This is a genomic window from Streptomyces sp. WMMC940, assembly GCF_027460265.1.
Lineage (GTDB): Bacteria > Actinomycetota > Actinomycetes > Streptomycetales > Streptomycetaceae > Streptomyces.
Genome location: NZ_JAPZBC010000001.1, coordinates 1,887,501 through 2,002,843 on the forward strand (window position 1 = coordinate 1,887,501; position 115,343 = coordinate 2,002,843).

Here is a 115,343-nt window from a genome sequence, read left to right on the forward strand (position 1 = left end):
GTTACTCACCCGTTCGCCACTAATCCCCTCCCGAAGGAGGTTCATCGTTCGACTTGCATGTGTTAAGCACGCCGCCAGCGTTCGTCCTGAGCCAGGATCAAACTCTCCGTGAATGCTTCCCCGTGATCGGGGCGAACACATCACGAGAGCGGAACCAGGAAGAGGAATAGTCTCCCCGGTTCACAGCGTCCTCGCTGTGTTTTTTCAAAGGAACCTCGACCATCCGTGCGGATGGACGGGGTATCAACATATCTGGCGTTGACTTTTGGCACGCTGTTGAGTTCTCAAGGAACGGACGCTTCCTTCGTACTCACCCGCAGAACACTGTCTGAGGCTTTCCTCCGGGCGCTTCCCTTCGGTGTTTCCAACCCTACCAGATCCGATTTCCGTTCCGTTCCCGGTTCGGAATTCATTTCCGGTGGCCGTTGGAGGGCCTTTTGCCTTTCGGCTGCCTTTCGGCGCGTCCGACTTTATCAGAGATTCGGAGTCGGATTTCCCGCCCTGTTGTGGAGACCTTTCGAGCGCACAGCGGCGCACCGGTTTCCCTCGGGCGGAGACGCCAACGTACTGGAGCGGGGCGGCCCGATGCAAATCGAGGGCCCGCCCCGCTCCGGACGCAGTCGACGAACCGTCAGACCTCCACGACGACCGGCAGGATCATCGGCCGGCGGCGGTAGGTGTCGGAGACCCACTTGCCGATCGTGCGGCGGATGAGCTGCTGCAACTGGTGGGGTTCGGCGACCCCGTCGGCGGCTGACTTCTGGATGGCTTCCTCGATCTTGGGGATCACCGCGTCGAAGACGCCGTCCTCGATGCCGGAGCCGCGGGAGTGGATGTTCGGTCCGCCCACGACCTTCCCGGTCGTGGAGTCGACGACGACGAAGACCGAGATGATGCCCTCCTCGCCGAGGATGCGGCGGTCCTTCAGTGAGGCCTCGGTGACATCGCCGACGGAGAGGCCGTCGACGTACACGTATCCCGCCTGGACCTTGCCGCTGATCCTGGCCTTGCCGTCGACCAGGTCGACGACGACGCCGTCCTCGGCGATCACGACGTGGTCCTTGGGAATGCCGGTGAGGGCGCCGAGTTCGGCGTTGGCGCGGAGGTGGCGCCACTCGCCGTGGACCGGCATGAGGTTCTTCGGCCTGCAGATGTTGTAGAAGTACAGCAGCTCGCCTGCCGAGGCGTGGCCGGAGACGTGGACCTTGGCGTTCCCCTTGTGGACGACGTTGGCGCCCCAGCGGCTGAGCCCGTTGATTACGCGGTAGACCGCGTTCTCGTTGCCCGGGATGAGCGAGGACGCCAGGATCACCGTGTCGCCCTGCACGATCCGGATCTGGTGGTCCCGGTTGGCCATGCGGGACAGCGCCGCCATCGGCTCGCCCTGCGAACCCGTACAGATCAGCACGACCTTGTCGTCCGGCAGGTCGTCGAGCGTCTTGACGTCCACCACGAGCCCGGACGGCACCCTGAGGTACCCGAGATCGCGGGCGATCCCCATGTTGCGGACCATGGACCGGCCGACGAAGGCGACCTTGCGGCCGTACTCGTGGGCCGCGTCCAGGATCTGCTGTACACGGTGGATGTGGCTGGCGAAGCTCGCGACGATGATGCGCTTCCTGGCGTTCGCGAAGACGCCGCGCAGCACGTTCGAGATGTCCCGCTCGGCGGGGACGAAGCCGGGGACCTCGGCGTTGGTGGAGTCGGACAGCAGGAGGTCGATGCCCTCCTCGCTCAGGCGTGCGAAAGCATGCAGGTCCGTCAGCCGTCCGTCCATCGGGAGCTGGTCCATCTTGAAGTCGCCCGTGTGCACGACCATGCCCGCGGGAGTGCGGATGGCGACCGCGAGCGCGTCCGGGATGGAGTGGTTGACCGCGATGAACTCGCAGCCGAAGGGACCGACCTGCTCATGCTGCCCCTCGGCGACCTCGAGGGTGTACGGGCGGATGCGGTGCTCCTGGAGCTTGGCCTCGATCAGGGCGAGGGTCAGCTTGGAGCCGATCAGCGGGATGTCCGGCTTCAGGCGGAGCAGATAGGGCACACCGCCGATGTGGTCCTCGTGACCGTGCGTGAGCACGATTCCCTCGACGTCGTCGAGTCGGTCCACGAGAGTGGTGAAGTCCGGCAGGATCAGGTCCACGCCGGGCTGCTCCTCCTCGGGGAAGAGGACACCGCAGTCGACGATCAGGATCCGGCCGTCGTACTCGAAGACGGTCATGTTGCGGCCGATCTCGCCGAGACCGCCGAGCGGTGTGACGCGCAGGCCACCCTTGGGGAGCTTCGGCGGAGCGCCGAGTTCGGGATGCGGATGACTCAAAAGACTCTCCTCACGACGCACGCCACGTACCGCTTGGGCACGTGGCGCGCATGACATTCGTGCACTTGCTGTTGTCGTCCGGTCGTTCGTGTTCAGTTGGACGTATTCAGTTGTGAAGTCTGTTGTTAAAGCTGTACCCCGCCGGCGGCGAGATCGACCTTCAGCTGGGCCGTCTCGGCCTCGCTGAGCTCGACGAGCGGGAGCCGCAGCGGGCCCGCGGGCAGGCCCTGGAGGGCGAGCGCGGCCTTGGTGGTGATGACGCCCTGGGTGCGGAACATGCCGGTGAAGACGGGGAGCAGCTTCTGGTGGATCTCGGTCGCCTTCTGCACGTCGCCCGCGGTGTAGGCATCGACCAGAGCGCGGAGTTCCGGAGTGACGACGTGGCCGACCACGGAGACGAAGCCGATGGCGCCGACGGACAGCAGCGGCAGATTGAGCATGTCGTCGCCCGAGTACCAGGCGAGTCCGCTGCGGGCGATGGCCCAGCTGGCACGGCCGAGATCTCCCTTGGCGTCCTTGTTCGCGACGATCCGCGGGTGGTCGGCCAGGCGCACGATCGTCTCGGTGTCGATCGGGACGCCGCTGCGGCCGGGGATGTCGTACAGCATCACCGGGAGTCCGGTGCTGTCGGCGATGGCCGTGAAGTTCCGGTACAGGCCCTCCTGCGGGGGCTTGTTGTAGTAGGGAGTGACGGCCAGCAGGCCGTGCGCGCCTGCGCGCTCGGCGGCACGCGCCAGTTCGATGCTGTGTCGGGTGTCGTTGGTGCCGATCCCGGCGACCACGTGCGCCCGGTCGCCCACCGCCTCGAGGACGGCCCGGACGAGCTGGTCTTTCTCCGCGTTGCTGGTGGTCGGGGACTCGCCGGTCGTGCCGTTGATGATCAGGCCGTCGTTGCCTGCGTCCACCAGGTGGGTGGCGAGCCGCTGCGCGCCGTCGAGGTCGAGCGCGCCGTCCGCCGTGAACGGCGTGACCATGGCGGTGAGGACCCGCCCGAAGGGGGTCTGCGGAGTCGAGATCGGTGCCATGGGTAACACGCTACTCGCTGCCCAGAGTGGAGGGTCCCCTTGGGGGACGTGACGTATCCCTGCTCAGTGGAGCCCGGCACTGCCTGCTCGGGGGTTCAAGCAGTGCCGGGTCCGTTTGATCAGCCTAGATGAACTTCTCGAAACACCGCAATACGGACACCGAGTAGGGCTGGCCGTACATCTGTGCACTACGGGGCCACCCGGCCATTGGCATTGAAGGCCGCGTAGGTCAGGGGCATGAGCTTGGCCCAGTGCTCCTCCATCCTCTCGCCGACCATCTCGATCTCCCGCTGCGGGAAGGACGGGACCCTGGCCATCTCGTGCTGAGTGCGCAGTCCCAGGAAGTGCATCAGCGAGCGGGCGTTGCACGTCGCGTACATCGACGAGTAGAGGCCGACGGGCAGGACCGAACGGGCGACCTCGCGGGCCACACCGGCGTCGAGCATCTCCTGGTAGGCCTCGTACGCCTGGCGGTACGAGTCCTCCATCACCCGTCCGGTCAGCTCCTGCTGGGCCTGGGTGCCCTCCACGAACACGTACTTGCCGGGACGGCCCTCCTGCACCAGTTTGCGCGACTCGTCCGGTACGTAGAAGACGGGCTGGAGCTCCCGGTACCTGCCGGACTCCTCGTTGTACGACCAGCCGACCCGGTGGCGCATGAACTCGCGGAAGACGAAGATCGGGGCGCTGATGAAGAAGGTCATCGAGTTGTGCTCGAAGGGGCTGCCGTGACGGTCCCGCATCAGGTAGTTGATCAGCCCCTTCGACCGTTCCGGGTCCTTGGAGAGCTCGTCCAGCGACTGCTCGCCCGCGGTGGAGACCCGGGCCGCCCACAGCACGTCGGAGTCGCCGGCGGTGTGCTTCACCAGTTCGACGGTGACATCACTGCGGAAGCTGGGCTTGATGTCGTCGGGGTTCCGGGTCACCGGCGGGGGTCCTTCCAGTCGCGTCGCACGGGCGGCGACCATTCTCTACGGTCGCTCGTTACAACGACGAGCGGGGGCGGACCGTCCCGGTTCTCGCCCTGGCCGATTCGCTGGATTCGGGCACCAAACTCCGGTTATACGCGTCTGTACCGGTAGCCGCGTTTCGTCACACATCCCGAGGGGGCTGCTCCATGTTCCGCCGGCGAGAAGCCGTTCCGTTCGCGTTCGTCGCCGAGGCCGACCGATTCCGCAGCAATGTGGCCCCGCCGCCCCGGCGGCGGCCCAGCGCATCCCAGCTCGTCGGCCGTACGCTGATCGGCCTGACCGTGGTGGCCGGGCTGGTCGGGTCCCTGCTCTTCGGGCTGCCGGCGTTGGAGGCCCCGGTCTCCCCCAAGGCCCCGAGCCAGGCCCAGGACGAGGGGCGCTGACACCCCCCGGCGTGGCCGCCGGGAAGCACCCCCTTGGCCCCCTGGAGTGGCCGGTCCTCGGTCGCCTCGGTAGCCTCACCGGTCACAGCCCCGAAGTGGTGACGAGTGAGGACCAGTCGTGCCCCTGCCCTTTCTGACGGCGGATCGCGCCTTTGACGCCGCAGACGACGATGTCGCACTGCCGTTCGATGATCACGATCTGTGGCGACGTCCGTACCGTCCCGGCCCCTGGCGGGTCGGCGGGGCGGCGCTGCTCCTGCTGCTGGCCTCGTTCGTACTGCTCGCGGCCATGGTCATCGCCTTCGCCGGTGCCCTGCCCGGAGCGGCGGTCTGCATCGGCATCGCCGCGCTGCTCATCTGCGGCGCGCTGCGCATCCTGCGCATGGGCACATGGGTGAGTCGGCACGGACTGCGGCACGTGGCCGTGGTCTCGACCACCACGCTCCCGTGGGCCAAGGTGAAGACCCTGCGGACCGTGCAGCAGCCGGTGCGGTGGCTCGGGCTGCCGCGCACGGTCCAGGGGCAGGCGCTGGTGCTCGTGCGGGACGGGGACGAGCCGCTCACACTGCTCACCGATCACAACGGGGACTTCCTGTCGCGCGTCGAGGCGTTCGACCGCGCGGCCGACACCATCGAGGCGTGGGGCGCGGAGTACGGCCCGCACCGCTGAGCCGGTCCCGCCGCCCCGCTCACGAGCCCTCTTCTCGCGCCCTCTTCTCGCGGGCAGCGGCCCGGGACGCACCCGGGCCGCTGTCGTGTTCGCGCCCGGACCGACCCGCCGATCGGAAACGGGCCGGCGCGCACACAAGGTCGATCCGACGCCCACCGGCTCAAGGCCGGTCACGCGCCGAACGGACCCGTGTCAGGCCCGGACGACGCCGGAGGAGCCGTGTCAGCCCGCGAACGGCCTTCCCTCGTGGAGCGCGATCGCGTGCTGCATCGCCTTGCGGGCCCGCGGGGTGTCCCTCGCGTCGTGGTAGGCGACCGCGAGCCGAAACCAGCAGCGCCAGTCGTCCGGCGAGTCCTCGGTCTCGGCACGGCGCTCGGCGAAGACGGCGTCGGCGGAATCCCGGTCGATACGCCCGCCGGGCGTACGGACCAGCTCGTCGACGGGCAGTCCGCCCTCGGCGTCGAGCTTCGCCGCCAGCGCGTTGGCCTTCCTGACGAACTGGGTGTTCTTCCAGAGGAACCACAGGCCGATCACCGGCAGGATCAGCACCGCCACACCGAAGGTCACGGTGAGAAGGGTGCCCTGCTCGATGAGCAGCACGCCCCGGCTGCCGACCAGGACGAAGTAGACGACCAGGACGGCGGCCGTGACGAAGTACGTGATCTTGGCGCGCATCGGGGGTCCTCAGCCGAGGTCGAGGTAGTTCTCGAGGCCGAAGGTCAGCCCGGGCGTGTCCACCACACGGCGCACCCCGAGCAGGATGCCCGGCATGAAGCTGCTGTGGTGCAGGGAGTCGTGTCGGACGGTGAGGGTCTCGCCCTCGCCGCCGAGCAGCACCTCCTGGTGGGCGAGCAGGCCCCGCAGCCGTACGGCGTGCACCGGGACCCCGTCGACGTCCGCGCCGCGCGCGCCGTCGAGGGCGGTCACCGTGGCGTCCGGCTGCGGAGCACATCCGGCCTCGGCGCGAGCCGCGGCGATCAGCTGCGCCGTGCGGGTGGCGGTGCCGGAGGGAGCATCCGCCTTGTTCGGGTGGTGCAGTTCCACCACCTCGACCGACTCGAACCAGCGGGCGGCCTGGGCGGCGAACTTCATGGTGAGGACGGCGCCGATGGAGAAGTTGGGCGCGATCAGCACCCCGGTCTCCGGCGAGGCCGCCAGCGACGTGCGTAGATGCGCGAGGCGCTCGTCGGTCCAGCCGGTGGTGCCGACGACGGCGTGGATGCCGTGGCGCACACAGAAGTCCAGGTTGCCCATGACCGAGGCGGGGGTGGTCAGTTCGACGGCCACCTGGGCGCCGGTCTCGACGAGGGTCTCCAGCTTGTCGCCCCGGCCCAGCGCCGCGACGAGTTCCATGTCCTCGGCGGCTTCGACGGCTCGTACGGCCTCGGAACCGATGCGGCCCTTGGCACCGAGGACGGCCACGCGCAGCTTGCTCATTGCTCTGCTCTCTCTACGGGACGACGGGACAACGGGGACGGCAGGACTACGAGACTGATGTGTGCAGGCGGTCGGCCTGCTTGTCCTTCAGCGGGCCGATGACCGACAGCGAGGGCCGCTGCCCCAGGACCTCCCTGGCGACCGCGCGGACGTCGTCGGGGGTGACCGCGGCTATGTTGGCCAGCATGTCGTCGACGGACATCTGGGCACCCCAGCACAGCTCGCTCTTGCCGATGCGGTTCATGAGCGCGCCGGTGTCCTCCAGACCGAGGACGGTCGAGCCGGAGAGCTGGCCGATGGCACGGTCGATCTCGTCGTCGGCCAGTCCCTCGTCGGCGACGCGGTCGAGCTCGTTGCGGCAGATCTTCAGCACGTCGTGGACCTGGTTGGGCCGGCAGCCGGCGTAGACGCCGAAGAGTCCGCAGTCGGCGAAGCCGGAGGTGTACGAGTACACGCTGTATGCGAGGCCGCGCTTCTCCCGGACCTCCTGGAACAGCCGTGAGGACATACCACCGCCGAGCGCGGTGTTCAGCACTCCGAGCGCCCAGCGCCGGTCGTCGGTACGGGCGAGGCCGGGCATGCCGAGGACCACGTGCGCCTGCTCGGTGCGGCGGTCGAGGACCTCCACGCGGCCCGCGGTCCGCAGGGTCCGGCGGCCGTCGCGGGGGGCGACCGGCCGGGCGTCCGTGCGGGTCAGGGCGCCGGCCTGCTCGAAGGCCTTGCGGACCTGGCGCACCACCGTCGCGTGGTCGATGTTGCCCGCCGCGGCGACGACCAGATGGGTCGGGTCGTAGTGCTTGCGGTAGAAGCGAGCGATCTGCGAACGGTTCAGCGCGTTGATCGTGTCGACGGTGCCGAGCACGGGGCGGCCGAGGGGGGTGTCGCCGAACATGGTGCGCGCGAACAGGTCGTGCACGACGTCGCCGGGGTCGTCCTCGGTCATCGCGATCTCCTCGAGGATGACGCCGCGCTCGGCGTCCACGTCCTCGTCGAGGATCAGCGAGCCGGTGAGCATGTCGCAGACGACGTCGATCGCCAACGGCAGGTCCGTGTCGAGCACCCGCGCGTAATAGCAGGTGTACTCCTTCGCCGTGAAGGCGTTCATCTCGCCGCCGACCGCGTCGACGGCGGCGGAGATGTCGAGGGCGGAGCGCCTGTGCGTGCCCTTGAACAGGAGGTGCTCGAGATAGTGGGTGGCGCCGTTCAGCGAGGGGGTCTCGTCGCGCGAGCCGACATGGGCCCAGATGCCGAAGGTGGCGGAGCGCACGGACGGCAGGGTCTCGGTGACGATGCGCAGTCCTCCCGGGAGGGTGGTCTTGCGGACCGTGCCGATGCCGTGCTCGCCCTGGAGAAGCGTTTGGGTACGGGCGACGGCCCGCGCCTCCGAGGAGGTGCGGGCCGTCGTCCTGGCACTACGGGACGTCACTTGTCGGCGTCGTCCTTCTTCTCGCCGTCGTCGGCGCCGTCCTCGCCCTCGATCACGGGGATGAGGGAGAGCTTGCCGCGCTGGTCGATCTCGGCGATCTCGACCTGGACCTTCTGGCCCACGCCCACGACGTCCTCGACGTTCTCCACGCGCTTGCCGCCGGCGAGCTTGCGGATCTGCGAGATGTGCAGCAGGCCGTCCTTGCCCGGGAGCAGGGAGACGAACGCACCGAAGGTGGTGGTCTTGACGACCGTGCCCAGGTAGCGCTCGCCGACCTCCGGCATGGTCGGGTTGGCGATGCCGTTGATCGTGGCGCGGGCGGCCTCGGCGGCCGGGCCGTCGGCGGCACCGATGTAGATGGTGCCGTCGTCCTCGATCGTGATCTCGGCGCCGGTGTCCTCCTGGATCTGGTTGATCATCTTGCCCTTGGGGCCGATGACCTCGCCGATCTTGTCCACGGGGATCTTCACGGTGATGATCCGCGGGGCGTTCGGGGACATCTCGTCCGGGGTGTCGATCGCTTCCATCATCACGTCGAGGATGTGGAGGCGGGCGTCGCGGGCCTGCTTGAGGGCCGCGGCCAGGACGGAGGCCGGGATGCCGTCCAGCTTGGTGTCGAGCTGGAGGGCGGTGACGAACTCCTTCGTGCCGGCGACCTTGAAGTCCATGTCGCCGAAGGCGTCCTCCGCACCGAGGATGTCGGTGAGGGTGACGTAGTGCGTCTGGCCGTCGATCTCCTGGGAGATCAGGCCCATGGCGATACCGGCGACGGGGGCCTTCAGCGGCACACCGGCGTTCAGCAGCGACATGGTGGAGGCGCAGACGGAGCCCATGGACGTCGAACCGTTGGAGCCGAGCGCCTCGGACACCTGGCGGATCGCGTACGGGAACTCCTCGCGGGTCGGCAGCACCGGCACGAGCGCACGCTCGGCCAGTGCGCCGTGGCCGATCTCGCGGCGCTTCGGGGAACCGACGCGGCCGGTCTCACCGGTGGAGTACGGCGGGAAGTTGTAGTTGTGCATGTAGCGCTTGCGGGTCACCGGGGAAAGGGTGTCCAGCTGCTGCTCCATACGGAGCATGTTCAGGGTGGTGACGCCCAGGATCTGGGTCTCGCCACGCTCGAACAGGGCGGAGCCGTGAACCCGCGGGATGGCCTCGACCTCGGCGGCGAGCGTACGGATGTCCGTGACGCCGCGGCCGTCGATGCGCTTCTTCTCCTTGATGACGCGCTCGCGGACCAGCGACTTGGTCAGCGAACGGTACGCGGCGGAGATCTCCTTCTCGCGGCCCTCGAACTCCGGCAGCAGCTTCTCCGCGGCCAGCGCCTTCACACGGTCGAGCTCGGCCTCGCGCTCCTGCTTGCCGGCGATGGTGAGCGCCTGGGCGAGCTCGTTCTTCACCGCGGCGGTCAGGGCCTCCAGGACGTCGTCCTGGTGGTCGAGGAAGACCGGGAACTCGCCGGTCGGCTTGGCGGCCTTGGCGGCGAGGTCGGCCTGGGCCTTGCACAGGACCTTGATGAAGGGCTTCGCGGCCTCGAGGCCGGCGGCGACGATCTCCTCGGTCGGCGCCTCGGCGCCGCCCTTGACGAGCTCGACGGTCTTCTCGGTGGCCTCGGCCTCGACCATCATGATCGCGACGTCGCCGTCCTCCAGGACGCGACCCGCGACCACCATGTCGAACACGGCGTTCTCGAGCTCCGAGTGGGTCGGGAAGGCGACCCACTGGCCGTCGATCAGTGCGACGCGGGTGCCGCCGATCGGGCCGGAGAAGGGCAGGCCGGCCAGCTGCGTCGAGCAGGAGGCGGCGTTGATCGCGACCACGTCGTACAGGTGGTCGGGGTTGAGCGCCATGATCGTCTCGACGATCTGGATCTCGTTGCGCAGGCCCTTCTTGAAGGACGGACGCAGCGGCCGGTCGATCAGGCGGCAGGTCAGGATCGCGTCCTCGGACGGCCGGCCCTCACGGCGGAAGAAGGAGCCGGGGATCTTGCCCGCGGCGTACATCCGCTCCTCGACGTCGACCGTCAGGGGGAAGAAGTCCAGCTGGTCCTTGGGGTTCTTGGACGCTGTGGTGGCCGACAGCACCATGGTGTCGTCGTCCAGGTACGCCACGGCGGAGCCGGCGGCCTGCTTGGCCAGGCGGCCCGTCTCGAAGCGGATCGTGCGGGTGCCGAAGGAGCCGTTGTCGATGACGGCCTCGGCGTAGTGGGTCTCGTTCTCCACCAGCGATATCTCCTCGTCTGCGTCCTCCGGCCTGCATGGCGGGAGGACGGTGGCGGAGAAGCGCGCCTTGCGTGCGGGCCGGTCTTCGATCGAAGCACCCGGTCGACATGGCTTCCGGGGGCCACTACCGAGGACCGGCGGCGGAGGGGCGCTCCTCCTCGTTCGGTATTCCGTTTTCGGTATTGCGTTGTGCGACCAGACTACAAAGCGTCTGTGACACTCCGCACGTACAGCAAAGGGAGCGGCCCCCTGGAAGTGGGAACCGCTCCCTTCACATCGTCCTACTTGGCGCCCGCGGCACCGCGGCGGATGCCGAGGCGGTCGACCAGCGTACGGAAGCGCTGGATGTCCTTCTTGGCCAGGTACTGCAGCAGCCGGCGGCGCTGGCCGACCAGGATCAGCAGACCACGGCGGGAGTGGTGGTCGTGCTTGTGGGTCTTGAGGTGCTCGGTCAGGTCCGAGATGCGGCGGGAGAGCAGCGCGACCTGGACCTCGGGGGAGCCGGTGTCGCCCTCCTTGGTGCCGAACTCGGACATGATCTGCTTCTTCGTGGCGGCGTCGAGAGACACTCGGTACTCCTCTTGGTGTTCGATGCGCCTGCGAGTGCCCCTGGTCTTGGTCTCAGGGGAGCTTCCGTGACTCGGAGGCGAAGGCGCGATGGGCGCTGCACCCAGAGCCTGCGAGGCTCCGGGGATCGCGTACACAAACGGCCGTCACACAGAGTACCAGCTCCCCGGGCCCCGGCAGGGCGGCCGCCCTGCCGGGGCCCGTCGCGGGCCTCCGGCGGGCCGCCCGGCGACTAGGAGGTCAGCGCCCGGATGGAGTGGTAGACGCCGAAGACCGCCAGGCACAGCGGTACCAGCGTGAGCAGCACGAACGTCTCCGCGATCTCCAGGAAGCGGCCCCAGAAGGGGGTGACGCCCTTGCGCGGGACGATCAGCCCGATGGCGATGATCACGGCGCCGACGGCGGCGACCGCGGCGGACAGCCACACCGTACGGATGTCGAGGCCCGCGCCGTCGCCCTTCAGGGCGGCGGCGAGAAGCTCGGCGGGCGGGTTCAGTGACAGTCCGAGTCCCAGCAGGACCAGCGAGCCGAGGCCGGCCGCGAGGGCGCAGCCGACCTGCGCCGTGTAGCGGAAGAGGTGGGCGCGCATCAGCATGGCGATGCCGGTGGCCAGGGCGAGCAGCCGGCCCCAGACGTCGTCGGAGAACCCGAGCACGGCGGCGGAGCCGACGGCCAGCAGGGCGCAGCCGCCGACGAGGCCGACGAGCAGTTCGTGGCCGCGTCGGGCCTGGGCCGCGATCCGCTCGGCGTCGACCGGGCCCTGGGGCGCCGGGTCGGCGCCGTAGCCGCCGACGGCGGTGCGCGGGGGCTCGAACCCGACGGGGAGTCGGGCGAAGCGGGTGGAGAGGCCCGGCAGGAAGGCGAGGGCCCCGACGGCGAGGGGGGAGCAGACCGCGGCGGTCTCGGGCGGTTCCATCCCGGTCATGATCGCGACGAAGGTGACGAGCGTGCCGACGGCGGCGGCGAAGGCGAACGCCACGAAGGGCCCGTCGCCGCCGGGCGCGACCATCATCAGGATCACCGACGCCACCAGCACGGCGGCGCAGGCGAGCAGGAACTGCAGCCGCCCGACGCCCTGGCCGGACGCCACCGGCAGCAGCCCGGCCCCGGCGACCGCCGCGTTCGCCATCGATCCGATTCCGAGGGCGACGGCGGCCCCGCGGTCCGCGTACACCCGGGCCCGTACGCAGGCGAGCGCGAGCAGCAGCACACCGGCGACTGCGGCCAGGACGCCCGGCAGGCCGTGCGTGTCGTGGCGCGGGTCGGCCGACCACAGCACGAAGGCGAGCAGCACGAGCAGCACCGAGCCGCCGAAGAGCCCGGCTCCGCGCATCAGGCCGTCCGTCCACAGCGTGCGGTCGCGGGCGACGGCGGACGCCACGGCGTCGGAGACGTCGTCGAAGACCGCCGGGGGCAGCGAATCGGCGAAGGGCCGCAGCGAGAGCAGCTCTCCGTCGAGGATGCGCTGGGAGATGAGGGACCGCGCGCTGTCGAGCACGGTGCCGTCGCGGCGGACCAGGTGGTACCCGACCGGAGCGCCCTCCGCCGGGCTCTGCCCCGACAGCCGCAGGATCTCGGGATAGAGGTCGGCGAGGGGAATGTCCTCGGGCAACGCCACGTCCACCCGACCGTCGGGCGCGACGACGGTGATCCGGCAGAAGCCGGTACCGCCGCCGGACGGAGTCGCGGGAGCCGGCTGGCCCGTTCCGGTGGCCGCCGCTGGGGCCGTCATACTCACCTGCTGCATCCCCTCGTGATTCGCATGGACCGTCGGGTCGAGCCGCGTTCCGAATGACCCTTTTTTTGCGGTAGTTCATGCGTGCGCAAACACGTCGGGCCACCCTACCGCCCGCCTCCGCACCCCCGCGCAAGTAGGATCCCTCCCCGCGGATGGAACCCGTCGCCACGGGGGCGCCGATAGGAACATTTCCGTCCGGCAAGGGAATTGGTGAGCTGTGAGTCAGATCGTCGTCAAGCGCCCACCACGGGTCCTGCCGTCCGAAGTGCCCGGTGAGCAGGTGCAGCTGCAACCACCGCCCGAGCTGCCGAGGGGGCAGCAGGAGGGCGCGCTCATGCAGTTGCTGCCGATGCTCGGCATGGGCGGTTCCGTCGTCTTCTTCTTCATGACGCCGAACCCCATCATGCGGATCATGGGCATGGTGATGATCGCGTCCACGGTCGCGATGGCGATCGCCATGCTCGTTCGCTACCGGCGGGGCACCCAGGGGGAACTCGCCGGACTGCGGCGGGACTACCTCAAGTACCTGACGCAGACCCGGCGTACGGTCCTCAGGACCGCCCGGCTGCAGCGGGACGCCCAGTACTACCTGCATCCGTCGCCCGAGCAGCTGTGGGCTCTCGTGGCCGAGGGCAGCCGGGTGTGGGAACGCCGGGTCGCCGACGACGACTTCGGGCAGGTGCGCATCGGGCTCGGCAGCCAGCAGCTGGCAACTCCTCTGGTGGCGCCCGAGACGGCGCCCGTGGACGAGCTGGAGCCGCTGACCGCGGGCGCGATGCAGAAGTTCCTCACGACCCACGGCACGCTCGACGGGCTGCCGATGGCGGTGTCCCTGCGGGCCTTCTACCACCTGACGGTCAGCGGCGAGCCGGAGTCGGTACGGTCCGCGGCGCGGGCCATGGTCGGGTCCCTCGCCTCACTACACTCCCCCGAGGACCTGGTCGTCGCGATCGCTGCGGACCCCGCGGCGGCGGGGCACTGGGAGTGGGCCAAGTGGCTGCCGCACGTGCAGGCACCGGGACCGGGCGACGGCGCCGGCAGCCGGCGTCTCATCACCACCGACGCACGCGACCTGCAGGACATGCTCGCGAGCCGCCTCGAGGGGCGCCCGCGCTTCCAGGGCCCCCACAACCCGCTCCTCGACCAGCCGCACCTCGTCGTCGTCCTCGACGGGCGGTCCGTGCCCCCGATGTCACCGCTCGCCGCCGCCGAGGGCCTGCAGGGCGTAACGCTGATCGAGGTCGTCCCGGGCGAGATGAGCGCCCCGCGCGGCGGACTGTCCGTCGTCGTGCATCCGGACTCCCTGCAACTGGAGTCGGGACACGGCCTGGTGTACGACGGCGTGCCGGACCGACTGAGCGTCGAGGCCGCGGAGGCGCTCGCCCGGCAGCTCGCGCCGCTGCGGGTCGCCACGGGCGGGGACGACGACGAACCGCTGCTCGCCAACCTGGAGTTCACCGATCTGCTCAACCTCGGCGACGCCGCCTCCGTCGACGTCAGTCGCACCTGGCGGCCGCGCTCGCAGGCCGAACGGCTGCGGGTGCCGATCGGTGTGGGCGAGGACGGCTCTCCGGTCATGCTCGACCTGAAGGAGGCCGCGCAGGAGGGCATGGGCCCGCACGGTCTGTGCGTCGGTGCGACCGGTTCCGGCAAGTCCGAACTGCTGCGCACACTGGTGCTCGGTCTCGCCGTGACGCACTCGTCGGAGACCCTCAACTTCGTCCTCGCGGACTTCAAGGGCGGCGCGACGTTCGCGGGCATGTCGCAGATGCCGCACGTGGCCGCCGTGATCACCAACCTGGCCGACGACCTCACTCTGGTCGACCGCATGGGCGACTCCATCAGGGGTGAGCTGAACCGCCGCCAGGAGCTGCTCCGCGACGCCGGCAACTACGCCAACATCCACGACTACGAGAAGGCGCGTGCGGCGGGAGCGGCACTGCAGCCCATTCCGTCGCTCGTGCTCGTCATCGACGAGTTCAGCGAACTGCTCACCGCCAAACCCGACTTCATCGAGATGTTCGTGCAGATCGGCCGTATCGGACGGTCCCTCGGCGTCCATCTGCTGCTCGCCTCGCAGCGTCTGGAGGAGGGGCGGCTGCGCGGCCTGGAGACGTACCTGTCGTACCGGGTCGGTCTGCGGACGTTCTCGGCTGCCGAGTCGCGCGCGGCCATCGGCGTGCCGGACGCGTACCACCTGCCCAACGTCCCCGGCTCCGGGTACCTGAAGTTCGGCACCGACGAGATGGTGCGCTTCAAGGCGGCGTACGTCTCGGGCGTGTACCGGGCGAACGGACAGCAGGCGGTCGCACCGGGCGGGACGCTGCCCGTGGACCGCAGGCCGGTGGCGTTCACGGCCGCGGCGGTACCGGTGCGGTACGTCGAGTCTGCGGTGCGGGCGGCGGTGCCCGAGGCGCGCAGGCCCGAGGACGACGCGCTCGCCGACTCGGTGCTCGACGTGATCGTGCGGCGGCTCGAGGGCCGTGGTGCGGAGGCCCACCAGGTGTGGCTGCCGCCGCTGGACAACCCGCCGCCGCTGGACGAGATCCTGCCCGGATTGTCGCCGGTGGAGGGTCGGGGGCTGACGCAGCCGGGCTTCGAGGGCGCGGGCAAGCTCGTCGTCCCGCTGGGCGTCGTCGACAAGCCCTTCGAGCAGCGCCGTGACGTTCTCTACCGGGACTTCTCGGGGGCCGCCGGCCATATGCAGATCATCGGTGGTCCCCAGTCGGGCAAGTCCACGCTGCTGCGGACGATCATCTCGGGCTTCGCGCTCACCCACACGCCGCACGAGGTGCAGTTCTACGGGCTGGACTTCGGTGGCGGAGGACTGTCGTCGGTCGCCGGCCTTCCCCACGTCGGCGGCGTGGCCTCGCGTCTCGACCCCGAGAAGGTCCGGCGGACGGTGGCCGAGGTGTACGGCATCATGACGCGCCGTGAGGAGTACTTCCGCAGCGCGGGCGTCGACTCCATCGCCACCTACCGCAGGCTCCGGGCGCGCGGCGACATCTCCGTGGCGGAGCAGCCGTGGGGGGACGTGTTCCTGGTCGTCGACGGTTGGGGGAACTTCCGCACGGACTACGAGGGGCTGGAGTCGGCGGTCGTCGACATGGCGGTGCGCGGGCTGGGCTACGGGATCCACGTGATCCTCACGGCGTCCCGGTCGATGGATGTACGCTCCAACATCAAGGACCAGCTGATGAACCGGCTGGAGCTCCGTCTGGGTGACGCGATGGACTCCGAGGTGGACCGGAAGCTGGCCATGAACGTGCCGCCCGGAGTCCCCGGACGCGGTCTGGTCCCGGAGAAGCTGCACTTCATGGCATCGGTGCCGCGTATCGACGCCATTCATTCCGACAGCGACCTGTCCGAGGCGACCACCGCGATGGTGCAGGAGATCAGCCGCCACTGGGCCGGCTCCTCCGCCCCGAAGGTGCGTCTGCTGCCACGCGAGCTCCCCGTGCACCAGCTCCCCGCAGGATTCGCCGAACCCCGGCGCGGTGTGTCGTTCGCGATCGACGAGAACAACCTGGAGCCCGTGTTCGCCGATTTCGACCGCGATCCGTTCTTCCTGGTGTTCGGCGAGAGCGAGTCCGGCAAGTCGAACCTGCTGCGCCTGCTCATCAAGCAGCTGACGGAACGGTACGACGGCGACGCCGCCAAGTTCTTCGTGATCGACAACCGGCGTGCCCTGCTCGACGTGACGCCCGCCTCGCACCTGGCCGAGTACGTGCCGATGTCCAACAACATGGACCACCACGTCGACGCGCTGGCGGACCTGATGCAGCGCCGCGCGCCGTCCGCGGACGTCACGGCACAGCAGCTCCGCGACCGGAGCTGGTGGCAGGGACCGGAGGTGTTCGTGGTCGTGGACGACTACGACCTGGTGTCCACGTCGAGCGGCAACCCGCTGGCCAAACTCACCGAGCAGCTGCCCTTCGCCCGTGACGTCGGCGTCCGCTTCGTCATCGCTCGCAACTCGGCGGGAGCGAGCCGTGCGGCGTACGAGCCGTTCCTGCAACGGATGATGGAGCTCGGCGCGCAGGGCCTCCTGCTCTCCGGCGACCCGACGGAGGGCGAGGTGCTCGGCGCCCGTATGCGGCCCATGCCTCCGGGGCGTGGCATCTTCGTGTCGCGGCAGCGGGGGAAGCCACTGGTGCAGACGGGGCTCATGCCGGAGCCGCACGGGGAGCAGTAGGAGTGATCGCCGTGGCGGTCCTCACCGGCCTGTTCGCTTTCGCGTGCTTCATGTTGGCGGTGGTGAACCCGCGCAGGACCTGGGCGCGGGCCGGGGGCCCGCGAACCTTCGGCCGCGGTGGTCATCGTGCTGAGGGTGGCGCTGCTGGTCATGGCGGTCCCGTCGGCGTGGTGGGCCGCCGACGGGCTCCGCCAGGCGACTTTCGCCCCGGGTCCGGATCACGACGAGATCGTGGAGCGGATGGGGACCGCGGCGGAGGAATTGACGACGGATGAGCCGCGGCTGAAGTACCCGGCGGGCGACGGCGCCTGGGACGAGTACGGCGTGGACGAGATCCGGCGCCCGGCGGAGGACGTGGTGCTGCGGTTGGCGTCGACGTCGGAGAACACCGAACGCTACGAGGCGGACGGGGTCTGCATGACGGTTGTCGCATCGGTGGCTCCCGGCGAGCCCGAGCCGAGGTACGCGAACATCGACGACCGGCGCTACACCCTGGAAGCCGACGTCATGGACCGCCCTTGCCCATAGCCTGAGCACATTTGTAGGTTGATCCGGATTGCAAGCGTCCATCAATTCACACGGGGGAAGGGGTCCGCAGTATGGCGTGGGACGAATGGGAACAGTTGAAAGCCGAGGCCGGGGAGCGCTCCACACAGACGCGGCTCAATCAGCTGCCGGCCGAGCCCGGTGGGGGCGGGGAGAAGGGCGGAGACCTCAAGGTCAACCAGAAGGATCTTGCGGCGGTCGGCGACAGCGCCTTCAAGCTCTTCGAGGACTTGGGGCGTTACGGCCGTGATGCGTGGTCCAGCAGCCAGACCGCCGCCAAGGACCTCACGACGCAGGGGTTCGCCCTCGGTGGTGGCCTCCACCACGTTCAGAAACGGTGGGAGGAGCAACTGCAGTCCCTTTTGGATGCCTGCGCCCACATATCGAATCACATGGACTTCACCAAGAACGCCCACGCCGGCGACGAGTACTACATCACCACCACCGTCAGCAGCATCGCCACGCTCGACAAGGGCTTCGATGAGAGGACTCAACGCTGATGGACCTCGAAACTCTGCGCCAAGGCAACTTCGCTCTGCTCGGCGCGAGCATCGACGACTGGTCGGACGTGGTCAAGAACCTCAAGTCGATGGAGACGAACGCCCGGGACGATCTGAAGGCGAAAGCGGACAAGGCCAATTGGGCGGGGGTGAACGCCACGGTCTCTCGTGAATTCATCACGAAAACCGCCGGCGAGTTCGCGGATGCCCACACCCAGGCCACCACTATCCACAATATTCTCAAGGACACCCGCGACGAGTTGGTCAGCTACAAGGGCCAACTGGAGCAAGCCCTGGAGCGGGGCCGGAAGAAGAATCTCACCGTCACGTCCACCAGCGACGGGGGCTTCACGGTCACGATGATCATTCATCCGGATCGGGCGGCCAAGGGCCACGAGGTGCCGGACCACTCGCCCCAGGACGCCGAGCACCTGCGGGATGACGTCCAGCGCATCCTGAACAGGGCGACCGAGAGCGACACGACCGCCGCCCAGGTCCTCAAGGCCATCGCGGACCAGGCCGAGGTCGGCTTCTCCGGTGCCTCGTACGGCGACCGCGACTCCGCGCTGGATGCGGTGCGGAAGGCCGAGGAGGCCGCCAAGCTCCTCAAGGAGAAGGGCGACGAGATGTCGCCCGAGGAGTTCCAGAAGCTGAACGGGCTGCTCGCCTCCTACCAGAACGACCCGCTCTTCCAGGAGAAGTTCGCGACGCAGGTGGGCCCGAAGGGCATGCTGGAGTTCTGGGCGGACCTGTCCAGCCCTGACAACCCGAACGAGCTGAGCCGAACGCAGCTCAACCAGCTCGGTGAGTTCCAGAAGAACCTCGGCGTCGTCCTGGGCGGCGCCACCCAGTCGGACAGCCCCGCCATGCGGCAGTGGGAGAACGACATGGTGCGGCTCGCCGGCGAGCGCTACAAGACGCGCGGCGCAGAGGTCTGGGGCTACCAGATCATGAGCAACCTCATGCGCACGGGCGACTACGACGACCAGTTCCTCAACAAGTACGGCAATTCCCTGGTCGCCACCGAGGAGAAGATGAAGCTGCCGGGCAACTACTGGCAGGGCATGGGCCAGATGACGCCCAAGATGAACTTCATCGGCGACGCCGAGTTCGGCCGCGACCCGATGACGGGTTTCATGACGGCGCTCGCCAACAGCCCGGACGCAGCGACGGAGTTCTTCAACACGAAGGATCCGCAGGACAACGCGCAGTGGGTGCTGAAGGACCGCCCGTCGTTCGACGACTCGCCGCTGGATGACGGGCCGAACGAGGCCCTGGACGCGACGGGCCGTGCGATGTTCGCTGCGGTGTCGGGCGCGACCGGCCCGGACGCCCCGAAATCGGAGTTCCTGCCGCACACGCCTGAGCATGATGCGGCCATGAAGCGGTCCCTGGAGTTCCTGGCCGCGAAGGGCAACGACTTCCCGTCGGAGCTGCGCGACGACATGGCGTACGCCATGGGCAACCACGGCGAGACCGTGCACAGGGCGATGAGTGATCCCCTCGGAACGCACGGGCTGGACGCCGACCAACTCATGGAGGTCAGCAAGCAGATCTCCCGGAACAAGGGCGACTACATCACGCTCACGGACCAGATGCATGTAGCGATCGTGACCGACATCCTCACGGAGAAGACGAATCCGGAGGACAGTTTGGACAAGGCGGGCCGCACGATCGGCTTCCTGGAGGAAGCGCGCTACCAGGCGACCAACGACAAGAAAGACGGCGACCTCACCGACGCCTCATGGAAGAAGGCATGGGCTTACCACATCATCGGAGGCGCTGTCACGCCGTGGAATCCGGCGATGGACGCCGTGCAGCGCGGCGTGGACCTGGTCACCTCGGCCTGGCTCGCGGACAAGACAAACGAGATCAATGACACGGCCAACATCGATTTCGCGGATACCTACGCGTCCCGCAACAAGGAGCTCCGAAGTCTGGCGGACATCTGGTACGCGCAGAACAAGGAGTGGGCGGAGGACCCTGCGCACGAGGGCTACTCCAAGGACCACGGCGTGTACTCGGTGATCGGCGCTTCTGCCAACGACGGCAACAAGAAGGCCGAAGGCATTGCGGAGGACCAGTGATGAGTACGACTCTGCGGCGTGTCGCCGTCTCGGCACTCACCTGTGGTCTCGCGCTCTCCCTCACGGCATGCGGAAGCGGACGGGAGTACACGCTGCCGAAGGAGGCGTGCGGGGTGCCTCTGAACGAGAAGGTACTCGAGCCGTTCCTCGTGGACGGCGAGAAGTTCGAGGTCAAGGGCGATTCCGTGATCGAGACTGGCACGGAGACCTCGGGCCGGTGCAACTTGTCGGTCGACGACTGGTTCGTCGTCTCCTTCCAGGTCGAGAAGGTCGACAAGATCTACGACCCGATGGCACCGATGGAAGAGTTCCGGTTCCGTAACCGGGCGAAGATCGAGAATCTTCCGTTCCCCGGCCTGGGTGCGGTGGGCGACTTCAACTCTATGGTCAGTACGGCCTGCTCGGGCCCCACGGCGGACTACCTGGTCGCGCTGGTCACCATCAACCTCAAGACCGGCGGGGATGTCGCCGAACACCGCAAGAGTATCGAGGCGATCACCTTCGACTTCGTCCCGAAGGTGAAGAAGGCCCTCGACTGCACGGCCTGACCACCACGCCCACTTCCTGACCCCGCGCCCACGGCCCGCTCCTCCGCGAACCGCCGTGGGCGTGGCCCGTCTCAGGGAGGCGCCCGGCCGACAGGCCGTGCATGTCGGCGTCGAGCAGGGGTACTCGGCGCCCTCCATCGGTCAGAGGCCCTCGCAGATCCGGCGAGCTTCGGCCAGCTCCTTCTTCACCTCGTCATTGATTTGGAAGGCTTGGGCATGACGGTCCTGAGAGCGGCGTATCGCCTGCGCGAGCAGCTTGTACCGCGCGTCGCCCGCAGCCGCCGCGGCGGACAACGCGCCTGCCGCACCCCAGCGATTGAGAGCGATGTCACCTTCTGGGCCCTCAATGGCGTACTTGGACTCGTCAAAACCATCGAGGGCGTGACAGGCCGCACGTGCATCGGCCACCGGGCCGGCGGCCGTGGGATCAACCCCTCCACTCGAATCGTCGCGTAGCACCCAGACAGCGCCCACGCCCCCACCGCCGATAACCAACCCGATCACTAGCGCGACGATCAGCGAGCGACGGTGCGCCGGAGGGGATCCTGCAGATGCGGCAGGGGACTGCTGTAGCTCCATGCCACTGACTATAGTGGTGATCAATATGCTGGCCGATAGCCCACATTACGAATCGGGCACTTCGCGCCCGATTGCGCAGATGCAGAAGCCGGCGGGGGACTCGCGAGCGGGCAGCCTGACCTGGCCAAGGACGCCGAGACCGGCACCCGGACGTTCACGGTTTCTCCGGGGTCACCCGCTTGGTCCGCCCTTTGGTGGGTCCCACCACCTCGCGGCCACCACCCTGGCGCCGCTCGGCCCTGAACAGATGTCTCGACTCCAAGTCATATGCAGTCGCCGGTGTGTTCGCCGTCAATGCTGCGGACGATGGGGCGGCAGCCAGGAGCATTCCGCTCAGGTCTGCCCACCGACTGGACACGGGCCAGGTCGGTATGGGGGGCTCAACCTGCGAAGGACCGTCCCGGCACAGGCCTTTCTTGCGCAGAATTGCCTCGAACGACGCTGGGCTGACGTGGTCACCTCGTCAACGCGTGGAGGACAGGGATCAGGGGTGGGCACCCCTCGCATGTGCCCACCCCTGGTCAGCCTCCCAAGTCGCCGGCCTGACAGCCGGACGTCTCAGGCGAAGTAGCTGGCGGCCTTCTTGTCGCCACCCATGTAGTCGCCGCCCGCGTTCGCAACGACCTGGCCGATCTGCATGAGGGCGCGGTGGATGTCCGCCGCCTCCTTGTCCCACTTCACCTGCTCCTGGACGTAGGCGTTGTGGGCCTCGCCCTCCCAGCCGGCGGCAACAGTGGCCATGGCCGTCTTGATCTCCCGCAGGTCTTCCTCGAGCTTCTTGGCCTGGTTGCCGAGCGTGGTCGCCGCCAGGTCAAGGCCGTCGTACTTGACGACGAGCTCGTCTCCCGAATTCATGCCCATGATTCCCTCATCTCACCTGTAGTTGTAACCCGGCCTGCGCAGCCGAGGTCGAGTGCGCCCAGACTCTCTAGAGACCGGCGAGGCCCGACTTGGGGGCGGCGCTGGTGCCGACACCGAGGTCGACGTTGATGGCCTGCACGGCAGCGCGAACGTCGTCTTCCGTCCCGTCCTTGATCTTCCTCGAGGTGCTCATCGCCTCGAGGAACTTCGCCAGGATGTTGCCGAGACGCACCATCGAGGTGTTGATCTCCTGCTGCTTCGTGTTGAAGGCACCGGCACCGATGCCCTTCCACTGGCCCTCGAGACTGTCGATCGTGCCTTGGATCTGCTGCAGCTGGCCCTTGATCGAGTTGAACTTCTCGAAAAGCTGCTTCTCGAGCTGAATGACTTGCTGGTCTGAAAGCCGCTGGCCCTGTGACACGGTTGCGTTTCCCTTCTGAACTACTTGTATGACTGGTTGCGTTGTGCCTCACCAGCCTGTGGCGAGGTGGAGCTCAACGTGCGGTGAAGTTCTGATCGGGCTCTGCGGCCCGGGCGTCGGTCAGGTGGTACGACGCTTGCGGATGACGGCGATTGCGCCTGCTGCGAGGACCGCAACGACTGCGGCTCCGCCGAGAATGAGGCCCGTCCGGTTGCCGCCGTCGGCTCTCTTGCCAGCACCGGCAACGACGGCGTCCGACTGCGACCCGACCTTGGGAGTCTTTGACGCGGCTGGTGCCGACGGGGCGGCTGAGCCAGCGGGGGCCTCACCATCGGCCTTCTCGCCGGTCAGGGGGCTGGCGTCCGGAGCGCCGGGCTTACCGAGGCCGCGGGTGATGTGGGCGTTGGGGCGCACGACTCCGTGGCCGAGGTACTGGCTCTTGGAGTCGTCCTTCCATTGCTCACCGCGACCGGCGCTTTCGAACATGACGCGAAGGACCTGGTTGGCCGTCCAGTCCGGGTGAGCGGACCAGATCAACGCGGCGGAGGCGGAGGCGAGAGCCGCAGCCTGACTAGTGCCCTCACCACCGTCGCAGTATCGAGTAAAGGTGGAATCGCACCAATAGGGGATGTCGGTGCCGGGAGCCGCGATGTCGACGATCTCGCTGTGATGTGAGTAGTCACCGACTTGACCATCACGATCGATGGCACCAACGGCGACGACTTCGTCGTACTTAGCAGGGTAGCTGGGCTTGTTGCCTTTCTTGGCAGAATTGCCGGCAGCAGCGAAAATCAGTTTTCCCTTGCTCCGCGCGTACCTGATCGCCTCACGTTCTCGTTCAGACATGAACTCATTGCCGATCGAAACGCTGATGATCTGTGCATCGCTGTCGGCGGCAGCCCGCATGGCAACCACCTCGTCCCATTCGTTCACCTTGACGTCTTTCGGGAACGCCTTGGTGGCGACTCGCATAGGAACGATCTTTGCACCGGGCGCCAGGCCGCGGATACCGCCGCCCTTTCCTGTGCCGGCGATCAGCTCAGCCATGGTCGTGCCATGACCCTCGTAGTCGTCCGTGGCCTCGCCGGGTGCCTCTGTCGCATCAAGTCCCTGAAGTACCTGGCCTTGCAAGGAAGGCGTTTTCGAGTTCACGCCCGAATCGATGACAGCGACCTTGATTCCTTCGCCGGTGGACTTCTTCCAGATCTCATCGGCGTGCATTGCCTTCAGGTACCACTGCTTGGACTCCATGCCTTCCGCAGCGGCAGTTGGCGCCATGCCGACGGAGCACGCTCCGGCCAAGGCCAGTGTGCATGCGACACGCCGCCAGGTGGGAACCGCCCATGCTCGATTCGTTCCTGCTGCCATCCCGACTTCCGAACCTTCCGTGTCCTAGTCAATCACCGGCGGTACAGCACCGCGTCGCTGTGACGACCATGTCTGCTCATCCTCAGACAGGTAGTCAGGTCGAGCAGAGGCGTTGCGTTCTCGGTCTTGATCACGTCCTTGTCGCTGGCCGCTACCGCCGACAAGAGGTGCGTTACGAGGTGTACCCACGACTCCGTTGGCACTTGGCGTGCCCTTGCTCGTCGGCCGCTGCGTGGCGCTTCCTGTGCTCGCCCCGATGACTCCGGACTGGCTGGGGCGAGCCGCCGAGGTACGCCCGACAGCGGATCCGTCGGCGCCGATGACCGTTCCCCGGGGGATCCCCGACCCGGACGTGCCGGCTGAGGAACGCTGCGGTGTGCCGCCGACGATGCCGTCCGCCCGGCCCGCGCGTGCTCCGCTCGATGGTGCCTGGCCCGTGCGTCCCGCTGCATGTTGCCCCACGACGCCCTGTCGACCGGTAGGCGGGGCCTGACCAGGCACAGCAGCGGCACCTGCCCGACCGGTCGCGCTGCCCGCGCCCATGGGGCCTGAAGCCCGACCAAACGGTCCCTGGATTCCAGCGGAAGCGTGCGCACCCCCAGGAGCAGCACCAGGTCGACCGGCCGCACCGGCGCGCCCGGCGGCGGGTGTGCTGCCGCCCGATGCATTCGGACGTCCAACGGCATGCGCAGCCGGGCCGCTGCCGGTCCTGATCACGCCGGAGGTACCGGTCGCCCGCGGCACGGTGTTCTTCGCGGAGCCGAAACTCGAGGCCAACGGCGCGACCGGGGGACCTGGAGGTGTGCCGGGACCAGCAGCGGCAGGGGGTGCCGACGCGCTGGGGGCCGAAGCCGGAGGAGCAGGTGGCGCGGCAACGCTGTCGATCTCCATCGAGGTACTCCGATCAGGCACCGAGGGAGATACGCCAAGGACTTCCTTCTCGGAGGTACCTGTGGCTCCGCCCGACACGACCTGATGGAGACTTGCAGAGTGACCTGCGGCACCCGAGGCTTCGCCTCCTGACCCGCCGGCGGGATCGTTCCAGAGCCCGCCTTCCCGCGGCCGCGGCACGTCGGCCTTCAGCATCTGCGGCATGTTCGGCGGTTCCTGCGTCGCCAGGGACTCCTCCGACACAGCGTAGAACGACGCCAGGCGGTTCATCTGATTGATGGCCTCCTGGCGGTTCTCCTCCACCTTCACCGCTTCGGCGTACTCAGGGTTGTCCGGCCGGCGTTCGGGCAGCGCGAAGTCCTCCGCCTTCTTCCGGACGAGTCGTCCGTCCCTCGGGGGCTTCGCGTTGCGCACGGACGTCAGCCCCGTGCTGGCGACCTCCATCTGCGTGCTGACCTTGTTGGCGAACGTTCCAAGTCCCCAGGCGTACTTGGCGAGCTCCGTGCCGTACCTGCGGAACTCCCTGCCGGACTCGCCCTCCCACTCGACGCTCTTCACGTAGTCGTCGAGTTCCTGCGCCGCGCTGTTGAGAGCGTCCCGTGCCTTGCCGAGTTCCTTCCCGGCGTTCTCCAGGTCCGACGGATTGGAATGGTCCAAGAGGTCAAGCATCGCGTTGAGGTCGGCGCCCTCGAAACTGGTCTTGCCGAACAGGCTGCCCCGGCTGCCGAACCCGATGTCGTCCATCAGCGCCGTCATTCGCTGATAGGCATCGGTGGCGCCGAAGACCGTCTCGATCTGGGCCGAGTCCTCGGTCTGCTGCTCGGATACCTCGGTCGCCTGCTGCTCAGGGGTAAATTCCGGCTGCTTGTCGTCACTCATCGGGTGTCACCCCATGTCCTCGGTGTCGACGCCCTTGACGTCTGCGTTCGGGTCGGGTGCGTCACCCTGCGGCTTGTCGCGCTTCTCGTGCACCTCACGCTCCTGGTCCAGGCGCGTCTGGATCCGGTGGAAGCGAGACCGCAGATCCTCCTCGACGTTGTCGAAGCCGACATCCGCCGCGTGAACCCCGATCCTCAGCAGCTCGATCTGATCGCCCAGCAATTTGGACAGCGAAGTGAGCGCCCCGTGGACGCGGTTGTACTGGCTGAAGAAGCCGTCCGCCTCCGCAAAAGGCAAGTTGGCACCGCTGAAGGACCCGCGGGAGACCGACTGCGCAGCGACCTTCTTCGTACCGCCGGCTCCGTTCTCCAGCTCCGTGAGCAGTTCGTTCACTCGCTTCTGGAAGAGCTTCAGTGCACCTACACCGCGCTCCAGGTCCCTCGCGGCGCCGCCCCCGCCCCCGTCCGCTGACGACATTACGACCGATCCTCCCCGTTTACAGTCATCACAAGAAATTCACACAGTGCGATCGCGGATCGTGGTGACTCATCATTCACTCATACCCAGAGGTCACTCTAGTCACTGCCTCTGACAGGCCCAAGTGCCCTGTCCGTCACCCGACTTCCCCCGATGCCCGACTGTTCTCAGACGATCGATCGACCCTATGCGGTTGCAACGAGCGGCGCATCCGTACCGGTACTCAGACCGCGAACGGATCCTCTCCCCTGCCAGCGGCTCACCCTCCCACCCCCGGCTCCAGTCCTCTCGCCCGCCGCTGGGCATCCCGCACCGGTACCGATGCTTCTCCACTGGTCCTCGAGGCTGTCGATCGCGCCCTGGATCTGCTGCAACTGGCCTTGATCGAGACGAACTTCTCGAAGAGCTGCCTCTCGAGCTGAATGACTTGCTGTTCTGAGAGCCGCGGGCCCCGTGACACGGTTGCGTTTCCTTCTCAACTACCATTGGTGACTGAATGGGTTGTGCATGGGGCCCCGGCGTCGGGTCAGGTGGTACGGCGCTTGCGGATGACGGCGAAGGCGCCTGCTGCGATCACTACGGCCGCACCAATCCCGATGATGAGTCCCAACTGACCGCCACCACCATCACTCTTGCTCGAGCTTGCCACACTGGTGCCCGACTCCGGCCCGCCCTTGGGCGCTTGTGACGAGGCTGGTGCAGAAGGGGCGGAGGAGGCGGACGACGGGGCACCGCCAGCAGGACCGCCGACCTTCGTGTTGGTGAGCGGGCTGATGTCCGGGGCGCCGGGCTTGCCCACGCCGCGGTTGATGTGGGCGCCGGGACGCACGATGCCGTGGCCGAGGTAGTTGCTCACCGTGCCCTCCTTCCAGTCCTCGCCACGTCCGGCAGACTCGAACATGACGCGGAGGACCTGGTTCGCCGTCCATTCGGGGTGGGCGGACCAGATGAGGGCGGCGGAGGCGGAGGCGATGGCGGAGGCAGCGCTCGTGCCGCCCTTGGGGCAGTAGTCTTTCAGTTTTTCGTTGCAGTAGCCCGGAATATCACTTCCGGGTGCGGCGATATCCACAAAGTCACCGTGCGTCGAGTAATCGGCCACCTCGCCGTTCCGGTCAGTCGCGCCTACCGCAATGGCTTCCGGGTAGGCGGCTGGATAGCTCGCCTTGTTGTTACCGGCTCCCAGGTTCCCTGAGGACGAGAAGAGCAACTTTCCCTTGGACTGCGCGTACTTCACTGCTTCCCGCACTGGCGAGGCGTAGTACTCGCTACCGAACGAGATGTTGATGATCCGGGCCTCGCTGTCGGCAGCAGCCCTGATCGCCTCCTCCTCGTCGAAAGCGTTCACCTTTTCCTTGTTCTGCAGCTCTGTGTCGCTGACCCGGTAGGGAATCACCTTGGCACCGGGCGCCAGCCCTTTGAGGCCACCGCCTGCTCCCGTCCCAACGATGAGTTCAGCCATCGTCGTTCCGTGACCTGTGTAGTCGTCCGTCTCATCGCCCTTGGCCTCGGCAACGTCCTTGCCTTTGAGTACCTGACCCCTGAGCGAGGGAGTGGAGGGGTCGACTCCGGTGTCGATCACAGCCACAGTGATGCCCTTGCCCGTCGAGGTCTTCCAGATCTCCTCGGCGTTCATGGCTTCCAGATACCACTGCTTCGACTGCGCATCGGCCGCGAAAGCCGTCGGTGCAGTGCTGACAAACCCGGCCGTCAGCGCCACTACTGCCGCCATGGTGCCGAAGCCACGCCGAAGGCTCCCGGCCCCGATCATTCCTGCCGTCATTCTGACTTCCGAGCCTTCCAGTGGTTAATCGATCACCGGCGGTACCGCGCCGCGGCGGCGATTCGCCCATGTCTCTTCGTCTTCGGTCAGGTAGTCCGGGCGGGCGGAACCCTCCCGATCCTGCTCGTCCCCGGGGCGACGCCGGTCGGCTCGGCTGCCGAGGAGGCCATTGCCTACGGAACCGGAACCAGAACCTGGAGAACCTGGAGAACGTGGAGTACCGACGACTCCGTTTGCACTGGGCGTGCCGCGCCCGACTGGGCCGGTTGGCTTGTTGCCGGAGTTGGCTCCCACTACGCCCGACTGGTCCGGCCGCGCGGCGGTGGAGCGACCGGCAGCCGCGCTCTCTCCGCCGATGACCGTGCCTCGTGGAATACGCGATCCCGTGCTTCCGCTGGTGGAGCGCTGAGGTGTTCCACCGACGATTCCGCTCGCGCCGCTGCTGCGAGGTCCGTTCGTCCCCGTAACGCGTCCGGCAGCCGGCTGGCCCGTACCACCGGGGCTACCCACGACGGGCGCCTGCCCGCGACCAACTCCCGCTCCGGGACGTCCGGTAGTACCTCCACCGGGCATGCCCATGGCGCTGGGACGCCCGACCACGGGCGAGCGTCCGGCCGTTGTGGACGACGTGGCGTTCGGAAACCCCGGTCGCCCCGTCGATGTGGTCGATCGTCCCAGCGGCGGGGAGCCACCGGCCGTGCCTGCACGGCCAATGGCCTTGTTCGGCTGTCCCCCGGACGTCCTCGGATCGCCGGTCCGAGGAGCCTGCCCAGCCCGTCCGGACAGACCTGGGCCGGTGAACGGCGCGGGAACCGGACCGCTTCCCTGGTTCGGGCCACTGGTGGCGGTCGGCGGGGCCGTGGTCGGGCCGGCAGTCGTGGGCGGCGGGACCGTGGCCACGCTGTCGATCTCCATTGATGTGGAGCCGGTGGCGGTACCGGCCATACCGAGCGCCTCGCTACGCGGTACGACCTCCGCGACGCCGGCCTCGCCTACAGTTCCGGCTTGTCCCACATTCGGTCTCGAGAAGTCTCCGCGGGGTCCGGGTGACTCCGAGCTCCCGCCCGGGCTCCACTCCCCCTTCGGCCTCGGCACCGCAGCCTTGTACGTCGCCGGCGGCTTCGGCATCTCCTGCTCGGCGAGCGTGCTCTGGGAGACCGCGTAGAAAGAGGCCAGGCGGTTCATCTGGTTGATGGCCTCCTGCCGGTCCTTCTCGACCTGCAGGGCCTTCTGGTACTCGGGGTTGTCGGCCGTCTGCTCGGGGAGCTTGAAGTCCTTGACGTCCTTCTGGATCGAGCGGTTGTCGCGCGGCGGACGTGCATTGCGGACCGACGTCAGGCCGGTGCTGGCGACCTTCATCTGGGCGCCGACCGCGTTGGCCATCTTGCCGACGGACCAGGCGTAGCCCACGACCTCCTTGCCGTAGCGCTGGAACTCCGTCGCGCCCTCGCCCCGCCAGTCGGTCCTCTTGACGAAGTCGTCCAGCTCCTTGGCGGCCTTGTTGATGGCGACGTTCGCCTTCTCCAGGGCCTCGCCGGCGTGCTCCAGGTCAGCAGGGTTGGTGCTCTCCAGGAAGTCCAGCATTTCGTTGAGCTTACGGCCGTCGAACACTGTCGAGCCGAAGACGCTGCCGCCGGCTCCGAAGCCGAAGGCGCCGAAGAAGTCCTGCATCCGCTCGACCATGTCGGTGGCGGCGAACTGGCCTTCGATCTGCGCCTGCTCTTGCGCCTGCTCCTGCTCCTGCTTCGTCAGGGGCGGCGTGTTGCCCGACTTCGGCTGCTTCTCATCAGCCATCACTCATCACCCCAGATCCTTGGTGCCGGTCTTGGCGTCCTGGCGAGGTCGCGCGGGCTCCTGCTGAGCCTGCTCGCGCTCGATCGCCTCGTCCCGCTCCCTGTCAAGCCGGGCCCTGATCTCGTAGAACCGAACACGCTGCTTCTCTTCGACGTTGTCGTAGCCGACATCGGCAGCGTGCACGCCGATGGTGAGGAGCTCGATCTGGTCGCCGAGCGACTTAGACAGCGTGACCAGCGCCTTGTGGACGCGGTTGTACTCCTTGTAGAAGCCCTCGGCCTCTGCGAAAGGTAGCCCGACGCCGAACGATCCGCGGGTGACCCGCTCTGCTGCGACCTTGGTCTTGCCGCCGTCCCCACTCTCCAGTTCGGAGAGAACCGCATCGACGCGGGTCCGGAACTTCTTCAGCTCGCCCACTCCACGCTCAAGGTCACTCGTCATTTCCGCCCCCGTCACCAACCGCCTCGAGCACGAGCCGATCCTCCCCGTTTGCTACTGCTGTCCTGCATCCGGGCGTAGCGTCCCCACGCTCCGCCGACTGCCTCACACACCACTCTAACGACCGGGTATGACTGCCCCAAGTTCCATATACGTGCGGAGACTTCTGCGGCCGGCCCGGCCTGGGAGCATGTGCTGCTGCAACGTCACCGTCGGGTCCCGATCTTGATGCAGAGGTCTTCCCGTCGGACCGTCACCTTCCCGCCCCCGGCTCCCGTCCCCTCACCCGGCGCCGCGCGTCCCGCACCGTCACCGCGCCGCCGACGACCACGGCGACCAGGACCGCACCGCCCACCACGACGTACGTCGCGAGGCGCGCGTTGCGTTCATCCGCGGTCTCGCCGAGGTGGAGTTCGGCGGGGGTCGGGGCCTCGGCACCGGAGAGGCCCTCGTGGGCGACGGGCTTCTCGATCGGCTCGTCGTCCTCGGTGAGCGCGCGGACGGGGTCGACGACGCCCCAGCCGACGAGGCGGTCGTGGCCCGCGATGGACCGCTCGGCGGTCTGCTGGAGCTGGGCGACGACCTGTTCCTGCGTCCAGTCCGGGTGCTTGCTCTTCACGAGCGCCGCCACCGCCGCCACATAGGGCGCGGAGAAGCTGGTGCCGTTGTCGGCGCAGTGGCCGCCGCCGGGGACCGTGGTGACGACGTCCACGCCCGGGGCCGCGATGCCGACGAAGTCGCCGGACTGGGAGAACGCCGCCCGTTCGTTGTTGCGGTCGGACGAGGCGACGGCGAGGACTCCCTCGAAGGAGGCCGGGTAGGTCTTCTTGACGTTCCCGCCCGACCCGTCGTTGCCCGCCGAGGCGACGACGACGATCTCCCTGTCCAGGGCCTTGTCGATGGCCTGCTTCAGCTCGGGGGCGGGTTCCACGGCGCCGGCCGTGTCCTGGGAGATGTTGATGACGCCGGCCCCCTCGGCCACGGCGTGGTCGATGGCCGCCGCGAGGGTCTTCGCCGTGCCGTGCCCCTCGGCGTCGTTCTGCTGGATGGGGATGATCGTGGCCCCGGGGGCGAGGCCGACGAAGCCGGTGCCCTTGGCGGGGCGTGCGGCGATGATCCCCGCGACCTTGGTGCCGTGGCCGACGGTGTCGGTGGTGCCGTTCTCGTTACCGCGTTCGATCTTGTTGCCGGACGCGTCCTTGAGGTTCTTGTCGAGGAAGTTCCTGCCGCTCTTGACGTCGACCGCCGGGGCCAGCTGCGGGTTCTCGACGTCGACGCCGGTGTCGATGACGGCGACCCGGACGCCCTTGCCGGTGGACTGCTTCCACAACTCGTCCAGGAGGACGCGCTGCAGCGCCCAGGGGCGGCCCTCGTACTGCTTGCCGGGGTAGGTGCACTGGTCGGGGCCGTCCGCCAGCGCGGGCGCGGCGGTCACGGCGGCCAGGGCGAGCGCGGCGGCCGCCGGGGCGGCCAGGAGGCTCCGGTACGTGTACGTCATGTCGGGTCCCGCCTCACGAGCCCTGCGGCTGACGTGCGGCGCCCGTGGAGAGACGGGGACCGGTCGGCAGGAAGGAGGACCACGCGGCCGGCACCGGCACGGGATCGACGTCCTTGTAGCCGAGCCGGTTCTGGGCCTGCTGGGCCTCCTGCTGCCGGGCCTCCCGCTCCTCCTTGGTTCCGGACGCACCGATCCCGGAGTCGTCCGTCGCGCTGTCGCCGTTGGACTGCATGGCGTACCGCAGTCCGGTGTCGGTGACGAGGAAGAGGAATCCGGTGTCCGTACGGGAGCCCTTGAACTGGCGGAAGAGCTGGCCTGATCCGGGGGTGACGTAGGCACTGCTGGAACCGGTGGGGAGGGTGGCGGGGAACTCGGTGCCCGCCCAGGTGCTGAGGGTGGTGGAGCCGTCGTCGTCCACCTCACGGAGGACGTTGCACACGGTGTTGCGGCTTCCCTCGTCCGTGCTCGCCGAGTTGACGGGCGCCGGGGCGTGCTCGGGCCACTTCCTGTCCTGGCCGAACGCCTGGCCCGGCCGGAAGGCGGCGGCGCTGACGGGCTCGGCTCGACCGTCCTGGCCGAGGCCGATCAGGTCGCGGCTGCTGAGCAGCAACTTGGCCGTGAAGTCGGTCACGGGGGCCACCCGGCCGCTGAGCACCACGTACTGCTGGACCCGTGTGCCGTCGGTGGCCTTGAGGACCATGCCCACCTTGTTCACCTCGTCCGGGAGGTCGCCGGGGACGCCGGCATCCCGGCCTGCGCCGGGAACCACCGGGAAGTCGACCTTGTCACCCTGGTGCAGGGTGTCCAGCCATGCGGCGGACACCCGCTGGGGCGCCCGTCCGAGGCCGACGAGCTGACGCAGGAGCAGTTCGTCCTTGTCCACGGCGTAGGCCGTGCCGCCAGCGTCGACGACGTAGCGGGTCGCGTCGGGGCCCTCGACGTAGATCAGCTCCCCGCCGCGGAGCCGGTCGGCCCCCTCGGTCTTCCGCTCCTCCCGCTCGGCGAGGACGAAGGCGGCCTTCTGGATGGTGCGGCCGCCCTCGCCGGGCCGTTCGCAGACCGCCCAGCGCTTGGCGACGCCGGCTTCCTTGGCGTCGGGCAGCCGGTCCGGGGCGTAGGGAATGCCGAGCGTGGCGCCGTGCGGGATCCTGCCGTTGTCGAGCACGGACTCGTCGACGTTGATGACCTTGCCCTTGTCGGGGTCGAGGAGCAGTTTCGCCGACGACATGTTCAGCACGGGATGGAGCTGCTTCTTGCCGTTCGTCTCCAACACGACATAGCGGGTCGTCGACTTGCTGGCGATGATGACGTTCTCCTTGGGCTTGTCCCAGTTCTGGGGCGCCACCGGCTTGAACATGCCCCACGCGCCGAAGACGGCGAGGACCACCACCGCCACGATGGCTCCGGGAACCACCGCGCGCAGGGGGCGGGGCGCGCCCTCCTCCGAACCGGTCGTGTTGGGCTGCACGAACTGCGCGACCAGTCTCCGCTTCGCGAAGGTGTATGCGTTGAGTTCGTCCCGACGTGATGCCATCTGTCCGCTGTCCCTCTCCCCGCTGGGGCGACCACGTTGCCATGCCCCCGTGCCGGGGCCCGCCGCCGCACAGTCCCCTACTATGCCTGCCGGCGCTTGCGTCCCACTGCTCAGGTAGGGTGATCGCCCGGTCAACGCCCATGGGAATTTGGCAAATACGGACACGAGGGGGCAACGCGGCGATGGGTACGGCGACTCGCTCGCGAAGTGGGCGGACTTCCGGACAGGCCCCTGGGAGTTCCCGGCGGCAACGCAGCAACGTCCTGCCGGACGGTGCACCCCGGAGCGCCCCGGCCACGACCACTCTGCGCCCCCTCGCGAGCGCCGGCCGGATCGGCCCGCTCCAGTTGCGGCAGTTGGTGCTCGTGGAGCTGGCGCTCGCCCTGGTCCTGGTGGGCGCCGCGCTCGGCGGTCTCTGGATGGTCCCCGCCTGCGCCGCCGCTGCGGCCCTGCTGCTCCTCGCGGTGCTGCGGCGGCGCGGTCACGCGCTGCCGGACTGGCTGTCCACGGCCCTCGGGCTGAGGTCACGCCGTCGGGCGGCCGAGCCCGCCGGCGCGGATGTGGATCCCTCGCTGGCGCCTCTCGCGGAAGCCGCCCCCGGGGTAAGCCCGTTCACCTACGTGGACCGCGATCGCCGCACGGTCGGCATGCTCGGGGACGGCTCGTTCCTGACGGCGGTCGTACGGGTGGAGGCGAGCGGCTCCGGGCTGCGTCCCGCGTTCGGGGCACGGGCACTGCCGATGTCGCTGCTGGGAGGCGCGCTCCAGGTCGACGACATCGCCGTGGAGTCCGTGCAGTTGGTCCAGCAGGTGCGGTCCGCGCCCGCGCCGCATCTGCCGCAGCAGTCGGTCGCGCGGCTGTCCTACGGCCCGCTGCAGGAGCGCACGGGCGCTCCCGCGCTGAGGATGACGTGGGTGGCCGTGAAGCTGGACCCGGAGCTCTGCCGCGAGGCCGTCGAGGCCAGGGGCGGCGGCGTCGAGGGCGCCCAGCGCTGTCTGGTGCGCGCCGCCGACCATGTGGCGAGCCGGCTCACCGGGGCCGGCTTCCAGGCGGTGGTCCTGGACCAGGAGGAGCTCAACTCCACGATCGCGACCGCGGTCTGTGCGAGCCCGCGGGCCGCGGCGCTCGCCGGCCGGCCGGGTGCCGCAACCCAGCGCCGCACGGCCGAGACCTCACGCGTCTGGCGCTGCGACGACCGCTGGCACACGACGTACGCCGTCGGCCGCTGGCCCGAGTTGGGGCGTGGGGCACAGCCGCTGCCCACGCTCGTGTCGACGCTGACCTCGGCCCCGGCCTACGCGACCACGTTCAGTCTCACGCTGCGGCGCGGAGCGCGTCAGGGCGCGCTGGCGGTGAGCGGGCACGTACGGATCACGGGTGGTTCGGACACCGAACTGGTCGGAGTGCGGAGGGTGTTGGAGCAGGCCGCGCGCTCGGCCAAGGTCGGGCTGCTGCGGCTGGACCGCGAGCAACTACCCGGCGCGCTGGCGACGATGCCTCTGGGAGGTGCGCGGTGATGGATACGGCGACGGGTTCCGCACGCGGGCTGAGGGGGCTGTTCGGCCCCCGGCACGCGGGGCACACCATGGCGGCGGACGACCTCGGAGCCCTGTCCCTGCCGGTGGGCGACGACGGGGTGGTGATCGGCGACGACGCCGAGGGCCGTCCCCAGATGGTGGGCTTCCACCGTTCGACCCCGTACGACGTGCTGCTGATCGGCGGCCTCTGGACGGCGCAGGTGCTGGCGCTGCGTGCGGCGGGTACGGGCGCCCGGGTGGCGGTCGAGACCGGGCGGGCCCAGGCGTGGACGACACTGGCGCAGGCGGCGGGAGCGGGCCTGGAGTGCATCACGCTCCACGACGTGGGCCGCGTACCGCCGATGGGTGCCACCGTCGGCAGTCCGGTGGTCGTCGTCCGTGACTGCGGGATGCGGCCTCCCCGGGGGCGCGTGGTGTCGTCGCCGTGGCAGTCGGTGCTGACGCTGCTCCCGTATCTGAGCCCGGTCGCGCCTCGGCTCCTGCGGGACGCGACGCTGGTGGGCGTGCAGCGGGTCTCGCCGCAGGAGGCCGAGCAGATCGGCCGCATCCTCGGCCTCGGGCGGGCGGAGACCGATGCGCTGCCGACCCTCGCCGACGGGGTGACGCTGTGGGTGTCGGGACGTGAGCGCCACTGGGTGATGACGAGCGGGACGGACGCCGAGACGGGCCTGCTGGGTGTGGCCCGCCGGATGGACTGATTCCGTCCGGCCGCCGCCGGTCCGGCCGTCCCCGTGCGATCGTGCGTCCTGTCCGTGGGCGACTGTGGTCCTGAACGGCGCTGGATAGGATGCCCGGTGTGACCCGGGCAACATCCATATGTGCGGCTCCCTTTGGGGATCTCGTGGGGAACGGTGCACGACCGGGCCCGTTCGGGGCACTTGGTTCTCGGCACCACCGAAAGGAAGCGTGACTCATGGGCAGCGCACAAGAGAAGGAAGAGCTCTACGCCCTCGACATCTCCGGCGTCGAGTGGCACGGCGCGCCCGGCACCAGCCCGGACGAGGAGCGCGTCGAGATCGCGTATCTGCCCGGCGGTGCGGTCGCGATGAGGTCGTCGCTGGACCCGGAGACCGTGCTGCGGTACACGGAGGCGGAGTGGCGGGCCTTTGTACTCGGGGCCAGGGACGGGGAGTTCGACCTGCGCTGAGGGCGGGGCGACGAGTCGTGCTCCACTCGGGGGTCGCGGCGGCGAGTCCGGTCGGCGCCGGGGCCCTGGGCCGGTCGTGGAACCCGGCTCGGGGTCCGTGCCGGGGCAGCCGGACCTGACCGCTCAAGTCCCGGCGCCGGGTGCTCGGTCGGGGCGGGTCCCCCGGCGGCGGTCGACGGTGTGGGTGCGGACGGTCGGACGTCAGCGCATGTGTCGATCCTGTGACGCCTCGAGTGCCCCGGTGCCTACGCCTTTGCCGGTTTCGCCCTGCCGCCACGGACGCCGCCTGCCACGTGGGGGTGGGCCGCGGCGGAGGGTGACGCGGCGGACGGCCGTCGGGGGACGGTCCGGCCTGCCGTACCGTCGGTGTTGGCGATTAGGGTGGGTCAGGGCGCAGCAAGAACCTGCGGGCAGGTGCGCGGCGTCGTACGGGGGAGAGCCGGGCGGACCGACGACGGTCACGGTCGCCCCCACCCACCACGGCACGAGGGTGCTCGACCACAGGAGGCAAAGTGAACGGCGATCGGGACGAGATCCGCGAGGGCTGGAACACGCCCGTCGACGATCAGTCCGACGCGGAGCCCTCGGAGATGACGGGTGAGTTCACCATCGACTACACCCCGCCTGCCTGGTACACGCAGAACGCGTCGGGGAACACGGCGGGCGGCTCCCCCGCGCAGGGGGCGACTCCCCCGCCGCCGTCCGGGGCTCCGGTCGCCGTGCCGGGCCTGCCTCCGGGCAGCGGTTTCGAGCCCAACTGGCCTCCGGTGGCGCCCGCCCCGGCGCACCATCAGCCGCCCGCTCCGTCCGCCGGGCCGGCACACCACCAGGCACCCGCGCCGCCGCACGAGCCAGCCCCGACCCCGACCCCGGCACCGGCTCAGGGCCCGGTCCGGGATCCGGCGCACGCGACCGGGGACGCGCCGGGTGACCCGGCTCCCGCCGATGCCTCCGCCGTTCCGGGAGACGCGGCGGCGCAGCCGTTCGGCGGTGGCGATGTGGAGAGCGGCGCGACGATGCGCTTCTCCCCCGCCGCGCTGAAGCGTGAGATCGCGGAACGCGAGGCGGCGGCCGCCTCGGCGGATCAGGAGGCCGCCGGGGCTGCCGACGGGGCTCCGTCACCGGCCTCGGAGGCCGCCGGCCGGTACGACGACTCCGTCGTGGCCGAAGGCGAGGCGCCAGGCGGACGCGCGGACGCGTCCGGGTCCGCGGACAACGGCGGCAGCACGGCCGCCGGGGCCCAGGCGGCCGAGGTCGGAAGCCCGGCCGGTCCGCGGAGCGACGACGGTGGCGCGCCCCAGGCCGACCCTGCGGCTGAGGACGGGGACGCGCAGGCGGCACACGGCGAACGCGAGGCGGGCGAGTCCGCCGGTGGCGAGCCCGACGCAGAACGGTCCGACACCGCCCACGACCGCCGGCCGGCCGACGCGGCTCCCGCCGACGCCACGCCCGCCGATACCGTGCCGGCCGACAATGCGCCCGGCGACGCAGCGCCGCAGGGCGCGGTCCACGACGAGGCCGCCGCCCCGCAGGACGCGCTCCCCGTGGTGACGCCGCAGGACGCCCCCCCGGCGCCGGCCGCCGCACAGCCGTGGGCTCCCGCTCCGGACGCCGCGCAGGGTGCCGGCGGCGGTCTGCCACCGCTGCCGCCGGCCTTCCCGCCCGCCGCGCCGCCCGCCGCGCCCCAGTGGCCCGTACAGCCGCAGTCCGCGGACCGGCCCGCGGCCGCCGCCTCCCAGGACCCGTCGCCCGTTCGGCCCGAACCGCCGTCGCCCACCGCGGGGGCGCCCGGTCAGCCCGGTTACGGCTTCCCGCCGCCGGGCGTCCAGGACCGGAACCCCGTCACCCCGCAAACCGGTTACGGCTTCCCCCAGCAGGCGCACCAGCAGCCCCGGCAGGGCGCACAGAACCCCAACCCGGCCGCGCCGCAGACCGGTTACGGCTTCCCCCAGCCTGCCAACGGTCCGCTGCCCCAGGCGCAGCAGTCCGGTGCTCCGCTTCCGCCTGCCGCTCCGGGCCCCGACGCCCGGCCCCCGCAGGCCGGTTACGGCTTCCCGCAGGGGGCCCGGCAGGCCGGAGTCCCCGCCCCTCTGCCGCACCAGGCGCCCCAGGGCGGGCAGCCGCCGCACCTCCCGGTGCCGGCCGCTCCCCCGCTGCCCGCGCAGCAGTCGCCGGAACAGCAGGGCCAGGGGCCCGGACAACCGCATCCCCACGGGCAGATACAGCAGCCCCCGGCGGGCCCGGTCGACCCGCGGACCGGTGCGGCCTGGCCCCAGCCCGTCGCGCACGACCAGCGCGAGCGTGCCGTTCCGGGTGCTCCGCTGGGATACACCGCGGCGGTGGAGCTCTCGTCCGACCGTCTGCTGCGGAACACCAAGCCCAAGGCCAAGTCGAGCCGCCACCCCTCGGCCTCGGCCCGGTTCAGGATCGGCGGCAAGAAGGAGGAGGCCGAGCGGCAGCGCAAGCTCGACCTGATCCGCACACCGGTGCTGTCCTGCTACCGGATCGCCGTCATCAGCCTCAAGGGTGGCGTCGGCAAGACGACGACCACCACCGCGCTCGGCTCCACCCTGGCCACCGAGCGGCAGGACAAGATCCTGGCGATCGACGCCAACCCCGACGCCGGCACGCTCGGGCGACGGGTGCGGCGCGAGACCGGCGCGACCATCCGCGACCTGGTCCAGGCGATCCCGTACCTCAACTCGTACATGGACATCCGCCGGTTCACCTCGCAGGCGCCCTCCGGCCTGGAGATCATCGCCAATGACGTGGACCCGGCGGTCTCGACCACGTTCAACGACGAGGACTACCGCCGCGCGATCGACGTGCTGGGCAAGCAGTACCCGATCATCCTCACCGACTCCGGGACCGGTCTCCTCTACAGCGCGATGCGGGGCGTGCTGGATCTCGCCGACCAGCTGATCATCATCTCCACCCCGTCCGTGGACGGCGCGAGCAGCGCGAGCACGACGCTCGACTGGCTCTCGGCCCACGGGTACGCGGAACTGGTGCAGCGCTCGATCACCGTCATCTCCGGAGTCCGCGAGACCGGGAAGATGATCAAGGTCGAGGACATCGTGCAGCACTTCGAGACCCGTTGCCGCGGTGTCGTGGTCGTGCCGTTCGACGAGCATCTCTCCGCGGGCGCGGAGGTCGACCTGGACATGATGCGCCCGAAGACGCGTGAGGCGTACTTCAACCTGTCCGCGATGGTCGCGGAGGACTTCGCCCGGGCCCAGCAGGCGCAGGGCCTGTGGACCTCCGCCGGCCAGGGCCACCAGCCGCCGCACATGGCACCGCCGATGCCCAACCAGCCGTACGGGGGCCCGCCGCAGCCGGGCCTTCCGTACGCGCCGGACCCCCAGCAGCCACAGCATGCCGGGCAGCCTCCGCAGCACCCCGGTCAGCCGCCCCAGCCGGGCGGTCCGCAGCATCCCGGCCGGCCTCCGCGGGGCGGTCACTCTCCGCAGTTCTCCGGACAGCCTCCGCAGGGCGGTCAGCCTCCGTTCGGGGGACAGGCTCCCCATGGCGGTCAGCCGCCGTACGGCGGGCCGATGCAGGGCGGGCAGCAGCCGTGGCAGCAGACGCCGCCGCCCCAGGCGCACCCCGTGCCGAACCCGGCCGGGCCGCCGCAGGCGCAGCCCGGAGCCTTCCCCGCGCAACCTCCCCAACCGGCCCAGCCGGGTCAGCCGGCCCAGCCGCCTGCACAGGGCGGGACCTCCGGCCGGCCGGTTCAGGGCGATCCCCAAGGACCGGTCCCGCCCGGCGGTTACGGCTACGGCTACCCCGGGCAACAGCCGCCGCAGGCGCCGCCGGCCTCTCAGCAGTAGGGCGTCAGCGGTTCAGACCAATGAGGGCCCGCACCGTGCTCGGCGGTGCGGGCCCTTCGGCGTTCACGCAGCCAACAAGGGTTTTGACGCGGTGTCACGGCATCGTTGACTCGTCTGGACCACGCTGATAGACCTCGCATCACCAGTTGGCGCCCAGAAGATCCACGTGCCTCCTCCATGCGAGTTACGACACGAGGTCAACGTCCCATGATCACAACGGCTCCGCACCGCTCCTCCCGCCCGAACCGCCCCTTCCACTCGCGGACGGGCCGTCGCCCGCGTCGCCTGCTGCGGCTGCTGCTCGCCTCCGGTATCGCGGCCTCCGCGCTCTCCGCCGTACCACCGCAGACACCGGCGCAGGCCCAGGCCCAGCCCCGGGCAGCGCGTGCCGCGCACGGCACCGGGCAGCTCACGGAAGGCCGGACGAGCCAGGTCGGCACCGGCACGAAACAGGACGACGGCAAGAGCGACGACAAGGAAGGGGCGGACAACGTCCTGACCGTGGCCGTCTCGCAGAGCGTCGACTCCCTCAGCCCGTTTCTCGCGCAGCGACTCGTCTCCACCAGCGTCCACCGGCTGATCTACGAGTACCTGACGAACTACGACCCCGGTGACGCGCGCCCGGTACCCGGTCTGGCCACCGCCTGGAGCCCGTCCCCGGACAAGCTGACGTGGACGTACACGATCCGCGGGGACTCCACCTGGTCCGACGGCAGGCCCGCCACCGCCGAGGACGCGGCCTGGACCTTCAACAAGATGATGAAGGACCCGAACGCCGCGACCGCCAACGGCAGTTTCACGGCCAACTTCGCCGAGGTCACGGCCCCGGACCCCACGACGCTCGTCATCCGGCTCAAGAAGCCCCAGGCCAACATGACGGCGCTGGACGTCCCGATCGTGCCGAAGCACATCTGGGAGAAGGTCGGCGACTTCTCGACGTTCAACAACGACACGGCGTTCCCGATCGTGGGCAACGGGCCGTTCGTCCTGACCGACTTCAAGGTCGACCAGTACATCCGGCTGAAGCCCAACAAGGACTTCTGGCGCGGTGCACCGAAGTTCGACGAGCTCGTCTTCCGGTACTACAAGGACGGTGACGCCGCGGTCGCCGCGCTGCGCAAGGGGGAGGTGTCCTTCGTCCCCAATCTCACCCCGGCACAGGCCGCCTCCCTGGAGGACGCCGAGAACATCAAGGTCAACGACGCACCGGGGCGTCGATTCTTCGCGCTGGCCGCCAACCCCGGCGCACGGGCGAAGAACGGCGGCCGGTTCGGCAGCGGGCACCCCGCGCTGCTCGATCCGGTCGTGCGCAAGGCCCTGTTCCACGCCGTCGACCGGCGGGCCATCGTCGAGAAGGTGTTCCAGGGTCATGCCGTGGAGGGCGAAGGATACATCCCGCCCCGTTTCGCCCGGTACTTCTGGAGGCCGGACGCCTCCCAGCGGATCGCGCACGACCCGGCGAAGGCCGCCGCCCTGCTCGACGCGGCCGGTTACCGGAAGAACGGCAGCGGCAAGCGGACGGGCAAGGACGGCCGGCCGCTGGACTTCCGCATCCTGTGCCACGCCACCGACCCCAACGACAAGGCGGTCGGCAAGTACCTCCAGGAGTGGTGGGGGGACCTCGGCATCGGGCTGAAGGTCGACTGCCGCGACAACGTGTCCGACCCGTGGCTCAAGGGTGACTACGACCTGGCGTTCGACGGCTGGTCGGTGAATCCCGACCCGGACTTCGTCCTGTCCATCCACACCTGCTCGGCCCTGCCCGCGACCCCCGGGGACACCGGCGCCACGGACAACTTCATCTGCGACGAGCGGTTCGACCAGCTGTACGCACAGCAGGCGGTGGAGTACGACACGGCCAGGCGCGGCGACCTGGTCCGGCAGATGCAGTCCCGGCTGTACGACACCGGCCTCATGAACGTCATGGTGTACCCGAACGCGCTCGAGGCCTATCGCACCGACCAGATCAAGTCCATCACGACGATGCCCGAGGCCGCGGGCAACCTGTACGGGCAGGACGGCTACTGGAGCTGGTGGTCCGCCGAGCCCGCCGCCGCGGGCCGGGCGGCCTCGGGCGGCGGCGGCTCGTCCGCCGCCGTCGCGATCGGCATCGGGATCTCGGTCGTCCTGGTCATAGCGGTCGGCGTCCTCACCAGTCGGCGCCGCCGTGCCACCGCCGACGACCGCGAGTAGCCCGATGAGCAGCACCACGAGCTCCTCCGGCTCCTCCCCCGACGCCCCGGACGCCCCGGACGCCCCGGCGGGTGCCGCCCCACCGGGCACCTCCGGGGTCGAGATGAAGGTCGTGGCGCCGTCGCCCGGTTCCCCCGGCGGCCGCGGCGCCCGGACGTCCGGCGCGAAGGCGGCCGCCTATCCGGCGTACCTCGCCGGCAAACTCTGTGGCGCGGTCGTGTCGCTGTTCGCCGTCCTCGTGACCAGCTTTTTCCTCTTCCGGATCGTCCCCGGTGACCCGGTCAAGGCGATGACGCACGGCATGCCGACCAGTGCCGAGCAACTGGAGACGCTGAGGCGGCAGTTCGGGCTCGACCTGCCCCTGTGGCGGCAGTTCACCGAGTACTGCGCCGGCGCGCTGACGGGCGACCTCGGCATGTCGTACCAGTTCCGTGCGCCGGTCGGGGAGCTCATCGCCCAGAAGCTCCCGGCGACGCTGCTGCTCACCGGTGTGGCGGTGGTCATCTACTCGGCGCTCGGGCTGTGGCTCGGTACGCGCTCGGCGTGGCGGCACGGCGGTCTCGGTGACCGGCTGAACACGGGCGTGGCGCTGACGTTGTGGTCGGTGCCGTCGTTCTGGCTCGGGCTGTTGCTGATCATCACCTTCTCGGTGGGGATCGGACCGGTGCCGGGCGTGTTCCCGACCGGCGGGATGGAATCGGGTGGCACGTCCGGTGTCGCGTACGTGCTCGACGTCGCGCACCACATGGTGCTGCCGGTGCTGACGCTGGTGGCCGTCGGTTACGCGCAGACGCTGCTGGTGATGCGGTCCTCGCTGCTCGACGAGATGGGCGGCGACTATCTGACGACGGCCCGGGCCAAGGGGTTGCGGGACGACGACGTGCGGCGACGGCACGCGGTTCCCAACGCCCTGCTGCCGACGGTGACGATGGTGTTCATCAACCTCGGACATGTGGCGGCCGGGTCGATCCTCGTCGAGACGGTCTTCTCCTGGCCCGGGCTCGGCGGGCTGTTCTACCAGGCGCTCAGCGTCCCCGATCTACCTCTGGTGCAGGGGCTGTTCGTGGTCTTCGCGGGGGCGATGATCCTGATGAACCTGCTCGCCGACCTGCTCTATCCGCTGCTCGACCCGAGGGTGGGCCGATGACGAGGTCACTGCACTGGGCGCGCCGACGCGCCTCGGTCGCGCGCTTCTGGCACCGGTACCGCACCCACCGGGCCGGGGTCGTGGGCCTCGCCGGTCTGGCACTGCTCGCCCTGATCGCCGTCGCCGCGCCGCTGCTGGTCGGCACCGACGTCCAGAGCGTCACCCACGCACCCGGCAGGGCACTGGAGTCGCCGAGCGGCGCCTTCCCCCTCGGGACGGACCGGTTCGGGCGCTCGCTGCTCGGGCTGCTCGTCTGGGGCGCCCGTATCTCGCTCACCGTGGGCCTGCTCGCCGCCGTGCTGTCGGTGGCCATCGGTACGCTCGTGGGCATCGTCGCCGGGCACTACGGCGGCTGGTTCTCCACGGTCGTCATGAGGATCACCGACTGGTTCCTCGTGATGCCGACCCTGGTCCTGGCGATCGTGCTGGCCACGGTGCTGTCGCGGAGCGTGTGGACGGTGATCCTGGCCATCGGGGTCACGACCTGGCCGACGACGGCGCGGCTGGTGCGCGCACAGACGATCGCGGTCGAGTCGCGGCCGTACATCGAGCGCGCGAGAGCCCTGGGCGGGGGCCACCGGCACATCATGACCCGCCATGTGCTGCCCAACGTGATGCCTCTGGTGCTGGCCCAGACGACGCTCGGCATCTCCACCGCCATCCTCACCGAGGCGACGCTGGCGTTCCTCGGGCTCGGCGACCCGTCGGTGGTGTCATGGGGCGGCATGCTCCAGGACGCCCGGGAGGCGGGCGCGGTGTCGTCGGGCCACTGGTGGTACCTCGCACCGCCCGGGATCGCCGTCGCGCTGGTGGCGCTGGCGTTCACCCTGTGCGGGCGGGCCGTCGAGTCCGTCCTCAACCCCAGGCTGGGGGTGGCCCGTTGAGTCTGCTGGAGATCAGGGACCTGCGGGTGACCTACGGGTCCGGGGCGTCCGCCGTCCCGGCCGTGCGCGGGGTCGACCTCAAGCTCGCCGCCGGGCGGAAGCTGGGGGTGGCGGGCGAGTCGGGCTGCGGGAAGTCGACGCTGGCCCTGGCGCTGCTGCGGCTGCTGCCGGGATCGGCCCGGCTGTCCGGCGAGATCCTGCTGGACGGCGAGGACGTGCTCACCATGAAGTGGGGCCGGCTGCGGGCGGTGCGGTGGGCGGGGGCGTCCGTCGTCTTCCAGGGGGCCATGCACTCGCTGAACGCGGTGCACCGCGTCGGGGACCAGATCGCGGAGCCGGTGCTCCTGCACGGCCGTGCGACGAACGGGGCCGCGCGTCGGCGGGTCGGTGAACTGCTGGAGCAGGTGGGGCTGCCGGCCTCGCGCGCGTCGGCGTACCCGCACGAACTGTCCGGCGGGCAACGGCAGCGCGTGATGATCGCGATGGCACTGGCCTGCGACCCCCGACTGCTGGTCGCCGACGAGCCGACGACCGCGCTGGACGTGATGGTCCAGGCACAGATCCTCCGGCTGGTCGAACAGCTCGTGTCCGGGAAGGACATCGGATTGCTGATGATCAGTCACGATCTCGCGGTGCTGGCCGGCACCTGCGACCGCCTCGCCGTGATGTACGCGGGCCGGGTGGTGGAGGAGGGCCCGGCCCGCGCCGTGTACGACGCGGCGGAGCACCCCTACGGCCGGGCGCTGTCATCGGCGTTCCCGCGCATCGGGGATCCCGCGTCGCGCCGGGCCCCGCGCGGGCTGCCGGGCGACCCGCCCGACCCGTCGGCGCTGCCGGGGGGCTGTACGTTCCATCCGCGCTGCCCCGTGGCCCTGGAGGTGTGCGGCCGGGACGAGCAGGAGCTGCGCGAGGCCGGTCCGGACAGGCTCGCGGCCTGTGTGCGCGTCGGTGTGCGGGAGGAAGCATGAGCGCTGTCGACGAGACCGGCACGGACCGGAGGGGGGTGTCCCCCGACACCGCAGCCGTCCCGCTGCTGTCGGCCTCCGGTGTCCGGGTGTCCTTCCCCGGCCGGCGCGGAGCCGCTGCGGCGCGCGCCGTCGACGGGGTCGATCTGGACGTCGGCGCCGGGGAGATCGTCGCGCTGGTCGGCGAGTCCGGCTGCGGCAAGACGTCCCTGGCGCGGACGCTGCTCGGTCTCGTACGGCCGGAGACGGGGCGGGTGTCCTTCGGCGGTGCGCCGCTCACCCATGACTCCCGGGCGCTGAAGGCGTACCGCAAGCGGGTGCAGCTGGTGCTGCAGGACCCGAGCGGATCGCTCAACCCCCGGCACACCGTGTACGAGGCGGTGGCGGAGGGGCTGCGGATCCACGGGTACGACGGCGACGAGCGGGAGGCCGTCGCGGAGGCGCTCGCGCGCGCGGGTCTGCGGCCGCCGGAGCGGTTCTTCCTGCGCTATCCGCACGAGCTGTCCGGGGGCCAGCGCCAGCGTGTGGTGATCGCGGGCGCGCTGGCCCTTCGGCCCGAACTCATCGTGGCCGACGAGCCGGTGGCCTCCCTGGACGCCTCGGTACGCGGCGAGATCCTGGCGCTGCTCCTGCGTCTGCGCGATGAACTGGGCCTCTCCGCACTGGTGGTGACCCATGACCTGGGCCTGGCCTGGAACGTCGCGGACCGGGTCGCGGTGATGTATCTGGGGCGCATCGTGGAGACGGGAACGGTGGAAGACGTATTGACACGGCCTCAGCATCCCTACACACAGGCGATGTTGTCGGTGCTTCCGGAGTCGGCGGTGGCGCCGGTGGTCCTCTCCGGCGAACCGCCGGACCCGTCCCGCGTACCGCCCGGTTGCCGCTTCCACCCCCGCTGCCAGGTCCTCGCCTCGGGAGCGGCCGACGCCGCCGGTGTCGCGGACCGGTGCCGTACGGAGGATCTGCCGGTCCTCGCCGGGGACTCGACGGCTGCGGTGGCCTGCCACTGGGCGGTCTCGGCCGGCGCGGCTCCCCGGGGCGGCCTCGACGGTGGCAGGGCGGACCCGGCGGGGGCGTGAGGCGCCGGCGAACGGGTCCGCACCGCCCGATGACCGGTCCGAACGGACCGACGGGCGGGCACGGGGCGAGATGACACCTGGCCCGCTCGCGCCCTGGCTCCCGGGCGCGGGGCCGTGGCACCCTACGCGTCGTACTCCGCGGTCAGTTCGCGCGCGCGCTTCACATCGGCGGCGATGGCGTCGAGAAGGGCCTCGACGGACTCGAACTTCGCCATGCCGCGTACATAGGCGAGGAAGTCGACGGCCACGTGGAGCCCGTACAGGTCGAGGCCGACGCGGTCGATCGCGTAGGCCTCGACGGTCCGCTCGGTGCCGTCGAACTGCGGGTTGGTGCCCACGGAGATAGCGGCGGGCATCCGCTCGCCGCCGGCGGTGAGCCAGCCCGCGTAGACACCGTCCGCGGGGATCGCGGTGTGCGGCAGCGTCTCCACGTTGGCCGTCGGATAGCCGAGCTCACGGCCGCGCTGGGCGCCGCGGACGACGACGCCCTCCACCCGGTGCGGACGGCCCAGGATCTCCGCCGCCCCCTCGACGTCGCCCTCGGCGATCAGCCGCCGGGTCAGCGTCGACGAGAAGGGCTCGCCGCCGCCGGCCTCGCCCCGCACGAACAGGTCGACCACCTCGACCTCGTAGTCGTAGGTGCGGCCGAGTTCGGCCAGGAAGTCGACGTTGCCGGCCGCCTTGTGGCCGAAGCGGAAGTTGGGTCCCTCGATGACCGCGCGGGCGCGGAGTTTGTCCACGAGCACCTTCACGATGAAGTCGGCGGGCGACAGCTTCGAGAACTCGGCGGTGAACGGCAGGATCAGCACCGCGTCCACACCCAGCTCCGCCATCAGCTCGGCACGCCGGTGGTGCGGAGCGAGCAGCGGCGGGTGGCTGCCGGGGCGGACGACCTCGCTCGGGTGCGGGTCGAACGTGACCACGACCGACGGCACGCCCAGCTCGCGGGCCCGCTCCACGGCCCGCCCGATGATCAGCTGGTGGCCGCGGTGCACGCCGTCGTAGGAACCGATGGTGACGACGCTGCGCCCCCAGTCCTGGGGGATGTCCTCCAAGCCACGCCAGCGCTGCACTGTGACCGCTCCTCGCCCGAACCCGAATCATCGAACCTGTGTACGCAAGGATGACTTCTTACGCAGGTCTAAGACTGCCATGCCCGCGGAGCGCCGTCGGCATCGGCACCTGGCTGCTCAACGCCTCCAGCGTCCGGCGTGTGCTGGGTCCGATCACCACCGCCCACTCCTGCGGCGCCGCGGCCTGCCACGTCACCACCTCGGTGGCGAATCCGGGCACCTGGCGGGCCAGCTCGACCAGTCGGCGGTCGAAGCGGTTCGCGCCCTCCGGAGTGCGCACGAGGAGGAGGCCGACACGATGGACCAGTTCGCGGACACGGGGACCCGCCGGCCGCCTTCCCGGCGCGCACACGGCTGCCTGGAGCAGGGTGTCCAGGACCTCCGGGTCCCCGCCCGCGTACCGCTCGTGCTCCAGGAGGACGTCCAGCAGCTCGGTGCGCAACGGCTCGCCGGCAGGGCCTCCCGGTGTCCCGAGCACGGCGGCGACCGCGCACCGTACCTGCACGGGGCGGCCGCGCAGCAGGTCCACGACGAGCGGCAGGAGCACGGCTCGCGCCGACGCGCCCTGCCGCAGCCTGAGCCCGACGAAGGCCGCCGCGTCCGGGGCGCCGGCGGGCCGCAGGCCCACGTACTCGCTCACCAGCCCGGCGGCACGGCGGGCCAGCGCGGGCGTGCCGAGTCCCGCGAGAGCCCGCAGCACATCGCCCGCCCCGTCGCCCGGTCGGCGCAGTGCCGCGCGGAAGGCGGCGAACACCGGCTCGGGGTGGGTCGTTGCCGCACTGACGAGAACGTCTGCGGGGACTCCCGGGTCGTGGTCGCGATACGCCTCCAGTGCCCGCGCGAGGTAGCAGGGCCGGCTGCGCGGGTCGCGGACGAGGACGGCCAGCGCCGCGCCGTGCAGAGCGGTGTCGGCGGGCCGGGCGAGCAGCGCGAGCGCCGCGTATCTGAGCAGGTCCCGGTCGCCCTCGCCGGTGACGTGGGCCGCCACCACGGCGGCGTAGGTGGCCGCGGCGAGCCGGCGTGCCGGGCGGGTGTCGTCGTGGGCCCAGCGGTCGACGGCCCGGCAGACGGCGGACGGCTCGTCCTCGGCGAGCGCGGCCAGAAGCTCCCGGGCACGGGGGTGCACGGTACTGACGAGCGCCTCGCAGAGATCGTCGACGGCCCGCCCGCGGTGGGTGTGGAGGAGCGCCTGGGCCGCCGCGGCGACGGTGGGCCTGATGGCGGCGCCGGGCGCGGCGGGCAGCGGCCGGTCGTCGGTGAACCACCGGCAGAGCAGCGGCTGGACGGCTCGCGGCGAACGGGCCAGGCGTTCGGCGACCGCGTCCAGATAGCGGGGCGGCCGGGCGGCGACGGGTTCCCCGTGCCGTCGGCCGCCGGCAGCGGGACGGGTGCCGTTCGGCGCGCCGGCCGGGCCGGCACCCAGCACCTCGCCCACCCCCACCCCTAGATCGCCCCGCGGCGAACCGGCCGGGCCCGCACCCCCGGGCAGCGCGCCGGCCGGGCCGGCGTCCGGGTGACCCGACGACGCGCCGTCCATCGGGGCAGCGGTGCCCTTCAGCGCGCCGCCCCGGCCGGTCCCGGCGCGCTCCGGGGGCCCGTCGGCCGGGACGAGACGGCGCAGCAGGTCGATGCGTTCGTCCTCGCCGATGTGCAGCGCCTGCCAGAACGAGGGGCCGAACTCGCCGAGTCCGGCCGGACGGCGCGAGCCGCCCGGCCGCAGCGAGCGCCGGGTGATGCGGTCCGCCAGGGTGCGCAGCACACCGAGGTACCGGCGGGCATGCGGCACGCGCAGCAACGTCTCCCGGAGCAGTCCGGCGGCCCACCAGCGGACCTCCGCACCCGGCCCGAACCCCGGGTCGGTCCTGCCGTCGGAGCCGCCGGGTCCGTCGAGCGCGCCCAGGTTCGCCGACACGCCGGATCCCGACGAGCCGTCCAGCCCGTCGAGGACGTCGACCAGCGCCGAGAGCCGCGGTGCCAGTGCGGGCTCCCCGGATCGGCGGTCCAGCAGCAACAGGGCCTGGACGACCGTGCCCTTCCGGTGCCGGGGCAGGGCCGGTGCGCCCTCGTCCGAGGCGGCGGGGTCCGTGCGGCGCAGCAGCGGATGCAGGACCGTGTCCACGTCGAGGTGCGCCGCCTGCAGCCACTCGGCGACTTCCTCGTGGGCGAAGCGGTAGCCGCCGCCGGCGGGCACCAGCAGTCCCGTGGCGAGCACCGCGGACGCCCAGCCCGTACGCCAGGGGAAGAGGTCCCCGAAGGTCTCCCGGTCGAGTCCGCCCTCCCCCCGGCCGAGACAGTGCCGCGCGGCCTCGTGTACCCGCCCGGCCACCCGGGCCGCCAGCCGGCGCACCGCGGCCGCGTCCGGCTCCGTCCCCGCGGCCCCGGCGATCCGGGTCGCGGCCCGCAGGCACATCAGGTCCGTGTGTGCCGAGAGGACGTCCTCGCGCGACGGCTGCCCCGGAACGTCGCCGGGCAGTGCTTCCCGCACCTCCGCGAGCAGCGTCAGGGCCAGCGGATGGCGGGCGTCCGCGGCCGCCGGCGCAGCGGCCGGGAGTCCGAGGCGCGTCCTTGCCCGCTCGGCCTCCCGCTCGGTCAGCGGGCCGAGGTGCAGGGCGGGCCGTCGCATGTCGGCCGCCGGGTACAGCGGGGCCGTCCGTTCCCAGTACTCGGGCCGGGAGGCGAGGACGAGCCGTACGCCGTGCCCGCGCAGCCATCGCGTCGTCTCCGCCGTCCAGTCGGGGAGCCGGGCGGCCAGGGCGGCGGGCATCTCCTCGGGGCCGTCGAGGAGGACGAAGAGCGGCCGGCCGGCCTCCCGGGCGACCCGTGCCACATGGTCCGGTGCGGCCTCGGCGCCGGCCGCGGGAACCGCCCAGGGGCCGCTGCGATGGGCCGTGACACCGGCGACGACCCGGCCGGAGCGCGCGAGCGCGCGGGCCACGGCGTCCGCAAGGCCGCGGTCGTCCGCCGACAGGTCGGCACCGCGCAGCCAGATCGAGACGGCCGGTTCCGTTCCGTGGGCGCGACGGGTGGCGAGCGCGGCGAGTTCGGTGGTCCGCCCGCTGCCGGGGGCGCCGGTCAGGGCGAGGACGAGCGTCGGGGACTCCTCGAACTCGGCGAACTCCCTCACCACGTGGGGGCGTTCGACCGGTTCGGACCGGGCGTCTCCGGCACGGACCGGGCGGGCGGGGCCGAGCGACACGGCGGCGAGCCGCCGGGCGCCGGCGAGATTGAGATCGGCCCCGAACCCGGCGACGGTCCGGGCGTTGTGCCGCAGCAGCGCGGCGAGCGGCCCGGCGGGGTCGCTCGCGGCGGCCGTGCGCAGGGGTACGGCGAGTCCCGCCACGGGGTGTCCCGTGGCGGGTGCGGTACCCGCGAGGACGGCCACGACGGAGCCGGTCCGGGTGTCCACCACCGGTCCGCCCGTGGCCGTACCGCCGGGGCCCAGGGCGTCGCTTCCCTCGGTGCCGACGGCCAATTCGAGTACGCCGTCGAGCCGGTGCGCACGGCCTGCCACCGTGTACGTGGCCGGGATCTCCCCGAGGACGCGCGCCTCGCGCCAGCCGCCGGCCGGAATGCGCACATACGTCCCGTCCTCGAGCCGGTCGCGGACGGCGACGGGCAGGGGTCTCAGGCCGAGCCCCGTGGTACGGACGAGTGCGAGATCCGCTTCGGGAAGGAGCGTGACGCCCTCGGCGACCCCGGTTCCGCCGCCGGGCACGCGCAGCACGATCCGGTCGAGTCCTTCGACGGCCTCATGGCTGGTGACGACCGTGCCCCGGTCGTCCACGGCGAAGCCGGTCCCGCACGGCCGGCCCGCCGGATCACAGATGCGCACCAGCGTCGCCAGGTCCCCGCGTCCCATGGTTCCGACGGTAGGCCGGTGTTGATCACCGGGAGAAGGCCACCGGACGAACGCGCCCCCGAGTGCACCCCCGATGCACTCCGAGCGCCTGCCCGTTGGGGTGAATCCCCGCTGCGGGACGGATAGACACCCTCCGAGGGGGATCGTGGAGCGGGCAGGGGCCCTGCCCGCTCCACGATGGACGTCCCTGCGGCCCGGAGGGGTACCGGCCGTCAGCCGAAGACCGCGAGGCTCTTCGCCTTGCCGCGTTGCTGCTCGACCAGGGCCAGGAACCGTTCCTCGGGTCCGAAGACGGCGACCGGACCCCGCGTGGGGTACTCCGGCATGTCGAGGCGTACGCCGTTGAGCAGCAGCCGGGCTCGTTCGGCGTCGACGTCCCAGCGCGGGAACGCCGCCGCGGCGGCCTCGCCGATCGGCATGACCGTCAGCTCCTCCTGGAGCTGGTCGAGCGTCCTGGCCGCGTCGAGCTTGTACGGACCGACGCGGGTGCGGCGTAGCGCGGTCAGATGTCCCCCGACGCCGAGCCCGGCGCCGAGGTCGCGGGCGAGGGCCCTGACGTAGGTGCCGGAGGAGCAGACCACCGAGACGACGAGGTCGGTCACCGGGGTGCCGTCCTCGGCGACGGCCTCGCGGACGTCGTGGACGGTGAACTGCGAGACCGTGACCGGACGTGCGGGGATGTCGAACTCCTCGCCGCCGCGCACCCGCGCGTAGGACCGCTTGCCGTCGATCTTGATGGCGCTGACCTTCGACGGCACCTGCATGATGTCGCCGGTCAGTTCGGCGACCTGGGCGTCGATGGCGTCCCGGGCGATGCCCGAGGCGACGGTGGACGAGGTGACCTCGCCCTCCGCGTCGTCGGTGACGGTGTTCTGGCCGAGCCGGATCGTCCCGAGGTACTCCTTCTCGGTGAGTGCCAGATGGCCGAGCAGCTTGGTGGCCTTCTGGACGCCCAGGACGAGCACGCCGGTCGCCATCGGGTCCAGTGTGCCCGCGTGCCCGACCCGGCGGGTGCGCGCGATGCCGCGCATCTTGGCGACGACGTCGTGGGAGGTGAAGCCGGCCGGCTTGTCGACGATGACGAGGCCGTCGCGGGTGGCGCTCCCGGTGGCGGCGGGGGCGGTGTCGCTGTGCTGGCTCATTCGGAGGCCGCGTCCTCGTCCCTGTCCTCGTCCTCCGGCTTGCGGTAGGGGTCGGCCTCGCCCGCGTAGGTCTTGCCCGTGGACGCCTGGCGGACCTCCGCGTCCTTGGCCCGTGCCTTGTCGAGCAGATCGTCGATGGTCCGGGCGTTGTCCGGGAGGGCGTCCGGGACGAACGTCAGGCTCGGCGTGAAACGGACACCGGTCTGCCGGCCCACCTCGGACCTCAGGATGCCCTTGGCGGACTCCAGCGCCGCGGCGGACGCCGCTCGCTCCTCGTCGTCCCCGTACACCGTGTAGAAGACCGTGGCCTCCCGCAGGTCGCCGGTGACCCGGGCGTCCGTGATCGTGACGAAGCCCAGCCGCGGATCCTTGATTCGCCGGTCCAGGGTCTCCGCGACCACGACCTGGATGCGATCGGCCAGCTTGCGGGCCCGCGCGTTGTCGGCCACCGGTCCTTCTCCTCTTTCGTGCGGTGGTCCGGGGGTCACCCCCCGGACGGTGCAGTCTCAATCATCGTCGCCGTGCAGCCGCCGTCGCACCGACAGCAGCTCCACTTCGGGCCGGGCGGCGACAAGGCGCTCGCACCGGTCCAGTACGTCTGTGAGGTGTCCCGGGTCACCGGACACCGCCGCGAGGCCGATCTCGGCCCTGCGGTGCAGGTTCTGTCCGCCCACCTCGGCCACGGCCACCGCGTACTTGCGCTGGAGCTCGGCCACGATCGGGCGGACGACGGAGCGTTTCTCCTTCAACGAACGAACGTCGCCGAGGAGCAGGTCGAAGGACAGCGTCCCCACAAACATGTATGTCCGGATGTCCCGCCGGTACGGGTTCGGTCTGTGCCCTGCCCGCTCTTGGCAGGTACATCAAGAACCGTACACGCACGGCCGGGGCCGATCGACGGGATTACCTCCCGCCGACCGGCCCCGAGCACCGGTGTGCGTGTCAGCCCGCGCTGTGTCAGCCGCGGGGCTTCTCGCGCATCTCGTACGTCGCGATGACGTCGTCGACCTTGATGTCGTTGAAGTTTCCGAGGTTGATACCGCCCTCGAAGCCTTCGCGGATCTCGGTGACGTCGTCCTTGAAGCGACGCAGACCCTCGATGTTGAGGTTCTCCGCGACGACCTTGCCGTCGCGGATGAGGCGCGCCTTGGTGTTGCGCCGGACCTCGCCGGAGCGGATGAGGACACCCGCGATGTTGCCCAGCTTGGACGAGCGGAAGACCTCGCGGATCTCCGCCGTGCCGAGCTCGACCTCTTCGTACTCCGGCTTGAGCATGCCCTTGAGGGCCGCCTCGATCTCCTCGATCGCCTGGTAGATGACCGAGTAGTAGCGGACGTCCACGCCCTCGCGCTCGGCCATCTGCGTGGCACGCCCGGCGGCGCGCACGTTGAAGCCGATCACGATGGCGTCGGAGCCGGTCGCCAGGTCGATGTCCGACTCGGTGACCGCACCGACACCGCGGTGCAGCACGCGGATGTCGACCTCTTCGCCGACGTCCAGCTGGAGCAGCGAGGACTCGAGGGCCTCGACCGAACCGGAAGCGTCGCCCTTGATGATGAGGTTGAGCTGCTGGACCTCGCCCGCCTTGAGCACCTTGTCGAGGTCCTCGAGGGACACCCGGCGGGTGCGCTTGGCGAACGCGGCGTTGCGCTCACGGGCGGCACGCTTCTCGGCGATCTGACGGGCCGTACGGTCCTCGTCGACGACCAGGAAGTTGTCGCCGGCGCCCGGGACGTTGGTGAGACCCAGGACGAGGACGGGAGTCGACGGGGTCGCCTCCTCCACGTTGTTGCCCTTGTCGTCGAGCATCGCGCGGACACGGCCGTACGCGTCGCCGACGACCATCGTGTCGCCGATGCGCAGGGTGCCGCGCTGGACCAGGACGGTCGAGACGGCACCGCGGCCGCGGTCGAGGTGGGACTCGATCGCGATGCCCTGCGCGTCCTGCTCCGGGTTGGCCCGCAGGTCCAGGGCGGCGTCCGCCGTCAGGACCACGGCCTCCAGCAGGTTCTCGATGTTCAGACCCTGCTTGGCGGAGATGTCGACGAACATGGTGTCGCCGCCGTACTCCTCGGCCACCAGTCCGTACTCGGTCAGCTGACCGCGCACCTTCGTCGGGTCCGCGCCCTCGACGTCGATCTTGTTGACCGCGACCACGATCGGCACGTCGGCCGCCTTGGCGTGGTTCAGCGCCTCGATCGTCTGGGGCATCACACCGTCGTTGGCCGCCACCACGAGGATCGCGATGTCGGTCGACTTCGCACCGCGGGCACGCATGGCGGTGAACGCCTCGTGTCCCGGGGTGTCGATGAAGGTGATGCGACGCTCTTCCTCGTTGACCTCGGTGGAGACCTGGTACGCACCGATGTGCTGCGTGATACCGCCGGCCTCGCCCGCGACGACGTTCGTCTTGCGGATGGCGTCCAGCAGTCGGGTCTTGCCGTGGTCGACGTGACCCATCACGGTCACCACCGGCGGACGCGCGACCAGGAACTCCTCGCCGCCCTCGTCCTCGCCGAACTCGATGTCGAAGGACTCGAGCAGCTCGCGGTCCTCCTCCTCCGGGCTGACGATCTGAACCGTGTAGTTCATCTCGCCGGCGAGGATCTGGAGGGTCTCGTCGGAGACGGACTGCGTGGCCGTGACCATCTCGCCGAGGTTCATCATCACGGCGACGAGCGACGCCGGGTTGGCGTTGATCTTCTCCGCGAAGTCGGTGAGGGAGGCACCGCGCGACAGACGGACGGTCTCGCCGTTGCCGCGGGGCAGCATCACACCGCCGACCGACGGGGCCTGCATGGCCTCGTACTCCTGGCGCCTCTGCCGCTTCGACTTGCGGCCGCGACGGGCCGGACCGCCGGGACGGCCGAAGGCTCCCTGCGTGCCACCGCGGCCGCCGGGGCCACCCGGACGTCCGCCGAAGCCGGGACGACCGCCGCCGCCACCGAAGCCGCCACCGCCGCCACCGGGACGCGGGCCGCCGAAGCCGCCGCCGCCACCGGGACGACCGCCGCCGCCACCGCCACCACCGGGACGACCGGCGAAGCCGGGACGTCCCGCACCGCCGCCGCCACCGGGACGGCCGCCGGGACCACCGGGGCCACGGCCGCCGGGACCGGGACGCGGGCCGGCGGCGGGCCGCTGCGGCATCATGCCCGGGTTGGGACGGTTGCCACCGGGGCCGCCGCCGGGGCCGCCGGCTCCGCGCGGAGCCTGCGGACGCGGCATGCCACCCGGGGTGGGACGGGAACCACCGGGAGCCTGCGGACGGGGACCGCCCTGGCCGGCGCCCTGCGGACGCGGGCCACCGGGGGCGCCCTGACCGCCGGGCCGCGGAGCACCGCCCGGACGGGGCGCCTGCGGGCGCGCCATACCGGTCGAGCCACCGGAGGTGAAGGGGTTGTTGCCCGGACGCGGGCCCGCGGGACGGGCACCGGGACGCGGGGCCTGGCGCTCGCCACCGGAGCGCGGGGCACTGGGACGGGAACCGCCGCCCTGGCCCTGGCCGGGACGGGCGGCCGGACGCGGGCCGGGAGTGGCACCGGGCCGGGGACCGGCAGCCGGGGCGGCCGGGGGCGCGGTGAACTCCGGCGCGGCCGGAGCGGCCGGAGCCGGCTTCGGGGCCGCCGCGGGCTTGGGGCCCGGGGTCGGCCGCGGGCCGGGGGTCGGGGCCGCGGGAGCACTCTTGGGAGCCTCGGCGGCGGCCGGCTTGGGGGCCGGTGCGCCGGGCTTGGGGGCCGGTGCGCCGGGCTTGGGGGCTGCGGGACGCGCCGCCTGCGCCGGGGAGGGCGCGGCGGGCGTGGGGGCGCCACCCGCGCGGCTTGCCGCTGCGGGGGAGGGCGCGGACTTGCGCGGCGCCGCGGGCTTTCCGGCAGAGCGCTTCGCGGGGGCAGCCCCGGAACCCTGCTGGAAAGCATCAGTCAGTTTGCGTACAACCGGCGCCTCGATCGTCGACGACGCCGAACGGACGAATTCACCGAGTTCTTGGAGCTTGGCCATGACGACCTTGCTCTCCACGCCGAACTCCTTGGCGAGTTCGTATACCCGGACCTTAGCCACTTCGCTCCTTTTAGGTCCGGGTTACCGCCGGACCGTCGCTACTTCATGGGCGTACTCATCGCGTACTCATCGAGTGCTCATCGCAATCTCGACCTACTTCCGACTCGCGAGGTACCTGACCGCACGGGGATCCGTGCGGTGCTGCTCTTTCTTCTTACGGTGCTGCCTGCGCCGCCGTCTCCTCGATTTCCCGGCGGACGTCCGCGGTGTCGAGCGGCCCCTGGGCCCTGAGGGCCCTCGGGAACGCCCGGCGGCGGACCGCCAGGTCGAGACAGACCGAGGCGGGGTGCAGATAAGCACCCCGGCCGGGCAGCGTACCGCGATGATCGGGGACGCATACGCCCTCGACCGCCACGATGCGCAACAGATCGCGCTTGGCCGCCCGCTCCCGGCACCCCACGCAGGTTCGCTCAGGGCATGCGCGGACATGCGTCCGACCAGACACGTCCAAGTCTACCTCCCCGCACCGACCTCACCCCTTTGGGGCAAGAATCGAACAGTTGATGGCTCAAAACTCTCGGCGATCCCGCTGTCACGGAACGAGTCTGCGCCCGGATCCATTCCCGGGCACCCCGGGCCGGTGACGGAGCACGACCCGCGCTCCGCCCCGCTCGCCCGGTCCGGACCTGCTCGCCGGGCCGTCCGGTGGCCGGTTCAGCCCTGCTCGGCGGGCTGCTCGGTGTCCGGCCGGATGTCGATCCGCCAGCCGGTGAGCCGTGCGGCGAGGCGGGCGTTCTGCCCCTCCTTGCCGATGGCCAGTGACAGCTGGTAGTCGGGCACCGTCACCCGCGCGGACCTGGCGCCGAGATCGACGATCTCGACCTTGGACACCCGGGCCGGGGACAGCGCGTTCGCGACCATCTCCGCCGGGTCGTCCGACCAGTCCACGATGTCGATCTTCTCCCCGTGCAGCTCGGCCATGACATTGCGCACCCGGCCGCCCATCGGGCCGATGCACGCGCCCTTGGCGTTCAGGCCGCTGCGGGTGGACCGCACGGCGATCTTGGTCCGGTGGCCGGCCTCACGGGCGATGGCCGCGATCTCGACCGAGCCGTCGGCGATCTCCGGCACCTCGAGCGCGAAGAGCTTTTTCACCAGATTGGGGTGGGTCCTCGACAGGGTGACGGACGGGCCACGCACTCCCTTCGCCACCCGTACGACGTAGGTGCGCAGCCGCAGGCCGTGCGAGTAGTCCTCGCCCGGCACCTGTTCCTGCACCGGCAGGATGGCCTCCAGCTTGTCGTCCAGCTTCACCAGCACGTTCTTGGGGTCCTTGCCCTGCTGGACCTGGCCGGCCACGATGTCGCCCTCACGGCGGGCGTACTCGCCGAAGGTGACGTCGTTCTCGGCGTCGCGCAGCCGCTGCTGGATGACCTGGCGGGCGGTGGACGCCGCGATCCTGCCGAAGTCGTGGGGGGTGTCGTCGAACTCTCGGGGCTCCTGGCCCTCGTCGAGTTCCGACGGGTCCTCCTTCGCCCACACCGTCACGTGCCCGGTCTGCCGGTTCAGCTCGACCCGGGCGTGCCGGCGGCTGCCCTCGGTACGGTGGTACGCGATGAGGAGGGCCGACTCGATGGCGTCGACCAGCAGGTCGAAGGCAATCTCCTTCTCCTGTGCCAAGCCCCTCAGGAGCTTCACGTCGATGTCCACGGCTACGCCTCCTCTTCTTTCTGAATGCCGTTCTTGTCCTTGCGGTTGAACTCGAGCTCGACACGCGCCTTCGCGATCTCGTCGAAGGCGAGTCTGCGTGCGGTGGGCTTGCGCCCCTTCACCCCCGGCACCTCCAGGTCGAGACCCTCGTCGTCGACGTCGAGGATCCGCGCGACCAGCTCCTCGCCCGGCTTCCCGTCCGGGGTGGTCAGCTGGAACCGGGCGAGCCGGCCCTTGGCGCGCACGTAGTGGCGGTGTTCGCTGAGAGGGCGCTCCGCCCCGGGGGAGGTCACTTCGAGCTGGTACTCGCCCTCGCCCATGGCGTCGCTCTCGTCGAGCCTGTCGGAGATGACACGGCTGAGCTCGGCACAGGCGTCGAGATCGACGCCTTCCTCCGAATCCACGACGACGCGGAGCACACGGCGGCGGCCGGCCCGGGACAGTTCGATCTCTTCCAGATCCAGGTCCGCGGCGCTGACGAGCGGTTCGAGCAGTCCGCGCAGCCTCTCGCTCTGGGTGGTGCTCATCCGGGTGACTCCTCGGCCGCGTGTGCTGTTGTGGGTTTCGTCGTGTGTCAGCACAAAGGGTATCCGGTCGCGGGGGGTGTTGCCGTCCACCCACCGAAGACCCGCAGGTACGCTCGCCTGCGGTGATCACATCAAGGCGTCGTCCACCCGATCGGGTGAATGCGTGCCAGGGCCCGAGGAGAGACCAGGTGGAGCGCACGGGAACGACGCGCAGACGTGCCCTCTTGGCCACCGGGGCGGCCGCCGCCGCGGTGCTGACCGGGTGTACGACGGACGAACCCGGCGCGCGGAGCGCCACGCCCCGGAGCGAGTCGGCGGAGACCGCGCTGCGCCGACGCAGCGCCGAACTGAGCGGCGCCCTGCTGCCGCGGTACGACGCGGTGCTGACGGCGCATCCGGCGCTGGCGGCCCGGCTGGCACCGCTGCGGGCCGAGGTCGTACGGCATGTCGAGGCGCTCGCGCCCACCGGGTCACGGCCGCTGCCCGGGACCTCGCCGGACCCTTCGGTGTCCCGCCCCGCGTCGCCTTCCTCCCCCGCACCGTCCGCGTCCGGTCCCGCACGGCCCGGCCCGTCCTCCACGGCGAGCCCCCCGGCGCCCCCGGCGCCCGCCGACGCCGGGGCGGCCGTGCGCGAGCTCGCCGCGGCCGAGCGGACCACCGCCGACGGGCACACCGCCGCGCTGAGCGGCGCCCCGCCGGAGTACGCACGACTGCTGGCCTCGGTCGCCGCGGCCGGTGCGGTCCATGCCTATCTGCTGACGGAAGGGTCCCGTTGATGAGCGACGCGCTGGCCGCGGCGCAGGCCGCCCTCGCGGCCGAACACGCAGCCGTCTACGGCTACGGCGTGGTCGGCGGCCGGGTCGGCGAGGCGCGCCGGGCCGAGGCCGTGGCGGCGTACGACGCGCACCGGGCCCGCCGGGACGCCCTGGAGCGCACGGTCCGTGATCTCGGCGGGAAGCCCCTCGCCGCTCAGGCCGCCTACGCACTGCCCTTCGCGGTACCCGACACGGCGGCCGCGGTGCGGCTTGCCGCTGTCCTGGAGGACCGGGTCGCCGGCGTCTACTCCGACCTGGTGCGGGCCGCCCGGGGCCCACTGCGCCACGACGCCGCGGCCGCGCTGCGCGAGGCGGCGGTGCGGTCGGCGCGGTGGCGCGGTGGCGGCGTAGCCTTTCCCGGGCTTGCCGAACGAGCCGCGGCGCAGTGAAAGGGAACAACGCACGCATGGGTTTCGAACCGCCCCGGCGTCTGGTGCGGGCGCTCGGCGACACCGAATGGACCGGGCAGCTGCCGAAGCTCGTCGAGGAGACCGCCGCCCGCGACGGTCTGGAGATCGAGCGGGTGATGGTGCCCGGCGGCCGGAGCAGTCTGGTCGTCCTCGTGCGCCGGCGGGACGGCACGCCCGCTGCCCTCAAGCTCGTGCCGTCGCTCGCGGCGCCGGAGCTGGAGCGGGCGGCGCTCGCGCACTGGAACGGATTCGGCGCGGTGCGGCTGCTGGGCGGTTCCGGGGGCGCGCTGCTGCTGGAGCGGCTGCATCCCGAGGTGTCCGTGCGCTCGCTCCCGGAGGCCAAGGCGCTGCTCGAGGCCGCGGGCACGGTGCGCCGGCTGTGGGTGGAGCCGCCGTCCGGCCACGGCTTCGAGACGGTGGCCGAGCGCACGGCCCGTCAGGTGTCCGCGCTGTCGGAACGCGCCGCCACCGCACCGCAGGCGCTGGTGGACGAGGCGCTGGCCGCGCGTGAGGAACTGCTCGCGCACCCCCCCGAGTCGCTGCTGCTGCACGGGAACTTCCGCCAGAGCAAGGTGCTCGCGGGCGACCGCACGCCCTGGCTGGCGGTCGGGCCGGAGCCGTTGGTCGGCGAGCGGGCGTACGACCTGGCGCGACTGGCCAGGGACCGGGTGGAGGACCTGATCGCCGCGGCCGCCGGCGCTTCCGCCGCCCGCCGCCGGGTGAACCGGCTCGCGGACTCGCTGGACGTCGACCGGGACCGCCTGCGCGGCTGGACGCTGTTCCGCGCGGTGGAGTCGGGCACGCGGGCGATCGCCGAGGGGCGGCACGCCGAGGGCGAGCTGTCGCTGGAGTTCGCCGGCTGGCTGTGAACGACCGGCGCGCGACTGGCGGGACCGGCGACCGCCGCCGCCCACGCCGGGGACGCGGGGCACACCGACGGACGGGACCAGTGGCCGTGCCGGTGCGAACCGGCCCGGCCCTCGGCCTCGTCGTCGGCGCGAGCGCCGTCGCGTCAGTCGGTGAGGCGCGCGACGGCCTCCTCGACCGTCAGCTCCTCTCGCTCGCCCGTGCGGCGGTCCTTCAGCTCCAGGACGCCCTCGCCGGAGCGGCGGCCCGCCACCAGGATCTTCGGAACGCCGATCAGCTCCGCGTCGGTGAACTTCACGCCCGGTGAGACACCGGCCCGGTCGTCCACGAGCACCCGCAGGCCCGCCGCGCCGAGCTTCCCGGCCACGTCGAGTGCGAGCTCGGTCTGCAGCGCCTTGCCGGCGGCGACGACGTGGACGTCCGCCGGGGCGATCTCGCCGGGCCAGCACAGGCCCTGCTCGTCGGCGTGCTGCTCGGCGAGGGCGGCCACGGCGCGGGAGACGCCGATGCCGTAGGACCCCATGGTCACGCGGACCGGCTTGCCGTTCTGGCCCAGGACGTCGAGCTGGAAGGCGTCCGTGTACTTGCGGCCCAGCTGGAAGATGTGGCCGATCTCGATGGCGCGGTCGAGCTTCAGTCCGGTGCCGCAGGAGGGGCACGGGTCGCCGTCCTCGACGACGACCACGTCCAGGTAGTCGTCGACCTCGAAGTCCCGGCCCGCGACGACGTTCCGCGCGTGCTTGTCCTGCTTGTTGGCGCCGGTGATCCAGGCGGTGCCCGGGGCGACGCGCGGGTCGGCGATGCAGCGGACCTTCTCCAGGCCCTGCGGACCGACGTATCCGCGCACCAGGTCGGGCCGGCCGACGAAGTCCTCGGCGGTGACCAGCTCGACGGTCGCCGGGGCCAGGTGGTCCGTGAGCTTGCCGAGGTCGACCTCGCGGTCACCGGGCACGCCGACGGCGACGATCTCGCCGTCGACCTTCACGAGGAGGTTCTTGAGCGTGGCGGAGGCGGGCACGCCGAGGTGTTCGGCGAGCGTCTCGATGGTCGGGGTGTCCGGGGTGTCCAGCTCCTCGACGGGGCCGTGCTCGCCGGTGACCGGCTTCAGGCCGAAGGTGACGGCCTCGGTGTTCGCCGCGTAGTCGCAGGAGGGGCAGTGGACGAAGGTGTCCTCACCGGCGGCGGCCGGGGCGAGGAACTCCTCGGAAGCGGAGCCGCCCATCGCGCCGGAGACCGCGGAGACGATGCGGTGCTCCAGACCGAGGCGCTGGAAGATCTTGATGTAGGCCTCGCGGTGCAGCCGGTACGACTCCGCCAGGCCCTCGTCGGTGGTGTCGAAGGAGTACGAGTCCTTCATCTGGAACTCGCGGCCGCGCAGGATGCCGGAGCGCGGACGGGCCTCGTCGCGGTACTTCGTCTGGATCTGGTACAGGATGACCGGGAGGTCCTTGTACGAGGTGCACTGGTCCTTCACCAGCAGGGTGAAGATCTCCTCGTGGGTGGGCCCGAGCAGGTAGTCCGCGCCCTTGCGGTCCTGGAGGCGGAACAGCTCGGCGCCGTACTCCTCCCAGCGCCCGGTCGCCTCGTACGGCTCCTTGGGCAGCAGCGCGGGCAGCAGCACCTCCTGGGCGCCGATGGCGTCCATCTCCTCGCGGACGACCCGGGCGACGTTCTCCAGGACGCGCATGCCGAGGGGCAGCCAGCTCCAGATACCCGCCGCGTTCCGGCGGACGTAGCCGGCGCGGACCAGCAGCTTGTGGCTGAGCGTCTCGGCGTCCGCAGGATCGTCGCGCAGTGTCTTGACCATCAGACGGGACATGCGCTGGACCTGGGCTGCCATGGATTGTCTCCTGCGTACAAGTGCGTACAAGAAAGGGTGATGTCCAGGAGGTTAGCCGGGCGGTGCGGGCGGGCGGAAATCAGTTCCGTTCCGTACGCCCGTCGCGCGTGCGTGCGGTGCGGCCCTCAGGCGCCGCGCACCAGTGGCAGCGGGGCCCCCATCACCGCGTACGGCTTCGGGGCGCTGGGGAAGAGGACCTGGCGCGCCAGGTCCTGGTAGCCGAGGGCGCGGTACAGGCCGCGTGCCGGGCTCTCCGTGTCGATCGCGGACAGGATGGAGCGGGGCTGGGCGGCGTCGTCGGTGATGGTGGTGATCAGCCGGCGGCCGATGCCCCGCCCCTGGTAGGCGGGGTGGACATGGAGCTCGGTGATCACGAACGAGTCGTCCAGCCAGTCGTCGGAGCCGTTGCTGCGCAGATACGGCTCCACGACCGTGGACCACCAGTGGGTGCGGTCGTTCGGCATCCCGTACACGAACCCCACCAGCCGGCCCGTGGGGGTCGTCGCGCCGAGGGCGTGGGCCCCGGGGCAGAGCAGATGCCGGAGCACGATGTGGCGGCGGATACCGATCTCTTCCGCGGTGAGGCCGAAGGCGAGGGCCTGCACGGAGAGGGCGTCGTCCACGCGTGCGGCGAGGTTGACCGGCGCGACCTCGACATCGTGTTCCATGCGGGAACCCTACTTCTCCGCCGGCCGCTCAGAACAGCACGCTCATGAACGCACCGACCTCGCGGAATCCCACCCGTCGGTACGCCGCGCGCGCAGCGGTGTTGTAGTCGTTCACGTACAGGCTGACGACCGGTGCGACGTCGGCGAGGGCGTAGCGGATCACGGCCGCCATCCCGGTCTCTGACAGGCCGCGTCCGCGGTACTCGGGGGCGACCCAGACGCCCTGGATCTGGCACGCCAGCGGGGTGGCGGCGCCGATCTCGGCCTTGAAGACGACTTTGCCGTCGTCGATCCGGGCGAAGGAGCGGCCCGTGCCGACGAGTTCGGCGATCCGGGCCTGGTAGAGCAGTCCGCCGTCGCCGGCCATCGGGGAGACGCCGACCTCCTCGGTGAACATGGCCACACAGGCGGGCATGATCACCTCCATCTCGTCCTTGCGGATGCGCCGCACGTGCGGGTCGGGCTCGATGTCCGGGGGCAGGGACTCGGTGACCATGAGCGGCTGGTGGGCGCGGACTTCGCGGGCCGGGCCCCAGCCGGGCTCCAGGAGCTTCCACAGCGTGGAGGTGGTCGCGGCCGGTCCCACGATGGACGAGCAGCGGCGGCCGGTCCTGCGGGCGCGGTCGGCGAAGGCGCGGACGGCCTCGGGGGTGGCGCAGATGGGGACGAGATTGGCGCCCGAGTAGCAGAGCGAGCGGAGCCGTCCGTCCGCGTACCAGCCCCACATCTCGCCGCCGAGGCGCCAGGGGTCGAGTCCGGCGACCTGGACCCTGGCGGTGACGAACGCGTTGGCGACCGGGTCGCTCTCCAGGACCGCGAGTGCGGCCCCCAGATCGTCGGGATCGAGGACCCGGGTGGTCGTCTGCGTCAACACGAGAGGGCCCTCCATCACTCCTTGCGGGCAACGACAGGTGCCGCTCGGTCGGCCGGCCCCTGCGCGTATCCGTGGTGGTGTACGGCCTGCCGGTCTGTGCACTGTACCCGGATACCCGGGAGCGGGCCCCTCACGCGAAAGGGCCGGGGCCGCCTGCGCGGAACCGGCCCTCGCGGCGGTCGGTCAGCTGACGGAGACCTCGGGCTCCCCGGAGGCAACGCCGTCCTTCTCCATCTGCTCGGCGATCTTCATCGCCTCCTCGATCAGGGTCTCGACGATCTTCGACTCCGGCACCGTCTTGATCACCTCGCCCTTGACGAAGATCTGGCCCTTGCCGTTGCCGGAGGCCACACCCAGATCGGCTTCACGTGCCTCGCCCGGGCCGTTCACGACGCAGCCCATGACGGCGACGCGCAGGGGCACCTCCATGCCCTCGAGGCCCGCGGTGACCTGGTCGGCCAGTTTGTAGACGTCCACCTGGGCCCGGCCGCAGGACGGGCAGGAGACGATCTCCAGCCGACGCTGGCGCAGGTTCAGCGACTCCAGGATCTGGATGCCGACCTTGACCTCCTCGGCCGGGGGTGCGGACAGCGACACGCGGATGGTGTCGCCGATGCCCTCGCTGAGCAGCGCGCCGAAGGCGACGGCGGACTTGATGGTGCCCTGGAAGGCCGGGCCGGCCTCCGTCACGCCGAGGTGGAGCGGGTAGTCGCACTGGGCGGCCAGCTGCCGGTAGGCGTTGACCATGACGACCGGGTCGTTGTGCTTGACCGAGATCTTGATGTCGCGGAAGTCGTGCTCCTCGAAGAGCGAGGCCTCCCACAGCGCCGACTCGACGAGCGCCTCGGGGGTGGCCTTGCCGTACTTCTGGAGCAGCCGCCGGTCGAGCGAGCCCGCGTTCACCCCGATGCGGATGGGAGTGCCGGCGTCCCTGGCCGCCTTGGCGATCTCCTTGACCTTGTCGTCGAACTGCTTGATGTTGCCGGGGTTGACGCGGACCGCGGCACAGCCCGCGTCGATGGCCGCGAAGACGTACTTCGGCTGGAAGTGGATGTCCGCGATCACCGGGATCTGCGACTTCCGGGCGATGGTGGGGAGCGCGTCGGCGTCGTCCTGCGTGGGGCACGCGACGCGGACGATCTGGCAGCCGGACGCGGTGAGCTCGGCGATCTGCTGCAGCGTGGCACCGATGTCGGAGGTCCGTGTCGTCGTCATCGACTGCACCGACACGGGGGCGTCGCCACCGACGGCGACCGAGCCGACCTGGATCCTGCGGCTGATCCTCCGGTCGGCGAGCTTGGTCGGAACGGACGGCATCCCGAGAGAAATCGCGGTCATCTGCTGTGCAACCCCAAGGTGTGGATCGAGGCCCCGACAGGGCGGGCTCCAGCCTTCGACATTACGCCACGGGTCCGCAGCCCAGCACACCGCGGCGGCAAACCACCCGAAGGGACGCGGCCGGACGCCATACGGTGTCCGGCCGCGGTTTCCGCCCGGGGTCCGGGCGGTGTCCCCCGGGCGAACACGTTCCCTAGGAGATCTTCACCGGGTTCACGATGTCCGCCACCAGCACGAGCAGCGTGAAGCAGATGAAGATCCCCGCGACCACGTAGGCGACGGGCATCAACTTCGCCACGTCGAAGGGGCCGGGGTCGGGCCGACGGAAGAGCCGGGCGAGGTTGCGGCGCACGGATTCCCAGAGCGCTCCCGCGATGTGCCCGCCGTCCAGCGGCAGCAGCGGCAGCATGTTGAACAGGAACAGCGAGAGGTTGAAGCCGGCGAGCAGCATCAGGAAGGTGGCGACGATGTTCTGGGTGGGGGCGTCGAGGTTGAGCACCTCGCCGCTGATCCGGGCCGCGCCGACCACCCCGACCGGGGAGTCGTCCTTGCGCTCGCCGTCGCTGAAGGCCGCCGCCCACAGGTCCGGCACCTTGGCCGGGAGCGAGATGATCGCCTGGACGCCGTTCTCGAACATGTCGCCCATGCGGTCCAGGGACTGCCCGAAGGTCTGCGGCACGATCTCCGTCCTCGCCGCGAAGCCGAGGTAGCCGGCCGGCACGAACTCGCCGGGAACGACCTGACCGTCGGCGTCCTTCTTGGCCACCATGTTCTTCAGCAGGGTGGCCTGGAGGACCTTCTCCTCACCGCCGCGGTCGACGGTGATGGTGGCGGGGCCGATGGTGTCGCGGATGCGGCTGGACAGCTCTCCCCAGTCGCTGACCGGCACCCCGTTGAAGGCGACGATCCGGTCGTCCTTGAGCAGTCCCGCGGCAGAGGCCGGGGACTCGGGGTCCGTGGACCTGCAGGTGCTGCGCTCCTCGCTCTGCGGGATGACGCACTGCTGGACACCGGCGACCTGGGTGGTCTGGGTGGCGAAGCCGAACGACATCGAGACGCCGAGGAAGATCGCCACGGCGAGCACCAGGTTCATGAAGGGGCCCGCGAACATCACGATGACGCGCTTCCACGGCTTGCGCGTGTAGAAGAGCCGGGTCTCGTCGCCGGGCTTGAGCTCCTCGAAGGCCGCCGTGCGGGCGTCCTCGATCATGCCCCGCCAGGGAGAGGTGGAGCGGGCCTCGACCCGGCCGTCCGGGCCGGGCGGGAACATCCCGATCATGCGGATGTAGCCGCCGGCCGGGATGGCCTTGATCCCGTACTCGGTCTCCCCCTTGTGGCGCGACCAGATCGTGGGGCCGAAGCCGACCATGTACTGGGGCACACGGATACCGAAGAGCTTGGCGGTCGAGAGGTGGCCGAGCTCGTGCCAGGCGATGGAGAAGAGCAGTCCGACGGCGAAGAGCGCTATGCCGAGGACCGTCAACAGAATCGTCATGCGCGAGCCTCCGCTGTCGCCTTCTCTGTCTGTGCGGCCAGTTCCCGGGCGCGGGCGCGCGCCCAGGTCTCCGCTTCCAGGACGTCCGTGACCGTCAGCGAGGTTCCCCTCCCGGGGGTGCCGTGTTCGCCGACGACTGCAGTGACCGTATCCATGATTCCGTTGAACGGCAGCCGTCCCGCCAGGAAAGCGTCCACGCACTCCTCGTTAGCGGCGTTGAACACCGCGGGGGCGGTGCCGCCTTGCTCCCCGACCTGCCGGGCGAGTGCCACGGACGGGAAGGCCTCGTCGTCGAGCGGGAAGAACTCCCAGGTGGAGGCCGTCGACCAGTCGAAGGCGGGCGCGGCGTCCGGCACCCGCTCCGGCCAGCCGATGCCGATGGCGATGGGGCCGCGCATGTCCGGCGGCGTGGCCTGGGCGAGCGTGGAACCGTCCGTGAACTCCACCATCGAGTGAACGTAGGACTGGGGGTGGACCACGACCTCGATGCGCTCGAACGGGATGTCGTAGAGGAGGTGCGCCTCGATGACCTCCAGGCCCTTGTTGACCAGGGTGGCGCTGTTGACCGTGATCACCGGCCCCATCGCCCAGGTGGGATGGGCGAGGGCGTCCTCGGGGGTGACCCGGGAGAGCTCGGCCCGGGTGCGGCCGCGGAAGGGGCCGCCGGAGGCGGTGACGACGAGCTTGCGGACGTCGGCGCGGGTACCGGCGGCGAGGGCCTGGAACAGCGCGGCGTGCTCGGAGTCGACGGGGATGATCTGGCCGGGCTTCGCGAGCGCCTTCACCAGCGGGCCACCGACGATGAGCGACTCCTTGTTGGCCAGCGCGAGGGTGCGGCCCGCTTCGAGTGCGGCGAGGGTGGGGGCGAGGCCGATGGATCCGGTGATGCCGTTGAGGACGGTGTGGCACTCGGAGGCGGCGAGGTGGGTCGCCGCCTCCGGCCCGGCCAGGATCTCGGGGAGCGGCTCGCCCGTTCCGTACCGCGCCCGCAGGGCGTCCCGGAGCTCGGGAACGGCGTTCTCGCGGGCGACGGCGACCGACCGCACCCCGAGCCGGTGCGCCTGCTCGGCGAGCAGGTCGACCCGCCCGCCGGCGGCGGAGAGCGCGATGACGCGGAAGCGGCCGGGGTTGCGCAGGACCAGGTCGATGGCCTGCGTGCCGATGGACCCGGTGGAGCCGAGGACGACGATGTCCCGGCGGCCTTCGGACGGGTCGAAGGCGATGTGCGGATCGGCGAGTGGGGCTGGGCTGTCGCTCATCCCCCCATTGTGGCCGCTGCCGACGCGGGCCCCGACAGCGCGTCCCCCTGCGCGCCGCCGCCGCGGGAGCCGCCCGGAGGCGGCGGTCCCGCGGCGGCGGCCGCACGGCGGCCCGGCCGGTCAGCGGAACGGGCGGTGGACGTTCTCCCGCGTCGACGGGCCGGGGGTCGCGTCCGCGATCCAGGGTCCGTCGCCGCTCGGGTCGAGGACGCCCTCCTCGAGCCAGGTGTAGGAGCCGGCGAGGACGTCCTTGACCACGGACCGGTCGACGTCGTCGGTGTTGGTCCACAGCCGTCCGAAGAGCTCCTCGACCCGGATGCGGGACTGCCGGCAGAAGGCGTCCGCCAGCCGGTACGCCTCCCGGCCGTGCTCCCCGGTCCTGCGCAGCAGTTCGGCCCGTACGCAGGCGGCGCTCATCGCGAACAGCTCCGCGCCGATGTCGACGATCCGGCCGAGGAAGCCCTGCTTGGTCTCCATCCGGCCCTGCCAGCGGGACATGGCGTAGAACGTGGAGCGGGCGAGCTTGCGCGAGGTGCGCTCCACGTACCGCAGGTGCGCGGAGAGGTCCGTGTGCCCGCGCGGGTGGAACTCGGCGTACGAGCGGGGCAGCTGGCCCGGACCCGCGACCAGCCTGGGCAGCCAGCGGGCGTAGAACGCCGTGGCCGCCGCGCCCGCCCTGGCCTTGTCGCCGAGCGACTTGTCGGGGTCGATGATGTCGCCGGCCACGGAGAGGTGCGCGTCCACCGCCTCGCGCGCGATCAGCAGATGCATGATCTCGGTGGAGCCCTCGAAGATGCGATTGATGCGCAGGTCACGCAGCAACTGCTCGGTGGGGACGGCTCGTTCGCCACGGGCCGCGAGGGACTCCGCGGTCTCGAAGCCGCGTCCGCCGCGGATCTGGACGAGCTCGTCGGCGATGAGCCAGGACATCTCGGAGCCGTAGAGCTTGGCGAGGGCGGCCTCGATGCGGATGTCGTTGCGGTCCTCGTCGGCCATCTGGGACGCCAGGTCGACGACGGCCTCCATGGCGAAGGTGGTCGCCGCGATGAAGGAGATCTTCGCGCCGACGGCCTCGTGCTTCGCGACCGGCTTGCCCCACTGCTCGCGGACGGCGGACCATTCGCGGGCGATCTTCAGGCACCACTTCCCGGCGCCGACGCACATCGCGGGCAGGGACAGACGTCCGGTGTTCAGCGTGGTCAGGGCGATCTTCAGACCGGCGCCCTCGGGGCCGATGCGGTTCGCGGCGGGCACCCGGACCTGGTGGAAGCGGGTCACGCCGTTCTCGATGCCGCGCAGGCCCATGAAGGCGTTGCGGTTCTCGACGGTGATGCCCTCGTCGCCCGCCTCGACGACGAAGGCGGTGATGCCGCCCTTGTGGCCTTCGGACTTGGGGACGCGGGCCATGACGACGAGGAGGTCGGCGACGACACCGTTCGTCGTCCACAGTTTCACGCCGTCGAGCACGTAGTCGTCGCCGTCGGGCACGGCCGTGGTGGCCAGGCGCGCCGGGTCGGAACCGACGTCGGGCTCGGTGAGCAGGAACGCCGAGATGTCGGTGCGGGCCAGGCGCGGCAGGAACGTCTCCTTCTGCTCCTGGGTGCCGAAGATCTTCAGCGGCTGCGGTACGCCGATCGACTGATGCGCGGACAGCAGCGCGCCGATAGCGGGGCTGACGGAGCCGACCAGGGCCAGGGCCTTGTTGTAGTACACCTGGGTGAGGCCGAGGCCGCCGTACTTGGTGTCGATCTTCATGCCGAGCGCGCCGAGTTCCTTGAGGCCCTCGATCACCTCGTCGGGGATCCGGGCCTGGCGCTCGATGAGCGCGCCGTCGATCTTCGTCTCGCAGAAGTCGCGCAGTTTGGCGAGGAACTCCTCGCCGCGCTGGACCTCCTCGGAGGCCGGCAGCGGATGGGGGTGGATCAGGTCGAGCCGGAAACGGCCGAGGAACAGCTCCTTGGCGAAGCTGGGCTTGCGCCAGCTCTGCTCGCGCGCGGCCTCGGCGACCTGGCGTGCCTCACGCTCGGTGACCTTTGGTGCCCCTGTGACCTCGGGGGACACAGTGACCTTCGGGGCGTCCTGCGGAGTGGATGGTGCGGACATGAGGGACTCACCTCGCCGCTGTCGGAGGGCGGCCGGACCGGAATTACCGACCGGTGCTACTCGTCCGTATCTACCCGATTGACGGCCTCCTCACCAGTCCTGCGGGGCAGCCGGGTGGATCGCTGACGGACTACCACAGGAGGACCGCCGGAGCCCCCGCACAGCGGTCTCCTCACAGTACTCCTGAGCTGCGGATTCTCTCTGAGCTGCGGAAACGCCCGGCGGTTCGGCGCGCAACCTGACGCATCGGGCCGCAGCAGCGATCACCGGGTTCCCACGGGGAACAGGACCGGGTCCGCGCTCCCTTTCACCGCCCTTCGACGCCCAGCAGCTCCAGGAAGGCTGCGGCCGCCGGGGTGCGGCTCTCCCGGCCCCAGATCACGTACTCGGCACGGGCCGGGGCGTCCGTGACCTCGATGGTGGCCATCCCGGTCAGGCCCGCGACGTACGCGGGCGGGAGCAGGGCCACGCCAAGGCCCGCGCCCACCAGACGGGCGAGGTAGTCCGCGTTGGTCACCTCGAAGGCGACCTCGCGGGTGAGTCCGGCGGCGGCGAAGGCCAGATCGGACTGGGCCCGGCCGGCGGTCTTCGCCGGGAGGTCCACGAACGCCTCCGAGGACAGCCGATGGAGGTCGACCGAGGTCTCGCCGGCGAGCGGGTGGTCCGGGGAGACCACGGCGACCAAGCGCTCCCGGGCCAGCTCCCGGGCCATGACGCCCCTGGGGTGGGCAGTGACCGGGAGACCGAGGAAAGCCACCTCGATCTCGCCCTGCCGCACCCGCTCCACGAGCTCGTCGCTCGCTCCCACACTGAGACTGATCCGGGCCCTCGGGTGGCGCCGGTGGAAGTCCTTGAGGACGTTCGGAACATCCACGGCGGCGACGGTGGGGATCAGCCCCACCGCGAGACGTCCGCGCACCTCCCCGACGGCCGCCGCGACTTCGGCGGCGGCCCGCTCCGCCGCGTCCAGGCACTGTCGGGCGGCGGGCAGGAAGGCAGCGCCCGCCGGGGTCAACCGGACCCGGCGGCTGGTGCGTTCGAAGAGCCTCGCACCCAGTTCCTTCTCCAGGCGTGCGATCTGATGGCTGAGCGCGGACTGAACGACCAGGCAGCGCTGGGCAGCCCTCGTGAAGCTGTTCGTCTCGGCCACGGCGATCACATACCGCATTTGCTGGAGCTCCACGGATCCATCGTGATACGCGATTCATCACGTGACAAGCATGTGTTGGACTCATTGATCTCCCGGCCCGACACTCGTCACAACGCACACGGCAGGAACGTCCTCGGGCCGACTCCGCGGGGCGGGCCCTCGATCGGGCCCCGCCGGAAGATCCGAGAGCCACGCTTCCGCTGCCCTCTCCCCTACCTCCCGCACCTGGGCGCACACCGCCGAGGCGTGCTTCGGCGCGCCCTCGTGCCCGTGACACCGAAAGGACGAGCGACTGCCATGAGCACCGCACCACCGCGTCCCGAGACGACCGTCACCGACATCCGGGGCCCCGAGGTCGGCACCCCCGTGATCCACGTGCCCTGCCCTGACGGGAAGGCCCGCCGGCGTTCCTCGGCCCGGTGCTCACCCCCGCCGACCCTTGGCGAAGCCGCCGGAACGCGCTGGGACGGCGTGCGTGCCGTGGCGAGCGTCGACGGCTTCTTCGAGCCGAAGCGCGACCGGGGCCGTGACCCGATCCTCGACCGAGGCCGCCGGCCGCGCCCGCACCCGAAGTCCGAGGAGACTCCCTCGGCCCCGCCCCGCACCACCGACGCGCGCCTCCCCGGCCACCCCGATCCGGAACAGGAACACAGCGGACAACGGCAGGCGCACCCCATGCCCTGACCTCCCCACTGGATCCCAGCGCCATGAGGCACGCGCGCACCACGCCCGACGACCACGTCCGGAGAGATGACATGACCATTCAAGAAGAGACAGGCACCCCCGTCGCGCCGCAGAAGCCGGCGTCCCCGGCCCGGGGATGGCTGGGTGTGGCCGCCATCACCGCAAGTCTGTTCGTCTTCCTCACCACCGAACTGATGCCGATCGGCCTGCTCACCCCGCTCAGTGAGAGCCTCCACGTCTCCGTGGGCGCGGCCGGCCTCATGGTCACGGCGCAGGGTGTCGCGGCCGGTCTCGGCGTGCCGTTCATCGTGGCGTGGACGCGGCGCGTCAACCGGCGCCGGCTGCTGACCACGCTGCTGGCCGTCCTGACCGTCGGCAACCTGGTCACCTCGATCGCCCCGAACTACCCGCTGATCCTGTGCACCCGCCTGCTCATGGGCTTCGCCAGCGGCGTCTTCTGGGCCATCGGCGTCAGCATGGCCATGCGCATCGTCCCCGAGAAGCACGCCAACCGGGCCGCCGCCGTCGTGATGTCCGGCATCTCGATCGCCACCGTCGTCGGCATCCCGCTCGGCACCCTGCTGGAGAGCGCCGGCGACTGGCGCGCCACCTTCCTCATCTGGGCCGGCCTCAGCGCCCTGGTGTTCCTCGCGGTCGCCTTCACGATCCCGTCACTGCCGTCGGCCAACGCGGTCCCGGTCCGCGAGGTCTTCGGACTGCCCGTCAGGAACGTGCCGCTGCGCGTGGTCCTGGTCATGGTCGTCCTCTTCGTCCTCGGCCACTTCGGTGCCTACACCTTCGTCCGTCCCTACCTGGAGGAAAGTGCGTCCGCCACCGTCGGCTTCATCACCGTCGTCCTCGTCGTCTTCGGTATCGGCGGCGCGATCGGCAACTTCATCGGCGGCCGGACCGTCAACAAGAGCCTGCGGGGCAGCTTCATCGTGGGCGGCCTGGTCCTGATCGGCGCACTCGTCATGCTGCTGACCGCCGGCACGAACGACATCGGCGTGATCGCCGCCATGGTCCTGTGGGGCCTCGCCTTCGGTGTCGTCCAGCTCAGCCAGATCAACATGACGCTCGCGGCGGCTCCCGAGACCTTCGAGGCCGCGATGTCGCTCAACACCATGGCCTACAACACCTGCATCGCCCTGGGTGCCCTCATCGGCGGCCTGTTCGCCGACCACCTGGGCGTCCCGAGCGTCATTCGGTTCGGCATCGTCCTGGTGGCTCTCGCCGTGATCCTGCGCGCCGCGACCGGCCGCCGGACCACGCCTGCGGGCTGACCTCATCCCTCCAGGCAATCCCTTGCTCCGGCAGCCGGACGTCCGCTCCGCGTCGCCGCCGGCCGGGTTGATCCCCGGCACGGGCTCCGTCCCCGACGAGGCGGCGGTCCATGCCCTGCTGCACCGTCCGACCCGGCGCACCCGACGCGGCCGAGAACCACCGGGGTCCGGAGGTCGTTCGCCGGTCGGACGGGATGCAAAGGGGACGGCCGGAGCCCCCGCACAGTGGGCTCCGGCCGCCGGTCGGGGAGGTACTACAGAGCGAGCCCGGTGAGGACCAGCACCCGCTCGTACGTGTAGTCGTCCATCGCGAACTTCACGCCCTCGCGGCCGACGCCGGACTGCTTGGCACCGCCGTAGGGCATCTGGTCGGCACGGTAGGACGGCACGTCGCCGACGATCACGCCACCGACCTCCAGTTCCCGATGGGCACGGAACGCGGTCTGCAGGTCGTGGGTGAACACGCCTGCCTGGAGGCCGTACTTGGAGCTGTTGACCGCCGCGAAGGCCTCGGCCTCGCCGTCGACGCTCTGGACGGTGAGGACCGGCCCGAAGACCTCCTCGCAGGCGAGGGTGGCGTGCGCCGGAACCCCGGTGAGCACGGTCGGGGCGTAGGAGGCGCCGTCGCGCTTGCCACCGGTGTGGAGCAGGGCACCGGCCTCGACCGCCTCGTCGACCCAGGACTCGACGCGCTTGGCGGCGTCCTCGCTGACCAGCGGGCCGACGTCGGTGGACGGGTCCGACGGGTCTCCGGTGTTCTGCGCCTCGACCGCGGCGACGATCCTCGGCAGCAGCCGGTCGTACACCGAGGCGTCGGCGATCACGCGCTGCACGGAGATGCAGGACTGGCCGCCCTGGTAGTTGGAGAAGGTGGCGATACGGGTCGCCGCCCAGTCCAGGTCCTCCTCGGAGGCGAAGTCGGCGAGGACGACGGCCGCGCCGTTGCCGCCGAGTTCCAGGGTGCAGTGCTTGCGCGGCACCGAGTCCATGATCGCGTAGCCGACCTTGTCGGAGCCCGTGAAGGAGATGACCGGGAGGCGCTCGTCCTGGACGAGGGCGGGCATCTTGTCGTTCGGGACCGGCAGCACCGACCAGGAGCCGGTGGGCAGCTCGGTCTCGGCGAGCAGCTCGCCGAGGACCAGACCGGACAGCGGGGTGGCCGGAGCGGGCTTGAGGATGATCGGCGCGCCGACGGCGATGGCCGGGGCGATCTTGTGGGCGCACAGGTTCAGCGGGAAGTTGAACGGCGCGATCCCGAGGACGACGCCCTTCGGGAAGCGGCGGGTGAGGGCGAGGCGCCCCTGGCCGCCGGCGTCCGTGTCGAGGCGCTGGGCCTCGCCGCCGTTGAACCGACGGGCCTCCTCGGCGGCGAACCGGAAGACGGAGACCGCACGGCCGACCTCGCCGCGGGCCCACTTGACGGGCTTGCCGTTCTCGGCGGAGATCAGCTGGGCGATCTCCTCGGTGCGCTCGACGAGGCGCCGGGAGACATGGTCGAGGGCGGCGGCGCGGACATGGGCCGGGGTCGCGGCGAACTCGTCCACGACGGCGTGGGCGGCGGCAACGGCCTCCTCGACCTGAGCGTCGGTCGGGACGGCGACCGTGCCGACGGGACGGCCGTCCCAGGGGGAGGTCACGTCGAAGGTCGTCTCGCCGGTGGCCTGGCGGCCGGCGAGCCAGAAGGCGTGGGTGGAAGTCATTTGGGGGTCCCGGCCCTTCCGAAGTAGTGGGTTGCCTCTTCTCACACGTTAGGGCGGCCGGGCCGGAACGTGGGTTGTCCGCGTTGGAGTGGTCGACCGGTTCGCCCTGCCGCTTTGGCGAGTGCGCGGGTCTCCGGTCGCCCGCCGCACCGGGATGGGCGGGGCTCGGCAGGTGTCAGCGGCGGCGTTCGGTACTGACGATCAGGCAGACGCCGGCCACGACGACCGCGCCGCCGACGGCGATCGGCCAGGTCAGCCGCTCCCCGAGGATCAGCGCGCCGAGGAGTACGGCGACGACCGGGTTGACGTAGGCGTAGGTGGCCACGAGCGAGAGCGGGGCGGAGTGCAGCAGCCAGGCGTACGCCGTGAACGCGATCAGCGAGCCGAAGACGACGAGGTAGGCGAGGGCGGTCCAGGAGCGGCCGGACACCTCGGCGAGCACGAAGCCCCGCTGTTCACCGCGGCCCAACCCGACGAGCAGACAGCCGATGCCGCCCGCGACCATCTCGTAGGCGCTCGCCGCGAACGGGTCGGCCGGCATGGGGATACGGGAGGAGGAGAAAGAGCCCACCGCCCACATGACGGTCCCGGCGATCACGGTCAGCACGCCCCAGAGGCGGACGTCGCCGCTCAGCCCCGGCAGGGTCAGCACGGCGAGCCCCGCGAGCCCGAGGAGGACACCGCCGTACGCTCCGGTGCCGGGTCGCTCGCCGGACGCCCTCCGCAGCACGACGACCCAGGCCGGGACGACGGCTACCAGCAGGGCGGCGAGTCCGGAGGGGACGGCCGTCTCGGCGAGGACCACGAGCCCGTTGCCGCCGAGGAGCAGCAGCAGCCCGACCACGGCGGCGGAGACCAGCTGGGCGCGGGTGGCACGCAGCGCGGACGGTCCCCGGCGCCAGGCGACGATCGCGGCGAGGAGCAGCCCGGCGACGACGAACCGCGCTCCGGCCGACAGGAACGGCGGCATGGTCTCCACGGCCACGCGGATGCCGAGGTACGTGGACCCCCACACGACGTAGACGATGGCGAGCGCCGCCCAGACCGGCCCTGACGTCCGGCGGCCGGACGCGGGCCCGAAGCCGGAGTCGGCGGCGGGCGCGGAACCGGGTTCGGAGAGGAGGGCGGCCACGGGGCCGGCGCCGCGTTCCGCGCCCGTTCCCGTGCCGGGCGGGGTGCCGGCCGCGGTGGCGGGCCCGGCCGGGGGGCTGCTCGCGCCGGGCGAGCCGGGAGTGGGGGCTCCGGGAGTGGGGTTGCCGGCGTCTGCCGCGGGTTGTGTCATCGGTCCTTCCCGTCTCGTGGACGGCCGGACGGATGCCCCCGCCCGACTGGTGATCACGAGGGAGGACCCTAGGCAGTTCGAGGACCGAACACCATGTTTTCTGCCCGAATTCGGGCAGCGCAGGGGGAATTTCTCCGGCTGGATCGTGTGGCAGGGCGGTCTGCGTGCCGCCGGCCCCCTGGCTGGGCGTCTCCACGGGACGGCGGTCGGGGCCGGCGGCCGAGGGGGCCGCCGGCCCCGACCTCCGTCCCGGGACCGGCTCGGTGCCCCGGGGGGCGGGGACGTCGGCTCCGGGCAGGGGCGCGGGAGATCGGCTCCGGGCGGGGTCGCGGACGGCTCAACGGCTCAGCGGCGGTTCCGGGGCCGGAGCCGGCAGCGGGGTCTCGGTCGCCTTCAGGGCCAGCCAGAGTTCCATGCGCACGTCCGGATCGTCCAGGGAGCGGCCGAGGATCTCCTCCACGCGCCGCATGCGGTAGCGCAGGGTGTGGCGGTGGACACCCAGGTCGGCCGCGGCCGCGTCCCACTGGCCGTGTCGGGAGAGCCAGGCGCGCAGGGAGGCCACGAGGTCGCCGCGGCCGGTCGCGTCGTGCTCCCGCAGGGCTCGCAGCATTCCGTCGGCGAAGGCGCGCACCGCGTCGTCCGCGAGCAGCGGCAGCACGGAGCCCGCCGCGAGCTCCTCGTGCTCGACGAGCGCCCTGCCCCGCCTGCGGGCGACGGAGAGGGCCTGCTCGGCCTGCTTGTACGCCGTGGCGGCCGCGATCGGGCCGGCCGGCGCGGACATGCCGACGGCCACCCCCGCCTCCTCCGTCTCGCGTTCGGTGTACGGCTCGCACGCGAGCGCGACCGCTCCCCCGTCGGCGGCGAGGACCACGAGCCTGCCGTCGCTCTCCCACACGGTGAGCACGGACTCACCGGCCCGGGAGGCGGCGGCCTCCAGCGCTTCGGCGAAGGCGTGCGCGGGGTGCTCGGCCGCGGGGTCCGGTTCGCCGGACGGTTCGGCGATGAGCAGCCGGAACGGAGCGTCCAGAAGCCCTCCGTACAGGTCCCCGGCGACCGTCCTGGCGTGATCAGGCAGGCCCGAGAGCATCATCCTCAGCACCGCCGCGCCGAGCCGCTGCTCGGCGGCCTGCAGCGAGCGCGATCGTTCCGTGGTGAGGGTCAACAGGGCCACCGCGGAGTGCACGGCGTAGCGCTCGGCGGTGCCGAGCGGCGCTCCGGTGCCGACCGCGAGCGCGCCGCGGACCCGCCTACCCGTGCCCAGCGACTGGAGTTCGACGCGGTCCTCCGTACCGCCGACGACCGCGCTGGCGGGAGCGGGGCGCTCCCGCAGGCGCTCCACGTCGCCCGTGAGCCGCGCCGCGCGCCGGACGGCCCATTCGGGCGCGGCGGCGACGACGGCACCGGAGGCGTCGTAGAGCGCGGCCCAGCCGTCCACGTGGGCGGCGAGCCTCGCGAGCAGGGCCGCGGGGCCCTCGGCGAGCGCGGCGCGCGTCAGCTCGCGCTGGGCCTCGAAGCCGGCGGTGACGGCTCGGTACTGATCGGCCGCGATGGCCGCGGAGACCGCCTTGCTGATGGCCAGGAAAGGCGTGCGCCGTGGCACTTCGAGAAGGGGGAAGTCCTCGGCCTCGGCCGCCTCCAGCAGCGCGTCCGGGACGTCGTCGTAGTTGACCCCGACGGCGAAGCCCAGTCCGGCGACGCCCGCCCCCGCGAGCCGCCGCACATAGCGGCGCATCGCCTCCCGGTCGGCGGCGTCGAGGGTCATCGCGGTGACGAGCAGCAGCTCGCCGCCCTCCATGTACGGCACGGGGTCCGCCAGCTCGCTGGCGTGCACCCAGCGCACGGGGGTACCCAGACGGTCCTCCCCGGCGCGGACGGCCAGCTTGAGCGCGGAGTGCTGGACGAGGGAAGCGAGGGTGACCGGCATGGGACCGCGGACTTTCGGCAGAGGGTGGATGCTTCTGGGCCTATTTTGCCGTCCCGTATGAACGGCGTAGCTCGATTCTGCCACCGCGTACGGTTACCCGGCTCAGTTCCGCATATCCACCAGGAGGGGCGGTGTGCGCTCGCCGCGGACCGACGTCAGGGAGAGCACGGCGTGCCCGGCCGGCACGAAGTGCGCCAGCTCGGACGCCGACCAGCGCTCCCGCTCGACCTCACGCACCGTCACCGCCTCGGCCGTCGCGGCCCTGCCCGTCACGACCCGGCGCATGAAGTGCAGCGCCTTGGTCAGCGGCTCGTCGGAGACGATCTGCCGGTTGGTCACGTCCTTGGTCTGGACCCATTCCTTGCCCCAGGACTCGGCGAACCGGCCGCCGTCCCACGCCCCGAGCCCGGCGAACGCCATCCGGCATCCGACGGCACCCAGCAGCGGCCCCCGCAACGCCTCCGGCACGTCCTCCAGGGTCCGCAGCGTCAGCACCACCCCGGCGTGCGCGGAGCGCAGCCGCTGTACGGCCCTGACGGAGTCGGGGGTGACCGTGTGGGTGGCGTCGTCCAGAACCAGGCAGGCGAACAGCGAGCGGTCCGAGCGGCTGAGAGCGGCCTCGGTGAACTGGGCGAGGACGAGCCGGGCGATGATCCGTGACGCCTCGGCGTGACCGCGTTCCGGGAGGTCGATCCGCACCCTCAGCGGGTGCTCGACGGCCCGCAGCGAGAACTGCCGGCCGGGCGCGCCGGTGCGGAAGAACCCGGCGAACGCCGGCCGGTCGAGGTATGCGATCCGCTCCGCGAGCAGCACCCCGATGTCGTCGGCGCGCTCCGACTGCCGTGCCCGCGCGTCCAGTTCCCTCAGTTGCGACGTCTCGCCCGCGGCCTGCAGGGCGGCACGCAGCCCGTCCAGCGCCCCGGGCACGCCACCGAGGAGGTCGCGCAGTTCGGGCACCGCGGGGAAACGGCCGTGGACGCCGCGGTACGGCCCGATGAGCTGCGCGAGGGCGGTGGCGGCCCGCCGGCCGTCGGCCGAAAGGTCCCCGACGAGCGCCTCGGCGAGGGTCCGGGCGGCCTCGTCGGGGTCGTCGCTGCCGCCGTAGAGGTCGAGGTCGTGTGTGGACTCCGGCCGGCCGGGGGCGATGACCAGGTCGAACGCTTCGTCGGGGGCGAGCGCCGTGCCGTGCGCGGTGACGGCGACGACGGCGGCACGGTTCGCCAGCGCCTGCAGGCACATGGCCTCCACCACGGGTCGCACGAGCCGCACGGTCTTCCCCGACCCGGACGGCCCGACGGCGAGCAGCGAGGTGCCGAGCAGCGCGGGTTCCAGAGCGACTCCGGTGGTGCGGCGGGCGTAGGGGTTGCGGGGGTGGTCGGCGGCGGTGCCGATCCTGACCTGGTTCACGGCGAGGTCGTGCACGGCGGTGCGCACCGGCAGATCCCTCGCCCCGGAGGGATGTACGAACGCACCGGCTCCAAGCCGCTCCACATCGTCCGAGAATGCACTCAACCGCTTCGGGTCGGCTTCGACGGAGTACCAGGCACGCCGGATCCGCGCGTAGTCGACATCGTTCATCCGCCCGGCCCGGACCTCCTCGGCCAGCCGTTCGGCGACGACGGACTGCCCCACCCGGCGCAGCTGGGGCCACTCGGTCGGGTCGTCGGGCCCGCCCGGCAGGACGGGGGCAGGGTCGGACGACGTTCCCCGTGGGCGGAAGGCCCTTACCGAGGGCAGCAGAAAGCGGCGGCCGATCTCCGGCCAATTGCCGAGGCGGCCGAAGAAGACCACCATTCCCACGATCAGCAGCGCGTCGACGGCCCATCCGATCACACCCTTGATCGCGGCGTTGTCGGAGAGTTTGACCAGCGCTCCGGCCCAGAAGTGCGGGTCCAGCCAGTACGGAATGTAGTAGTTGTCGTACAGCGACCAGAGCAAGAGCGCACAGAGCGACGAGATCAGCGCACCCGTGAAGAGCCGCCGCGCCGGGACGAGCTCCGGCTCCTCCGCCGGGCGCGGCCGGTGCCCCAGCCGCCAGACGCCCGGTTCGGCGTCGGGCCGCGGGGTGCGCAGCCAGTCGGCGACGGAGGCGCGGGACGGCACCGGCGGGACGGCGGACGGCATCGGTGGGGCGGCGGACGGCATCGGTGGTGGGCCCGCGGGACGCGGGACGGGCCGTGCGCTGCCGGTGCCGCCGGATCGGGCTCCGCGTGCGTCGTACGTACCTTCGGTCTCCATGAACCCCTGCCCCCTGACCAGCCAGGTCCGCGCGTCTGTGCCACCGTCAATCTAGTGCCCGCCGCCGGGGAGTTCAGCGATCCCGCACCGCGAGCGCGGCGGCCGGTGCGCACGGCCGGGGGCGGGACCCGAAGTCGCGGGCGGGACCTGCGGGGAAGCGGCCACGGCTCGGCCCGCGCGTCGCCCGCACCGCGGTCCGGGCCCGCCCGCTCCTCCACGCCTCCCGGCCGGGCCCCCCTCGGCGGCAACTCCCGGCAGGGTGCTACCGGCCGCCCCGCGCCCCGGGGCGCCCCGGCCGGGCACTCCTGCCCGGCCCTGCGCCGGAACCGCGCTCCGAGGCGCCGCACGTCCGTACCCGCCTGCCACCCCGAACCGCGCGCACCCGCACCCCGCCGGTATCCGGCTCTATGTCCGTCACGGACAAGGACACGCCCCCACCACTACCGAACGGAGCATGCCGGACCCCCCGACCCGGACCTAGCCTGCGAAGAAGGAAGAAGTGCGTCCGGAAACACCCCCCAGGAGCCCTCATGAGCGCAATTCCGCAGGAGCGCCGCGTCGTCACCGCCATCCCCGGCCCCAAGTCGCAGGAGCTGCAGGCCCGCCGTCTCTCCGCGGTCGCGGGCGGCGTGGGCTCCGTGCTGCCGGTGTTCACCGCCCGCGCCGGCGGCGGCATCATCGAGGACATCGACGGCAACCGTCTGATCGACTTCGGGTCCGGCATCGCCGTGACCACCGTGGGCGCCTCCGCCGAGGCCGTCGTACGCCGGGCCTCCGCGCAGCTCGCGGACTTCACCCACACCTGTTTCATGGTCACGCCCTACGAGGGTTACGTCGAGGTCTGCGAGGCCCTGGCCGAGCTCACGCCGGGCGACCACGCCAAGAAGTCCGCGCTGTTCAACTCCGGCGCCGAGGCCGTCGAGAACGCCGTCAAGATCGCGCGGGCCTACACCAAGCGCCAGGCCGTCGTCGTCTTCGACCACGGCTACCACGGCCGCACCAACCTCACCATGGCACTGACCGCGAAGAACATGCCGTACAAGAACGGCTTCGGCCCGTTCGCCCCCGAGGTGTACCGCGTCCCGGTCGCCTACGGCTACCGCTGGCCCACCGGCCCGGACAACTGCGGCCCCGAGGCCGCCGCCCAGGCCATCGACCAGATCACCAAGCAGATCGGCGCGGACAACGTCGCCGCGGTCATCATCGAGCCGGTCCTCGGCGAGGGCGGCTTCATCGAGCCGGCCAAGGGCTTCCTCCCGGCGATCGCGCAGTTCGCCAAGGACAACGGCATCGTCTTCGTCGCGGACGAGATCCAGTCCGGCTTCTGCCGCACCGGCCAGTGGTTCGCCTGCGAGGACGAGGGCATCGTCCCGGACCTGATCACGACCGCCAAGGGCATCGCCGGCGGTCTGCCGCTGTCCGCCGTCACCGGCCGCGCCGAGATCATGGACGCCGCGCACGCGGGCGGCCTCGGCGGCACCTACGGCGGCAACCCGGTCGCCTGCGCCGGTGCGCTCGGGGCCATCGAGACCATGCGCGAGCAGGACCTCAACGGCAAGGCCAAGCGCATCGAGGAGGTCATGAAGGGCCGCCTGTCCTCGATGGCGGAGAAGTTCGACATCATCGGCGACATCCGCGGCCGCGGCGCCATGATCGCCATCGAGCTGGTCAGGGACCGCGCCACCAAGGAGCCGAACCCGGAGGCCGCCGGCGCCCTCGCCAAGGCCTGCCACGCCGAGGGCGTCCTCGTGCTCACCTGCGGCACCTACGGCAACGTGCTCCGCTTCCTGCCCCCGCTGGTGATCGGCGAGGACCTGTTGAACGAGGGTCTGGACGTCATCGAGTCGGCGCTCGCGGGCGTCTGAGCGGGCCGGGCGGGGTGTGACCGCCCGTAATCGCGCGCTCTCTGTGAAGAACGTGTGGGGGGCCAATGGCGGGATCGCATTCCCGCTGTCGGTCCCCCTCCTGCTGCCGTACGGTTTCCGCAGATGAGAGAAACACCCCGCTCGCAGGGGACTGCGGGCGACTCCATGGCGTGGCCTCCCCAGCCCCGCCCTGGCCGTGCCCTCGCGCACACCACCGGAGCCTCGCGCTCCGGATCTCCTCTCCGATCGGATGGCCGCCCGCCCCAAACCCCCCGGGGCGCGCGGCAAACCGGTCCTCACGGCCGCCCCGGAACCACCCCCCCTGTTCCGGGGCGGCCGGCCTTCTCCTTCGACTTCCGCGGATCCCTCGGCCCGCTCAGCGGCCCCGCCGTCGTCGCGGCGCTGTGCGCCGTGCTCTTCGCGCTGATCACCTGGCAGGTCGTGGGGCACGGACCGCTGCGCGCACTGGACGAGCACGTCGACCGGGCGGTCGTGGGCGACGGACCCGCGGGCCTCACCGAACTCCTCGCCGATCTCGGCAACGTGCAGGTCGCACTGCCGGTCCTGGCCGCGGCCGTCGGTCTGGCGCTGCACCGGCGCCGACCGGGCCCCGCGGCGGCGGTCGTCGTCGCCATGGCCCTCGTACCGGCGCTGGTGGCACCGCTGAAGGAGCTGACCGACCGGCCCGGACCGCTGACCCCGGAGACGGGGTACTTCCCGTCGGGCCACGCCGCGACCGCGATGGTGGCGTACGTCGGCGCCGCCCTCCTCGTCGGCAGCCGGCTGATGCCCGTCGCCGTGCTGCTCACGCTGGCGACGGGCATCGGCCTGGTACTGCGCGGCCACCACTGGCCTCTGGACGTCCTCGCCAGCTGGTCCCTCTGCGGGGTGCTGCTGGCCGGTGCCGTCATGGTCAGCTCCAGGGGTAGGCGTCGAAGAGGCGCTGGAACTCCCAGCCGCCGAACCGGTCCCAGTTGATCGACCAGGCCATCGGTCCGCGCAAGCCGGACCAGGTGCGGTGGGCCCCAGGTGCCGTGGGTCCGGTAGGGGCCGCAGTTCACCTTCCGCGCAACTCGGTCCAGACCGATCATGCCGTCAAGACCTCCGGCAGCCCACCGCCCCCGTCTCACTCCCCCACGCGGCCGGCGGCGACGGCCTCGTGCATCGACAGTTCCAGCAGCGCGGGGTCGGTGAGGGTTCCCGAGCCGTCCGGGAGGACCACCCAGCGCACGCCCCCGGCGGTGCGCCCCGGATAGGGCAGCACCACCCAGGCGCCGGGCCCCGCGGCGTGGGTGCCCGTGCCGACCCAGCGCTCCGAGGAGCCCGGCGGCACGAAGAAGCCCATGCGCGGCGCCGGGTTGCGGCCGTCCCGGGCGATGCCGAAGTGGGCGAGGACCGGTCCCGGCCGGTCCGTGAGCCGCGTCAGGACGTCCAGCGCAGGTCCGGCGATCCTGCCGGGCAGGACGAGCACGTCCCAGTGTCCGCCCGTGGGGAACAGGGCGACACCCCTCGGGTCGCTCTCCCACCTCCTGCGCCAGTCGTCGGGGTCGGGCGCCGCCGACACCAGCCAGTCCACGCCCCCGCCGATCCCCCGGCCCCCGGTTCCCTTCATCTCCCACAGCCTCCGTTCCGTCCGCCTCGCCGCGTGCGCGGTCCGTGCGTCCACCCGGTCAGAGCGGGAAGGGCCCGCGCTATGACGCGGGTTCGGGCAGTCGGTGCAGGAATTCATCCGGGACCGGACGGGAGCACGGGACGGGCACACCGACCGGGGCGCGGATGGGGACACGGGACGGGGCACGGGGACACGGCACCGGCCGGGGACACGAACGGCCGGGCCCCGAGGGGCCCGGCCGGACGGCGGAGGTGTCAGCTGTCGAAGCCGAGGCCGAGGCGGTCCATCGTCCTCAGCCACAGATTGCGCCGGCCGCCGCGGGCGTCCGCCCGGGCCAGCGACCACTTGGTGATGCCGATCCCGGCCCAGGCCACCGGCTCGGGCGGGAAGGGCAGCGGCTTCCGGCGGACCATCTCCAGCCCGGTGCGCTCGGTCTGCTCTCCGGCGAGCAGATCGAGCATCACGTCGGCGCCGAAGCGGGTGGCGCCGACGCCGAGTCCCGTGTAACCGGCGGCATAGGCGACCCTTCCGCCGTGCGCGGTGCCGAAGAACGCCGAGAAGCGGGAGCAGGTGTCGATCGCGCCGCCCCAGGCGTGGGTGAAGCGCAGGCCCTCCAGTTGCGGGAAGCACTCGAAGAACTGCCCCGCCAGTTTCAGGTACGTCTCCGGCCGGTGGTCCATCTCGGCGGAGACCTTCCCGCCGTACGGGTAGATGGCGTCGTAGCCGCCCCACAGGATCCGGTCGTCGGCGGTGATCCGGAAGTAGTGGAACTGGTTCGCGCTGTCCCCGAGGCCCTGCCGGTTGCGCCAGCCGATCGCGGCACGCTGCTCGGGCGAGAGCGGTTCGGTCATCAGGGCGTAGTCGTACACCGGGACGGTGTACGGGCGGATCCGCTTGACCAGCGACGGAAAGACGTTCGTGCCGAGCGCGACCCGGCGGGCGAAGACCCGCCCGTAGGAGGTGCGCACGGCCATGCCGGCGCCGGCGGAGGAGAGGTCGAGGGCCCGGGTGTTCTCGTAGATCCTCACGCCGAGGTCGAGACAGGCCCGCTTGAGGCCCCAGGCCAGCTTGGCCGGGTGGAGCATGGCCACCCCCTCCCGGTCCCACAGGCCGCCGAGGAAGGTCGGGGAGTCGACCTCGGCGCGCACGGCGTCCCGGTCGAGGAGTTCCAGGCCGCCGAAGCCGAGCCGGCCGGCCTCCTCGTGCATCTCGCGGAGCTCGTCGAGCTGGTGGGGCTCGGTCGCCACGTCGATCTCACCGGTGCGCTCGAACTCGCAGTCGATGCCGTGGCGGGCGACGGCGGCCTCGATGGCGTCGAGGTTCCGCGCGCCGAGTTCCTCCAGCCTGGGCATGTCGTCCGGCCAGCGGGCCAGGCCGTTGGCGAGCCCGTGGGTCAGGGAGGCGGCGCAGAAGCCGCCGTTGCGGCCCGAGGCGGCCCAGCCCACCTCGCGGCCCTCGATCAGGACGACGTCCCGAAGCGGGTCGCGCTCCTTGGCGATGAGCGCGGTCCACAGTCCGCTGTAGCCGCCGCCGACGACGAGCAGATCGGTCTGCTCGTCGCCGGTGAGGGCGGGCAGGGCGGCGGGCTTGCCGGGGTCTTCCAGCCAGAAGGGGACGGGCTGGGCGTCGGAGAGTGATGAGGCAAAGGTCATGGCTGCTGGGGCCATGGTTCCACTCCTTCGGGTGCTACTTGGGCAGTGCGGTCTTCCTCCGCCGGCCGCTGATCATCTGACCGGCGACGACGACGATGACCGCCAGGGCGAACATGGCCGTACCGATGACGTTGATCTGGACGGGCGTGCCGCGCTGGGCCGAGCCCCAGACGAACATCGGGAAGGTGACGGTGTTGCCCGAGTTGAAGTTGGTGATGATGAAGTCGTCGAACGAGAGCGCGAAAGCGAGCATCGCGCCCGCGGCGATGCCGGGCGCGGCGATCGGCAGCGTGACCCTCAGGAAGGTCTGCACCGGTCCCGCGTAGAGGTCCTTGGCGGCCTCCTCCAGCCTCGGGTCCATCGACATCACCCGGGCCTTGACCGCCACCACGACGAAGCTGAGGCAGAACATGGTGTGCGCGATGAGGATGGTCGTCGGACCCAGCTCCGCCCCCAGGTTGAGGAAGAGCGTCAGCAGCGAGGCAGCCATGACGACCTCGGGCATCGCCATGGGCAGGAAGATCAGGGAGTTGATCGCCCCGCGGGCCCGGAAGCGGTAGCGGACGAGCGCGAAGGCGATCATCGAGCCGAGGACCGTGGCACCGATGGTCGCCCACAGCGCGATCCACAGGGACAGGCTGAGCGAGTCGCACATGTCGGCGACGCCGCACGGGTCCCGCCACGCGTCGGTGGAGAACTCCCGCCAGGAGTAGTTGAAGCGCCCGGCCGGCTTGTTGAAGGAGAACACCATCACGATGACGTTCGGCAGGACCAGGTACGCGAGCGTGAGCACACCCGCGATCACCACCAGGTTGCGCCGTATCCACGTCGTTGAGAGTCGCAACATCAGACGAGATCCTCCGTACCGGCCCGGCGGATGTAGACCGTCACCATGATCAGCACGACGGCCATGAGAATGAACGACAGCGCGGCCGCGGTCGGGTAGTCGAGCACCCGCAGGAACTGCGACTGGATGACGTTGCCGACCATCCGGGTGTCGGTGGAGCCGAGCAGTTCGGCGTTGACGTAGTCGCCGCTCGCCGGGATGAAGGTCAGCAGCGTCCCGGAGACGACACCCGGCATCGACAGCGGGAAGGTCACCTTGCGGAAGGCGGTCGAGGGCCTGGCGTAGAGGTCCCCCGCCGCCTCGTGGAGCCGTGGGTCGATCCGCTCCAGCGAGGTGTAGAGCGGCAGGATCATGAACGGCAGGAAGTTGTACGTCAGACCGGTGACCACGGCGAGAGGTGTGGCCAGCACACGGTTGCCCTCGGTCATCCCGAGCCAGCCGGTGACGTCGAGGAAGCCGACGGTGTTGAGGACGTCCACCACCGGTCCGCCGTCCGCGAGGATCGTCTTCCACGCGAGCGTGCGGATCAGGAAACTGGTGAAGAACGGTGCGATGACCAGCACCAGCAGCAGATTGCGCCAGCGTCCCGCCTTGAACGCGATGAGGTACGCCAGCGGATAGCCGAGCAGCAGGCACAGGATCGTGGCCGTGCCGGCGTACAGCAGGGACCGCAGGAACTGCGGGTAGTACTCGCTCAGCGCGTCCCAGTACGTCTGGAAGTGCCAGGTGACCTGGTAGCCCTCCTCCAGGGAACCGGTCTGCACGGACGTCGAGGCCTGGTAGACCAACGGCAGGGCGAAGAAGACCAGCAGCCACAGGATGCCCGGCAGCAGCAGCCAGTAGGGCACGAGCTTGCGGCGCACCGGCTGCTTGCGCGGTACCGGCCCCGTCCCGGCCGGGGCGGGCGAGGCGGGGGGTGCCTCGGTGACGGTCATGCTGTCTCCTCCACCGTCTCCACGCCCGCGTCTATGTCCTGGGCGGCGTCGAGGCCGAACGTGTGCTCCGGGTTCCAGTGCAGGACGACCTCCGCGCCGGGTACCAGGCGCGGGTCCCGCTCGACGTTCTGCACGTACACCTCCAGCTCGGGGCAGACCGGGCTGTCGATGACGAACTGGGTGGAGACGCCGATGAAGCTGGAGTCCGCGATCTTCCCGGTGAACCGGTTGCGCCCCTCGGTGATCTCACCGGCGTCGTCGGCGTGCGCCAGGGATATCTTCTCGGGCCGTACACCGACGAGGAGCTTGCCCCCGGCACGGGGCCGGGTGGCGCAGCGCGCGGCGGGCAGCCGCAGCTTGGCGTCGGCGGCGGTGACGACGACCTGGCCGCCGGCGGCCTCGGCGACCTCGGCCTCGATGAGGTTGGAGGTGCCGAGGAAGTTGGCGACGAACGTCGTCTGCGGGTTCTCGTAGAGGTCGGACGGGGCGCCCAGCTGCTCGACCCGGCCCCCGTTCATCACCGCGACCGTGTCGGCCATGGTCATGGCCTCCTCCTGGTCGTGGGTGACGTGGACGAAGGTGATGCCGACCTCGGTCTGGATGCGCTTGAGCTCCAGCTGCATCTGGCGGCGCAGCTTGAGGTCGAGGGCACCGAGCGGCTCGTCCAGCAGCAGCACCTGCGGGTGGTTGATGAGCGCGCGGGCGACGGCGACGCGCTGCTGCTGCCCGCCGGAGAGCTGATGGGGCTTGTGCTTGGCCTTGTCGCCGAGCTGGACGAGCTCCAGCATCTCGTCGACCTGCTTCTTCACGGACTTGATGCCGCGGCGGCGGAGCCCGAAGGCGACGTTCTCGTGGATGGTCAGGTGCGGGAAGAGGGCGTAGCTCTGGAAGACGGTGTTCACCGGTCGCTTGTACGGCGGGAGGTCGGTGACGTCCTTGTCGCCGAGGAAGACGGAGCCGGTGGTCGGGTCCTCCAGGCCGGCGATCATCCGCAGCGTGGTGGTCTTGCCGCAGCCGGAGGCGCCGAGCAGGGCGAAGAACGAGCCTTCGGGGACGGTGAGGTCCAGCGGGTGCACGGCCGTGAACGAGCCGTAGGTCTTGCTGATCCCGGTGAGGCGGACGTCTCCGCCCGCTGTCTTGTCAGTCATGGATCGCGGTCCCAGGTGTCGAGAGGGGAGCAGGGAAGCAGGAACGGTCAGGCGCCGATGAGCTTGGCGAACTTCTCTTCGTACGCCGTCTCTTCCTCGCCGCTGAGCGAGCGGAAGGCATGGGACTTCGCGGCCATGGCCTTGTCCGGGAGGATCAGCGTGTTCTCGGCGAGCGCCGGGTCGATCTTGGCGAGTTCGGGGCCGACGCCCTCGACCGGGCAGACGTAGTTGATGTAGGCGGCGAGCTGGGCCGCGACCGGGAGCTCGTAGTAGTAGTCGATGAGCTTCTCGGCGTTGGTCTTGTGCCGGGCCTTGGCCGGGACCAGCAGGTTGTCGCTTGAGGTCATGTAGCCGGCGTCGGGGATGACGAACTGGATGTCCGGGTTGTCCACCCGGAGCTGGACGAGGTCCCCGGCCCAGGCCAGACAGGCGGCGATGTCGCCCTTGTCCAGGTCCGAGGTGTAGTCGTTGCCGGTGAAGCGGCGGATCTGCTTGGTGTCGACGGCCCGCTGGACCTTCGCGATCGCCGCGTTGTAGTCGTCGCCGGTGACCTTGCCCGGGTCCTTGCCCATGTCGAGCAGGGTCATCCCGATGGTGTCGCGCATCTCGGAGAGACAGGCGACCCGGCCGCGCAGCGACTTGTCCTCCAGCAGCTGGGAGACGCTCTCGATCCTCCGGCCGCCGGTCGCCTTGGAGTTGTAGGCGATGACGGTGGAGATGCCGGTCCAGGGGTAGGAGTAGGCCCGCCCGGGGTCCCAGTCCGGGCTGCGGAACTGCGGCGACAGGTGGGCGTACGCGTTCGGCAGGTTGGCGGGATCGAGTTTCTGCGCCCAGCCGAGGCGGATGATGCGGGCGGCGAGCCAGTCGGTGACGTTGATCAGGTCGCGCCCGGTCTCCTGGCCGGCGGCGAGCTGCGGCCTGATCTTGCCGAAGAACTCGACGTTGTCGTTGATGTCCTCGGTGTACTTGACGCTGATACCGGTGCGCTTGGTGAACGCGTCGAGCGTCGGGTGGCTCTTCTCGTCCTCGCTGATGTCGATGTACTGCGTCCAGTTGGAGAAGGTGATCCGCTTCTCCTCGGCCGAGTGGTCGTCGGAGGCCGCCGCCCCTGCGCCCTCGCGCTTGGCGGGCGGGATGCCGCAGGCGTTCAGCGCGCCCATGCCACCTATGGTGAGCGCGCCTGCGCCCGTCGCTCGCAGCAGGGAGCGGCGGGAGAGCGCGCCCCGGCCGTTCGTCAAGCTCCGCCGCATAGCGGCCAGCTGGGCCTCCGAGAGGCGCTCGGGCTGGTACTGCTTCATGCGCTGTGTTGCCTTTCGGAATGGGTCGCCGTTCGGTCGTACGGCTGTGGCTGCTATCGGTCCCCGAAGATCGTGCGGTGCCAGTCCTTCCTGACCACCGCGGTGTTGTCGTACATCACATGCTTGACCTGCGTGTACTCCTCGAAGGAGTACGCCGACATGTCCTTTCCGAACCCGCTGGCCTTGTAGCCGCCGTGGGGCATCTCGCTGATGATCGGGATGTGGTCGTTGATCCATACGCAGCCCGCCTTGATCTCGCGGGTGGCGCGGCCCGTCCGGTACACGTCACGGCTCCAGGCGGATGCGGCGAGCCCGTGGGGGGTGTCGTTGGCGAGTGCGATGCCCTCGTCGTCGGAGTCGAAGGGCAGGACCACCAGGACGGGCCCGAAGATCTCGGACTGGACGACCTCGCTGTCCTGGGCGACGCCGGAGATCAGCGTGGGCAGGTAGTAGGCGCCGTTCGCCAGGTCGCCGCCGGGTGCCCTGCCACCGGTGACCACGGTGGCGTACGAGCGGGCCCGGTCGACGAAGCCGGCGACCCGGTCGCGCTGGGTGTGCGAGACGAGCGGGCCGAGGTCGGTGGACGGGTCGAAGGGATCGCCCAGCCGCACGGTCGCCATCAGGTCGGCGACGCCGGACACGAACGCGTCGTAGAGCGGGCGCTGGACGTAGGCGCGGGTGGCCGCGGTGCAGTCCTGACCGCTGTTGATCAGCGCGCCGGCGACCGCCCCGTGCACGGCCGCGTCGAGGTCCGCGTCGTCGAACACGACGAACGGCGCCTTTCCGCCGAGCTCCAGGTGGAGCCTCTTGACGGTGGCCGTGGCGACCTCGGCGACCCGCTTGCCGACGGGGGTCGAGCCGGTGAAGGAGGTCATGGCCACGTCCGGATGCCCGACCAGGTGCTCGCCCGCTTCCCTGCCGGTGCCGGTGACGATGTTGAGGACGCCGTCGGGGATGCCCGCCCCGGTGGCGGCCTCGGCGAACATCAGCGAGGTCAGCGGGGTGATCTCGGCGGGCTTGAGGACGATCGTGTTGCCCGCGGCGATGGCCGGGAGGACCTTCCAGGCGGCCATCTGGAGCGGGTAGTTCCAGGGGGCGATGGAGCCGACGACGCCGATCGGCTCCCGGCGTACGTACGACGTGTGGTCACCGCTGTACTCGCCCGCGGACTGTCCCTGGAGATGGCGCGCGGCCCCCGCGAAGAAGGCGGTGTTGTCGACGGTCCCGGGGACGTCGAACTCCCGGCTGAGCTTGATCGGCTTCCCGCACTGGAGCGATTCCGCCTGGGCGAGGTCCTCGGCCTGCTCGGCGAGCACGGACGCGAACCGGTGCAGGGCGTCGGAGCGCTCGCCGGGCGTCGCGCCGGCCCAGCCGGGGAAGGCCGCCCGGGCCGCGGCGACGGCCGCGTCGACGTCGTCGGTGCCCGCCAGGTCGTAGGCGAGCACCTGCTCCCCGGTGGCGGGGTCTACGATTGCGTGGTTACGTCCCGATGTGCCGGGGCGCAGCTCTCCGTCGATGTACTGTGCGCCGTCCTTGAAACGGTCCTGCACCTGGAAGCGGTTGCCCATGACGCTCTCCGTAGTTCCAGATCGAAGTGAGTGCCGATCCTGACAGAGACGCACCTCGCCAACAAGTGATTCCGTAGTTGCCTTTTGGTTACGCGACGGAATCGGTCGACCATGTGTCGCGTCAGGACGGGAATCCCCGTACGGAGTGTCAGTGGTGGATGCCAGACTCGCGTGCATGGGGATCACCGACGTATCGGCCGAGGCTCTGACAGAGCAGGTCAGGAATGGTAGACGGGTCAAATATCTGCACTTCTGGGGCCACAGGCCGCGCCCCGACGGTGCCATAGGCACCGGTTGCCTGAGCCAGTGGTGGCCGGCGCCGTTCACGGTTGACGGAACCGAGTATGCGACCGCCGAGCACTGGATGATGGCCCGCAAGGCCCGCCTCTTCGGTGACGCGGGGGCGGAGGGCAGGGCCGTGGCGGCCGCGAGCCCGGCCCAGGCGAAGAAGGAGGGCCGGCTGGTGCGCGGCTTCAGCGACGTGACCTGGGAGCGCGAGCGCTTCGGCATCGTCGTCGAGGGCAACGTCCACAAGTTCTCGCAGCACCCGGAACTGTCCGCGTTCCTGCTGGGCACCGGCGAGCGGGTGCTGGTGGAGGCGAGCCCGATGGACCGGATCTGGGGCATCGGGCTGGCGGCCGACGACGAGCGGGCGAACGACCCGGCCCGCTGGCGCGGGCTGAATCTGCTGGGCTTCGCGCTGATGGAGGTGCGGGAGCGGCTGAGGACGGGCCGGACGGCGGGGTGAGGCGCGTCGGGACCGCCGGCGCGTCTCCCGGGTGAGGTGGGCGGCGGCCTCGGCCCCGTAATGGGCGGGACCGGGCGGCGCGGGGGGCCGCCCGGTTCAGCGCGTCGCGGTGGCCACGGTCAGCGTCGTCGCCCAGGGGTCCTCCTCGGACCGCTCGAGGAAGTCCGGATCGTTGGCGACCGCCCAGATCACGAGGCCGAGGAAGGCGGCACCGACCACGATGCCGATCGCACCGAGGATGATCCCGGCGAGTGCCATCCCGCCGTTGTTCGCCTCGCCGCGCCGGGCACGGGCACGACCGATGAAGCCGAAGATCAGTGCCAGGACGCCGAGGACGATCCCGAGTCCGTAGAGGCAGAACCCCACGACGGCGATGATGCCGAGCACCAGTGCGGTGATCCCCATGCCGTTCGCGGGCGCCGGTGCCCACCCGCCGGCGCCGTAGCCGGGGTAGCCCGGGTAGCCGGCGTGCGCCCCGTAGGACGATCCGCCGAACGTGGCGCCCGGTGCTCCGGCCGGGTAGCCGTAAGGGCCCGGAGCCGTCTGCCCGGGGCCGCCCGGGGCGATGGGCGGCGGGGGCACGGCACTCCCGTCACTCCCGGCGCCCGTCCCGGCACCTGGCGGGGCGAACGGGTCGCCGGTCGGCACGGAGGTGACCGTGGGGTGGTCGTGGACGCCCGGAGGACCGCCCGGCGCCGCGCTGCCCGGCCCGGGCCGGTCCTTCTTGCCCAGTTCCACCTTGTCCTGCGGGTCCTGCGGGTCCTGCGGGGAGCGGCGCTCCGGCGGGGCCCACGGGTCCTCCGGCCCGTTCCCGCCCGGCCGCTGGTCGCTCTGGTCTGACATGAGGCTCCCCCATCGTGGACTTGTCATGCTACGGGCCCGCTCCGCGCGCGACCCGCCCCGCCTACGATGATCCCTGACCGGCACGGACAGCACACACGGAGGACCCGGTGACCGATCTGCTTCCCTTCATCGAGGGCCTTCCCAAGGCCGAGCTGCACGTGCACCACGTGGGCTCGGCGTCACCGCGGATCGTGTCCGAGCTGGCGGCCAGGCACCCCGACTCCCAGGTGCCCCTCGACCCCGCGGCGCTCGCCGAGTACTTCACCTTCACCGACTTCGCGCACTTCATCGAGGTCTACCTGTCGGTCGTGGACCTGGTCCGCACCCCCGACGACGTCCGTCTGCTGACGTTCGAGGTCGCCCGGGACATGGCCCGGCAGAACATCCGGTACGCGGAACTCACCGTGACCCCGTTCAGCTCGACCCACCGCGGCATCCCCGAGCAGGGGTTCATGGAGGCGATCGAGGACGCCCGCAAGGCGGCCGAGACCGAGCTCGGCGTCCTGCTGCGCTGGTGCTTCGACATCCCCGGCGAGGCGGGTCTCCACGCCGCCGAGGAGACCGCGCGGCTCGCCGTCGACCTGCGCCCCGAGGGTCTCGTCTCGTTCGGTCTCGGCGGGCCCGAGATCGGCGTGCCCCGGCCCCAGTTCAAGCCGTACTTCGACCGCGCCAGAGCCGCCGGGCTGCGATCGGTTCCGCACGCCGGCGAGACCACGGGCCCCCAGACCGTCTGGGACGCGCTGAACGGCCTGCGGGCCGAGCGCATCGGCCACGGCACCAGCGCACCGCAGGACCCGGAGCTGCTGGCTCACCTCGCCGAGCACCGGATCCCGCTGGAGGTCTGCCCGACCTCCAACATCGCCACCCGGGCGGTGGCCACGCTCGACGAGCACCCGATCAAGGAGATGGTGTCGGCCGGCGTGCTCGTCACCGTCAACAGCGACGACCCGCCGATGTTCGGGACCGACCTCAACAACGAGTACGCGGTGGCCGCCCGGCTGCTCGAGCTCGACGAGCGGGGCGTCGCCGCCCTCGCGAAGAACGCCGTGGAGGCGTCGTTCCTCGACCCGTCCGGAAAAGCCCGGATCGCGGGCGAGATCGACGCGTACACCGAGCAGTGGCTCGCGAAGTGAGGTCCGGCCCATGCGCCGTGTGACCGTCGTAGGACATCGCGGAGATCCGTACGTCGCGCGGGAGAACACCCTGCCCTCGCTGCGGGCCGCGGTCGACCGGGGCGCGGACGCCGTAGAGGTCGACGTCCGGCTGACCCGCGACGGTGTGCCCGTGCTGCTCCACGACGACACCCTCGAGCGGCTCTGGGGACACGACCGGCCCCTGGCCCGGCTCTCCCATGCGCAGCTCACCGGGCTGACCTCCGGCGGGGTGCCGACCCTCGAGGAGGCACTGGCGGCGGTCGGCGGCCACCGGCTCATGCTGGACCTGCCGGGCGCGGACGAGGCGGCCGTGCGCACGATCATCGGCACGGTGCAGCGGAGTGGCGCCGCCGACCGCGTCTACTACACGGGCGGTCCCGTCGGCATGCTCGCGGTCCGGGACGCCGACCCGGACGCGGAGATCGCGCTGACCTGGACGACGCTCGCCCCACCGCGTCCCGTGCTGCTCGCGTCGCTGCGGCCGCGCTGGCTCAACTACCGCTTCGGGCTGGTGAGCCGGGAGCTGGCGGACCGGGTCCACGCGAGCGGTCATATGCTCTCCGTGTGGACGGCCGACACGCCTGGGACGATGCGCAGGCTCGTGGGTCGCGGAGTCGACTCGATCACCACGAACCGCGTGGACGCGCTCACCCGTGTACTGCGCGGTTCCCGGACCGGGAAGGGACGCACGTCGTGACAGGGCCCGAGGACACCGGCCAGGACAGGATCCGCACCGACATCGCCCACAACGCCCGCGTCTGGAACTACTGGCTGGGCGGCAAGGACAACTACCTGGTTGACCGTCAAGTGGGCGACATGGTAACCGGGATGTACCCGAGCATCGGTCATGTCGCGCGCGCCGACCGGGCGTTCCTCGGCCGCGTCGTGACCCATCTCGCCGGTGACGCCGGAGTGCGCCAGTTCCTCGACATCGGCACCGGACTGCCGACCGTGGACAACACCCACGAGGTCGCCCAGCGCATCGCCCCCTCCGCGCGGATCGTGTACGTCGACAACGACCCGATCGTGCTCACCCACGCCCGCGCCCTGCTCACGAGCACCCCCGAGGGCCGCACCGAGTACATCGACGCCGACGCCCACCGGCCCGACGACATCCTGTGCGCCGCGGCGGGGACGCTCGACCTGTCGCAGCCGGTGGCCGTGATGATGCTCGGCATCCTCAACTTCGTGCTCGACACGGACGAGGCCGGTGCGATCGTGCGGCGCGTCATGGACGCCGTTCCGTCCGGCAGTTACCTCGCGCTCACCCACCCGACGCTGGAGCTCGGCGGGGAGGGCAACGCGGAGGCGATGGCGTTCTGGAACGAGAACGCGACACCGCCCATCACGGCCCGGACCCGTGCCGAGTTCGCGGGCTTCCTCGGGGGCCTGGACCTGCTGGAACCGGGCATCGTCTCCTGCGCGCGCTGGCGCGACGGCGGGGCGACCACCGTCGAGGTCGCGCAGTTCGGCGCGGTGGGGCGCAAGCGCTGACACCCGTACGGGCCGGCCGGCGCGCGGCCCGGGAGCGGATCGCCGTCCGGGCGTGCCGGGCGGCCCTTCCCGGTCACGGGCGAGCGTCCGCGGCCTACAGCCCCACGATCCCGTTCCACCGCTTCGCGAACTCCCGCCGCTCCGCCGACGTGATGTCCCGGGCGATCGCCAGCCGCCGGCGCATCGCGTCGTCGGGGAAGACCAGCGGGTCCTCGGCCAGTGCGGCGAGTTCCGCGTCGCCCGAGTCCGCGAGGACGTCGCGGGCCGCGGGCACCGGGCACACGTAGTTGACCCAGGCGGCGAGTTCGGCCGCGACCTCGGGCCGGTAGTAGTGGTCGACCAGGGCCTCGGCGTTGCGCTTGTGCTGGGCGAGATTGGGGATCATCAGGGACTCCGCCCAGAGTTCGGCGCCCTCCTCAGGCACCACGAACGCGATGTCGGGGTTGTCGGCCTGGAGCTGGATGACGTCGCCCGAGTAGGCCTGGCAGGCGAGGACGTCGCCGGAGGAGAGGTCCTTGACGTAGTCGTTGCCGGTGAAACGGCGGATGTGCCCTCGGCGCACCAGAGTCTCCACCTGGTCGCACACGGTGTGGAAGTCGTCCGAGGTCCAGTGCGTGACGTCCACGCCGTTGCCCTGCATGAGGAGCGCGACGGACTCGTCCAGCCCGGACAGCAGGGTGACCCTTCCCCGGAGGTCGGCGGCCCACAGTTCCCCGGTGCTCCGGATCTCGCGGCCAAGGCGGGCTCGGTTGTAGGCGATGCCGGTGATCCCGGACTGCCAGGGCACGCTGTACCGCCGTCCCTCGTCGAAGGCCGGCGAGCGCAGCTGGGGGTCCAGGTGCTCGGCGACGTTCGGCTGGCGGTCCCGGTTCATCTCCTGGACCCAGCCGAGACGTACGAAGCGGGCGGCCATCCAGTCGCTGACGACGACGAGGTCCCGTCCGGTGACCTGGTGGTTCATCAGGGCGGGGCTGATCTTGCCGAAGAACTCGTCGTTGTCGTTGATCTCCTCGGTGTAGCGGACCGAGATACCGGTGCGCCGGGTGAAGGCGGCGAGGGTGGGGCGCCGGGAGGTGTCCTCGCCGTCGGTGTCGATGTAGAGAGGCCAGTTGGCGAAGTCGAGGGTGCGGTCGCGGCCGGAAAGGTCGCGTCCGGCGCGGTCGGCGGGCTCGACGTAGGCCGGGGGAACCCCGCAGCCGGCGAGCGTGACGCCCGCGGCCCCGGCGCCGGCGGCGCCCAGGGCCCGCAGCGCGGAGCGGCGGGACAGGAGGCGGGGCGTACCGGGCGTCGAGGACTGCTTCGGCTTGGCGGACACGGTCGGCAGGATGCCGGGCACGGGCAGCGGGCGGCAATGGACGGTGCGTCGAGCGGACGGCCCCGGCACCGACACCCTGTCGATCATGGACGAGTGTCTATACTTCCTGGACACCTGTCCAAGAAACGAGAAGAGAGAGGAGCCCGCCGTGACCGCGACCGCTCATGTCCTCGTGGCGCTGGTGGCCGTACTGCACCTGTACTTCCTGGTGCTGGAGATGTTCCTGTGGGAACGGCCGCCGGGCCGGCGACTGTCGGGCTTCGACGCGGAGACCGCGCGGGCCACCGCTCCCCTGGCCGCCAACCAGGGGCTCTACAACGGCTTTCTGGCCGCCGGGCTGGTCTGGGGCCTGGCGGCCGCGCCCCCGACGGGCCACCGGGTCCAGGTCTTCTTCCTCGTGTGCGTCGTGATCGCCGGGCTGTACGGCGGCGCCACCGCCAACCGCCGTGTCTACGCCGCCCAGGCGCTCCCCGGGGCCCTGGCACTGGCGGCCGCGTGGGCGGCGGGATGAACGCGGACCCCAGGGCGGGGACGAGCGGGGACCCCAGGGCCGATCGGACCCGGGCCCGGCTGCGCGCCGCCCTCCTCGACGAGTGCCGGGAGCGGCCGCTGGCGGAGGTGAGCGTGGCGGGGCTGGTCCGGCGTGCCGGCCTGGGGCGGGCCACCTTCTATCTGCACTACCCGGACCTCGACGCCCTCGCGGTGGACGCGTGCGCTGAGATCGTCCGGGACGCGGTGGAGGCGCTGCACGCCTGGCGCGGGGTACCGGATCCCGAGGACCCCCCGCCCGCGCTGGCGGGGTTCTTCAGCGGCGTCGTCCCGCACACCCCCCTGTACCGCGCCCTCCTCCGGGAGGGGGGCGGCGGCCCGCTCGGGGACCTCCTGCACCGCGAACTGAGGGAGCGGAGCCGCCGTGAACGGGAACTGGTGGGCGCGCCCGCCCCCGACCTGGTCGCCTCGGCGGTCGCGTCCGCCTTCACGGGCCTGCTCGCCGACTGGCTGCACGGCAGCGTCGACGCCGGCCCGGAGCGCATGGCGGCCCGGGTCTGGCGCCTGCTGCTGGCGCTGCACACGGCGCCGCTGGGCTGACCGCGCACCGATGGGGCCCCGGCCCCGGGAGCACGGGAGCCGACACGCGGGGCGTGCACGAGGCCACCGGGGCCGTGCCCCGGTGGCCTCGTGCGGCGCCGCGGGAAGCGCGGCGCCCCCGCGGGACGCGTCCGAGCGCCTGCGCGCTTACGCGTTACGCGTCGAGGGACGTCATCACGTGCTTGACGCGCGTGTAGTCGTCGAAGCCGTACGCCGACAGGTCCTTGCCGTAACCCGACTTCTTGAAGCCGCCGTGCGGCATCTCGGCGACCAGCGGGATGTGGGTGTTGATCCACACGCAGCCGAAGTCCAGCACCTTGGACATGCGCATCGCTCGGGCGTGGTCCTTGGTCCACACCGAGGACGCGAGGGCGTACTCCACGCCGTTCGCGTACTCGACGGCCTGCGTCTCGTCGGTGAAGGACTGGACGGTGATGACCGGGCCGAAGACCTCCTTCTGGATGATCTCGTCGTCCTGCTTGAGGCCGGAGACGACGGTCGGAGCGTAGAAGTAGCCCTTGTCGCCGACGCGCTGCCCACCGGCCTCGACCTTCGCGTGGGCCGGGAGTCGGTCGATGAAGCCGGAGACCTGCTTCAGCTGGTTCTCGTTGTTGAGGGGACCGAACAGCACGTCCTCGTCGTCGGGCATGCCGGTCTTGGTGTCCTGCGCGGCCTTGGCCAGCGCGCTGACGAACTCGTCGTGGATGGACTCGTGCACGAGCACGCGGGTCGCGGCCGTACAGTCCTGGCCCGCGTTGAAGAAGCCGGCGACCGAGATGTCCTCGACGGCCTTCGCGATGTCGGTGTCCTCGAACACGACGACCGGCGCCTTGCCGCCCAGCTCCAGGTGGACGCGCTTCAGGTCCTTCGACGCCGACTCGGCCACCTGCATGCCGGCCCGTACGGAACCGGTGATGGAGGCCATCGCGGGGACCGGGTGCTCGACCATCATCCGGCCGGTGTCGCGGTCGCCGCAGATGACGTTGAAGACGCCCTTCGGCACGATGGAGCCGATGATCTCGGCGATGAGGACCGTGGAGGCCGGGGTGGTGTCCGACGGCTTCAGCACCACGGTGTTGCCGGCGGCGAGGGCCGGGGCGAACTTCCACACCGCCATCATCATCGGGTAGTTCCACGGGGCGACCTGCGCGCAGACGCCGACCGGCTCGCGACGGACGATGGAGGTCAACCCCTCCATGTACTCGCCCGCCGAGCGGCCCTCGAGCATCCGGGCCGCACCCGCGAAGAAGCGGATCTGGTCGACCATGGGCGGGATCTCTTCGCTGCGCGTGAGCCCGAGCGGCTTGCCCGTGTTCTCCGACTCGGCCGCGATCAGGTCCTCCGCCCGCTCCTCGAAGGCGTCCGCGATCTTCAGCAGGGCCTTCTGGCGCTCGGCCGGGGTGGTGTCGCGCCAGGCGGGGAAGGCCGCGGCGGCGGCCGCCATGGCGGCGTCCACGTCCGCCTGGCCGGACAGCGGGGAGGTCGCGTACGCCTCGCCTGTGGCCGGGTTGACCACCTCGATGGTCCGCCCGTCAGCGGCGTCCCGGAACTCTCCGTCGATGTAATTGCGCAGACGACGCAGTTCGGTGGTCACAGCCACCCCTCCTCAGATGTCCGATGGGTGAGACACCCCCACACTACGCGGCCCAGGCTAGCCCGACGAGTGACGCTTTCGACAGACCCAACACCGCTGGACTTCGAAATCGGTGACTTTTGCATCCACTAACAACGAATTTCATCGCTCACCGGTTGCGGAATCTACGACTCCGGTGCACAGTGTGCTCGTGGCCAGTCGAAGCACAGACTCCAGGACCGGGGGCGGCGGTACCTCCCCCACGATCGATGCCGTCTCCCTGGCGATCATCGAGCAGCTGCAAGAGGACGGGCGCCGCCCCTATGCCGCGATAGGCAAGGCCGTGGGCCTTTCCGAGGCGGCGGTCCGGCAGCGCGTCCAGAAGCTGCTCGACCAAGGCGTGATGCAGATCGTCGCCGTCACGGACCCGCTCACCGTGGGCCTGCGGCGCCAGGCGATGGTCGGGATCAACGTCGAGGGCGACCTGGACCCGGTGGCAGATGCGCTGACCGCCATGTCCGAGTGCGAGTACGTCGTCATGACGGCGGGCTCGTTCGACCTGATGGTGGAGATCGTCTGCGAGGACGACGACCACCTGCTGGAAGTGATCAACCGGCGCATCCGCACTCTCCCCGGCGTGCGCTCCACCGAGAGCTTCGTCTACCTCAAGCTCAAGAAGCAGACCTATATGTGGGGAACCCGATAGCCGTGAGCAAGGACCGCAGCGACCTCTCAAAGTCCGCCTACGACCACCTGTGGATGCACTTCACCCGCATGTCGTCGTACGAGAACTCCCCCGTGCCCACCATTGTGCGTGGTGAGGGCACCTATATCTACGACGACAAGGGCAAGCGCTACATCGACGGCCTGGCCGGCCTGTTCGTGGTCCAGGCGGGCCACGGCCGCAGGGAGCTGGCCGAGGTGGCCGCCAGGCAGGCCGAGGAGCTGGCCTTCTTCCCGGTGTGGTCCTACGCCCACCCGAAGGCGGTCGAGCTGGCCGAGCGCCTCGCGGGCGAGGCCCCCGGCGACCTCAACAAGGTCTTCTTCACCACCGGCGGCGGTGAGGCGGTCGAGACCGCGTGGAAGCTCGCCAAGCAGTACTTCAAGCTCACCGGCAAGCCGACCAAGTACAAGGTGATCTCCCGCGCGGTCGCGTACCACGGCACCCCGCAGGGCGCCCTGTCCATCACCGGCCTGCCGGGCCTGAAGGCCCCGTTCGAGCCGCTGGTGCCCGGTGCGCACAAGGTCCCGAACACCAACATCTACCGCGCGCCGCTGCACGGCGACGACCCCGAGGCCTTCGGCCGCTGGGCCGCCGACCAGATCGAGCAGCAGATCCTGTTCGAGGGTCCCGACACCGTCGCCGCGGTCTTCCTGGAGCCCGTGCAGAACGCCGGCGGCTGCTTCCCGCCGCCGCCCGGGTACTTCCGGCGGGTCCGCGAGATCTGCGACCAGTACGACGTACTGCTGGTCTCCGACGAGGTCATCTGCGCCTTCGGCCGCCTCGGCAAGACCTTCGCCTGCGACAAGTTCGGCTACGTGCCGGACATGATCACCTGCGCCAAGGGCATGACCTCGGGCTATTCCCCGATCGGCGCCTGCATCGTCTCCGACCGGCTCGCCGAGCCGTTCTACAAGGGCGACAACACCTTCCTGCACGGCTACACCTTCGGCGGCCACCCGGTCTCCGCGGCCGTCGGCCTCGCCAACCTCGACCTGTTCGAGCGCGAGAAGCTCAACCAGCACGTCCTGGACAACGAGGGCGCGTTCCTCTCGACGCTGCAGAAGCTGCACGACCTGCCGATCGTCGGCGACGTCCGCGGCAACGGCTACTTCTACGGCATCGAGCTCGTGAAGGACAAGAACACCAAGGAGTCCTTCAACGAGGAGGAGACCGAGCGGGTCCTCTACGGCTTCCTCTCCAAGGCGCTGTTCGACGCCGGCCTGTACTGCCGTGCCGACGACCGCGGCGACCCGGTCGTCCAGCTCGCCCCGCCGCTGATCTCCACCCAGGAGACCTTCGACGAGATCGAGCAGATCCTGCGCGGCGTCCTCGCCGAGGCCTGGTCGAAGCTGTAGGACCGGGCCCCCTGCCCGCGCCGACGGCCCGGACGCCTCCCTTCGGGTGAGAAGGGAGGCGTCCGGGCCGCGTGCCGTGCGTACACCCGGCTCCGAGTCCCTACGGTGCTGTGACCGATCGGCCTCGGGGTCGTTCGCCCGTGCGGGGGAACGGAACCCACGGATCTGAACCGAGGTGTACGCCATGGTGGTCCCGCCGGACAACGATGTGCTCTGGGCGCGGTCCCTGAACCACGCCCTCGGCGGCTCGCCCGCCCTCTGCGGAGTCTCCCTCGGGGTGCGCGAGGGAGAGATCCTCGCGGTGAACGGCCCGCGCGGCAGCGGGAAGACGACCCTGCTGCGCTGTCTCTCGGGGCAGATCGTGCCGCAGCAGGGCGAGGTGTGGTTCAACAGCACACCCGTCCACACCATGGGGCCGCTGAACCGCGAGCGGCTGAGGCGAGAGCGCTTCGGCTGGATCGGGCCCGAACCCCAGCTGGTGCCCGAACTGACCGCCTGGGAGAACGCGGCGCTGCCACTGCTGCTGCGCGGCTCCTCGCACCGCAAGGCCAGGACGGCCGCCCTGGAATGGATGGAGCGGCTCGACATCGGGCGGTGCGCCCGCAAGCGGCCCCGGGCGCTGCTGCAGTCGCAGCGGCAACGGATCGCCCTCGCCCGTGCCCTGGTCACCACTCCCGCGGTGCTGTTCGCCGACGAGCCGACCGCCACACTCCACAGCTCCGACCGGGCCCAGGTGCTGCGCACCCTCACCACCGCCGCCCGGTCGCACCGCATCACCCTCGTGCTCGCGACCCATGACGAGGAGGTCGCGACCCTCGCCGACCGCGGTGTGTCGCTGGTGGACGGCCGGCGGGTCACCCCGGTGCAGGACGCGGAGGCGGAAGGCCTGGCCGAGTGCTCGCTCTCCGTCTGAGCCGCGGCTCCCACCCCCTCGTCCTGCTGCGCCGCCTCCTGGTGGCGACGGCCTCGGCGGGGGTGGGCTTCCTCCTTCTGTGCACCCTGTCCTACGCGGTGTCCGGCCCGCATCCCTCCGATCCGGCACTGCAGCGGCTGGCATGGTGTCTCGCCCCGCTGGCGGCCACGGTCCAGTTCGCCGTGGCGGTGGCCCGCACGGACCCGGGTACGCGACCCCGTCAGGGCCTGTCAGCCGTCGGACTCGGACCGGTGCGCATGAGCGCGCTGGCGGCGGCGTCCACCGCCGTGTCCTGCGTCCTCGGCAGCACGGTGGCCCTGCTGTTCTTCCTGCACCTGCGCGGGGACCTGAGCGGCATGCCGTTCGACGGCGACGCGGCGGAACTGCTCGCCGCAGGCCGGCCGTTGCCGCTGGGGGCGGTGGTCCTGCTGCTCGCACTCGTCCCGGTCCTCGGCGCCGGGGCGGCCGCACTCGCCCTGCGTCCGCGCCGCCAGAAGGGCGGCGAACTCCCCGACGACGAACCCGACCACGCCACGGGTGCGCCCGGCGGCCTCCCCTGGGGCGTCGCGCTGACGGCCGTGGGCGTCGCGATCGAGGCGTACACGGGCCGGGGCGCGGAGGGCGCCGGCGGCACCCCCGGCGGGGTGCTCGCCGGCTGGACGCTGACCGCGGTGGGGCTCGCGATGGCCGGCCCGGGCATCGTCCATGTGTGCGGGCGGGTGCTGCAGTCCGTACGGCCCGGGGCGACGCGACTGCTCGCAGGGCGGGCGCTCGTGGAGGACGCACGCCGGCTCGGGCGGCCCCTCGGCGTCGTGTGCGCCGTGGTGTCCGCCCTCATCGCGGCCTCCGCACTCGCCGGGGAACGCCCCCAGCCCTTCGGGCCGCTGACCGCTCTGGGGGCGACGCTCGTCGTGGCCTGCACCCTGGCGACGCTGCTCACCTCGGCCGTCGAGGCACGGCAGGCACGGGCGGGCACACGGGCCGGTCTGCTCGAACTGGGCGCCTCCGTGGCCCTGCTGCACGCCACCGCGATGCTGCGGGCCGTGGTCCTGCTGGCCGTCTTCGCCCCGCTCACCTGGGCGGTGGCGGAACTGGCGGCCCTGCCACTGCGGCGCTGACACCGGGGCGAGGTCACCGACCCGGACACGGGGGCCCCGGACCCGGGGCATATCGTGGCGGCCATGGTGAACGGACAGAGGCCGCGGCTCGGCTCGTCGTTCGACGACGACCGGGAGATCGAGACGCTCGAGGAGTTCGACCGGGTCGTCGCCCGGCGGGGCAGCCTCGCGGGGCACCGCATACAGTCCGTCGACCTGAGCGGGCGCACCTTCGCGCTCCTGTCGTGCGACACCACGGCCACCGCGTTCCTCGGCTGCGCCATGGAGCCGGACGCCACGGCCAAGGTCCGCGCGGACGGCGCCCTCGTCTTCCCTCCCCTGCCGGACCTCCCGTTCGACCCCTACCGGGGGCTCCTCTACACCCCCGACGAGCTCTTCGACGGCCTCGCCGACGGTGGTTACGAGGTCACGCCGGACGCGCTCGCGTACGACTGGTTCCAGCTCACCAAGGCGGACCGGGACATCTACGCCTCGATGCTCAGGGCCCTGCACGACGACGCCGTCTCGGACGCCCTGGACGAACTCCTCGACGGGGTGCCGGTCGTCGGGGTGATGGGGGGTCACGCGATGAGCCGGGGCACCGACGAGTACGCCGGCGCGGCCCGGCTCGGCCGCGCACTCGCCCGCGCCGGGCTGACCGTCGCCACCGGCGGCGGCCCCGGGGCGATGGAGGCGGCGAACCTCGGCGCCTACTCGGCCCCGCACCCCGACGAGATGCTGGACGAGGCCCTCGAACTCCTCGCCAAGGTCCCGTCGTTCACCCCCTCCGTCACCGACTGGGCGGCCGTCGCCCTCGAGGTCCGCTCGCGCTGGCCGCAGGGCGGCGACTCGGTCGGCATCCCCACCTGGTTCTACGGGCACGAGCCGCCCAACCCGTTCGCCGGGCACATCGCCAAGTACTTCGCCAACGCCACCCGCGAGGACGGGCTGCTCGCCCGCTGCACCGCCGGTGTCGTCTACCTCCCCGGCGCCGCGGGCACACTGCAGGAGATCTTCGACAACGCGACCCCGAACTACTACGAGTCGCGGGGCGAACCGACGCCGATGGTCCTGGTGGACCGCGCCCACTGGACGGAGCGGCTCCCGGCCTGGCCGCTGCTGCGGTCCCTGGCGGAGGGCCGCGCGATGCAGACGCGTATCGCGCTGGTCGACTCGGTGGAGGAGGCACCCGGGGCACTGGCCCGGCTGACGGCCGCCGCACGTCCGGCCGGCTGAGGTCCCGGGCGGCAGCCGGCTCCGGCCGGATCAGTCGCCGGTGTCGGGCGGCAGGACCACCACGTCCTCCGCGGCGAACGCGACCCCGACCTCGGCGCCCGGCTCGGGAGCGTCCCTGAGCCCGCACTCGGCCTCCAGCGGCGGCGCGTCGTGCGGCCGCAGCCGTACGGCGACATGGTGGCCGCGGAAGGTCAGCGACTCCACCGCGCACGGCAGTCCCGTGCCGCGCGGCCGAAGCCGTACCGCGGACGGCCGTACCAGCAGCCTGCAGGCGCCCTGGGGCGAGCCCGTGGGGACCGGGACGCCGCCCCAGGGGGTCTCGGCCGCGCTCCCGTTCACCGTCGCGGGCACCACGTTGGCGAAGCCGAGGAACCGCGCGACGAATTCCGAGGCGGGCCGCTGCCACACGTCCCGAGGTGTGCCCGACTGGGCGACGCGTCCGTCGCGCATGACCACCACCCGGTCGGCGAGCGCGAAGGCCTCCCCCTGGTCGTGGGTGACGGCCAGCACCGTGGTGCCCAGCCGGCGGAACACCGCACGCAGTTCGACGACGAGCCGCTCCCTGAGGGTGCGGTCGAGCTGGCCCAGTGGCTCGTCGAGCATCAGCAGCCGCGGGCTGGGGGCGAGCGCCCGGGCGAGGGCGACGCGCTGCTGCTCACCGCCGGATAGCGCGCCGACGGCCCGTCGCGCGGCGCCGGGGAGCCCGACCAGTTCCAGCAACTCCTCGACCCGCAGAAGCCGCTCGGCCTTCGGCACCCCGTGCATCCGCAGCCCGAAGGCGACATTGCCGCCGACGTCGCGCTGCGGGAAGAGCTGGTGGTCCTGGAACATCAGGCCCACCCCGCGACGGTGCACCGGCACTCCGGTCTGGTCGCCGCCGCCGAGCAGCACCCGGCCGCCGTCCAGGGGCTGGAGCCCGGCGACGGCCCTCAGCAGGGTCGACTTGCCGCTCCCGCTCGGTCCGAGCACACACACGATCTCGTGGTCGGCGACCTCCAGGTCCACACCGTCCAGCGCCGCCCGCCGCCCGAAGCGCACGGTCGCGTTCTCCAGCGCCAGCATCAGAACTCCCCTGCGGAACGGTCGGGACGGAGCCGGTCGAGCAGCAGCAGGGCCGCCGCGCAGACCAGCATGAGGATCGTCGAAAGCGCCATCGCCTGGCCGTAGTTGAGCTCGCCGGGACGGCCGAGGAGTCGGGCCACGGCGACCGGGAGCGTCGGGTTGTCCGGCCGGGCGATGAAGACGGTGGCACCGAACTCGCCGAGCGAGACGGCGAAGGCGAAACCGGCGGCGACGAGCAGCGCCCGGCGCACCAGCGGCAGGTCCACCTCGCGCCATGCCCGCAGCGGCGAGGCGCCCAGCACGGCCGCCGCCTCCCGCAGCCGTGCGTCGACGGCCCGCAGCACGGGCAGCATCGTCCGTACGACGAAGGGCACTCCCACGAGTGCCTGGGCCAGCGGCACGAGGATCCAGGAGGTGCGCAGGTCCAGCGGCGGCTCGTCGAGGGCGATGAGGAATCCGAAACCGACGGTGACGGCGGAGACCCCGAGCGGCAGCATCAGCAGCGCGTCGAAGCCGCGGACGAGCCGGCCGGCCTTGGAGACCCCCCCGGACGACGTCCGGGGGAGGGTGAGCGCCGCGGCCGCGAGACCGCCGACGACGAGCGCGATCGCGGTGGCGGCGAGCGCGTACTGGAGGGAGTTCCACACGGCTTCGACCGGCGGGACGAGGAACGTGCCGCCACTCGCCTCGGCCGACTGCAGGGCCCGGTAGAAGCTGAGGCCGTAGCCGCCGGGTCCGTCGAACGACCGCTCGACCAGCACCGCGAGCGGTGCCAGGATCAGCACCACGACCGTGGCGAGCACCCCGCCCAGCAGGGCCCACTGCCCGGCGCCCCTCGGACGGTGCGCGGCGAGCGCCGGATCGACGAGTCGCAGCGCGGTCTCCCGTCGCCGCACGGTCCGGGCGTGCACGGCGAGGACCGCGCCCACGGCGGCGAACTGCACCAGGGTCAGCACGGCGGCCGTGGAGAGGTCCAGCACCTGGGCGGTCTGCCGGTAGATCTCCACCTCGAGCGTGGAGTACGCCGGTCCGCCGAGGATCTGCACGACGCCGAACGAGGTGAAGGTGAAGAGGAACACCATCAGCGCGGCGGCGGCCACCGCCGGGGTCAGCGCGGGCAGGGTGACCCGCCGCCAGGCCCCGAAGCGGCTTGCGCCGAGGACCCGTGCGGCCTCCTCCTGGCGCGGGTCGAGCTGGGCCCACAGACCGCCCACGGTGCGTACCACCACGGCGTAGTTGAAGAACACATGGGCGAGGAGGATCGCCCAGACCGTCGTGTCGAGCCGCACGCCCCACAGGTCGTCCAGCAGCCCGCCCCGGCCCAGGAGCGCCAGGAACGCGGTGCCGACCACGACGGTGGGCAGCACGAACGGCACGGTGACGACCGCCCGCAGCAACTGCTTCCCGGGGAAGTCGTAGCGAGCCAGGACATAGGCGCCGGGCAGCGCGATCAGCAGGGTCAGCCCCGTGGAGGCGAGCGCCTGCCAGAGGGTGAACCAGAGCACCTGGAGGATGTCCGGGCGGCCGACGACCTCGGCGACGCCGCCGAACCGCCAGGAGTCCCCCACCCGCAGTCCACGGCCGACGATCGAGGCCACGGGGAGGGCGAAGAAGAGGGCGAAGAACGCGACGGGCAGGGCCATCAGGGCCGAGCGTGCCGCGGTGGCGCGCAGGGACGCCGGGCCGCGCGAGGGGTTCCTCCCGCGCGGACCGGCGTTCCCGCCGGACGACCCGGCTACTTCAGGACGAGCGAGGACCACGACTGGATCCACTGGTCGCGGTTCTCGGCGATCTTCTCCGGAGCCATCGTGCGCGGCTCGGCGACCACCTCGCCGAACTCGGTGAAGAGCGGGGGCAGCTCCGCGTCCTCGACCACCGGGTTCACGAACATGTTGAGCGGCATGTCCTCCTGGAACTTCTTGCTGATCAGGAAGTCCAGCAGGGCCTTGCCGCCGGCCTCGTTCCGCGCGCCCCTGAGGAGGCCGGCGGCCTCGGTCTGGCGGAAGCAGGTGCCGGTGGAGACACCGGTCGGTGCCGCCTTCGGCCGCGGCTCGGCGTACAGCACCTCGACCGGCGGGCTGGAGGCGTACGAGACGACGAGCGGCCGGTCGCCCTTGGCCGCCCTGCCGCCGGCGGAACCGGAGAACTCCTGGTTGTAGGCGATCTCCCAACTGTCGACGACCTTGACGCCGTTGGCCCGCAGCTTCTTCCAGTAGTCCTGCCAGCCCTCGTCCCCGTAGGCGGCAGCGGTGCCGAGGAGGAAACCGAGGCCCGGCGAGGAGCGTTCGGCGTTCTCGACGACGAGGAGGTTCCGGTACGCGGGCTCGGCGAGGTCGTCGAAGGTCTGCGGCGGGGCGAGCTTCCTGTCGGCGAAGTACTTCTTGTCGTAGTTGACGCAGATGTCGCCGCTGTCGACCGGCGTGACCCGGTGCCCGTCCTCGTCGAGCCGGACGGCCTCGGGGACCCGCTCCAGACCCTCGGCCTCGTACGGGGTGAACAGGTCGTTGTCGAGGGCCCGGGAGAGCGTGGTGTTGTCGACGCCGAAGAACACATCGCCCTGCGGGGAGCCCTTGGTGAGGATCTCCTTGTTGAGCGCCTCGACCGCGTCTCCGCTCTTCAGCACCTTGACCGTGTACCCGGTCTGCTCGGTGAACTCCTTGAGCACGGCCGGCGAGGCGTTGAAGGAGTCGTGGCTGACGAGCGTCACGGTCTTGGAGCCGCTGCCGCCGGCTCCGGCGGAGTCGTCCCCGGACGACCCGCCGCAGGCCGCGAGCGTGCTCACACCGAGGGCCGCGGCCAGCGCGGTGACGGTGATCTTCTTGGTGGTGCTCACTGATTCCTCCTGGGCATGACCAGGAAGAGACGCGGCCCTGCCCGGCCGCGGGATCCTCGGGATCCGGGAGCCGGGCAGGGCGCAACAGCTTGAGTCTCGTCCGAACTTCCTACCCGGAATGACCCGGGCGAGGTTCAGAGGGTCTGCGGTCTGACGGTCACCGCACTCTCAGCGCTGTGGCGCTCCCCTGTCGGAATATGCAGATGTTCGGGCCAGCGTACAGGGGCCCCGTCGGACGCTCCGCAGGGACCGGGGCGGTCCCTGCGGCGAGACCATCGAGCCGGCCCTGATCCGGGCGAAGGCCCGTGACCAGGCCGACCGGATCGGTTCGCTCCGGAAGCCGCCCTGGCACTCAGCGCTCGGAGGCGGCGAGCTGGCCGCAGGCCCCGTCGATCTCCTGACCACGGGTGTCCCGGACGGTGACCGGGACGCCGTGGGCGGCGATGGCCTCGATGAAGGCCTTCTCGTCCTCGGGCCGGGAGGCCGTCCACTTGGAGCCCGGAGTCGGGTTCAGCGGGATCAGATTGACGTGCACCCGCTTGCCCTTGAGGAGCCGCCCGAGCAGGTCACCGCGCCATGCCTGGTCGTTGATGTCCCGGATCAGGGCGTACTCGATCGAGATGCGGCGGCCGGACTTCTCCGCGTACTCCCAGGCCGCGTCCAGGACCTCCCGGACCTTCCAGCGGGTGTTGACGGGGACGAGGGTGTCGCGCAGTTCGTCGTCCGGCGCGTGCAGGGAGACGGCGAGGCGGCACTTGAAGCCCTCGTCGGTGAAGCGCAGCATCGCCGGGACGAGGCCCACCGTGGAAACGGTGATCCCGCGCTGCGACAGGCCGAGGCCGTCGGGCTCCGGATCGGTGAGCCTGCGGATGGCGCCGACCACGCGGTTGTAGTTGGCGAGGGGCTCGCCCATGCCCATGAAGACGATGTTGGACAGCCGGGCCGTGCCTCCGGGGACCTCGCCGTCGCGGAGGGCCCGCATGCCGTCCACGATCTGGTGCACGATCTCGGCGGTGGACAGGTTCCGGTCGAGACCGGCCTGGCCCGTGGCGCAGAACGGGCAGTTCATCCCGCAGCCGGCCTGCGAGGAGATGCACATCGTCACCCGGTCCGGGTAGCGCATCAGCACCGACTCGACGAGCGTGCCGTCGTGGAGCCGCCACAGCGTCTTGCGGGTGGTGTCGTCGTCGCAGGAGACGTGCCGGACCACCGACATGAGCTCGGGCAGCAGTTCCGACGCGAGCCGCTCGCGCGCGGCGGCGGGGATGTCGGTCCACTGCTCCGGTTCGTGCGCGTAGCGCGCGAAGTAGTGCTGCGACAGCTGCTTCGCCCGGAACGGCTTCTCGCCGATCGCGGCGACGGCGTCCTTCCGCTCGGCGGGCGTGAGGTCGGCGAGGTGCCGCGGGGGCTTCTTGGCTCCGCGGGGGGCGACGAAAGTGAGTTCTCCGGGCTTGGGCATGGTCGTACCAGTGTCGCAGATCGACTTAAGTGAACCGGCTGCCCGGACACCCGGGGGATGCGGGGGAACCGGCCGGGCCGGGACGGCGGTCTCCCGGTACGCGACGACCGAGCCGGGCGGGTGCGGGACGAACCGGACCGGCGGCGGGTCGTGCCCGGCTCCGGACCGACACCGGGCAGGGGCCGACCACGGGCCCGAACCCGATCCCGGACGGTCGGCCGGGAGATGGTGAGGACCGCCGACGGCCGCTGGGCGGGGCCGGCCTCCGCGACGACGTCAACAGCATGCAGACGGCCATGGTGGCGATCACGACTGCCGTGGTCGTGACCACGGTGATGTGACCGGCCGGGTGCGCCCCCGGCAGGTGCGGATCCGGGCCCCGTCGGCCCGGTCCGCGTCAGCCGAGAGGCGGCAGGGCGTCGTACACCGCCGCGAGGTCGGCGGGGATGTCCGTGCCGTCGTCGACGGAGGTGTGGCCGTCGTGGACCAGCACGCGGGTCAGCCCGTCCATGATCGGCGGCCCGGTGGGCCGGGTCGGCAGCCGGGAGAAGTCGACCTCGTCGAGGGCCGTCCGCAGTTCGGCGAGGGCCGCCGGGGCCATCCGGCCGGGACGGTTCCTCTCACCCGGTGCGACCAGGAGGTACGTACCGTCGTCGTACACGACGACCGAATGGTGTCGCCCGTCGATACCGCCGCTCTCGGTGAGGGTGACGAGCGCGGACGCCCGGTCGGGCGTCGCCCCGGACGGGGTGGAGGCGGGCGGTCCGCTGGTCGCCGGGGGCACGAGGGCACTCGGCGCGGGCTGTTCCGCGCGGGTCGGGGTGGGCGTCCCGGACGGACGGGAGTCCGTGGCCCCGTCGTCCCCTCCCCCGCACCCGGTGACGCACACGAGTACGAGCAGCACAGCCGCTCCGCCGGCCTTCCGCCCCATGGTCCCCCCTCGCCGCCCGGTGATTCCCGCGTCCCGGGCCCAGCATGCAGGGTCCGGGGCCGACTGGACAGACCGCGGCACGGACACGGGCGCACGGTACCGGCCCCGGACACGGCGGAAGGGCCCGACGCCCCTGGGACGAAGAGCCCTTCCGACCGGAACTCCCCGGTTTGCGACGGGACCTCCCCGCGTCAGCCCGCGCCGACGAACACCACGAACAGCAGCCACACCACCGGCGCCGTGGGCAGCAGCGAGTCCAGCCGGTCCATGATGCCCCCATGGCCCGGCAGCAGCGTTCCCATGTCCTTGATCCCGAGGTCCCGCTTGATCATCGACTCGCCGAGATCGCCCAGGGTCGCGCTGACCGCGACCGCGAGGCCGAGGATCAGGCCCTGCCACCAGGTGCCGCCGCCGATCAGCAGCGGCACGCAGAGGGCGCCCGCCGCCATCCCGAACGCCACGGCCCCGAACAGGCCCTCGCGGGTCTTCCCGGGGCTGATGCGCGGCGCGAGCTTGTGCTTGCCGAAGCGCCAGCCGATCGCGTACGCGCCGGTGTCGCTCACGACCGTGAGCAGGAGGAAGGTGAAGACCCGCTGCGGGCCGTCCTCCGCGGTGAGCATCATCGCGACGAACGTGGCGAGGAACGGCACGTAGAACGTGGCGAACAGCCCGGCCGTCACGTCCTTGAGGTAACCCTCGGGCGGCTCGGTCATCCGCCAGACCAGCACCGCCAGGGCGGTGAAGGCGGTGGCGACCCAGGCGCCCTCGGCACCCCGCACGTAGCCGGCCACGACCATCGCCGCGCCACCCACCGCCAGCGGCACCAGGGGCGCCTTGACACCCCTGCGCTCCTGGAGGCGGGAGGTGAGCTCCCACAGGCCGACGACCACGGCGACGGCTATCACACCGACGAACACGGCCTTGACGACGAACAGCGCCGCGACGATCACCGCACCGAGCCCGACGCCGACCCCTATGGCAGCACGAAGATCGCGACCTGCGCGCTTCTTCTGCGGCGGCTGCGGCTCCGGCGGTTGGGAGGCCGCAGCCGGCGGAGGGGTGGGCATGGGCTCCTGCGGCATCTCGTCGCGGACCGGGGGGCCACTCAGCCGAGCGGCCCCCCGGTCGCGGTCATCGCGGTCTGCGGCGTCTCTACCTGCGTCGGGATCGTCCGGCACGATGGGCATGGGCCGAGTCTGCTGGGCGTCAAGCTCATCGTATGCGGGACCCGCCGGGGCAGCCCCCTGGTCGGGCGGGCCCCAGTAGCCGGTACTCGTCGGGGCCCCCCAGGAAGAGTCGTTCATCAGACCTCGAGCAGCTCGGCTTCCTTGTGCTTGAGCAGCTCGTCCACCTGCGCGACGTACTTCGCGGTGGTGTCGTCGAGCTCCTTCTCCGCACGACGGCCCTCGTCCTCGCCGACCTCGCCGTCCTTGATCAGCTTGTCGATGGCCTCCTTGGCCTTGCGGCGCACGGAGCGGATCGAGATCCGGGAGTCCTCGGCCTTGCCCTTGGCGACCTTGATGAACTCGCGGCGGCGCTCCTCGGTGAGCTCCGGGAACACCACCCGGATGATGTTTCCGTCGTTGCTGGGGTTGACGCCGAGGTCGGAGTCGCGGATCGCCTGCTCGATGTTGCGCAGCGCGCTCTTGTCGAACGGGGTCACCACGGCCATGCGCGGCTCCGGCACCGAGAACGAGGCCAGCTGGTTGATCGGCGTCAGCGCACCGTAGTAGTCGGCCACGATCTTGTTGAACATCGCCGGGTGCGCACGCCCGGTGCGGATCGCGGCGAAGTCCTCCTTGGCGACCACGACGGCCTTCTCCATCTTCTCCTCGGCCTCGAGGAGGGTCTCTTCGATCACCACTTGCTCCTGCGTGTCTTGGTAGTCCCGGCGAGTACGAGCGGCGGCCCCGGTACACGACCCGTGGTGCGGGTCCGCGGACCGGTACGTGCCACGCGTACGAGACCGGCGAAACTTGGCGGCGCGTCCTCCCTGCACGGTGTCCGACCGGCAGGGCTTTGTCCATCCCGGGGCGGTCCCCGGGATCAGGCCCGGGTGCCCTGGTCGCTCACGAGCGTGCCGATCTTCTCACCCCGGACGGCCCGCGCGATATTGCCCGCGGCGAGCAGTTCGAAGACGAGGATCGGCAGCGCGTTGTCGCGGCAGAGGGTGATGGCGGTGGCGTCGGCGACCTTGAGGTCGCGGGCGAGCACCTCGCCGTACTCCAGCGCGTCGAACTTCACCGCGTCCGGGTTGGTCTTGGGGTCGGAGTCGTAGACGCCGTCGACACCGTTCTTGCCCATGAGCAGGGCCTCGGCGTCGATCTCCAGGGCACGCTGGGCCGCGGTGGTGTCGGTGGAGAAGTAGGGCATGCCCATACCGGCACCGAAGATCACGACGCGCCCCTTCTCGAGGTGGCGCACCGCCCTCAACGGGATGTAGGGCTCCGCGACCTGGCCCATGGTGATGGCGGTCTGGACACGGGAGTCGATCCCCTCCTTCTCCAGGAAGTCCTGGAGGGCGAGGCAGTTCATGACCGTGCCGAGCATGCCCATGTAGTCGGAGCGCGCCCGGTCCATGCCGCGCACCTGGAGCTCGGCCCCGCGGAAGAAGTTGCCGCCGCCGATGACGACCGCGATCTGTGCGCCGTCACGGACGACCGCGGCGATCTCCCGCGCGATGGCGTGTACGACGTCGGGGTCGACGCCCAGGCCGGTGCCGCCGGAGAACGCTTCTCCGGACAGCTTCAGCATGAAGCGGCGGGCTTTCTGGCCGGTGTGGTCGCTCTTGTCGTCGGCAGCCGGATTGGCGTCCGCGCCCTTGTTCATGGAGATCTCCTCGTGCACATACGAAGAAGGCCATTGCCGGTGGGTGCTGGTGTCCCTGCGGCAATGGCCTCCTCGTCAGATCTGCGGTCGTCCGGCGTTCGCGCGGCCGACGACTGCTGGAAAACCCTATCGGGCTCCCGTGTCGATCGCGTACCGGCTCAGATGCCGACCTTGATGCGCGAGAAGCGCTTCAGGGCGACACCGGCCTCGTCCAGGATCTGCTGGACGGACTTCTTGTTGTCCAGCGCGTACGGCTGGCCCAGGAGGGTGGCGTCCTTGAAGAAGCCGTTGAGGCGACCCTCGACGATCTTCGGCAGGGCGGCCTCGGGCTTGCCCTCGGCGCGGGTGGTCTCCTCGGCGACGCGGCGCTCGGACTCGACGACCTCGGCCGGGACGTCCTCGCGGGACAGGTACTTCGGCGCGAAGGCGGCGATGTGCTGGGCGACGCCCTTGGCGACCTCGGCGTTCGGCTTGTCGAGCTCGACCAGGACACCGATCTGCGGGGGCAGGTCGGGCATCGTGCGGTGCATGTACGCGGTCACGTAGGCACCGGAGAACTGGGCGAAGCGGTCCAGGACGATCTTCTCGCCGAGGTTGGCGTTGGCCTCGTCGACGTACGCCTGCACGGTCTTGCCGGGCTCGATCTCGGAGGCGAGCAGGGCCTCGATGTCGGCCGGGCCGGTGGCGGCGACGTGGGCGGCGAGCGCATTGGCGACGGCCTGGAACTTGTCGCCCTTGGCGACGAAGTCCGTCTCGCACTTCAGCTCGACGATGACACCGGAGGTGTTGTCGTCGGCGATGAGGGAGACGACGGCGCCGTTCTCGGCGGAGCGGCCCTCGCGCTTGGCGACGCCCTTCTGGCCCTTGATGCGCAGGGCCTCGACGGCCTTGTCGACGTTGCCGTCGGCCTCGTCGAGCGCCTTCTTGCAGTCCATCATGCCCGCGCCGGTGAGCTCGCGGAGCTTCTTAACGTCAGCGGCGGTGTAGTTCGCCATGTCTGTGAATCTCTCTGAAGTCGAAGAGCTGAGGTCGAACGATCTACGGGCCGACGGCGGGGGCTTCATGGGCCCCCGCCGTCGGATACCGGAACCTGGGTGTCAGGCCTTGTCGGCGTCCGCGGCCGGGGCCTCGGCAGCGGCCTCGGCCGGCTTCTCGACCTCGGCAGCGGCCTCGGCCGGCTTCTCGGCCTCGGCGGCCGGCGTCTCGTCGGCCTTCTTCTCGCCCTCGAGCAGGTCGCGCTCCCACTCGGCCAGCGGCTCGCCGGCGGCCTTGTCGCCCGGCTTCGAGTCGCCCGTCGCGACGCCGGAACGGGCGATGAGGCCCTCGGCGACGGCGTCGGCGATCACGCGGGTGAGCAGGGTGACGGAGCGGATCGCGTCGTCGTTGCCCGGGATCTTGTAGTCGACCTCGTCCGGGTCGCAGTTGGTGTCGAGGATCGCGACGACCGGGATGTGGAGCTTGCGCGCCTCACCGACGGCGATGTGCTCCTTCTTGGTGTCGACGATCCAGACGGCGCTCGGCACCTTCTGCATCTCGCGGATGCCACCGAGGGTCTTCTCCAGCTTGGCCTTCTCGCGGGAGAGGA

Annotated in this window: 95 protein-coding genes and 1 rRNA gene (2 of these 96 cut by a window edge); 34 read left to right on the top strand and 62 right to left on the bottom strand. The window is 71.1% G+C overall.

What is annotated here, in order from left to right:
- From O7595_RS08210 to thyX, 4 genes are all read right to left on the bottom strand, one after another.
- Positions 1-113: ribosomal RNA gene (locus O7595_RS08210) — 16S ribosomal RNA — on the bottom strand (it extends 1,405 nt beyond the left edge of the window).
- 518 nt (positions 114-631) lie between these two features.
- Positions 632-2,317: a ribonuclease J gene (locus tag O7595_RS08215; protein ID WP_269728069.1), complete on the bottom strand. Its 1,686-nt coding sequence runs from the start codon at positions 2,315-2,317 to the stop codon at positions 632-634.
- A 125-nt stretch (positions 2,318-2,442) separates the two neighbouring features.
- Positions 2,443-3,342, bottom strand: coding sequence for a 4-hydroxy-tetrahydrodipicolinate synthase (gene dapA / locus O7595_RS08220; RefSeq protein WP_269728070.1), 900 nt, complete (start codon positions 3,340-3,342; stop codon positions 2,443-2,445).
- A 188-nt stretch (positions 3,343-3,530) separates the two neighbouring features.
- Positions 3,531-4,268, bottom strand: coding sequence for an FAD-dependent thymidylate synthase (gene thyX / locus O7595_RS08225; RefSeq protein ID WP_269728071.1), 738 nt, complete (start codon positions 4,266-4,268; stop codon positions 3,531-3,533).
- Positions 4,269-4,459: 191 nt separating this feature from the next.
- Between thyX and O7595_RS08230 the strand changes: the two genes are divergently transcribed.
- Together O7595_RS08230 and O7595_RS08235 are read left to right on the top strand one after the other, a co-directional pair.
- On the top strand, positions 4,460-4,696 hold the full coding sequence (locus tag O7595_RS08230; RefSeq protein WP_269728072.1) for a hypothetical protein: 237 nt from the start codon (positions 4,460-4,462) through the stop codon (positions 4,694-4,696).
- Positions 4,697-4,814: 118 nt separating this feature from the next.
- The gene (locus O7595_RS08235) at positions 4,815-5,366 is read left to right on the top strand and encodes a hypothetical protein (RefSeq protein WP_269728073.1); all 552 of its coding nucleotides are present in this window, start codon (positions 4,815-4,817) and stop codon (positions 5,364-5,366) included.
- Positions 5,367-5,588: 222 nt separating this feature from the next.
- On the opposite strand, the gene O7595_RS08240 is transcribed toward O7595_RS08235, so the two are convergent.
- The 6 genes from O7595_RS08240 to eccD all read right to left on the bottom strand — a co-directional run bounded on the left by O7595_RS08240 (position 5,589) and on the right by eccD (position 12,750).
- Positions 5,589-6,041, bottom strand: coding sequence for a hypothetical protein (locus tag O7595_RS08240; protein ID WP_269728074.1), 453 nt, complete (start codon positions 6,039-6,041; stop codon positions 5,589-5,591).
- A 9-nt stretch (positions 6,042-6,050) separates the two neighbouring features.
- A complete protein-coding gene (gene dapB, locus O7595_RS08245) occupies positions 6,051-6,803 on the bottom strand; it encodes a 4-hydroxy-tetrahydrodipicolinate reductase (RefSeq protein WP_269728075.1) in 753 nt (250 codons plus the stop codon).
- A 46-nt stretch (positions 6,804-6,849) separates the two neighbouring features.
- Positions 6,850-8,229, bottom strand: coding sequence for a M16 family metallopeptidase (locus O7595_RS08250; RefSeq protein ID WP_269728076.1), 1,380 nt, complete (start codon positions 8,227-8,229; stop codon positions 6,850-6,852).
- A complete protein-coding gene (locus O7595_RS08255; RefSeq protein ID WP_269728077.1) occupies positions 8,226-10,451 on the bottom strand; it encodes a polyribonucleotide nucleotidyltransferase in 2,226 nt (741 codons plus the stop codon). The genes O7595_RS08250 and O7595_RS08255 overlap by 4 nt, the downstream gene beginning before the upstream one ends.
- A 281-nt stretch (positions 10,452-10,732) precedes the next feature.
- Positions 10,733-11,020: a 30S ribosomal protein S15 gene (rpsO, locus tag O7595_RS08260; protein WP_059415298.1), complete on the bottom strand. Its 288-nt coding sequence runs from the start codon at positions 11,018-11,020 to the stop codon at positions 10,733-10,735.
- 230 nt (positions 11,021-11,250) lie between these two features.
- Positions 11,251-12,750, bottom strand: coding sequence for a type VII secretion integral membrane protein EccD (eccD, locus tag O7595_RS08265; protein WP_269728078.1), 1,500 nt, complete (start codon positions 12,748-12,750; stop codon positions 11,251-11,253).
- A gap of 223 nt (positions 12,751-12,973) precedes the next feature.
- Between eccD and eccCa the strand changes: the two genes are divergently transcribed.
- From eccCa to O7595_RS08290, 5 genes are all read left to right on the top strand, one after another.
- Positions 12,974-16,951 carry a type VII secretion protein EccCa gene (gene eccCa / locus O7595_RS08270; protein ID WP_269728079.1) on the top strand — a complete coding sequence of 1,326 codons (3,978 nt, stop codon included), beginning with the start codon at positions 12,974-12,976 and terminating at the stop codon, positions 16,949-16,951.
- 117 nt (positions 16,952-17,068) lie between these two features.
- Positions 17,069-17,479, top strand: coding sequence for a hypothetical protein (locus O7595_RS08275; protein WP_269728080.1), 411 nt, complete (start codon positions 17,069-17,071; stop codon positions 17,477-17,479).
- 71 nt (positions 17,480-17,550) lie between these two features.
- Entirely contained in the window at positions 17,551-17,997 is a 447-nt protein-coding gene (locus O7595_RS08280; protein WP_269728081.1) for a hypothetical protein, read from the top strand.
- On the top strand, positions 17,997-20,084 hold the full coding sequence (locus O7595_RS08285; RefSeq protein ID WP_269728082.1) for a hypothetical protein: 2,088 nt from the start codon (positions 17,997-17,999) through the stop codon (positions 20,082-20,084). Before O7595_RS08280 ends, O7595_RS08285 begins: the two co-directional genes overlap by 1 nt.
- Positions 20,084-20,632, top strand: coding sequence for a hypothetical protein (locus O7595_RS08290; protein ID WP_269728083.1), 549 nt, complete (start codon positions 20,084-20,086; stop codon positions 20,630-20,632). The genes O7595_RS08285 and O7595_RS08290 overlap by 1 nt, the downstream gene beginning before the upstream one ends.
- 141 nt (positions 20,633-20,773) lie before the next feature.
- Here the strand turns inward: O7595_RS08290 and O7595_RS08295 are convergent, their stop codons facing one another.
- The 11 genes from O7595_RS08295 to eccB all read right to left on the bottom strand — a co-directional run bounded on the left by O7595_RS08295 (position 20,774) and on the right by eccB (position 33,152).
- Entirely contained in the window at positions 20,774-21,211 is a 438-nt protein-coding gene (locus O7595_RS08295; protein WP_269728084.1) for a hypothetical protein, read from the bottom strand.
- A 558-nt stretch (positions 21,212-21,769) separates the two neighbouring features.
- Positions 21,770-22,072, bottom strand: coding sequence for a WXG100 family type VII secretion target (locus tag O7595_RS08300; protein WP_269728085.1), 303 nt, complete (start codon positions 22,070-22,072; stop codon positions 21,770-21,772).
- Positions 22,073-22,139: 67 nt separating this feature from the next.
- Complete coding sequence (locus O7595_RS08305; protein WP_093662427.1) at positions 22,140-22,493, bottom strand: WXG100 family type VII secretion target; 354 nt, start codon at positions 22,491-22,493, stop codon at positions 22,140-22,142.
- A 120-nt stretch (positions 22,494-22,613) separates the two neighbouring features.
- Complete coding sequence (locus tag O7595_RS08310; RefSeq protein WP_269728086.1) at positions 22,614-23,861, bottom strand: S8 family serine peptidase; 1,248 nt, start codon at positions 23,859-23,861, stop codon at positions 22,614-22,616.
- Between the two features lie 24 nt (positions 23,862-23,885).
- Complete coding sequence (locus tag O7595_RS08315; protein ID WP_269728087.1) at positions 23,886-25,631, bottom strand: hypothetical protein; 1,746 nt, start codon at positions 25,629-25,631, stop codon at positions 23,886-23,888.
- A 6-nt stretch (positions 25,632-25,637) separates the two neighbouring features.
- The gene (locus O7595_RS08320) at positions 25,638-26,108 is read right to left on the bottom strand and encodes a hypothetical protein (RefSeq protein WP_269728088.1); all 471 of its coding nucleotides are present in this window, start codon (positions 26,106-26,108) and stop codon (positions 25,638-25,640) included.
- A 526-nt stretch (positions 26,109-26,634) separates the two neighbouring features.
- A complete protein-coding gene (locus O7595_RS08325) occupies positions 26,635-27,837 on the bottom strand; it encodes a S8 family serine peptidase (protein WP_269728089.1) in 1,203 nt (400 codons plus the stop codon).
- Between the two features lie 75 nt (positions 27,838-27,912).
- A complete protein-coding gene (locus O7595_RS08330; protein ID WP_269728090.1) occupies positions 27,913-29,682 on the bottom strand; it encodes a hypothetical protein in 1,770 nt (589 codons plus the stop codon).
- A gap of 6 nt (positions 29,683-29,688) precedes the next feature.
- Positions 29,689-30,123 (bottom strand): hypothetical protein, encoded by a 435-nt coding sequence (locus O7595_RS08335; protein WP_332328132.1) that lies wholly within the window; start codon positions 30,121-30,123, stop codon positions 29,689-29,691.
- A 250-nt stretch (positions 30,124-30,373) separates the two neighbouring features.
- Positions 30,374-31,618: a type VII secretion-associated serine protease mycosin gene (gene mycP / locus O7595_RS08340; protein ID WP_269728091.1), complete on the bottom strand. Its 1,245-nt coding sequence runs from the start codon at positions 31,616-31,618 to the stop codon at positions 30,374-30,376.
- A gap of 13 nt (positions 31,619-31,631) precedes the next feature.
- Positions 31,632-33,152 carry a type VII secretion protein EccB gene (gene eccB, locus O7595_RS08345; RefSeq protein ID WP_269728092.1) on the bottom strand — a complete coding sequence of 507 codons (1,521 nt, stop codon included), beginning with the start codon at positions 33,150-33,152 and terminating at the stop codon, positions 31,632-31,634.
- Positions 33,153-33,334: 182 nt separating this feature from the next.
- On the opposite strand from eccB, the gene eccE reads away from it, so the two are divergent.
- The 9 genes from eccE (at position 33,335) to O7595_RS08390 (ending at position 45,938) form a co-directional block, all read left to right on the top strand.
- A complete protein-coding gene (eccE, locus tag O7595_RS08350; protein WP_269728093.1) occupies positions 33,335-34,669 on the top strand; it encodes a type VII secretion protein EccE in 1,335 nt (444 codons plus the stop codon).
- Entirely contained in the window at positions 34,669-35,388 is a 720-nt protein-coding gene (locus tag O7595_RS08355) for a hypothetical protein (RefSeq protein WP_269728094.1), read from the top strand. Before eccE ends, O7595_RS08355 begins: the two co-directional genes overlap by 1 nt.
- 215 nt (positions 35,389-35,603) lie before the next feature.
- Entirely contained in the window at positions 35,604-35,837 is a 234-nt protein-coding gene (locus tag O7595_RS08360) for a DUF397 domain-containing protein (protein WP_093653634.1), read from the top strand.
- 512 nt (positions 35,838-36,349) lie between these two features.
- Positions 36,350-39,667, top strand: a complete 3,318-nt coding sequence (locus tag O7595_RS08365) for an SCO5717 family growth-regulating ATPase (protein ID WP_269728095.1) — start codon at positions 36,350-36,352, stop codon at positions 39,665-39,667.
- A gap of 207 nt (positions 39,668-39,874) precedes the next feature.
- A complete protein-coding gene (locus O7595_RS08370; protein WP_269728096.1) occupies positions 39,875-41,860 on the top strand; it encodes an ABC transporter substrate-binding protein in 1,986 nt (661 codons plus the stop codon).
- Between the two features lie 103 nt (positions 41,861-41,963).
- A complete protein-coding gene (locus tag O7595_RS08375) occupies positions 41,964-43,007 on the top strand; it encodes an ABC transporter permease (RefSeq protein WP_269732419.1) in 1,044 nt (347 codons plus the stop codon).
- Entirely contained in the window at positions 43,004-43,891 is an 888-nt protein-coding gene (locus O7595_RS08380; protein ID WP_269728097.1) for an ABC transporter permease, read from the top strand. The genes O7595_RS08375 and O7595_RS08380 overlap by 4 nt, the downstream gene beginning before the upstream one ends.
- Positions 43,888-44,859, top strand: a complete 972-nt coding sequence (locus O7595_RS08385; protein WP_269728098.1) for an ABC transporter ATP-binding protein — start codon at positions 43,888-43,890, stop codon at positions 44,857-44,859. The genes O7595_RS08380 and O7595_RS08385 overlap by 4 nt, the downstream gene beginning before the upstream one ends.
- Positions 44,856-45,938 (top strand): ABC transporter ATP-binding protein, encoded by a 1,083-nt coding sequence (locus O7595_RS08390; protein ID WP_269728099.1) that lies wholly within the window; start codon positions 44,856-44,858, stop codon positions 45,936-45,938. The genes O7595_RS08385 and O7595_RS08390 overlap by 4 nt, the downstream gene beginning before the upstream one ends.
- Positions 45,939-46,060: 122 nt before the next feature.
- On the opposite strand, the gene O7595_RS08395 is transcribed toward O7595_RS08390, so the two are convergent.
- From O7595_RS08395 to rimP, 9 genes are all read right to left on the bottom strand, one after another.
- A complete protein-coding gene (locus tag O7595_RS08395) occupies positions 46,061-47,011 on the bottom strand; it encodes a bifunctional riboflavin kinase/FAD synthetase (protein ID WP_269728100.1) in 951 nt (316 codons plus the stop codon).
- 58 nt (positions 47,012-47,069) lie between these two features.
- Entirely contained in the window at positions 47,070-50,870 is a 3,801-nt protein-coding gene (locus O7595_RS08400; RefSeq protein WP_269728101.1) for a trypsin-like peptidase domain-containing protein, read from the bottom strand.
- 212 nt (positions 50,871-51,082) lie between these two features.
- Positions 51,083-52,012: a tRNA pseudouridine(55) synthase TruB gene (gene truB / locus O7595_RS08405; RefSeq protein ID WP_269728102.1), complete on the bottom strand. Its 930-nt coding sequence runs from the start codon at positions 52,010-52,012 to the stop codon at positions 51,083-51,085.
- Positions 52,009-52,461 carry a 30S ribosome-binding factor RbfA gene (rbfA, locus tag O7595_RS08410; RefSeq protein ID WP_269728103.1) on the bottom strand — a complete coding sequence of 151 codons (453 nt, stop codon included), beginning with the start codon at positions 52,459-52,461 and terminating at the stop codon, positions 52,009-52,011. Before rbfA ends, truB begins: the two co-directional genes overlap by 4 nt.
- A 57-nt stretch (positions 52,462-52,518) precedes the next feature.
- Positions 52,519-52,812, bottom strand: a complete 294-nt coding sequence (locus O7595_RS08415; protein WP_138052797.1) for a DUF503 domain-containing protein — start codon at positions 52,810-52,812, stop codon at positions 52,519-52,521.
- A gap of 157 nt (positions 52,813-52,969) precedes the next feature.
- Positions 52,970-56,071 (bottom strand): translation initiation factor IF-2, encoded by a 3,102-nt coding sequence (gene infB, locus O7595_RS08420; RefSeq protein ID WP_269728104.1) that lies wholly within the window; start codon positions 56,069-56,071, stop codon positions 52,970-52,972.
- Between the two features lie 154 nt (positions 56,072-56,225).
- Positions 56,226-56,516: a YlxR family protein gene (locus tag O7595_RS08425; RefSeq protein WP_269728105.1), complete on the bottom strand. Its 291-nt coding sequence runs from the start codon at positions 56,514-56,516 to the stop codon at positions 56,226-56,228.
- A 209-nt stretch (positions 56,517-56,725) separates the two neighbouring features.
- On the bottom strand, positions 56,726-57,721 hold the full coding sequence (gene nusA, locus O7595_RS08430) for a transcription termination factor NusA (protein WP_269728106.1): 996 nt from the start codon (positions 57,719-57,721) through the stop codon (positions 56,726-56,728).
- A gap of 2 nt (positions 57,722-57,723) precedes the next feature.
- Positions 57,724-58,248, bottom strand: a complete 525-nt coding sequence (rimP, locus tag O7595_RS08435) for a ribosome maturation factor RimP (RefSeq protein ID WP_269728107.1) — start codon at positions 58,246-58,248, stop codon at positions 57,724-57,726.
- Positions 58,249-58,436: 188 nt separating this feature from the next.
- Here rimP and O7595_RS08440 point away from each other — a divergent pair, with 188 nt between their 5' ends.
- The 3 genes from O7595_RS08440 to O7595_RS08450 are packed head-to-tail and all read left to right on the top strand — an operon-like array spanning position 58,437 to position 60,342.
- Complete coding sequence (locus tag O7595_RS08440) at positions 58,437-59,024, top strand: hypothetical protein (protein WP_269728108.1); 588 nt, start codon at positions 58,437-58,439, stop codon at positions 59,022-59,024.
- The gene (locus O7595_RS08445; RefSeq protein ID WP_269728109.1) at positions 59,024-59,452 is read left to right on the top strand and encodes a DUF4439 domain-containing protein; all 429 of its coding nucleotides are present in this window, start codon (positions 59,024-59,026) and stop codon (positions 59,450-59,452) included. The genes O7595_RS08440 and O7595_RS08445 overlap by 1 nt, the downstream gene beginning before the upstream one ends.
- Before the next feature lie 17 nt (positions 59,453-59,469).
- The gene (locus tag O7595_RS08450) at positions 59,470-60,342 is read left to right on the top strand and encodes an aminoglycoside phosphotransferase family protein (protein ID WP_269728110.1); all 873 of its coding nucleotides are present in this window, start codon (positions 59,470-59,472) and stop codon (positions 60,340-60,342) included.
- A 143-nt stretch (positions 60,343-60,485) separates the two neighbouring features.
- Here the strand turns inward: O7595_RS08450 and O7595_RS08455 are convergent, their stop codons facing one another.
- The 8 genes from O7595_RS08455 to O7595_RS08490 form a co-directional block, all read right to left on the bottom strand.
- Positions 60,486-62,180 carry a proline--tRNA ligase gene (locus tag O7595_RS08455; protein ID WP_269728111.1) on the bottom strand — a complete coding sequence of 565 codons (1,695 nt, stop codon included), beginning with the start codon at positions 62,178-62,180 and terminating at the stop codon, positions 60,486-60,488.
- A gap of 125 nt (positions 62,181-62,305) precedes the next feature.
- On the bottom strand, positions 62,306-62,848 hold the full coding sequence (locus O7595_RS08460) for a GNAT family N-acetyltransferase (protein ID WP_269728112.1): 543 nt from the start codon (positions 62,846-62,848) through the stop codon (positions 62,306-62,308).
- 28 nt (positions 62,849-62,876) lie between these two features.
- Entirely contained in the window at positions 62,877-63,722 is an 846-nt protein-coding gene (locus O7595_RS08465; RefSeq protein ID WP_269728113.1) for a GNAT family N-acetyltransferase, read from the bottom strand.
- Between the two features lie 183 nt (positions 63,723-63,905).
- Positions 63,906-65,060 carry a flavodoxin-dependent (E)-4-hydroxy-3-methylbut-2-enyl-diphosphate synthase gene (ispG, locus tag O7595_RS08470; protein ID WP_269728114.1) on the bottom strand — a complete coding sequence of 385 codons (1,155 nt, stop codon included), beginning with the start codon at positions 65,058-65,060 and terminating at the stop codon, positions 63,906-63,908.
- Between the two features lie 193 nt (positions 65,061-65,253).
- Positions 65,254-66,555: a M50 family metallopeptidase gene (locus O7595_RS08475; protein WP_269728115.1), complete on the bottom strand. Its 1,302-nt coding sequence runs from the start codon at positions 66,553-66,555 to the stop codon at positions 65,254-65,256.
- Complete coding sequence (dxr, locus tag O7595_RS08480; protein ID WP_269728116.1) at positions 66,552-67,814, bottom strand: 1-deoxy-D-xylulose-5-phosphate reductoisomerase; 1,263 nt, start codon at positions 67,812-67,814, stop codon at positions 66,552-66,554. The genes O7595_RS08475 and dxr overlap by 4 nt, the downstream gene beginning before the upstream one ends.
- Before the next feature lie 120 nt (positions 67,815-67,934).
- On the bottom strand, positions 67,935-69,917 hold the full coding sequence (locus O7595_RS08485; RefSeq protein ID WP_269728117.1) for an acyl-CoA dehydrogenase family protein: 1,983 nt from the start codon (positions 69,915-69,917) through the stop codon (positions 67,935-67,937).
- Positions 69,918-70,224: 307 nt separating this feature from the next.
- Positions 70,225-71,100 (bottom strand): LysR family transcriptional regulator, encoded by an 876-nt coding sequence (locus O7595_RS08490; protein ID WP_269728118.1) that lies wholly within the window; start codon positions 71,098-71,100, stop codon positions 70,225-70,227.
- Positions 71,101-71,364: 264 nt separating this feature from the next.
- Between O7595_RS08490 and O7595_RS08495 the strand changes: the two genes are divergently transcribed.
- On the top strand, positions 71,365-71,751 hold the full coding sequence (locus O7595_RS08495) for a mycothiol-dependent nitroreductase Rv2466c family protein (RefSeq protein WP_269728119.1): 387 nt from the start codon (positions 71,365-71,367) through the stop codon (positions 71,749-71,751).
- Positions 71,752-71,822: 71 nt separating this feature from the next.
- Positions 71,823-73,034 (top strand): MFS transporter, encoded by a 1,212-nt coding sequence (locus O7595_RS08500; RefSeq protein WP_269728120.1) that lies wholly within the window; start codon positions 71,823-71,825, stop codon positions 73,032-73,034.
- A gap of 254 nt (positions 73,035-73,288) precedes the next feature.
- On the opposite strand, the gene O7595_RS08505 is transcribed toward O7595_RS08500, so the two are convergent.
- From O7595_RS08505 to O7595_RS08520, 4 genes are all read right to left on the bottom strand, one after another.
- Positions 73,289-74,734: an aldehyde dehydrogenase family protein gene (locus tag O7595_RS08505; RefSeq protein WP_269728121.1), complete on the bottom strand. Its 1,446-nt coding sequence runs from the start codon at positions 74,732-74,734 to the stop codon at positions 73,289-73,291.
- A gap of 175 nt (positions 74,735-74,909) precedes the next feature.
- Positions 74,910-76,016, bottom strand: coding sequence for an EamA family transporter (locus O7595_RS08510; RefSeq protein WP_269728122.1), 1,107 nt, complete (start codon positions 76,014-76,016; stop codon positions 74,910-74,912).
- Between the two features lie 337 nt (positions 76,017-76,353).
- Entirely contained in the window at positions 76,354-77,940 is a 1,587-nt protein-coding gene (locus O7595_RS08515) for a PucR family transcriptional regulator (protein WP_269728123.1), read from the bottom strand.
- A 102-nt stretch (positions 77,941-78,042) separates the two neighbouring features.
- A complete protein-coding gene (locus tag O7595_RS08520) occupies positions 78,043-80,178 on the bottom strand; it encodes an ATP-binding protein (protein ID WP_269728124.1) in 2,136 nt (711 codons plus the stop codon).
- Between the two features lie 530 nt (positions 80,179-80,708).
- On the opposite strand from O7595_RS08520, the gene gabT reads away from it, so the two are divergent.
- Both gabT and O7595_RS08530 read left to right on the top strand, forming a co-directional pair.
- Positions 80,709-82,043: a 4-aminobutyrate--2-oxoglutarate transaminase gene (gene gabT / locus O7595_RS08525; protein ID WP_269728125.1), complete on the top strand. Its 1,335-nt coding sequence runs from the start codon at positions 80,709-80,711 to the stop codon at positions 82,041-82,043.
- Positions 82,044-82,454: 411 nt separating this feature from the next.
- A complete protein-coding gene (locus tag O7595_RS08530) occupies positions 82,455-83,021 on the top strand; it encodes a phosphatase PAP2 family protein (RefSeq protein WP_443071584.1) in 567 nt (188 codons plus the stop codon).
- 148 nt (positions 83,022-83,169) lie between these two features.
- On the opposite strand, the gene O7595_RS08535 is transcribed toward O7595_RS08530, so the two are convergent.
- The 7 genes from O7595_RS08535 to O7595_RS08565 form a co-directional block, all read right to left on the bottom strand.
- Complete coding sequence (locus O7595_RS08535; protein WP_269728127.1) at positions 83,170-83,655, bottom strand: hypothetical protein; 486 nt, start codon at positions 83,653-83,655, stop codon at positions 83,170-83,172.
- Positions 83,656-83,909: 254 nt separating this feature from the next.
- Positions 83,910-85,322 carry an NAD(P)/FAD-dependent oxidoreductase gene (locus O7595_RS08540; RefSeq protein WP_269728128.1) on the bottom strand — a complete coding sequence of 471 codons (1,413 nt, stop codon included), beginning with the start codon at positions 85,320-85,322 and terminating at the stop codon, positions 83,910-83,912.
- Between the two features lie 19 nt (positions 85,323-85,341).
- A complete protein-coding gene (locus tag O7595_RS08545) occupies positions 85,342-86,154 on the bottom strand; it encodes an ABC transporter permease (protein WP_269728129.1) in 813 nt (270 codons plus the stop codon).
- Positions 86,154-87,089 carry an ABC transporter permease gene (locus O7595_RS08550; protein WP_269728130.1) on the bottom strand — a complete coding sequence of 312 codons (936 nt, stop codon included), beginning with the start codon at positions 87,087-87,089 and terminating at the stop codon, positions 86,154-86,156. Before O7595_RS08550 ends, O7595_RS08545 begins: the two co-directional genes overlap by 1 nt.
- Entirely contained in the window at positions 87,086-88,237 is a 1,152-nt protein-coding gene (locus O7595_RS08555) for an ABC transporter ATP-binding protein (RefSeq protein ID WP_269728131.1), read from the bottom strand. The genes O7595_RS08550 and O7595_RS08555 overlap by 4 nt, the downstream gene beginning before the upstream one ends.
- Positions 88,238-88,284: 47 nt before the next feature.
- Positions 88,285-89,535: a polyamine ABC transporter substrate-binding protein gene (locus O7595_RS08560; protein WP_269728132.1), complete on the bottom strand. Its 1,251-nt coding sequence runs from the start codon at positions 89,533-89,535 to the stop codon at positions 88,285-88,287.
- A gap of 53 nt (positions 89,536-89,588) precedes the next feature.
- Positions 89,589-91,103, bottom strand: a complete 1,515-nt coding sequence (locus tag O7595_RS08565) for a gamma-aminobutyraldehyde dehydrogenase (protein ID WP_269728133.1) — start codon at positions 91,101-91,103, stop codon at positions 89,589-89,591.
- Positions 91,104-91,278: 175 nt separating this feature from the next.
- On the opposite strand from O7595_RS08565, the gene O7595_RS08570 reads away from it, so the two are divergent.
- Positions 91,279-91,851, top strand: coding sequence for an NADAR family protein (locus O7595_RS08570; RefSeq protein ID WP_269728134.1), 573 nt, complete (start codon positions 91,279-91,281; stop codon positions 91,849-91,851).
- Positions 91,852-91,947: 96 nt separating this feature from the next.
- Here the strand turns inward: O7595_RS08570 and O7595_RS08575 are convergent, their stop codons facing one another.
- Entirely contained in the window at positions 91,948-92,694 is a 747-nt protein-coding gene (locus tag O7595_RS08575) for a DUF4190 domain-containing protein (protein ID WP_269728135.1), read from the bottom strand.
- A gap of 107 nt (positions 92,695-92,801) precedes the next feature.
- On the opposite strand from O7595_RS08575, the gene O7595_RS08580 reads away from it, so the two are divergent.
- The 3 genes from O7595_RS08580 to O7595_RS08590 are packed head-to-tail and all read left to right on the top strand — an operon-like array spanning position 92,802 to position 95,342.
- Positions 92,802-93,827, top strand: coding sequence for an adenosine deaminase (locus O7595_RS08580; protein ID WP_269728136.1), 1,026 nt, complete (start codon positions 92,802-92,804; stop codon positions 93,825-93,827).
- A gap of 10 nt (positions 93,828-93,837) precedes the next feature.
- Positions 93,838-94,545 carry a glycerophosphodiester phosphodiesterase gene (locus O7595_RS08585; RefSeq protein WP_269728137.1) on the top strand — a complete coding sequence of 236 codons (708 nt, stop codon included), beginning with the start codon at positions 93,838-93,840 and terminating at the stop codon, positions 94,543-94,545.
- Entirely contained in the window at positions 94,542-95,342 is an 801-nt protein-coding gene (locus O7595_RS08590; RefSeq protein WP_269728138.1) for an SAM-dependent methyltransferase, read from the top strand. The genes O7595_RS08585 and O7595_RS08590 overlap by 4 nt, the downstream gene beginning before the upstream one ends.
- A gap of 94 nt (positions 95,343-95,436) precedes the next feature.
- On the opposite strand, the gene O7595_RS08595 is transcribed toward O7595_RS08590, so the two are convergent.
- Positions 95,437-96,609, bottom strand: coding sequence for a polyamine ABC transporter substrate-binding protein (locus O7595_RS08595; protein ID WP_269732420.1), 1,173 nt, complete (start codon positions 96,607-96,609; stop codon positions 95,437-95,439).
- Positions 96,610-96,805: 196 nt separating this feature from the next.
- Between O7595_RS08595 and O7595_RS08600 the strand changes: the two genes are divergently transcribed.
- Positions 96,806-97,168, top strand: a complete 363-nt coding sequence (locus O7595_RS08600; protein ID WP_269728139.1) for a DUF1304 domain-containing protein — start codon at positions 96,806-96,808, stop codon at positions 97,166-97,168.
- Positions 97,165-97,746, top strand: coding sequence for a TetR/AcrR family transcriptional regulator (locus tag O7595_RS08605; protein ID WP_269728140.1), 582 nt, complete (start codon positions 97,165-97,167; stop codon positions 97,744-97,746). Before O7595_RS08600 ends, O7595_RS08605 begins: the two co-directional genes overlap by 4 nt.
- Before the next feature lie 154 nt (positions 97,747-97,900).
- Here the strand turns inward: O7595_RS08605 and O7595_RS08610 are convergent, their stop codons facing one another.
- Complete coding sequence (locus O7595_RS08610; RefSeq protein ID WP_269728141.1) at positions 97,901-99,340, bottom strand: gamma-aminobutyraldehyde dehydrogenase; 1,440 nt, start codon at positions 99,338-99,340, stop codon at positions 97,901-97,903.
- A gap of 190 nt (positions 99,341-99,530) precedes the next feature.
- On the opposite strand from O7595_RS08610, the gene O7595_RS08615 reads away from it, so the two are divergent.
- From O7595_RS08615 to O7595_RS08635, 5 genes are all read left to right on the top strand, one after another.
- On the top strand, positions 99,531-100,025 hold the full coding sequence (locus O7595_RS08615; RefSeq protein WP_269728142.1) for an Lrp/AsnC family transcriptional regulator: 495 nt from the start codon (positions 99,531-99,533) through the stop codon (positions 100,023-100,025).
- On the top strand, positions 100,010-101,398 hold the full coding sequence (locus tag O7595_RS08620) for an aspartate aminotransferase family protein (protein ID WP_443071585.1): 1,389 nt from the start codon (positions 100,010-100,012) through the stop codon (positions 101,396-101,398). Before O7595_RS08615 ends, O7595_RS08620 begins: the two co-directional genes overlap by 16 nt.
- Positions 101,399-101,582: 184 nt before the next feature.
- Positions 101,583-102,311: an ABC transporter ATP-binding protein gene (locus O7595_RS08625; RefSeq protein WP_269728144.1), complete on the top strand. Its 729-nt coding sequence runs from the start codon at positions 101,583-101,585 to the stop codon at positions 102,309-102,311.
- Positions 102,293-103,429: a hypothetical protein gene (locus O7595_RS08630; protein ID WP_269728145.1), complete on the top strand. Its 1,137-nt coding sequence runs from the start codon at positions 102,293-102,295 to the stop codon at positions 103,427-103,429. Before O7595_RS08625 ends, O7595_RS08630 begins: the two co-directional genes overlap by 19 nt.
- Positions 103,430-103,492: 63 nt before the next feature.
- Positions 103,493-104,644 (top strand): LOG family protein, encoded by a 1,152-nt coding sequence (locus O7595_RS08635; RefSeq protein WP_269728146.1) that lies wholly within the window; start codon positions 103,493-103,495, stop codon positions 104,642-104,644.
- 30 nt (positions 104,645-104,674) lie between these two features.
- On the opposite strand, the gene O7595_RS08640 is transcribed toward O7595_RS08635, so the two are convergent.
- The 10 genes from O7595_RS08640 to rpsB form a co-directional block, all read right to left on the bottom strand.
- Positions 104,675-105,706: an ABC transporter ATP-binding protein gene (locus O7595_RS08640; protein WP_269728147.1), complete on the bottom strand. Its 1,032-nt coding sequence runs from the start codon at positions 105,704-105,706 to the stop codon at positions 104,675-104,677.
- The gene (locus O7595_RS08645) at positions 105,706-107,349 is read right to left on the bottom strand and encodes an ABC transporter permease (RefSeq protein WP_269728148.1); all 1,644 of its coding nucleotides are present in this window, start codon (positions 107,347-107,349) and stop codon (positions 105,706-105,708) included. Before O7595_RS08645 ends, O7595_RS08640 begins: the two co-directional genes overlap by 1 nt.
- 92 nt (positions 107,350-107,441) lie before the next feature.
- Complete coding sequence (locus O7595_RS08650; protein WP_269728149.1) at positions 107,442-108,539, bottom strand: thiamine ABC transporter substrate-binding protein; 1,098 nt, start codon at positions 108,537-108,539, stop codon at positions 107,442-107,444.
- A 352-nt stretch (positions 108,540-108,891) separates the two neighbouring features.
- On the bottom strand, positions 108,892-109,998 hold the full coding sequence (gene rlmN / locus O7595_RS08655) for a 23S rRNA (adenine(2503)-C(2))-methyltransferase RlmN (RefSeq protein ID WP_269728150.1): 1,107 nt from the start codon (positions 109,996-109,998) through the stop codon (positions 108,892-108,894).
- A gap of 397 nt (positions 109,999-110,395) precedes the next feature.
- Positions 110,396-110,929: a hypothetical protein gene (locus tag O7595_RS08660; RefSeq protein ID WP_269728151.1), complete on the bottom strand. Its 534-nt coding sequence runs from the start codon at positions 110,927-110,929 to the stop codon at positions 110,396-110,398.
- A gap of 191 nt (positions 110,930-111,120) precedes the next feature.
- Positions 111,121-112,233: a phosphatidate cytidylyltransferase gene (locus tag O7595_RS08665; protein WP_269728152.1), complete on the bottom strand. Its 1,113-nt coding sequence runs from the start codon at positions 112,231-112,233 to the stop codon at positions 111,121-111,123.
- A complete protein-coding gene (gene frr, locus O7595_RS08670; RefSeq protein WP_026165253.1) occupies positions 112,233-112,790 on the bottom strand; it encodes a ribosome recycling factor in 558 nt (185 codons plus the stop codon). Before frr ends, O7595_RS08665 begins: the two co-directional genes overlap by 1 nt.
- 185 nt (positions 112,791-112,975) lie before the next feature.
- On the bottom strand, positions 112,976-113,758 hold the full coding sequence (pyrH, locus tag O7595_RS08675; RefSeq protein WP_269728153.1) for a UMP kinase: 783 nt from the start codon (positions 113,756-113,758) through the stop codon (positions 112,976-112,978).
- Positions 113,759-113,916: 158 nt separating this feature from the next.
- Positions 113,917-114,753 carry a translation elongation factor Ts gene (gene tsf, locus O7595_RS08680; RefSeq protein WP_093653570.1) on the bottom strand — a complete coding sequence of 279 codons (837 nt, stop codon included), beginning with the start codon at positions 114,751-114,753 and terminating at the stop codon, positions 113,917-113,919.
- A 102-nt stretch (positions 114,754-114,855) separates the two neighbouring features.
- Positions 114,856-115,343, bottom strand: the 3' portion of a protein-coding gene (gene rpsB, locus O7595_RS08685; protein WP_269728154.1) for a 30S ribosomal protein S2. It continues 409 nt past the right edge of the window; the window shows 488 of its 897 coding nt (coding positions 410-897); its start codon lies off the right edge, out of view; the stop codon is at positions 114,856-114,858.

Excerpts from the sequence above, each read along its gene's own strand:
- dapA (WP_269728070.1), bottom strand. The coding sequence starts at position 3,342 with ATGGCACCGATCTCGACTCCGCAGACCCCCTTCGGGCGGGTCCTCACC.
- O7595_RS08230 (WP_269728072.1), top strand. The coding sequence starts at position 4,460 with ATGTTCCGCCGGCGAGAAGCCGTTCCGTTCGCGTTCGTCGCCGAGGCC.
- O7595_RS08240 (WP_269728074.1), bottom strand. The coding sequence starts at position 6,041 with ATGCGCGCCAAGATCACGTACTTCGTCACGGCCGCCGTCCTGGTCGTC.
- dapB (WP_269728075.1), bottom strand. The coding sequence starts at position 6,803 with ATGAGCAAGCTGCGCGTGGCCGTCCTCGGTGCCAAGGGCCGCATCGGT.
- eccD (WP_269728078.1), bottom strand. The coding sequence starts at position 12,750 with ATGACGGCCCCAGCGGCGGCCACCGGAACGGGCCAGCCGGCTCCCGCG.
- O7595_RS08280 (WP_269728081.1), top strand. The coding sequence starts at position 17,551 with ATGGCGTGGGACGAATGGGAACAGTTGAAAGCCGAGGCCGGGGAGCGC.
- O7595_RS08285 (WP_269728082.1), top strand. The coding sequence starts at position 17,997 with ATGGACCTCGAAACTCTGCGCCAAGGCAACTTCGCTCTGCTCGGCGCG.
- O7595_RS08290 (WP_269728083.1), top strand. The coding sequence starts at position 20,084 with ATGAGTACGACTCTGCGGCGTGTCGCCGTCTCGGCACTCACCTGTGGT.
- O7595_RS08295 (WP_269728084.1), bottom strand. The coding sequence starts at position 21,211 with ATGGAGCTACAGCAGTCCCCTGCCGCATCTGCAGGATCCCCTCCGGCG.
- O7595_RS08300 (WP_269728085.1), bottom strand. The coding sequence starts at position 22,072 with ATGGGCATGAATTCGGGAGACGAGCTCGTCGTCAAGTACGACGGCCTT.
- O7595_RS08310 (WP_269728086.1), bottom strand. The coding sequence starts at position 23,861 with ATGGCAGCAGGAACGAATCGAGCATGGGCGGTTCCCACCTGGCGGCGT.
- O7595_RS08315 (WP_269728087.1), bottom strand. The coding sequence starts at position 25,631 with ATGAGTGACGACAAGCAGCCGGAATTTACCCCTGAGCAGCAGGCGACC.
- O7595_RS08320 (WP_269728088.1), bottom strand. The coding sequence starts at position 26,108 with ATGTCGTCAGCGGACGGGGGCGGGGGCGGCGCCGCGAGGGACCTGGAG.
- O7595_RS08325 (WP_269728089.1), bottom strand. The coding sequence starts at position 27,837 with ATGGCGGCAGTAGTGGCGCTGACGGCCGGGTTTGTCAGCACTGCACCG.
- O7595_RS08330 (WP_269728090.1), bottom strand. The coding sequence starts at position 29,682 with ATGGCTGATGAGAAGCAGCCGAAGTCGGGCAACACGCCGCCCCTGACG.
- O7595_RS08335 (WP_332328132.1), bottom strand. The coding sequence starts at position 30,123 with ATGACGAGTGACCTTGAGCGTGGAGTGGGCGAGCTGAAGAAGTTCCGG.
- mycP (WP_269728091.1), bottom strand. The coding sequence starts at position 31,618 with ATGACGTACACGTACCGGAGCCTCCTGGCCGCCCCGGCGGCCGCCGCG.
- eccB (WP_269728092.1), bottom strand. The coding sequence starts at position 33,152 with ATGGCATCACGTCGGGACGAACTCAACGCATACACCTTCGCGAAGCGG.
- eccE (WP_269728093.1), top strand. The coding sequence starts at position 33,335 with ATGGGTACGGCGACTCGCTCGCGAAGTGGGCGGACTTCCGGACAGGCC.
- O7595_RS08355 (WP_269728094.1), top strand. The coding sequence starts at position 34,669 with ATGGATACGGCGACGGGTTCCGCACGCGGGCTGAGGGGGCTGTTCGGC.
- O7595_RS08360 (WP_093653634.1), top strand. The coding sequence starts at position 35,604 with ATGGGCAGCGCACAAGAGAAGGAAGAGCTCTACGCCCTCGACATCTCC.
- O7595_RS08370 (WP_269728096.1), top strand. The coding sequence starts at position 39,875 with ATGATCACAACGGCTCCGCACCGCTCCTCCCGCCCGAACCGCCCCTTC.
- O7595_RS08375 (WP_269732419.1), top strand. The coding sequence starts at position 41,964 with ATGAAGGTCGTGGCGCCGTCGCCCGGTTCCCCCGGCGGCCGCGGCGCC.
- O7595_RS08380 (WP_269728097.1), top strand. The coding sequence starts at position 43,004 with ATGACGAGGTCACTGCACTGGGCGCGCCGACGCGCCTCGGTCGCGCGC.
- O7595_RS08390 (WP_269728099.1), top strand. The coding sequence starts at position 44,856 with ATGAGCGCTGTCGACGAGACCGGCACGGACCGGAGGGGGGTGTCCCCC.
- O7595_RS08400 (WP_269728101.1), bottom strand. The coding sequence starts at position 50,870 with ATGGGACGCGGGGACCTGGCGACGCTGGTGCGCATCTGTGATCCGGCG.
- truB (WP_269728102.1), bottom strand. The coding sequence starts at position 52,012 with ATGAGCCAGCACAGCGACACCGCCCCCGCCGCCACCGGGAGCGCCACC.
- O7595_RS08415 (WP_138052797.1), bottom strand. The coding sequence starts at position 52,812 with ATGTTTGTGGGGACGCTGTCCTTCGACCTGCTCCTCGGCGACGTTCGT.
- rimP (WP_269728107.1), bottom strand. The coding sequence starts at position 58,248 with ATGAGCACCACCCAGAGCGAGAGGCTGCGCGGACTGCTCGAACCGCTC.
- O7595_RS08445 (WP_269728109.1), top strand. The coding sequence starts at position 59,024 with ATGAGCGACGCGCTGGCCGCGGCGCAGGCCGCCCTCGCGGCCGAACAC.
- O7595_RS08450 (WP_269728110.1), top strand. The coding sequence starts at position 59,470 with ATGGGTTTCGAACCGCCCCGGCGTCTGGTGCGGGCGCTCGGCGACACC.
- O7595_RS08455 (WP_269728111.1), bottom strand. The coding sequence starts at position 62,180 with ATGGCAGCCCAGGTCCAGCGCATGTCCCGTCTGATGGTCAAGACACTG.
- O7595_RS08460 (WP_269728112.1), bottom strand. The coding sequence starts at position 62,848 with ATGGAACACGATGTCGAGGTCGCGCCGGTCAACCTCGCCGCACGCGTG.
- ispG (WP_269728114.1), bottom strand. The coding sequence starts at position 65,060 with ATGACCGCGATTTCTCTCGGGATGCCGTCCGTTCCGACCAAGCTCGCC.
- O7595_RS08475 (WP_269728115.1), bottom strand. The coding sequence starts at position 66,555 with ATGACGATTCTGTTGACGGTCCTCGGCATAGCGCTCTTCGCCGTCGGA.
- dxr (WP_269728116.1), bottom strand. The coding sequence starts at position 67,814 with ATGAGCGACAGCCCAGCCCCACTCGCCGATCCGCACATCGCCTTCGAC.
- O7595_RS08485 (WP_269728117.1), bottom strand. The coding sequence starts at position 69,917 with ATGTCCGCACCATCCACTCCGCAGGACGCCCCGAAGGTCACTGTGTCC.
- O7595_RS08495 (WP_269728119.1), top strand. The coding sequence starts at position 71,365 with ATGAGCACCGCACCACCGCGTCCCGAGACGACCGTCACCGACATCCGG.
- O7595_RS08500 (WP_269728120.1), top strand. The coding sequence starts at position 71,823 with ATGACCATTCAAGAAGAGACAGGCACCCCCGTCGCGCCGCAGAAGCCG.
- O7595_RS08505 (WP_269728121.1), bottom strand. The coding sequence starts at position 74,734 with ATGACTTCCACCCACGCCTTCTGGCTCGCCGGCCGCCAGGCCACCGGC.
- O7595_RS08510 (WP_269728122.1), bottom strand. The coding sequence starts at position 76,016 with ATGACACAACCCGCGGCAGACGCCGGCAACCCCACTCCCGGAGCCCCC.
- O7595_RS08515 (WP_269728123.1), bottom strand. The coding sequence starts at position 77,940 with ATGCCGGTCACCCTCGCTTCCCTCGTCCAGCACTCCGCGCTCAAGCTG.
- O7595_RS08520 (WP_269728124.1), bottom strand. The coding sequence starts at position 80,178 with ATGGAGACCGAAGGTACGTACGACGCACGCGGAGCCCGATCCGGCGGC.
- gabT (WP_269728125.1), top strand. The coding sequence starts at position 80,709 with ATGAGCGCAATTCCGCAGGAGCGCCGCGTCGTCACCGCCATCCCCGGC.
- O7595_RS08535 (WP_269728127.1), bottom strand. The coding sequence starts at position 83,655 with ATGAAGGGAACCGGGGGCCGGGGGATCGGCGGGGGCGTGGACTGGCTG.
- O7595_RS08540 (WP_269728128.1), bottom strand. The coding sequence starts at position 85,322 with ATGGCCCCAGCAGCCATGACCTTTGCCTCATCACTCTCCGACGCCCAG.
- O7595_RS08545 (WP_269728129.1), bottom strand. The coding sequence starts at position 86,154 with ATGTTGCGACTCTCAACGACGTGGATACGGCGCAACCTGGTGGTGATC.
- O7595_RS08550 (WP_269728130.1), bottom strand. The coding sequence starts at position 87,089 with ATGACCGTCACCGAGGCACCCCCCGCCTCGCCCGCCCCGGCCGGGACG.
- O7595_RS08555 (WP_269728131.1), bottom strand. The coding sequence starts at position 88,237 with ATGACTGACAAGACAGCGGGCGGAGACGTCCGCCTCACCGGGATCAGC.
- O7595_RS08560 (WP_269728132.1), bottom strand. The coding sequence starts at position 89,535 with ATGAAGCAGTACCAGCCCGAGCGCCTCTCGGAGGCCCAGCTGGCCGCT.
- O7595_RS08565 (WP_269728133.1), bottom strand. The coding sequence starts at position 91,103 with ATGGGCAACCGCTTCCAGGTGCAGGACCGTTTCAAGGACGGCGCACAG.
- O7595_RS08570 (WP_269728134.1), top strand. The coding sequence starts at position 91,279 with ATGGGGATCACCGACGTATCGGCCGAGGCTCTGACAGAGCAGGTCAGG.
- O7595_RS08575 (WP_269728135.1), bottom strand. The coding sequence starts at position 92,694 with ATGTCAGACCAGAGCGACCAGCGGCCGGGCGGGAACGGGCCGGAGGAC.
- O7595_RS08585 (WP_269728137.1), top strand. The coding sequence starts at position 93,838 with ATGCGCCGTGTGACCGTCGTAGGACATCGCGGAGATCCGTACGTCGCG.
- O7595_RS08605 (WP_269728140.1), top strand. The coding sequence starts at position 97,165 with ATGAACGCGGACCCCAGGGCGGGGACGAGCGGGGACCCCAGGGCCGAT.
- O7595_RS08625 (WP_269728144.1), top strand. The coding sequence starts at position 101,583 with ATGGTGGTCCCGCCGGACAACGATGTGCTCTGGGCGCGGTCCCTGAAC.
- O7595_RS08635 (WP_269728146.1), top strand. The coding sequence starts at position 103,493 with ATGGTGAACGGACAGAGGCCGCGGCTCGGCTCGTCGTTCGACGACGAC.
- O7595_RS08640 (WP_269728147.1), bottom strand. The coding sequence starts at position 105,706 with ATGCTGGCGCTGGAGAACGCGACCGTGCGCTTCGGGCGGCGGGCGGCG.
- O7595_RS08645 (WP_269728148.1), bottom strand. The coding sequence starts at position 107,349 with ATGGCCCTGCCCGTCGCGTTCTTCGCCCTCTTCTTCGCCCTCCCCGTG.
- rlmN (WP_269728150.1), bottom strand. The coding sequence starts at position 109,998 with ATGCCCAAGCCCGGAGAACTCACTTTCGTCGCCCCCCGCGGAGCCAAG.
- O7595_RS08660 (WP_269728151.1), bottom strand. The coding sequence starts at position 110,929 with ATGGGGCGGAAGGCCGGCGGAGCGGCTGTGCTGCTCGTACTCGTGTGC.
- O7595_RS08665 (WP_269728152.1), bottom strand. The coding sequence starts at position 112,233 with ATGAACGACTCTTCCTGGGGGGCCCCGACGAGTACCGGCTACTGGGGC.
- pyrH (WP_269728153.1), bottom strand. The coding sequence starts at position 113,758 with ATGAACAAGGGCGCGGACGCCAATCCGGCTGCCGACGACAAGAGCGAC.
- tsf (WP_093653570.1), bottom strand. The coding sequence starts at position 114,753 with ATGGCGAACTACACCGCCGCTGACGTTAAGAAGCTCCGCGAGCTCACC.